At 69.6% G+C, this 110,674-nt stretch carries 113 protein-coding genes, 1 tRNA gene and 3 pseudogenes (2 of these 117 only partly in view); 59 read left to right on the top strand and 58 right to left on the bottom strand.

Features of this window, described 5'->3' with window-relative positions; translation table 11 throughout:
* On the bottom strand, nucleotides 1-1,802 hold the 5' portion of the coding sequence (locus ABZX79_RS11735; protein ID WP_355254753.1) for a sel1 repeat family protein. The gene continues 649 nt to the left of window position 1, outside the view; the window shows 1,802 of its 2,451 coding nt (coding positions 1-1,802); its start codon is at nucleotides 1,800-1,802; its stop codon lies off the left edge, out of view.
* Between the two features lie 149 nt (nucleotides 1,803-1,951).
* On the opposite strand from ABZX79_RS11735, the gene ABZX79_RS11730 reads away from it, so the two are divergent.
* Entirely contained in the window at nucleotides 1,952-2,143 is a 192-nt protein-coding gene (locus ABZX79_RS11730; protein ID WP_355254751.1) for a hypothetical protein, read from the top strand.
* Between the two features lie 64 nt (nucleotides 2,144-2,207).
* On the opposite strand, the gene ABZX79_RS11725 is transcribed toward ABZX79_RS11730, so the two are convergent.
* Nucleotides 2,208-3,542 carry a YncE family protein gene (locus ABZX79_RS11725; protein ID WP_355254749.1) on the bottom strand — a complete coding sequence of 445 codons (1,335 nt, stop codon included), beginning with the start codon at nucleotides 3,540-3,542 and terminating at the stop codon, nucleotides 2,208-2,210.
* A 309-nt stretch (nucleotides 3,543-3,851) separates the two neighbouring features.
* On the opposite strand from ABZX79_RS11725, the gene ABZX79_RS11720 reads away from it, so the two are divergent.
* Nucleotides 3,852-4,496 carry a TetR/AcrR family transcriptional regulator gene (locus ABZX79_RS11720; protein ID WP_355254747.1) on the top strand — a complete coding sequence of 215 codons (645 nt, stop codon included), beginning with the start codon at nucleotides 3,852-3,854 and terminating at the stop codon, nucleotides 4,494-4,496.
* Between the two features lie 365 nt (nucleotides 4,497-4,861).
* Nucleotides 4,862-5,320 (top strand): nuclear transport factor 2 family protein, encoded by a 459-nt coding sequence (locus tag ABZX79_RS11715; protein ID WP_355254745.1) that lies wholly within the window; start codon nucleotides 4,862-4,864, stop codon nucleotides 5,318-5,320.
* 130 nt (nucleotides 5,321-5,450) lie between these two features.
* On the opposite strand, the gene ABZX79_RS11710 is transcribed toward ABZX79_RS11715, so the two are convergent.
* A complete protein-coding gene (locus ABZX79_RS11710) occupies nucleotides 5,451-6,077 on the bottom strand; it encodes a TetR/AcrR family transcriptional regulator (RefSeq protein WP_355254744.1) in 627 nt (208 codons plus the stop codon).
* A 93-nt stretch (nucleotides 6,078-6,170) separates the two neighbouring features.
* Between ABZX79_RS11710 and ABZX79_RS11705 the strand changes: the two genes are divergently transcribed.
* Nucleotides 6,171-6,584: a nuclear transport factor 2 family protein gene (locus ABZX79_RS11705; protein WP_355254742.1), complete on the top strand. Its 414-nt coding sequence runs from the start codon at nucleotides 6,171-6,173 to the stop codon at nucleotides 6,582-6,584.
* Nucleotides 6,585-6,589: 5 nt separating this feature from the next.
* Nucleotides 6,590-7,066 (top strand): DUF1772 domain-containing protein, encoded by a 477-nt coding sequence (locus ABZX79_RS11700; protein ID WP_355254740.1) that lies wholly within the window; start codon nucleotides 6,590-6,592, stop codon nucleotides 7,064-7,066.
* On the opposite strand, the gene ABZX79_RS11695 is transcribed toward ABZX79_RS11700, so the two are convergent.
* A complete protein-coding gene (locus ABZX79_RS11695) occupies nucleotides 6,972-7,922 on the bottom strand; it encodes an EamA family transporter (protein ID WP_355254738.1) in 951 nt (316 codons plus the stop codon). The genes ABZX79_RS11700 and ABZX79_RS11695 overlap by 95 nt on opposite strands.
* Nucleotides 7,923-8,035: 113 nt before the next feature.
* Here ABZX79_RS11695 and ABZX79_RS11690 point away from each other — a divergent pair, with 113 nt between their 5' ends.
* Complete coding sequence (locus tag ABZX79_RS11690) at nucleotides 8,036-8,563, top strand: MarR family transcriptional regulator (protein ID WP_355254736.1); 528 nt, start codon at nucleotides 8,036-8,038, stop codon at nucleotides 8,561-8,563.
* A 149-nt stretch (nucleotides 8,564-8,712) separates the two neighbouring features.
* Here ABZX79_RS11690 and ABZX79_RS11685 read toward each other — a convergent pair whose 3' ends face one another.
* Nucleotides 8,713-10,224 (bottom strand): hypothetical protein, encoded by a 1,512-nt coding sequence (locus ABZX79_RS11685; protein WP_355254734.1) that lies wholly within the window; start codon nucleotides 10,222-10,224, stop codon nucleotides 8,713-8,715.
* A gap of 248 nt (nucleotides 10,225-10,472) precedes the next feature.
* On the opposite strand from ABZX79_RS11685, the gene ABZX79_RS11680 reads away from it, so the two are divergent.
* The 3 genes and pseudogenes from ABZX79_RS11680 to ABZX79_RS11670 form a co-directional block, all read left to right on the top strand.
* Complete coding sequence (locus ABZX79_RS11680; RefSeq protein ID WP_355254732.1) at nucleotides 10,473-10,880, top strand: hypothetical protein; 408 nt, start codon at nucleotides 10,473-10,475, stop codon at nucleotides 10,878-10,880.
* Nucleotides 10,838-11,026: pseudogene (locus ABZX79_RS11675) on the top strand (crosslink repair DNA glycosylase YcaQ family protein); the annotation flags it as partial. The gene ABZX79_RS11680 and the pseudogene ABZX79_RS11675, both read left to right, overlap by 43 nt.
* A 5-nt stretch (nucleotides 11,027-11,031) precedes the next feature.
* Nucleotides 11,032-11,196: pseudogene (locus ABZX79_RS11670) on the top strand (IS256 family transposase); the annotation flags it as partial.
* A 6-nt stretch (nucleotides 11,197-11,202) separates the two neighbouring features.
* Here ABZX79_RS11670 and ABZX79_RS11665 read toward each other — a convergent pair.
* From ABZX79_RS11665 to ABZX79_RS11650, 4 genes are all read right to left on the bottom strand, one after another.
* Nucleotides 11,203-11,988, bottom strand: a complete 786-nt coding sequence (locus ABZX79_RS11665) for an MBL fold metallo-hydrolase (protein ID WP_355254730.1) — start codon at nucleotides 11,986-11,988, stop codon at nucleotides 11,203-11,205.
* A gap of 164 nt (nucleotides 11,989-12,152) precedes the next feature.
* Nucleotides 12,153-13,418: a VWA-like domain-containing protein gene (locus tag ABZX79_RS11660; protein ID WP_355254728.1), complete on the bottom strand. Its 1,266-nt coding sequence runs from the start codon at nucleotides 13,416-13,418 to the stop codon at nucleotides 12,153-12,155.
* Nucleotides 13,415-14,677, bottom strand: coding sequence for an AAA family ATPase (locus ABZX79_RS11655; protein ID WP_355254726.1), 1,263 nt, complete (start codon nucleotides 14,675-14,677; stop codon nucleotides 13,415-13,417). Before ABZX79_RS11655 ends, ABZX79_RS11660 begins: the two co-directional genes overlap by 4 nt.
* A gap of 63 nt (nucleotides 14,678-14,740) precedes the next feature.
* Entirely contained in the window at nucleotides 14,741-16,168 is a 1,428-nt protein-coding gene (locus tag ABZX79_RS11650) for a hypothetical protein (protein ID WP_355254724.1), read from the bottom strand.
* Nucleotides 16,169-16,626: 458 nt separating this feature from the next.
* Between ABZX79_RS11650 and ABZX79_RS11645 the strand changes: the two genes are divergently transcribed.
* Nucleotides 16,627-16,700 (top strand) — tRNA-Met (locus tag ABZX79_RS11645).
* Nucleotides 16,701-16,802: 102 nt separating this feature from the next.
* On the opposite strand, the gene ABZX79_RS11640 is transcribed toward ABZX79_RS11645, so the two are convergent.
* From ABZX79_RS11640 to ABZX79_RS11630, 3 genes are all read right to left on the bottom strand, one after another.
* Nucleotides 16,803-17,075 carry a hypothetical protein gene (locus ABZX79_RS11640; RefSeq protein WP_355254722.1) on the bottom strand — a complete coding sequence of 91 codons (273 nt, stop codon included), beginning with the start codon at nucleotides 17,073-17,075 and terminating at the stop codon, nucleotides 16,803-16,805.
* Nucleotides 17,072-17,380: a hypothetical protein gene (locus ABZX79_RS11635; RefSeq protein ID WP_355254720.1), complete on the bottom strand. Its 309-nt coding sequence runs from the start codon at nucleotides 17,378-17,380 to the stop codon at nucleotides 17,072-17,074. The genes ABZX79_RS11640 and ABZX79_RS11635 overlap by 4 nt, the downstream gene beginning before the upstream one ends.
* Before the next feature lie 258 nt (nucleotides 17,381-17,638).
* Nucleotides 17,639-18,433, bottom strand: a complete 795-nt coding sequence (locus tag ABZX79_RS11630; RefSeq protein ID WP_355254718.1) for a class I SAM-dependent methyltransferase — start codon at nucleotides 18,431-18,433, stop codon at nucleotides 17,639-17,641.
* Between the two features lie 136 nt (nucleotides 18,434-18,569).
* On the opposite strand from ABZX79_RS11630, the gene ABZX79_RS11625 reads away from it, so the two are divergent.
* Nucleotides 18,570-19,169 carry a TetR family transcriptional regulator gene (locus ABZX79_RS11625; RefSeq protein ID WP_355254716.1) on the top strand — a complete coding sequence of 200 codons (600 nt, stop codon included), beginning with the start codon at nucleotides 18,570-18,572 and terminating at the stop codon, nucleotides 19,167-19,169.
* Between the two features lie 78 nt (nucleotides 19,170-19,247).
* Here ABZX79_RS11625 and ABZX79_RS11620 read toward each other — a convergent pair whose 3' ends face one another.
* From ABZX79_RS11620 to ABZX79_RS11610, 3 genes are all read right to left on the bottom strand, one after another.
* Nucleotides 19,248-20,492, bottom strand: coding sequence for a GDSL-type esterase/lipase family protein (locus tag ABZX79_RS11620; RefSeq protein WP_355254714.1), 1,245 nt, complete (start codon nucleotides 20,490-20,492; stop codon nucleotides 19,248-19,250).
* Nucleotides 20,493-20,759: 267 nt separating this feature from the next.
* Nucleotides 20,760-21,542, bottom strand: coding sequence for an ABC transporter permease subunit (locus ABZX79_RS11615; protein ID WP_355254712.1), 783 nt, complete (start codon nucleotides 21,540-21,542; stop codon nucleotides 20,760-20,762).
* 95 nt (nucleotides 21,543-21,637) lie between these two features.
* Nucleotides 21,638-22,549, bottom strand: coding sequence for an ATP-binding cassette domain-containing protein (locus ABZX79_RS11610; protein ID WP_355254710.1), 912 nt, complete (start codon nucleotides 22,547-22,549; stop codon nucleotides 21,638-21,640).
* A 133-nt stretch (nucleotides 22,550-22,682) separates the two neighbouring features.
* Here ABZX79_RS11610 and ABZX79_RS11605 point away from each other — a divergent pair, with 133 nt between their 5' ends.
* From ABZX79_RS11605 to ABZX79_RS11595, 3 genes are all read left to right on the top strand, one after another.
* Complete coding sequence (locus tag ABZX79_RS11605) at nucleotides 22,683-23,957, top strand: histidine kinase (RefSeq protein WP_355254708.1); 1,275 nt, start codon at nucleotides 22,683-22,685, stop codon at nucleotides 23,955-23,957.
* Nucleotides 23,954-24,610, top strand: coding sequence for a response regulator transcription factor (locus tag ABZX79_RS11600; RefSeq protein WP_355254706.1), 657 nt, complete (start codon nucleotides 23,954-23,956; stop codon nucleotides 24,608-24,610). Before ABZX79_RS11605 ends, ABZX79_RS11600 begins: the two co-directional genes overlap by 4 nt.
* Nucleotides 24,611-24,824: 214 nt before the next feature.
* Nucleotides 24,825-25,298, top strand: a complete 474-nt coding sequence (locus ABZX79_RS11595; protein ID WP_355254916.1) for a hypothetical protein — start codon at nucleotides 24,825-24,827, stop codon at nucleotides 25,296-25,298.
* Nucleotides 25,299-25,607: 309 nt separating this feature from the next.
* On the opposite strand, the gene ABZX79_RS11590 is transcribed toward ABZX79_RS11595, so the two are convergent.
* A complete protein-coding gene (locus ABZX79_RS11590) occupies nucleotides 25,608-26,255 on the bottom strand; it encodes a methyltransferase domain-containing protein (protein WP_355254704.1) in 648 nt (215 codons plus the stop codon).
* Nucleotides 26,256-26,659: 404 nt separating this feature from the next.
* On the opposite strand from ABZX79_RS11590, the gene ABZX79_RS11585 reads away from it, so the two are divergent.
* Both ABZX79_RS11585 and ABZX79_RS11580 read left to right on the top strand, forming a co-directional pair.
* Nucleotides 26,660-27,760 (top strand): M20 family metallopeptidase, encoded by a 1,101-nt coding sequence (locus tag ABZX79_RS11585; RefSeq protein ID WP_355254702.1) that lies wholly within the window; start codon nucleotides 26,660-26,662, stop codon nucleotides 27,758-27,760.
* Nucleotides 27,761-27,934: 174 nt separating this feature from the next.
* Nucleotides 27,935-28,372 carry a hypothetical protein gene (locus ABZX79_RS11580; protein ID WP_355254700.1) on the top strand — a complete coding sequence of 146 codons (438 nt, stop codon included), beginning with the start codon at nucleotides 27,935-27,937 and terminating at the stop codon, nucleotides 28,370-28,372.
* 97 nt (nucleotides 28,373-28,469) lie between these two features.
* Here the strand turns inward: ABZX79_RS11580 and ABZX79_RS11575 are convergent, their stop codons facing one another.
* The 5 genes from ABZX79_RS11575 to ABZX79_RS11555 are packed head-to-tail and all read right to left on the bottom strand — an operon-like array spanning nucleotide 28,470 to nucleotide 35,753.
* A complete protein-coding gene (locus ABZX79_RS11575) occupies nucleotides 28,470-31,280 on the bottom strand; it encodes a hypothetical protein (RefSeq protein ID WP_355254698.1) in 2,811 nt (936 codons plus the stop codon).
* An 11-nt stretch (nucleotides 31,281-31,291) separates the two neighbouring features.
* Entirely contained in the window at nucleotides 31,292-32,404 is a 1,113-nt protein-coding gene (locus tag ABZX79_RS11570; RefSeq protein ID WP_214978651.1) for an AAA family ATPase, read from the bottom strand.
* A gap of 36 nt (nucleotides 32,405-32,440) precedes the next feature.
* Entirely contained in the window at nucleotides 32,441-33,898 is a 1,458-nt protein-coding gene (locus ABZX79_RS11565; protein WP_355254695.1) for a VWA domain-containing protein, read from the bottom strand.
* Entirely contained in the window at nucleotides 33,895-35,313 is a 1,419-nt protein-coding gene (locus ABZX79_RS11560) for a hypothetical protein (RefSeq protein WP_355254693.1), read from the bottom strand. Before ABZX79_RS11560 ends, ABZX79_RS11565 begins: the two co-directional genes overlap by 4 nt.
* A complete protein-coding gene (locus tag ABZX79_RS11555) occupies nucleotides 35,283-35,753 on the bottom strand; it encodes a hypothetical protein (protein ID WP_355254914.1) in 471 nt (156 codons plus the stop codon). Before ABZX79_RS11555 ends, ABZX79_RS11560 begins: the two co-directional genes overlap by 31 nt.
* 190 nt (nucleotides 35,754-35,943) lie before the next feature.
* Between ABZX79_RS11555 and ABZX79_RS11550 the strand changes: the two genes are divergently transcribed.
* The 5 genes from ABZX79_RS11550 (at nucleotide 35,944) to ABZX79_RS11530 (ending at nucleotide 42,600) form a co-directional block, all read left to right on the top strand.
* Nucleotides 35,944-36,156: a hypothetical protein gene (locus ABZX79_RS11550; protein ID WP_355254691.1), complete on the top strand. Its 213-nt coding sequence runs from the start codon at nucleotides 35,944-35,946 to the stop codon at nucleotides 36,154-36,156.
* A gap of 105 nt (nucleotides 36,157-36,261) precedes the next feature.
* Nucleotides 36,262-37,203, top strand: a complete 942-nt coding sequence (locus ABZX79_RS11545; RefSeq protein WP_355254689.1) for a serine/threonine protein kinase — start codon at nucleotides 36,262-36,264, stop codon at nucleotides 37,201-37,203.
* 4 nt (nucleotides 37,204-37,207) lie between these two features.
* Nucleotides 37,208-39,403, top strand: a complete 2,196-nt coding sequence (locus ABZX79_RS11540) for a PQQ-binding-like beta-propeller repeat protein (protein WP_355254687.1) — start codon at nucleotides 37,208-37,210, stop codon at nucleotides 39,401-39,403.
* Nucleotides 39,404-39,501: 98 nt separating this feature from the next.
* Nucleotides 39,502-41,583 carry a serine/threonine-protein kinase gene (locus ABZX79_RS11535; protein ID WP_355254685.1) on the top strand — a complete coding sequence of 694 codons (2,082 nt, stop codon included), beginning with the start codon at nucleotides 39,502-39,504 and terminating at the stop codon, nucleotides 41,581-41,583.
* Between the two features lie 204 nt (nucleotides 41,584-41,787).
* A complete protein-coding gene (locus ABZX79_RS11530; protein WP_355254683.1) occupies nucleotides 41,788-42,600 on the top strand; it encodes a hypothetical protein in 813 nt (270 codons plus the stop codon).
* A gap of 25 nt (nucleotides 42,601-42,625) precedes the next feature.
* Here ABZX79_RS11530 and ABZX79_RS11525 read toward each other — a convergent pair whose 3' ends face one another.
* Entirely contained in the window at nucleotides 42,626-43,120 is a 495-nt protein-coding gene (locus ABZX79_RS11525) for a cupin domain-containing protein (RefSeq protein WP_355254681.1), read from the bottom strand.
* A gap of 284 nt (nucleotides 43,121-43,404) precedes the next feature.
* Complete coding sequence (locus tag ABZX79_RS11520; protein WP_355254679.1) at nucleotides 43,405-43,836, bottom strand: VOC family protein; 432 nt, start codon at nucleotides 43,834-43,836, stop codon at nucleotides 43,405-43,407.
* Nucleotides 43,837-44,071: 235 nt separating this feature from the next.
* On the opposite strand from ABZX79_RS11520, the gene ABZX79_RS11515 reads away from it, so the two are divergent.
* Nucleotides 44,072-46,168 (top strand): SpoIIE family protein phosphatase, encoded by a 2,097-nt coding sequence (locus ABZX79_RS11515; RefSeq protein ID WP_355254677.1) that lies wholly within the window; start codon nucleotides 44,072-44,074, stop codon nucleotides 46,166-46,168.
* Nucleotides 46,169-46,230: 62 nt separating this feature from the next.
* Here the strand turns inward: ABZX79_RS11515 and ABZX79_RS11510 are convergent, their stop codons facing one another.
* Genes ABZX79_RS11510 through ABZX79_RS11495 form a run of 4 tightly spaced genes read right to left on the bottom strand, consistent with a single transcriptional unit; the run spans nucleotide 46,231 to nucleotide 48,206 of the window.
* On the bottom strand, nucleotides 46,231-47,235 hold the full coding sequence (locus tag ABZX79_RS11510) for an amidohydrolase family protein (RefSeq protein WP_355254675.1): 1,005 nt from the start codon (nucleotides 47,233-47,235) through the stop codon (nucleotides 46,231-46,233).
* The gene (locus ABZX79_RS11505) at nucleotides 47,232-47,435 is read right to left on the bottom strand and encodes a DUF1427 family protein (RefSeq protein WP_355254673.1); all 204 of its coding nucleotides are present in this window, start codon (nucleotides 47,433-47,435) and stop codon (nucleotides 47,232-47,234) included. Before ABZX79_RS11505 ends, ABZX79_RS11510 begins: the two co-directional genes overlap by 4 nt.
* Nucleotides 47,436-47,491: 56 nt before the next feature.
* Nucleotides 47,492-47,638, bottom strand: coding sequence for a DUF1427 family protein (locus ABZX79_RS11500; RefSeq protein ID WP_355254671.1), 147 nt, complete (start codon nucleotides 47,636-47,638; stop codon nucleotides 47,492-47,494).
* Nucleotides 47,639-47,645: 7 nt separating this feature from the next.
* Nucleotides 47,646-48,206, bottom strand: coding sequence for a quercetin 2,3-dioxygenase (locus ABZX79_RS11495; protein WP_355254669.1), 561 nt, complete (start codon nucleotides 48,204-48,206; stop codon nucleotides 47,646-47,648).
* A gap of 124 nt (nucleotides 48,207-48,330) precedes the next feature.
* Between ABZX79_RS11495 and ABZX79_RS11490 the strand changes: the two genes are divergently transcribed.
* Nucleotides 48,331-49,242 carry an alpha/beta hydrolase gene (locus ABZX79_RS11490; protein ID WP_355254667.1) on the top strand — a complete coding sequence of 304 codons (912 nt, stop codon included), beginning with the start codon at nucleotides 48,331-48,333 and terminating at the stop codon, nucleotides 49,240-49,242.
* 40 nt (nucleotides 49,243-49,282) lie between these two features.
* Complete coding sequence (locus tag ABZX79_RS11485; RefSeq protein ID WP_355254665.1) at nucleotides 49,283-50,020, top strand: MerR family transcriptional regulator; 738 nt, start codon at nucleotides 49,283-49,285, stop codon at nucleotides 50,018-50,020.
* A 67-nt stretch (nucleotides 50,021-50,087) separates the two neighbouring features.
* On the opposite strand, the gene ABZX79_RS11480 is transcribed toward ABZX79_RS11485, so the two are convergent.
* Entirely contained in the window at nucleotides 50,088-50,234 is a 147-nt protein-coding gene (locus ABZX79_RS11480; RefSeq protein WP_355254663.1) for a hypothetical protein, read from the bottom strand.
* Between ABZX79_RS11480 and ABZX79_RS11475 the strand changes: the two genes are divergently transcribed.
* From ABZX79_RS11475 to ABZX79_RS11405, 15 genes are all read left to right on the top strand, one after another.
* Nucleotides 50,227-50,862: a TetR family transcriptional regulator C-terminal domain-containing protein gene (locus ABZX79_RS11475; protein WP_355254661.1), complete on the top strand. Its 636-nt coding sequence runs from the start codon at nucleotides 50,227-50,229 to the stop codon at nucleotides 50,860-50,862. The genes ABZX79_RS11480 and ABZX79_RS11475 overlap by 8 nt on opposite strands.
* A gap of 31 nt (nucleotides 50,863-50,893) precedes the next feature.
* The gene (locus ABZX79_RS11470; protein WP_355254659.1) at nucleotides 50,894-52,507 is read left to right on the top strand and encodes an amidohydrolase; all 1,614 of its coding nucleotides are present in this window, start codon (nucleotides 50,894-50,896) and stop codon (nucleotides 52,505-52,507) included.
* A 100-nt stretch (nucleotides 52,508-52,607) separates the two neighbouring features.
* Nucleotides 52,608-53,777 (top strand): lytic transglycosylase domain-containing protein, encoded by a 1,170-nt coding sequence (locus ABZX79_RS11465; RefSeq protein ID WP_355254657.1) that lies wholly within the window; start codon nucleotides 52,608-52,610, stop codon nucleotides 53,775-53,777.
* An 86-nt stretch (nucleotides 53,778-53,863) separates the two neighbouring features.
* Nucleotides 53,864-55,018, top strand: coding sequence for a sigma-70 family RNA polymerase sigma factor (locus tag ABZX79_RS11460; RefSeq protein ID WP_355254655.1), 1,155 nt, complete (start codon nucleotides 53,864-53,866; stop codon nucleotides 55,016-55,018).
* Nucleotides 55,019-55,118: 100 nt separating this feature from the next.
* Entirely contained in the window at nucleotides 55,119-56,093 is a 975-nt protein-coding gene (locus ABZX79_RS11455) for an ABC transporter ATP-binding protein (protein ID WP_355254653.1), read from the top strand.
* Nucleotides 56,094-56,140: 47 nt separating this feature from the next.
* Nucleotides 56,141-56,860, top strand: a complete 720-nt coding sequence (locus ABZX79_RS11450) for an ABC transporter permease (protein WP_251060027.1) — start codon at nucleotides 56,141-56,143, stop codon at nucleotides 56,858-56,860.
* 53 nt (nucleotides 56,861-56,913) lie between these two features.
* Nucleotides 56,914-57,678, top strand: a complete 765-nt coding sequence (locus ABZX79_RS11445; RefSeq protein WP_069930222.1) for an ABC transporter permease — start codon at nucleotides 56,914-56,916, stop codon at nucleotides 57,676-57,678.
* Between the two features lie 29 nt (nucleotides 57,679-57,707).
* Entirely contained in the window at nucleotides 57,708-58,964 is a 1,257-nt protein-coding gene (locus ABZX79_RS11440; RefSeq protein ID WP_355254911.1) for an MCE family protein, read from the top strand.
* On the top strand, nucleotides 58,961-59,998 hold the full coding sequence (locus ABZX79_RS11435) for an MlaD family protein (RefSeq protein WP_355254651.1): 1,038 nt from the start codon (nucleotides 58,961-58,963) through the stop codon (nucleotides 59,996-59,998). Before ABZX79_RS11440 ends, ABZX79_RS11435 begins: the two co-directional genes overlap by 4 nt.
* Nucleotides 59,995-60,978, top strand: a complete 984-nt coding sequence (locus tag ABZX79_RS11430; RefSeq protein WP_355254649.1) for an MCE family protein — start codon at nucleotides 59,995-59,997, stop codon at nucleotides 60,976-60,978. Before ABZX79_RS11435 ends, ABZX79_RS11430 begins: the two co-directional genes overlap by 4 nt.
* Nucleotides 60,975-62,138: an MCE family protein gene (locus ABZX79_RS11425; protein WP_355254647.1), complete on the top strand. Its 1,164-nt coding sequence runs from the start codon at nucleotides 60,975-60,977 to the stop codon at nucleotides 62,136-62,138. The genes ABZX79_RS11430 and ABZX79_RS11425 overlap by 4 nt, the downstream gene beginning before the upstream one ends.
* The gene (locus ABZX79_RS11420) at nucleotides 62,135-63,475 is read left to right on the top strand and encodes an MCE family protein (RefSeq protein WP_355254645.1); all 1,341 of its coding nucleotides are present in this window, start codon (nucleotides 62,135-62,137) and stop codon (nucleotides 63,473-63,475) included. The genes ABZX79_RS11425 and ABZX79_RS11420 overlap by 4 nt, the downstream gene beginning before the upstream one ends.
* A complete protein-coding gene (locus tag ABZX79_RS11415) occupies nucleotides 63,472-64,737 on the top strand; it encodes an MlaD family protein (protein WP_355254643.1) in 1,266 nt (421 codons plus the stop codon). Before ABZX79_RS11420 ends, ABZX79_RS11415 begins: the two co-directional genes overlap by 4 nt.
* Nucleotides 64,734-65,249 (top strand): hypothetical protein, encoded by a 516-nt coding sequence (locus tag ABZX79_RS11410; protein ID WP_355254641.1) that lies wholly within the window; start codon nucleotides 64,734-64,736, stop codon nucleotides 65,247-65,249. The genes ABZX79_RS11415 and ABZX79_RS11410 overlap by 4 nt, the downstream gene beginning before the upstream one ends.
* 51 nt (nucleotides 65,250-65,300) lie before the next feature.
* A complete protein-coding gene (locus ABZX79_RS11405) occupies nucleotides 65,301-65,984 on the top strand; it encodes a hypothetical protein (RefSeq protein WP_355254639.1) in 684 nt (227 codons plus the stop codon).
* A gap of 29 nt (nucleotides 65,985-66,013) precedes the next feature.
* Here the strand turns inward: ABZX79_RS11405 and ABZX79_RS11400 are convergent, their stop codons facing one another.
* A complete protein-coding gene (locus ABZX79_RS11400) occupies nucleotides 66,014-66,637 on the bottom strand; it encodes a PASTA domain-containing protein (protein WP_355254637.1) in 624 nt (207 codons plus the stop codon).
* 148 nt (nucleotides 66,638-66,785) lie between these two features.
* Between ABZX79_RS11400 and ABZX79_RS11395 the strand changes: the two genes are divergently transcribed.
* Entirely contained in the window at nucleotides 66,786-67,250 is a 465-nt protein-coding gene (locus ABZX79_RS11395; RefSeq protein ID WP_355254635.1) for an ATP-binding protein, read from the top strand.
* A gap of 5 nt (nucleotides 67,251-67,255) precedes the next feature.
* On the opposite strand, the gene ABZX79_RS11390 is transcribed toward ABZX79_RS11395, so the two are convergent.
* From ABZX79_RS11390 to ABZX79_RS11335, 12 genes are all read right to left on the bottom strand, one after another.
* Complete coding sequence (locus ABZX79_RS11390) at nucleotides 67,256-67,678, bottom strand: gas vesicle protein K (RefSeq protein WP_355254633.1); 423 nt, start codon at nucleotides 67,676-67,678, stop codon at nucleotides 67,256-67,258.
* Complete coding sequence (locus ABZX79_RS11385; RefSeq protein WP_355254631.1) at nucleotides 67,675-67,944, bottom strand: gas vesicle protein; 270 nt, start codon at nucleotides 67,942-67,944, stop codon at nucleotides 67,675-67,677. Before ABZX79_RS11385 ends, ABZX79_RS11390 begins: the two co-directional genes overlap by 4 nt.
* A 17-nt stretch (nucleotides 67,945-67,961) precedes the next feature.
* Nucleotides 67,962-68,777 carry a GvpL/GvpF family gas vesicle protein gene (locus tag ABZX79_RS11380; RefSeq protein ID WP_355254629.1) on the bottom strand — a complete coding sequence of 272 codons (816 nt, stop codon included), beginning with the start codon at nucleotides 68,775-68,777 and terminating at the stop codon, nucleotides 67,962-67,964.
* Entirely contained in the window at nucleotides 68,774-69,220 is a 447-nt protein-coding gene (locus ABZX79_RS11375; RefSeq protein WP_355254627.1) for a gas vesicle protein, read from the bottom strand. Before ABZX79_RS11375 ends, ABZX79_RS11380 begins: the two co-directional genes overlap by 4 nt.
* 27 nt (nucleotides 69,221-69,247) lie before the next feature.
* Entirely contained in the window at nucleotides 69,248-70,366 is a 1,119-nt protein-coding gene (locus ABZX79_RS11370) for an SRPBCC family protein (RefSeq protein ID WP_355254625.1), read from the bottom strand.
* Nucleotides 70,363-70,866, bottom strand: coding sequence for a hypothetical protein (locus ABZX79_RS11365; protein WP_355254623.1), 504 nt, complete (start codon nucleotides 70,864-70,866; stop codon nucleotides 70,363-70,365). The genes ABZX79_RS11370 and ABZX79_RS11365 overlap by 4 nt, the downstream gene beginning before the upstream one ends.
* Nucleotides 70,863-71,114, bottom strand: coding sequence for a gas vesicle protein GvpG (locus tag ABZX79_RS11360; protein WP_355254621.1), 252 nt, complete (start codon nucleotides 71,112-71,114; stop codon nucleotides 70,863-70,865). The genes ABZX79_RS11365 and ABZX79_RS11360 overlap by 4 nt, the downstream gene beginning before the upstream one ends.
* A gap of 26 nt (nucleotides 71,115-71,140) precedes the next feature.
* Nucleotides 71,141-71,854 (bottom strand): GvpL/GvpF family gas vesicle protein, encoded by a 714-nt coding sequence (locus ABZX79_RS11355; RefSeq protein ID WP_355254619.1) that lies wholly within the window; start codon nucleotides 71,852-71,854, stop codon nucleotides 71,141-71,143.
* A 3-nt stretch (nucleotides 71,855-71,857) separates the two neighbouring features.
* Nucleotides 71,858-72,298 carry a gas vesicle structural protein GvpA gene (locus tag ABZX79_RS11350; RefSeq protein ID WP_355254617.1) on the bottom strand — a complete coding sequence of 147 codons (441 nt, stop codon included), beginning with the start codon at nucleotides 72,296-72,298 and terminating at the stop codon, nucleotides 71,858-71,860.
* A gap of 94 nt (nucleotides 72,299-72,392) precedes the next feature.
* A complete protein-coding gene (locus ABZX79_RS11345) occupies nucleotides 72,393-72,701 on the bottom strand; it encodes a gas vesicle protein (protein WP_355254615.1) in 309 nt (102 codons plus the stop codon).
* Nucleotides 72,702-72,818: 117 nt separating this feature from the next.
* Nucleotides 72,819-73,652 (bottom strand): class II glutamine amidotransferase, encoded by an 834-nt coding sequence (locus tag ABZX79_RS11340; RefSeq protein ID WP_355254613.1) that lies wholly within the window; start codon nucleotides 73,650-73,652, stop codon nucleotides 72,819-72,821.
* Nucleotides 73,653-73,773: 121 nt separating this feature from the next.
* Nucleotides 73,774-74,469, bottom strand: coding sequence for a L,D-transpeptidase (locus tag ABZX79_RS11335; protein WP_355254611.1), 696 nt, complete (start codon nucleotides 74,467-74,469; stop codon nucleotides 73,774-73,776).
* A gap of 194 nt (nucleotides 74,470-74,663) precedes the next feature.
* On the opposite strand from ABZX79_RS11335, the gene guaD reads away from it, so the two are divergent.
* Nucleotides 74,664-76,151, top strand: coding sequence for a guanine deaminase (guaD, locus tag ABZX79_RS11330; RefSeq protein WP_355254609.1), 1,488 nt, complete (start codon nucleotides 74,664-74,666; stop codon nucleotides 76,149-76,151).
* 37 nt (nucleotides 76,152-76,188) lie between these two features.
* The gene (locus tag ABZX79_RS11325) at nucleotides 76,189-76,833 is read left to right on the top strand and encodes a lipoprotein (protein WP_355254607.1); all 645 of its coding nucleotides are present in this window, start codon (nucleotides 76,189-76,191) and stop codon (nucleotides 76,831-76,833) included.
* A gap of 419 nt (nucleotides 76,834-77,252) precedes the next feature.
* Here the strand turns inward: ABZX79_RS11325 and ABZX79_RS11320 are convergent, their stop codons facing one another.
* Nucleotides 77,253-78,146, bottom strand: a complete 894-nt coding sequence (locus ABZX79_RS11320) for a glycoside hydrolase family 19 protein (protein WP_355254605.1) — start codon at nucleotides 78,144-78,146, stop codon at nucleotides 77,253-77,255.
* A 133-nt stretch (nucleotides 78,147-78,279) separates the two neighbouring features.
* Here ABZX79_RS11320 and ABZX79_RS11315 point away from each other — a divergent pair, with 133 nt between their 5' ends.
* Both ABZX79_RS11315 and ABZX79_RS11310 read left to right on the top strand, forming a co-directional pair.
* Nucleotides 78,280-78,480 carry a hypothetical protein gene (locus tag ABZX79_RS11315; RefSeq protein WP_355254603.1) on the top strand — a complete coding sequence of 67 codons (201 nt, stop codon included), beginning with the start codon at nucleotides 78,280-78,282 and terminating at the stop codon, nucleotides 78,478-78,480.
* Nucleotides 78,481-78,770: 290 nt separating this feature from the next.
* Nucleotides 78,771-79,391 (top strand): L-threonylcarbamoyladenylate synthase, encoded by a 621-nt coding sequence (locus ABZX79_RS11310; RefSeq protein ID WP_355254601.1) that lies wholly within the window; start codon nucleotides 78,771-78,773, stop codon nucleotides 79,389-79,391.
* Between the two features lie 54 nt (nucleotides 79,392-79,445).
* Here the strand turns inward: ABZX79_RS11310 and ABZX79_RS11305 are convergent, their stop codons facing one another.
* Both ABZX79_RS11305 and ABZX79_RS11300 read right to left on the bottom strand, forming a co-directional pair.
* Nucleotides 79,446-81,068 carry a sigma-70 family RNA polymerase sigma factor gene (locus ABZX79_RS11305; RefSeq protein WP_355254599.1) on the bottom strand — a complete coding sequence of 541 codons (1,623 nt, stop codon included), beginning with the start codon at nucleotides 81,066-81,068 and terminating at the stop codon, nucleotides 79,446-79,448.
* 153 nt (nucleotides 81,069-81,221) lie between these two features.
* Nucleotides 81,222-82,532, bottom strand: coding sequence for a phytase (locus ABZX79_RS11300; protein WP_355254597.1), 1,311 nt, complete (start codon nucleotides 82,530-82,532; stop codon nucleotides 81,222-81,224).
* Nucleotides 82,533-82,753: 221 nt separating this feature from the next.
* Here ABZX79_RS11300 and ABZX79_RS11295 point away from each other — a divergent pair, with 221 nt between their 5' ends.
* The gene (locus ABZX79_RS11295; RefSeq protein WP_355254595.1) at nucleotides 82,754-83,269 is read left to right on the top strand and encodes a hypothetical protein; all 516 of its coding nucleotides are present in this window, start codon (nucleotides 82,754-82,756) and stop codon (nucleotides 83,267-83,269) included.
* A gap of 133 nt (nucleotides 83,270-83,402) precedes the next feature.
* A complete protein-coding gene (locus tag ABZX79_RS11290; protein ID WP_355254593.1) occupies nucleotides 83,403-83,951 on the top strand; it encodes a CchlQ in 549 nt (182 codons plus the stop codon).
* A gap of 28 nt (nucleotides 83,952-83,979) precedes the next feature.
* Here ABZX79_RS11290 and ABZX79_RS11285 read toward each other — a convergent pair whose 3' ends face one another.
* Nucleotides 83,980-85,125, bottom strand: a complete 1,146-nt coding sequence (locus tag ABZX79_RS11285) for an agmatine deiminase family protein (RefSeq protein ID WP_355254591.1) — start codon at nucleotides 85,123-85,125, stop codon at nucleotides 83,980-83,982.
* A 94-nt stretch (nucleotides 85,126-85,219) separates the two neighbouring features.
* On the opposite strand from ABZX79_RS11285, the gene ABZX79_RS11280 reads away from it, so the two are divergent.
* Nucleotides 85,220-85,801: a helix-turn-helix domain-containing protein gene (locus ABZX79_RS11280; RefSeq protein ID WP_355254589.1), complete on the top strand. Its 582-nt coding sequence runs from the start codon at nucleotides 85,220-85,222 to the stop codon at nucleotides 85,799-85,801.
* An 84-nt stretch (nucleotides 85,802-85,885) separates the two neighbouring features.
* Nucleotides 85,886-86,698: an SDR family NAD(P)-dependent oxidoreductase gene (locus tag ABZX79_RS11275; protein WP_355254587.1), complete on the top strand. Its 813-nt coding sequence runs from the start codon at nucleotides 85,886-85,888 to the stop codon at nucleotides 86,696-86,698.
* Between the two features lie 33 nt (nucleotides 86,699-86,731).
* Here ABZX79_RS11275 and ABZX79_RS11270 read toward each other — a convergent pair.
* A pseudogene (locus ABZX79_RS11270) lies at nucleotides 86,732-87,520 on the bottom strand (MFS transporter); the annotation flags it as partial.
* 144 nt (nucleotides 87,521-87,664) lie between these two features.
* On the opposite strand from ABZX79_RS11270, the gene ABZX79_RS11265 reads away from it, so the two are divergent.
* The 7 genes from ABZX79_RS11265 (at nucleotide 87,665) to ABZX79_RS11235 (ending at nucleotide 92,645) form a co-directional block, all read left to right on the top strand.
* Nucleotides 87,665-87,925 (top strand): hypothetical protein, encoded by a 261-nt coding sequence (locus ABZX79_RS11265; protein ID WP_355254585.1) that lies wholly within the window; start codon nucleotides 87,665-87,667, stop codon nucleotides 87,923-87,925.
* 58 nt (nucleotides 87,926-87,983) lie between these two features.
* The gene (locus ABZX79_RS11260; RefSeq protein WP_355254583.1) at nucleotides 87,984-88,316 is read left to right on the top strand and encodes a metalloregulator ArsR/SmtB family transcription factor; all 333 of its coding nucleotides are present in this window, start codon (nucleotides 87,984-87,986) and stop codon (nucleotides 88,314-88,316) included.
* Complete coding sequence (locus ABZX79_RS11255; RefSeq protein WP_355254581.1) at nucleotides 88,313-89,038, top strand: DUF2071 domain-containing protein; 726 nt, start codon at nucleotides 88,313-88,315, stop codon at nucleotides 89,036-89,038. Before ABZX79_RS11260 ends, ABZX79_RS11255 begins: the two co-directional genes overlap by 4 nt.
* A 199-nt stretch (nucleotides 89,039-89,237) precedes the next feature.
* Nucleotides 89,238-89,486 carry a hypothetical protein gene (locus tag ABZX79_RS11250; RefSeq protein WP_355254579.1) on the top strand — a complete coding sequence of 83 codons (249 nt, stop codon included), beginning with the start codon at nucleotides 89,238-89,240 and terminating at the stop codon, nucleotides 89,484-89,486.
* Nucleotides 89,487-89,617: 131 nt separating this feature from the next.
* Entirely contained in the window at nucleotides 89,618-90,865 is a 1,248-nt protein-coding gene (locus ABZX79_RS11245; RefSeq protein ID WP_355254577.1) for an RNA ligase, read from the top strand.
* 3 nt (nucleotides 90,866-90,868) lie between these two features.
* On the top strand, nucleotides 90,869-91,783 hold the full coding sequence (locus tag ABZX79_RS11240; RefSeq protein WP_355254575.1) for an AAA family ATPase: 915 nt from the start codon (nucleotides 90,869-90,871) through the stop codon (nucleotides 91,781-91,783).
* A gap of 73 nt (nucleotides 91,784-91,856) precedes the next feature.
* Nucleotides 91,857-92,645, top strand: coding sequence for a carbonic anhydrase (locus tag ABZX79_RS11235; protein ID WP_355254573.1), 789 nt, complete (start codon nucleotides 91,857-91,859; stop codon nucleotides 92,643-92,645).
* 17 nt (nucleotides 92,646-92,662) lie between these two features.
* Here the strand turns inward: ABZX79_RS11235 and ABZX79_RS11230 are convergent, their stop codons facing one another.
* The 9 genes from ABZX79_RS11230 to ABZX79_RS11190 all read right to left on the bottom strand — a co-directional run bounded on the left by ABZX79_RS11230 (nucleotide 92,663) and on the right by ABZX79_RS11190 (nucleotide 102,679).
* A complete protein-coding gene (locus ABZX79_RS11230; protein WP_355254571.1) occupies nucleotides 92,663-93,322 on the bottom strand; it encodes a DUF2278 family protein in 660 nt (219 codons plus the stop codon).
* 84 nt (nucleotides 93,323-93,406) lie between these two features.
* Nucleotides 93,407-94,177, bottom strand: coding sequence for an endo alpha-1,4 polygalactosaminidase (locus ABZX79_RS11225; RefSeq protein ID WP_355254569.1), 771 nt, complete (start codon nucleotides 94,175-94,177; stop codon nucleotides 93,407-93,409).
* Nucleotides 94,174-94,848, bottom strand: coding sequence for a spherulation-specific family 4 protein (locus tag ABZX79_RS11220; protein ID WP_355254567.1), 675 nt, complete (start codon nucleotides 94,846-94,848; stop codon nucleotides 94,174-94,176). Before ABZX79_RS11220 ends, ABZX79_RS11225 begins: the two co-directional genes overlap by 4 nt.
* A gap of 49 nt (nucleotides 94,849-94,897) precedes the next feature.
* Nucleotides 94,898-95,788, bottom strand: coding sequence for an NAD(P)-dependent oxidoreductase (locus tag ABZX79_RS11215; RefSeq protein WP_355254565.1), 891 nt, complete (start codon nucleotides 95,786-95,788; stop codon nucleotides 94,898-94,900).
* A 7-nt stretch (nucleotides 95,789-95,795) separates the two neighbouring features.
* Nucleotides 95,796-96,509 carry a nucleotidyltransferase family protein gene (locus ABZX79_RS11210; protein ID WP_355254563.1) on the bottom strand — a complete coding sequence of 238 codons (714 nt, stop codon included), beginning with the start codon at nucleotides 96,507-96,509 and terminating at the stop codon, nucleotides 95,796-95,798.
* A gap of 38 nt (nucleotides 96,510-96,547) precedes the next feature.
* Nucleotides 96,548-97,549, bottom strand: coding sequence for an SDR family NAD(P)-dependent oxidoreductase (locus tag ABZX79_RS11205; RefSeq protein ID WP_355254561.1), 1,002 nt, complete (start codon nucleotides 97,547-97,549; stop codon nucleotides 96,548-96,550).
* A gap of 51 nt (nucleotides 97,550-97,600) precedes the next feature.
* A complete protein-coding gene (locus tag ABZX79_RS11200; protein WP_355254559.1) occupies nucleotides 97,601-98,965 on the bottom strand; it encodes a hypothetical protein in 1,365 nt (454 codons plus the stop codon).
* Entirely contained in the window at nucleotides 98,962-100,464 is a 1,503-nt protein-coding gene (gene pelF, locus ABZX79_RS11195; protein ID WP_355254557.1) for a GT4 family glycosyltransferase PelF, read from the bottom strand. The genes ABZX79_RS11200 and pelF overlap by 4 nt, the downstream gene beginning before the upstream one ends.
* Before the next feature lie 73 nt (nucleotides 100,465-100,537).
* Nucleotides 100,538-102,679: a hypothetical protein gene (locus tag ABZX79_RS11190; protein ID WP_355254555.1), complete on the bottom strand. Its 2,142-nt coding sequence runs from the start codon at nucleotides 102,677-102,679 to the stop codon at nucleotides 100,538-100,540.
* 473 nt (nucleotides 102,680-103,152) lie between these two features.
* Between ABZX79_RS11190 and ABZX79_RS11185 the strand changes: the two genes are divergently transcribed.
* Nucleotides 103,153-103,965, top strand: a complete 813-nt coding sequence (locus tag ABZX79_RS11185) for a hypothetical protein (protein WP_355254553.1) — start codon at nucleotides 103,153-103,155, stop codon at nucleotides 103,963-103,965.
* 21 nt (nucleotides 103,966-103,986) lie between these two features.
* On the opposite strand, the gene ABZX79_RS11180 is transcribed toward ABZX79_RS11185, so the two are convergent.
* The gene (locus ABZX79_RS11180) at nucleotides 103,987-104,457 is read right to left on the bottom strand and encodes a GNAT family N-acetyltransferase (protein WP_355254551.1); all 471 of its coding nucleotides are present in this window, start codon (nucleotides 104,455-104,457) and stop codon (nucleotides 103,987-103,989) included.
* A gap of 261 nt (nucleotides 104,458-104,718) precedes the next feature.
* On the opposite strand from ABZX79_RS11180, the gene ABZX79_RS11175 reads away from it, so the two are divergent.
* On the top strand, nucleotides 104,719-106,410 hold the full coding sequence (locus ABZX79_RS11175; protein ID WP_355254549.1) for a lysyl oxidase family protein: 1,692 nt from the start codon (nucleotides 104,719-104,721) through the stop codon (nucleotides 106,408-106,410).
* 126 nt (nucleotides 106,411-106,536) lie between these two features.
* On the opposite strand, the gene ABZX79_RS11170 is transcribed toward ABZX79_RS11175, so the two are convergent.
* Both ABZX79_RS11170 and ABZX79_RS11165 read right to left on the bottom strand, forming a co-directional pair.
* The gene (locus ABZX79_RS11170; RefSeq protein WP_355254547.1) at nucleotides 106,537-108,699 is read right to left on the bottom strand and encodes a SpoIIE family protein phosphatase; all 2,163 of its coding nucleotides are present in this window, start codon (nucleotides 108,697-108,699) and stop codon (nucleotides 106,537-106,539) included.
* Nucleotides 108,700-108,820: 121 nt separating this feature from the next.
* Nucleotides 108,821-109,444, bottom strand: coding sequence for a LysE/ArgO family amino acid transporter (locus ABZX79_RS11165; RefSeq protein ID WP_355254545.1), 624 nt, complete (start codon nucleotides 109,442-109,444; stop codon nucleotides 108,821-108,823).
* Between the two features lie 69 nt (nucleotides 109,445-109,513).
* On the opposite strand from ABZX79_RS11165, the gene ABZX79_RS11160 reads away from it, so the two are divergent.
* Both ABZX79_RS11160 and ABZX79_RS11155 read left to right on the top strand, forming a co-directional pair.
* Complete coding sequence (locus ABZX79_RS11160; protein ID WP_355254543.1) at nucleotides 109,514-110,416, top strand: LysR family transcriptional regulator ArgP; 903 nt, start codon at nucleotides 109,514-109,516, stop codon at nucleotides 110,414-110,416.
* A 196-nt stretch (nucleotides 110,417-110,612) separates the two neighbouring features.
* Nucleotides 110,613-110,674: the 5' end (the start) of an isocitrate lyase/PEP mutase family protein gene (locus ABZX79_RS11155; protein WP_355254541.1), read on the top strand. The gene runs 799 nt beyond the window's last position; only the first 62 of its 861 coding nucleotides appear in the window; it begins with the start codon at nucleotides 110,613-110,615; the stop codon falls past the right edge of the window.

Raw genomic sequence — 110,674 nt, 5'->3', positions numbered from 1 at the left:
GCGGCCAGTCGGGCGAGGCGCTCGGCTCCCTGTTGATCACCGGCGCGCTCCCGCATCCACGCCAACGCGGCGCAGCAGCGCGGGTCTCCGCCGTCGGCTGCCAGTCGGGCCAGGCGCTCGGCCCCCTGCCGGTCTCCGGCGCGCTCTCGCAGCTCCGCCAGCATTGCGTAGGCTCCGGAGTCGCCGGCGTCAGTGGCCAGACCGGCCAGGCGCTCGGCGTCGTGGCACTGGCCCCTTGCCTCGGCTTCCCGACTCAGCCGGGCAAGATGGCCCGCATTCTTCGCATGGTCGGCCGCGGCGGTCCAGAACGACTGCGGAGGGGCGGCGTCTTCCCTGCTGGCGCGGCCGTGGGCATCGAGGTAGTCGGCCAGGCGCGAGACACCTGGCTGCGCACCCATCCCCCCGGGCAGGGGCACGGGCTCCAAGGCCGCGGCAACGCGCTGCACCCGGGCTCGGGCGTCCGTGAGGGCCGACGCGAACCAATGGGGGCCCGCCCCGGTGCGCTGCTCGTCCGTGAGGTAGCCGGGAGCGGCATCGCGCAGGAAGGCGTCGGGCAGAGGCGCGTCCCAACCCAGCCGGTAGGCGTCCATAGCGGCAGTGACCAGGGCACGCGTGTAGCAGGCGGGGGGCTCCTGGGCGGATTCGTAACGGTCCACGAGCTGGAGGCCCGCTGCGAGGGTCTGGGTGATCTTCCCCTCCCGGGAGGCGCATCTGGCCTCCGTCAGCGCGGGGTCGACCTCGAGGCCGTCGAGCACCCGCAGGTCTTCCGCACCGAAGGCGGACGGGACACGCACGACGGTTGTGGCACCGGTCAGAAGTGCACGGGCATGGCGGTGCGGGTCAGCGCTGCCGAAGGCACGTTCACGCGGAGGCGCGGTCAGGTCGGTGAAGGCGGCGTCCCACAACGTCGCCACGACGATCACAGGGCCCGGCTGGGTCAGACGGGAGAGCAGGCCGGCTGCAAGGTCTTCCCCCTCGCTCCCGGAGAGAAGCTGGTGAGCGTCGTCGAGCCACAAGATGGTGCGCGGGACGAGCGCTCGGACGGCCATGACTTCCAGCGCACTTGACGCGGTACGGGGGAATACGAGGTCCCAGTCGTCCAGTCCCCTGACGTGCCGGACGGCTTCGTAAGCGGCACGGGTCTTGCCCGTGCACGAGCTCCCGCGCACCACCACCAGCACCGCCTCGACCCCCTCGGCCGCCGTACGCAGCGCCTCCCGCAGCGTCTGGTCGTGGGGACGCTCGACGTACGAGGGCAGAACGAACCCCGGGGCGTGCGAACCCATGCCCGAGATTGACGGATGAACCCGTAACCCGGCCGCCGTCCAGCGGTCCAGGCGCTGCGGCGGGTCGGCCAGAGCACCGCAGCGGGCCTGCGCCTCGGCGCCGACCAGGTCGGCGGCTGCCTGCCGGCCGCGCCGCGCTCTTTCGGCCTCCCGTACCCTCGCCCGGTTGATCGCGCCGTGCCGCTCCCGCCACCGTCGGGGATCGAGCAAGACCGCGTCTTCACGCGGGACACCGGCGCGGGTGGCCGCCTGCCCGATCACGGCTATCACACCGGCCAAGACCTCTACGTCCGCCGGGAACGCTTTGCCACTCAGCCAGTTGTCGATGGTGTTGTGCGAGCGCTGCGCGTGGGTGGCAAGGTCGCGCAGGGAGGGGCGTACCCCCGCCGGTAACTGTCGGCGCAGGTGTTCCACGCGCTTGAGGTCGTCGAAGAATTCTTCCTCCAGCGCGGCTGCGCTGCCGTCCTCGGTCGTGGCGCTATGGCCCGTCCCTCTCCAGCCGTCCAACACGTCCACCACCAGTGCGTCAGGGGGCTGCCAGCCTAGGCCCGCCATCTGGAGTCGGGAACACCGCCCGTCCAGTCTGCGGTGGAAGGTCGATGGACATGCCGCTGGACGGGCGCACTGGGGAAGTCCGTCCAACCGCACTTCCATCGGAGTAAGCGATGAGCACTTCCCGACTCCTGCTCGACCTGCTGACCACGCACGCGGTCACCGTGCTGTTCAGCTGCACAGTGACCGCGACGACGGTGCTCGTGACCATCCGTCGGGCCCTGGAGGGAACCCAGCCGCAGCACCGGGCCGCCATTCTCCGCTCGGTCGCCGAGATCGCCCGCGCGCTGCGTCGGCGGCCGTAGTAAGCGGTGCCCCGTCCGAGGAGTCAGGAGCACGGTGTGTGCTCTTGCTGCTCTTGTCGCTTTGTCATCCAAGCGTGGCCGGGCTGGTCCAGTCGGTCGGCACGTGGGCGATACGGACGCGTTGCGGGTGGTCTCCGACGGGGACCGACACGATCTTCTTTCCGGTGGTGAAGTCAATGGCCGTAACCTGGTCGCTTCCGCTTTCCGAGATGACGCAGGACTTGCCGTCGCCGCTGACTGTTGCCCAGTAGGGCTTGGAAGCGGTGACCAGAGGTCCTTCGCGCAGGGTCGCGCGATCGACGATGGTGGCGTAGTCGTCCATGGTTCCGGCGACGCAGAGTTTGTCGCCCCGCGGGCTCATCGACATGCCGTGATGGCGGGAGTCGTTGACCCAGGTGGTGCGGTCCTCGCTGGTGTTGGGATTCTTCGGAAGGGTCTTGACGCGGGTGATCTTGTCGCTGGCAACGTCGTACTCGAGGAAACCGTTGAAGAAGGAGACCTGGAAGTAGAGCTTGGTTTCGTCGGGGGTGAAGGCCACTGGGCGCACGGCGTCGTTAAGGTCCTTGCGGCCGAAGGCGTCGAGCCTGTCGCGCATGTCGATGACCTTCACTTCCTTGAAGGTGTCCGCGTCGACGACGGTGATCTTGCGGTCGCCCTTCGTCCAGTCCAGGAACGGGGCGTCGGTGTCAGTGTTGACGTCGCCGATGGCCATGTTCCAGATGTACTCGCCGCCCTCGGTGAAGACGTTCTCGTGGGGCTTGTCGCCGGTCGCGAACGAACCGACTTCCTTCCCCGTGGTGATGTCGAGGACATGGACGGTGTTGGAGGTGGAGGCGGAAACGGCTACGCGCTTGCCGTCGGGGGACACGGCCATGTGGTCGGAGCGGTAACCGGAGACGGGGAAGCGCCACTTGATGTTCCCGGTCGCCACGTCGATGGAGACTACGTCGGCGAAGCTGGGGCGTGAGACGACCATGGCCGTCCCGTCGGGGGTGGAGTACATGTCGTCGACGAACTGGTCGTGTCCCTCACCCGGGCCGTTGCGGATGCCCAGGAAGTAGATCAGCTTCACGGGGTTGGTGTAGATCTCCGCCAGGCGCTTCCGCTTGTCGGGGATCACGTTGATCCGTCCCAGTTTCGCGAAGGTGCCGCTGGACTTGATCACGTCGGCGGTGCCGTCCCAGTTGTTGCCGACGAACATCACTTCCTGGAGGGCTGCGGCGTCCTGGGCCGGGGTGGGCTCGACAGCTGATGCGCCGGTCGTGGTGAGTGCGGCAAGGATTGCTACGGCAACGGCCAGGTGGAGCCTGCGTCGCTTGCGGCGCAGAGCGTGCGCTGTGTCCGTTGTCCGGGGTGCGGACGCTCCGGTGTCCGCGTGTGGGTTCTTGGACTCGAGCATGGCTTTCCTCCGCGTAGCGACTCTGCTTCGGGTGGGATGACTAACAACAATTTGTGCTGCTCATGACAGCGGCGTAGTAGCGCTTGCCGGGGTGGGCTGGTTCGGACGGTGCCGGGCGGCGACTTCCCGGGGGTTGGGGAAGCGGGTGCGCTTGGTGCTGCGATCGGGCGTCTTCCGTGCAGGGCGTCCCGGCCGCACAATCTGAAAACGCTGCGCTTCACTTTTGGCTACTTGAAGGTAACGACGGGGGCGCGGTTCCTCAACCCCCCGGACGGGAGAAGATGACCGGGAGCACGGCGAGGGGGATGGGTGAGGGAACGGCACAGGCAGTCAACCGGTCGGTACGCAGGCAAGACGGCCATCGAGCGGCACGCCGAGCGGCGTCAGAGGCTCCTTGACGCGGCACTGCAGCTCTTCGGGGCCGGCCCCGGCTACCGGTCGACGACCGTCGCCGCCCTCTGTGAGGCGGCCGGGCTGTCGACCCGGCAGTTCTACGAAGAGTTCCGCACCCTTGAAGACGTGCTTGCCGCCTTGCACCTGCAGGTCAACGACTGGGCCGAGAGCGCTGTCCTAGAAGCCCTCGCTCAGACCGAGGGCCGACCCCTCGCCGAACGCTACGGATCCGTTTTCCGCGCGTACGCGGCAAGCATCGCCGTGGATCCGCGGCGCATCCGCATGACCTTCACCGAGATCGTCGGCGTAAGCCCTCGCATGGACGAGCAACGGCTGGCCCGCCGGGCACGATGGATTGACCTGATGTGCACAGAGGCAGCGGCCGCCGCGCTGAGAGGTGAGGCCGCTGATCGTGACTACCGCATCGCCGCGGCCGCCTTCATCGGCAGTGTGAACGGTCTTCTGCACGACTGGTCCGCCGGGTGGGTGGACGGCACTCTCGACGAGGTCGTCGAGGAACTCGTCCGCCTGCTGCTGGCCTTGCTGCGCCCCACGGACTGACGCCGAGGCGCGCGACGAGCCGGCCGCACGGGTCGACGGAGTCCATGCGGACTCCGATGCCGTCATGCCGTTTCGTCTGGATCAAGCAGCGGGCGAGTGATGCCAGTTGCCTGCGGACGACACTCTGGGACAATGCGTCCCTGGACCCGGTCGACCGAGAACGGACTGAGGCTTTAAGCTCCGCCCAGCGCCGCCGGCGTGATGATCGCGACACACGCTATGGGCACCGCGGGAACAGCCGCCCCGACCAACCGTGGCCATTCATTACCCCCGAGGTAATCGACCACTCCCCCCTCCCCCGGCAGGATCAAGCACGTCGACGGGAACCCCCGCCAAGATCCATCCGCCGCCACGAGGAGAGCACCATGTCCGTCAAGCCCACTGCCACCACGGCGAGTTCAGCCACCACCGCGAGTTCCGTCGCCGAGGCCACCCGGGCTGTCGTGCAGGAGTTCCTTGCCGCCCGCATGGCTGGGGACACACGGAGGCTCGTCGGCCTCTTCGCCGAGGAGGTCGACTGGCTGCTCGCCGAGAACCCCGCCGTCCCGTGGATCCGCCCGCGGTCCACGGCCGCCGAATGCGCCGCCCAGTTCACGGAGTTGATGGAGCACACCGTGCCCGAGGACGCGCGCGCCTCCGTCGAGAGCTTCCTCGTCGACGGCACCGACGCCGTCCTGATGGGGCACCTGTCGGGGACCGTACGCGCGACGGGGAAGTCCTTCGAGGGCCCGTTCGCGCTGCACCTCACCGTCGAGGACGGCCGGATCACCCGGCACCACCTCTACGAGAACAGCCTGTCGATCGCCGAGGCCTGCACCCCGTGAGGGTACGGGCGGCCGAGCCCGGAAGGCCCGACTGCCGGGCCGGCCGCGGTCACTGCGGACCCGGGCGTTCGGGTCCGTGAAAGCCGTAACGCGCACGAGCAACGCAACACCGTCGAACGCCGCGAACCGCCTATGGCGGCGCCGAGTTCCGGAGCCTGACCCCTAGGAGGGCGAGTGTGGCGGTCCGTAGCCATATTGCCGCCTCTTCCACCGACATGCGGTCCGCCCCGACTTCGTCGCCCGCCGCGTGGCCGAGCGCGATGACGGCGGCCACCAGCCAGGTGGCCGGCGGTGCGGGGTCGAACTCGCCTGACGCCTGGCCCTTTTCGATCAGCCGGGTGAGCCGGGCAGCGACGGGCTCATGCCGAGCCCGGTCGGCATCGGCGCCGGCGCGGGTGCTTCCGAGCTGAAGGAGCACCGGGTTACGTTCGAAGAGCCGCCAGCCGATGTCCTGCAGCCGCATCAGCGCGTCCAGGGCGGAACCCCCGTCCTCTTCCGCCTCGTCCATCGCGGCCATGGCCTCGTCCGTGATCCGGTCGGCGACGGCCTCCAGGAGACCGTCCCGGGTGCCGAAGTGCGCGTAGACGGTCTGGCGGGTGACATCGGCCGCGGCAGCGATGGCGGCCATGCCGGCATCGGGGCGCTCGGCCAGCAGCCGGACCGCGGCGTCCAGCACCGCGACCCTGCTGCGCTCGGCGTCGGCGCGACGGCGAGGCCGCGCCCGCGACGAGTCGCCCGAGGGCTCGAATACAGTCAACTCTTACACCCTTGTCAGAAATAGACGCCTCGCTATATCTTACAGGTGCGTAAGAGATCGTTGTGTGGCCAAGTCCGCCGACAAGGCAGGAGCATGGTGAAACCTCTCAACAGGAAGCCTCCCGAGCAGTTCGTCGCCGACTTCTTCACGTCCTTCACCCAGGCCGTCGTACATGGCTCGGAAGACGCCTCGGACCTGATGGCCAGGTACTACACCCGTGACGTCGTTCAGGTCGCCGACGGCGTACGTCTCGACTGGGACCGCCTCGTCGCTCACCTGCGCCCGGTGCGCAGAAACCTGCGGGAGTTCCGGTTCGAGGTACACGAGGCGTTCGCGGACGGCGGCCGGATCGCGACCCGTTTCACGATTCACGCCCGGATGCGCAAGGGCGGACCGGTGGCCACACGAGTCCACATGTTCGCGGAGTTCACCCCGGACGGCCTGCTGCGACGAGCCGAACAGCTCACGCGGACCGTGACCCCCGCCGAACCGGAGACCCGGGAGTGATCCGCATGCGCATCCGACTCGTACAGGGCGTCGCCCTGCTGTCCACCGGCGCCCTCGCCGGCGCATTTGGCTACGGAGCGGCCAACCTCGTCCCCACCTTCAACGCCGTACCCCTCGACATGAGGCTGTCTTTCCACGCCCAGTTGATGCAGATGAACGGCATCACCATGCAAGGCGCCATGGGCATGTCCGCACTGAGCGCCCTCACGCTTGCCGCCATGACGCGTGGCGCCTCACGGTGGCTGGCCGCAGGGGCGGGGCTCCTTGCCGTGGCGTCCTTCCTGATCACCCGTCTCGGCAACGTCCCCATCAACGGCCGTATCAAGCAGTGGGCGGCCACCTCGGCACCCGCCGATCACGCCGAGATCCTGGCTCGCTGGGAGGCATTCAACTACGCCCGCACAGGCGCCGCGTTCGCTGCTTTCGCGCTGCTGATTCTTCTCTCCCTGCGCCGAAGCCACCCTGCCCCTCTCGCGGCTTGACCGGTCGGGGTTGTGCGAGCAGCACGGCACTGATAATCACCAGGATTCCGACCAGCTGCAGAATCGACAACGTCTGACGCAGAAACAGGTATCCGAGAAGCGTTGCGACGATCGGACTGCCCAAGGCAAGGAAGGAGACCGCCAGTGCCGGCAATCTCTCAATCCCGCGGAACCATATTGCATAACTGATGACAGCCCCCAGGGAGATGAGGTAGCCAAACCCGATGACGTGAGTTCCACTGATGGTGGCCGGCAGCCCTTCGACGGACAGCGTGAAGGGCAACGACACGAGCCCGCCTGCGATGAGCTGCCAGCCAGTGAAGGGGAGCAGCCCCACTCCGTCTGGGCGACCCCAGAGTTTGGTCAGTGTGATGCCGACAGCCATGCTGACTGCTGCACCCACCGCCGCCGCAACACCGACGTAATCCAGTGCCGCTGTCCCCTTGAACACAAGCAACACGACACCGCCTGCGCCGAGGGCGCAGGCCGCCACGTGCGTGTACTGGATTCTGTCCCCGATGAGCAGCGCCGCCAAGACCAGCACAAGCATCGGCTGTACCGCCATGATCATCGCCGCTATACCACCCGGCAGGCGGTAGGCCGCGACGAACAACAAGAAGTTGAACGCGCCGATGTTGAGCGTTCCGAGCACCAGGGCGCGCCACAGCCATATCCCGGTCGGCAACGTGCGGGCGAAGGTCAGCAGAATCAGGCCCGCGGGGAGCGCCCGCACGGTGCCGGCCAAGAGCGGGCGGTCCGGCGGCAACCACTCTGTCGTCACCAGATAGGTACTTCCCCAGATCGCCGGCGCCAGCGCCGTCACACCTGAGGTAAGGAATTGCTGACCACTCTTCATGCCGCGCCGCCCGCCGCGCCGAGGCACCGGTCGCCAAAGTTCGCCAACGCCAGACACCATGCAATACTTTCCATGGAAGATAGATTACTTTCCACGGAAGATATGGTCAAGCCATGCCTCAGGACGTCGACTCCTTCGCCTCGCCCACCGACGCCGACGCGGTCGATCTCATCGTCGGCCAGTGGCGCCGGGAGCGGCCCGACCTCGATCCCAGCCCGATGCACGTGGTCGGGCGCATCACCCGTTTGCACTGGGCGCTGGACGAGCGGCTGTGCCGGGTCTTCGAGCGCTACGACCTGGGCAGGGGCGAGTTCGACATGCTCGCCACGCTGCGCCGCTCCGGCCCTCCCTTCGAGCTGACCGCCGGTGAGCTGCGCGGGTCGACGATGGTCACCTCGGGGGCGGTGACCAAGCGGGTCGACCGGCTGGAACGTGCCGGGTTGGTCAGTCGCCGAGCGGCCGAGGACGACGCGCGGGGCCGGCTGATCCGGCTCACCGACCGGGGTCGAGAGCTCATCGACGAAGCAGTCGAACAGCACGTCCGCAACGAGACGCGACTCCTCGCCGGACTGACCTCCGACGAGCGGAGCGCCCTGACCGATCTACTGCGCAAACTGGGCCAGACGTTGCCAAGCGAATAGCGGCTGATGGTGTTGAGGACGTCGCAGGTGTGCCGGCGCGAGGATGCCTGACGGACGGCCGTCAGGACCTTCGCCGTTCCGAGCCACGCCTGTGCGCCATGCCGGAGCCGGGGCGATCTGCTCCGCCCCGGGCCGGGGCCGATCACCGCTCAGCGCAGGTGCAGACCGAGTTCTTTCTCCAGCACAGCCGCCTGTTCTGGCGTGGCGAAAACGAAGTAGGTCTCGTAGCTGGCGTCCCTGAGACGCACGAAATCGACCATGTAAAACCGGCGCGTGTCGTCGCCCGGGTCGGGATCGACGTGGTCGATGAACTCCACGATCGCCAGGTGGTCGAGGTAGTCGTCCGACGTGTGCTCGGTCTGTTGGGTCACCAAGACGCCGTTGCGGGCGAACTCCAGGACCTCGCCGCACTCCTCGTCCCCACGCAGCCGGACATCGGTGATGGTGACCGCGCCGTCGGTCAGTGCCGCGGCCTCCTCCAGGATGCCCGCATAGCTCTCCTCCAGATCGTCGACATCGTCCGCGTGGGCCGAGATCGCTACACCGAACGCTTCGAGCGCGTCAGGCACTTCGTGGGGTGGCAACTCATCGTGTGCGAAGTCGGCGTACTCCGCGAGGACGCTGTCGACCTTCTCCCGAGACACCATGGCCAACCTCTGGAGGAGCGCCCCCACGTGTGCGTACGAGGACGACCTGAACCAGAACAGCACGTCGCACAGCCCGTACTTCCTCTTCCCGTCCTCCTCCTCGAGGAGGAGCTCACGCAGACACTCCAGCGGAATCGCCGCGCCCCCGACCCGCTTGTCCGGCTGATCCAGGAACGGCACCTCGGTCCACACGCTCTCCCGCGAGCCCGGGGCGCCGGGCTCGGCGTCGGGATCGAACGCGACGTACTGCCACACCGCCCCCTTGTTCCGCCGGATCACCTCGCCCATGTACCAGCTGGCGCCCTGCACGAACGGCTCGTCCCGCGCAGCGTCGAATTCCTCCACCGTGGCGAACCGCAGCCTCACGACAGCTTCCAGCCAGTCCAACGTGTCGGGGTGGAAGTTCCACCTCCACGCTGCGCCGAACGCGTTCTCGGCCCAGGCGGGGAGCGCCTCCGTCCGCTCGGCCAGCCACGCCGACAGCGCCGGATCCTCCGGCAGCGCCGCCGTGGGGTCCACGCGCGGCGTGTGCTCCTTGACCGGCTCCCACCCCGGAACCGCGTGCTGCCGCGCCGTCACAGCCTTCCGCAGCCGCTCGACCTCCTTGGCGAACGCGGCCCCGGTGCGGACTCGGAGGGCGTACGAGATCAGTAACATCGGTGCGACGGGCGAGAGTTCCAGTTCCGCGTCCGGCCAGACGACGGGCTGCCCGGGGAAATCGTCAACCGGCCGCGTGTTCCAGCCCCAACCACCGCCGGCGATGCCGAGCAGTACTTCGCCGAGATAGGCCATCGCGCTCTCGACGAACTCCGTTCGCTCCTTGGTGCCTTGGACGGACTCGTAGTGCTCCAGCAGACGAGCCTCCAGAGTGTCCAGTGACTTGGGGGTGTAGTCGAAGGGGAAATCCTCGCGAAGGAGCACCTTCTCCAGCAGCAGCAGTTGATACGGCAGGTCGCCGATCCACTGCTGAAGCAGATGTTGTGGCGAGTTCTCCAGCTGTGTCTCAGGACCCATGCGGACACTGTAGGGGTGCACACTGACAGCGGCTGTTTCGGCAGGTGTGGTGCCGACGGGAGCACTGAACTCCCCGGCCACAGCGGAAGGTTGTGTCGTCTCAGTGGGTCGCGACTGTGATCGATTGTTGGGTGTGACCCGCGATGCTGCAGAGGCTGTGCGAGACCTGACCTCTGGGTCGGTGGCCGCCCCCCCCTGGACGCCTGATCGGCGTTGCGCGCCGGCTGCGGCGCGGGCAGCATGGGGTGATGCATTCGGATGAGCCGCTGCCTCGTGAGGTGAAGATCATCGATACGACTTCGCTGATCAGGCTGGAGGAGCGGGCATGCGAGCTCGGCCTCAGCCAGCGGTTGGACCCGGCGTGGGTGGTAGAGAATACGGCGCCCGATGGATCCCACTACCTGTGGCCGCTCATATGGCACGGCTTGTCCCATCGCCCGGCCATCCCACGTCAGCTGCGGTGCGAGCTGCTGATCACGCTTCGTGCGGGAGTTCAGGTGATCAGTCTTCTGGACGTGCTTCCTGCCGACTTCATTCCGCTGCCGAGGGTGACCTCTCGCGTAGAAGGCATGCAGGTGAGGCAGCTCCTGGACGACGTTCCGTCGGTCAGGGAATGGCTACTGAGGCAAGGCGACGGCTCCTCGGGCCAGGTGTAACAGATCCCTGGGCTCGCGTGCGGCGCGTGGTCGCGCTCCAGGCGCAGCACCCGGCCTCGCCGTATCTCGCCCTGTGGAACCGGCTGGCCGGTTCCACTCCGGCCGGTTTGGACGCCGCCTTCACCGGGCGTTCGGTGGTCAAGGCACCCTGCTGCGGACGAAGGTCTCCAAGGGTGCGGGCAGCGGAGCGGCCGCCCTGGCGATGGTGTTCAAGCTGGTCGAGTCGGCTCAGGCTCGCCGGTGAGCGGCGAACGCACCCCACCTTGTCGCCCTTGTCCGCGCCGAGGCCCGTTTCGAACGCGGCCAGCTCGTTGAACACCCCTCAATCCGCCGCTGCTTGACCAACAGAGAAACTGGCACCGGGCGCGGCGTAATCGATGGGGCCGCGGAACCGTGCCGAGGCACGGGCTACCGCCTGCTGCGGGGTGAGGAAACGGCCGACATGCGTGATGACCAACCGTCCTGCCCGGGCCGCGCTGGCCGTGTCGCCGGTGTCTTCGGGCGTGTGGTGAACCTGTTCGCCCTCGGTTGGTACCTGTGCGCTCTCGGCTTCGCACAGCAATACGTCGCACCCTTCCGCCAGGCTCGTGAGGCCGGGGCAGGGTGCCGTATCCCCGGAGTAGACCAACGACCGGCCTGCCGTCTCGACGCGCAGGGCGAAGGCGGGGATGCCGTGCGCCACCGCCCGGCTGGTCAGCGTGAGTGCGCCGATACGTGCCTGGTGCCCGTCGTGAAGTTCATGAATGGCGAACGCGGCTTCGACCGGGCTACGGGTGGAGGTGTTGGTGAGGAAGTGCGCCAGCCGGTCAGCGATACCCGGCGGTCCATAGAGAGGGATCGGCGCATCGAGTTGGATGTCCGCGTAGAGCGCCGCGTAGTACGCCGTGAGCAGGTCCGCACTGTGATCGGCGTGCAGGTGGGAGATCCAGATCGCGTCCAACTCATCAAACTGGACGTGGCGTTGCAGCTCAGCCAGCGTCCCGCTACCCGCATCCACCCACACACGGGTGTCACCGCCGGACACCAGGTAGCCGGAGCATGGGTTGTCCACGCTCGGGTAAGGGGTTGCACAGCCCAGAACAGTGAGACGCAAAAGATCGCCGGTCATCCGGGGAGTCTAGAACGCTTGATCCACGGATACTGACACTTTCTCCGGCCCATACTCGCCACCCGCGCCGGCGCCGACCCTTAATCCGGGCGGCGGCGCGCACCCCTCCCTGAGAAGAAGCCCCACCACAAGGCGCAGGGCTTGTCCGCGCCGTCCTGAGAGACTCACCGAGTCGCAGGAGACGACCCGATGTCAACCACTCGGGCCCACGCGGGCGGCGAGTCCGGTGCGTACTCGGGATCGTCCTCGTCCCACGACCGGGCTGCATGCTGCCGAGGGAACAGACCCACCACCGTCCGGCACGGTGGTCGCGTGGCCGGCCAGGGCGTCTGGCCGTCGGTCAGCACCACGATGACATCGGGGCGGGGCTGCGCTCGGAGGGCCCTGGCGAAGCCCGTGCGCAGATCCGTACCCCCACCGCCCACCAGCGGAATTCCCTCGGCACGGCACAACGGGTGCACGATCCGGGCCGCCGCGTCGCACGGCAGCACGGTGACCAGGTCGCGACGGCCGCCCACGGCACGGGAGATCGCGGCAACCTCGAGGAGCGCGCTGCCCAGTTCGGTGTCACTGACCGAGCCGGATGTGTCTATGACCACGGAGACCCGAGGCGGCCTGCGCCGCAGGCTCGGCAGAACAACGCCGGGCACCCCGGCCGAGCGCCGCGACGGCCGGCCGTACGTGTAGTCCTCGCCCGCGCCGGAGCCGGAAGCCGCCGAGCGGACCGCCGCTCCCAGCAACTCCCGCCACGGCTGCGGCGGATGGAACGCCTCCTCCGCCCACCGCTTCCACCCCTGCGCGGCGTTCCCCGGACGGGCGGTGATGCCCTGCGCCACCCGGAACCGGACCGCGTCCTGTTCCTGCTCGCTGAGGCCGTACGCACCGTCCGGACCCAGCTCCCACTCCCGTTCCAGTCCGTCGGCGCCGCTGCCGCAGTCCAGCCAGGTGATGTCCTGCGTACGCGGCCCGAGCCGGAATTGGCGCAGGTAGTCCTCCATGAGCTCCCCCTCGGGCAGCCCCAAGGAGGCCGGCACGACAGCGCCTTCGGGCCGTACCAACCCGTCACCGAACACGTCGTCGTTGATCTCGCAGTCCGCGGCGATGTTCATCCGCAGCCGCTCCCCCGGGCCCATCAGCCCACGCTCCCGCGCGACCCGGTCACTGCGCCCGTGGTGGTCGCGCAACAGGTGCGACACCTCGTGCACCCATACCCCGGCCAGTTCCTCCACCGGCGTACGATCCACGAACGCCGGCGAGACGTAGCACCGCCAGTGCCGGTCGACGGCCATCGTCGGTACCCGCCGCGACTCGACGGTGTGCAGGGCGAACAGTGCCGTCGCCAGGTAGGGCCGTACCCGCGCGGCATGCAGTCGGGCGGCGAAAAGCTTGTCGAGGTCCAGAGTCCCGGTCCCCCATGCGTCCGGGGTCACCGGCCCGCCTTCGCGGCGACCGCGACCCGCGCGGCAGCGTGGTCCGCTCGCCGGGACAGGGACACCGCTCCGGCGAGCCGCTCGATCGACGCCGGAACGTCCCAGTCCTCCTGGCGCAGCGTGGCCAGGGTGGTCGCGGGGACGACCACCAGGTCCGGCGCTCCGCTCTCCACCGCCCGGACCAGGAGCGCCCACGCCGCGTCCCAACGGGACTTCTCAGGGCGCCGACGGACCGCCGCCACCACACTGTCGAGCACGGCTTGGCGTCGATCCCCCCGCTCGGGCAGGACGGCACCCGCGGGGTCGGCGAGAAGCACCTCGGGGTCCGGGAGGTCCATCCGGTCCAGGGTGGCCAGCATCTCCAGCCCCGGACCGTCTCCCACGGTGCCCCTGACCAGCAGGGAGAGCACTTCTCGGGAGGAACCGGCCGCGGTCGCGAAGGCGATCAGGCACAGTGTCATCTCCCAGCTCCGGGGGGACGGCCAGGGGCCGCCGCGGCGCGTTTCACTGCTGGGCAGCCGGTGCACGAGCGCGGGGCGGGCGGTGAGGAGCCCGCACACCGCGCGGCGGGCGAGGTTCACGGCCTCTGACAACTTCTCCGGGGCGAGCCGTGGCAGTGTTGCCCGGGGCCAGGTCCCACCGAGGCCGCGCACCACGACCTCGTGGTCGTGGGTCCACTGAAGATGAACGAACCGGTTGGCCAGCGGCGGGCTCAGCTCCCAGCCGTCGGAGGCCGATGATCGCGGATTGGCGGCAGCCACGATCCGGACCCCGGGCGGCAGTTGCAGGGAGCCGATCCGCCGCTCGAGCACGAGGCGGAGCAGGGCGGACTGAACGGCCGGCGGTGCGGTGGACAGCTCGTCCAGGAACAGCAGCCCCCGGCCGGCCCGTACCAGGCGCACTGCCCAGTCCGGCGGGGCCATCGGAACACCCTGTTCCGCGGGATCGTCTCCGACGATGGGCAGGCCCGAGAAGTCGGACGGCTCGTGCACACTGGCGATCACTGTGGTCAGCGGAAGGTCCAGGGCCGCCGCAAGTTGTGTCAGGGCCGCGGTCTTGCCGATCCCCGGCTCACCCCACAGGAGCACGGGCAGGTCGGCGGCAACGGACAGAGTCAGTGCCTCCAGTTGTGTGTCGGGGCGCGGTTCGGTGGTTGTGTCGCGCAGCAGGGTCAGCAACTCGCCGGCGACGTCGAGCTGGGAGGCGTGGGCTACGTCGGAGCGAGTACCGGTGGCAGCGAACGGAGCGTATGTGGGCATGTTTGATCACCTATGGGTTCGTCGTGAGCCAAGTGGAGGGAAGAAGGGGACGGAAGTCCCCGGTCAGCGAGAGGTCGCCTGGCGCGTCTGTGAGCGGCGGTCACGGGACGGACGGCGACGATGCGGACGGGTGGGGCCAGGTCCGCGTCCGATCAGACCTGACCTGTACAACCCGTATGTGATCCGCCGCAGCGCGGCCCTCTCCAGTTCGTCCCGCAGAGCGCCGGTGCGCAGCAGTGCATCGGGGCCCAACAGGCCCTCGACGACGGCCAGCGCACCGGCTGTGTCGCCATGCTGAAGGCGTTCGCGGACGCCGGTGAGGCAGTCCGGATGACGGTGCGCCTCGTCGATTGCCCGCAGGCAGGGAAGCGGAGTGCCGGTCAGTGCGGCCAGCAGTTCCTCCCGGCGGATCTCGGCCGGGTCGTGGTCCAGCGGGGCCAGCACTCCGTTGACCAGCGCGATCCGGTGCCGAGCCCCCCGGCACTCCACGAGGCGCGGCTGCCCCGCCCGGTCCGGAGTCCGGGACGGACCGGCCGGCGAATGATCCGGTACGAGTGCCGAGGCGACCAGCGGGTGCAGCCGATCGGCCTCGATCGAACCGGTGCGGATCAGATCCAGGTCGGGCAGCACCCAGGTCGCCGCGTCGGGCAGGACGGGCGGGACGGACGGCCTGCAGGCGCCGCCATCTGTTGACGCCGCCGCGAACCTCAATACGGGCGGCCGTACGCCGTCCCTTTCCGCGACCAGGTCCAGGACCAGGTCCAGGACCAGCCGATGCCGGGCCCCGAACCGCACGGTGACGCTTCCGGTGGACCGCCCTTCGGCGTGGAGCAGAATCCCCGCCTCGGCCGCCCACCGGTCAACGGCGCAGCGGCGCCCCTGCGGCACCATACCCAGCAGCTTTGGGGCCGGCACAGGCCGGCCGTCGGCGGACAGCCGATCGGCCCCGGACCGGATCCGCAGCTCGTCGGCCCTGCGCGCGTCCCACAGGTGGCGGTGCAGGTCGAGGCGGAACCGCTGGTTGGGACGGGGGTGCGGATGACGGGAGGCACCGGCCTCCGAGTGGGATCCGTCCCACAACGCGAGGCTGATCCGCTGACCCGCATCCGCCCAAGCCGGCGGAGTCCGGACCACGAGGTGCAATGCGCTCGCGCCGTCGCACCCAGTGGCGTCGTACCGAGCCAGAGCGATGGTCAGACCCGGGCGCAGCAGCCCGTCAGGAGCGATCCTCGGCATGTGCCAGCGCAACAGGTCAGGCGCCAGATGACGGAGATCGGCCCGGATGTGGGCTGCGAGCTCCGGGCCATGGGTACGCGCCACGGAACGAAGATTGAGGTCGACATCGATGCCTGCGGCGGCGCACGCCCCCGCCCAGTCCCCGGCACAACGGCGGGCGGTCGCAGTCTCGATCATGGATGGCGGCACGGCGAACTCACGCACGCGCAGCCAGAAGGAAAGGCGGGAATCCCGGTTCGCGGTCTCAGTGAGCATCAGCACTCACCTTGCGCGGACGGGGCCCCCAATCTGTGAACAGAATGAGTCATCATCGCGGCGATCATAGCGCTCCCCACCTCGAACTGCCAGGCACCCCGGTCGGAGCCCCACTACTCGCCGTCCGGCCAACTAGCGTGCGTACGCCGGTGGGACGCGCCGACTGAGCGAGTTACTGACGGGCTGCCAGGGGCAGAGGTGAGTGCTCGTCCCTCGGAAGAGCCGAGCTGCGGAGGACCAAGGCGTCGTACCGTGGCGCGGTGGGAAACGCATTTGGTGGTGGGCAGCGGAGTCTGTCTCTCCAACCAGCGGCACGGAGGTGTTTTGAGCGCGCTCCCGCACTGGGAGGGGTGCTTTCTCTGTACCCAGCCGAGACATGGCGTTCGCAGGTCCCTACGCAGTCCGGGAAAAAGGAGTCCGTTGCCGGCCCAACAGTGCCGTAGGGTGGGGTTTACCGACGCGGGGTGGAGCAGCTCGGTAGCTCGCTGGGCTCATAACCCAGAGGTCGCAGGTTCAAATCCTGTCCCCGCTACTGCCCAGAAGGGCCCGGATCCTGGTGGATCCAGGCCCTTCTGCCATGCATGCGGTCCCACCGGCGTGGCTCAGGGAGGCGGCTCTCGAGCCCGAGGCCGGCTTAGAAGTCGTCGGCGCCGTTGCGCAGCTCGTGCGTCCAGTAACCCGTCTTGGCGACTGCGTCGTTGACTGCGATGCCGCCCTTGGGCGCGGTGACGGTCTTGCTGCCCTCGGCGGGGCCGTCGGCGGCGAAGAGGTTCACGTACATGCGTACGGCCGCGTAGGCGGGGGCACCGGCGCTCAGCACGATGCGGACGCCAGGCTTGCTCTTGGCGACGGGCAGGGTGATGTGCGTGGTGGGTACGCCGTCCTGCTTGGCCGCGGTGATTTTCACGTCGTCGACGGTGCAGGCCGGGGTCTTTGCGCTGGCTTCTTGTTGGAACCGGCCTGCGTCGCGGGGCCGGCGGAGCCGGCTGTACCCGAACTGGAGGTGCCCGTGCCCGAGGTGCCTGTGCCTGTCTTGCTGCCGGTGGTGGTGTCCACCTTGTCAGCGCCGTCGCCGACGGCCTTCGAGACCGAGGCGGCCTCGGCGGCCCCCTCGCCCTTGGCGCTGCCGTCGCCGCAGGCGGTGAGCGTCAGGCTGAGGGCGGCTGCGGCGGTCGTGGCGAGTACGGCAGTGCGGCGGATGAAGGTACGCATGTGGGGCTCCCCGTGTGACGCGGTCGGTGCGGTCGATGCGGTCGATGCCATGTGCTGACAACTGGTCTGCTCACAGCTTCGGTCCCTGCCCTGCCGTTCCACTGGCGTACCGCTGACGTGCCGCTGACGTCGCCCGCTCGTGACAGCAGCGTCGGGTGCGCTCGGTGCGTTCCTCGGCGGCTACGTGGCCAGTCGGCCAGCCGCGCCATCCGCGGTGCTGATCCCAGCGGCCAAGTCGTGGCGACCACGTTGCGCGGACTACGTGACAGCCGGAGCGCCCGTTCGTGCCGTGGTGACCACCACCGTCGCGTAATGCATCGTGAAACTACCGCCCATCGCGTCGAGTGCGGCCCCGACCCCCTTGACCACCTCTGCCAACTTGTCCGACGTAAGCTGTGTGAAGGCGCCGTGGGTAGGCATCTGGTCCACCCACGCGTCCCGCGTGTAGGACCACTCCCAGTCGAATCGCCACTGCTCCGGGTCGCTGAACCCGCCCGCCTCCCGGATCCCGTCGGCAGCCTTGGTGAACAGCACCTGGTAGCCGTCCAGGGCTTGCTTCGTCATCGCCTGGAGGCTGAACGGCGGGACCGGCATCACCTGGCGGTAGACCGCGGCGAAGGCTTCCGCCACGTCGGGCGGAAGCTGGAACACGTTCCAGAACGCTGCCAGCCGGCCGCCGGCCCGCAGCACCCGCGCGGCCTTGGCCGCTCCCGCGACCGGGTCTATCCAGTGCCAAGCCTGGCCGGCGACGACCGCGTCGAATTCCCGGCGGGCCGGGTCCCAGGCTTCAAACGTCGCTACGTCGGTCTCGACCCCGAGGTTCCGCGCCAGGTCGGCCATCCGCGCGTCGGGCTCGACCCCGAGGACCCTGCAACCGGCTGCCTGGAACTGCCGGGCGGCAATTCCGGTCCCACAACCGACGTCGAGGACGTGGGGGATGTTGGGGATGCCGGGGCCGGGGATGGCGGCGACGATCCGGTCGACCATGGCTTGGGGGTAGCGGGGGCGAGCCGTGTCGTAGCGTTCGGCATCCGAGCCGAACGACTCCGCCACCTGGCGGTGTTGATGCGGCTCATGTTCCGAGAGAGATGCTGATTCCGGACGTAAGGTGGGCATGCGCCCACTCTGAATGGGCAGACGCCCACTCGTCAATCGGAATGGGCTGAGCGAGAGAAAGAGGAGATTCACGGTGCCGACGGGAGTAGCCATCCGCGACGCGCGCGAGCAGCTGTTCGACGCCGCCGAGCGCGTCCTGATCCGCAACGGGCCGAGCGCGCTGACCAGCCGCGCGGTCACCACTGAGGCAGGCTGCGCCAAGGGCGTCCTGCACCGGCACTTCGCCGACTTCGACGCCTTCCTCGCCGAGCTCGTGCTGGACCGCATCGCCCGTATCGACAGCCAAGCCGCCACCCTGCGCAAGTCCGCCGGGACCGGCACCGTCGCAGACAACCTCACCGGCGCTCTGACAGACCTGTTCGGGTCGGTCGCGGTGGCGGTCGTCGGGCTCGTCACCTCCCGGGACGACCTGCGCGCCCGGCTCCGCAAGACCACACCGACCGGCATCCCGGTACTGACGGAAGCCACGGCCATGATCGCCTCCTACCTCACCACCGAACGCGAACTGGGCCGCATCGCGGGGGATGCCGACGTCGACACCCTCGCCCCCACGCTGATCGGAACCGGACACATGCTCTTCGCCGACCGGAAAGGTGCCCCTCCGGAGGCTGGAGCCGTCCACAAGGTCGTGACCGCGGTCATCGCCGGCGTCGTGCAAGAACCACGGCCATGAACGGCCAGCAGCGAACCGGCGCCAAGAGAGTTGCCTACTGCCGCCGACTCGGCCCCGGCTGGACGCACTTCAGTTTCCTCACGCCTCCTGACGTGGGCCGACACTCAGCCCTGCGGCGAACGGACCGCCGAAGCCGAAGGCCAGGGCGGCGAAGCGTTCGCCGATGCGGCGGTGTGTGGCAGCGTCCGGGTGGAGCTGGTCGGGCAGCGGCAGTTCGGCGAAGTCGGCCTCGCCGTAGAGGTCGCGGCCGTCGAGGTAGTGCAGGTGCGGGTCGTCGGCTGCCCGCTGCTTCACGAGGCGGGTCAGTTCGTCCCGGATGACGTTGAGGGTCAGCTTTCCGCCGGCCCGTTCCGCGGGGTCGCCCGCAGCCCGGAACTGGAGTCTTCCCGCGGTGAGGTTGCTGAAGTCCGGGGCGCTGGGGCCTGGGGTGTCCTCGTGGATGGGGCACAGGATCGGCGAGATGACCAGGAGTGGAGTGGTGGGGTGGCCGTCGCGAATGGTGTCGAGGAAGCCGTGCACCGCGGGGCCAAAAGCGCGCAGGCGCATCAGGTCGGTGTTGACGAGGTTGATGCCGATCTTGACGCTGATCAGGTCCGCGGGGGTGTCGCGCAGAGCGCGGGCGGTGAACGGGTCGAGCAGGGAGCTGCCGCCCAGGCCCAGGTTGGTCAGTTCTACGCCGCCGAGGGCACCGGCCAGCGCGGGCCAGGTTGTGCTGGGGCTTGCGGCGTCGGAGCCGTGGCTGATCGAACTGCCGTGATGCAGCCACCTCCTGCGGCCACCGTCCGGTAGGGGCTCGACGGGGGCGTCAGTGCGCAGGGCGACCAGCTGGGTGATCTCGTTGTACGGCAGCCAGATCTCGACGTCCTTGACGCGGTCCGAGAGGCCGGAGAACCGGACCGTGCCGACCGGGCCGGGCCGGGTTTCCGCGGACCCGGTGGTCATGTCCACCATCAGGACGTTGCCGCCGGTCACACTGGCCTGCCCGGCCAGCCGGCCGTCGACGAGCAGGTCGTACACGCCATCGGGGCGGGGCGGGGCGCCCTGGTAGGCGTTCTTGGTGCGGAGCGCATCCAGCTCGACGACGGTTGCCCGCGTGCGGAACACCAGCCGTACGCCGGAGGGCTGGGCCTCCGCCATGGCCAGCTGCCCGTCGGCGCACTGTGCACGGGCCCGGGCGGGCAGCCGGTGCGGTAGCAACCCGTGTTCGGTGCGCTCCAGTTCCAGGGCGCCGCGCAGGAGGTCCGTGGTGATGGGCGTGGTGGTCCAGTCCGTCGCACCGGCCGCCGTGGGGGCGCCGGGGACGTCGTCGAGCCGGTCATTCATGGGTGCCATTCTGCCGGTCGGATGCATGACCCACCCAATGAATTTCCGCCCACCCCCTCGCGGCTGGCTGCAACCACCCGTCGGCTATCGGCGTCGTACCGGCCATGGATGCCGAGTGTTCAATGGCTCAGCTACGGGAGGAGGGCCACACCGTCGCCGCCGAGGACCTCGCGCACATCTCTCCGTACCTGACGGAGTACGCATCCGCCGGTCAGGCGAAGTACTGAGCAGCCAGTCCCCCGCCGCCATGGCGAGTTGGACGTACGTTCACACATCACGGCGCCGCACGGCGAGCACGGTGAGCACTACCGCGGCGAGCGGCCAGAGCGCGAAGGCCGCCCACGATTCGGCCACCGTGGGCAGGGCGGACCCGGTGCGGGGCTGAAGTTGGGACAAGCAGGTGCGCCAGGCGTAGTAGGGGAACACGCCGTACAGGTCATTCGCCCACTGGTGAACGCTCGGTTTGAAGAAGCCCGGCAGGACGACGAGGACGGCACAGGCCGTGACGACGGTGGTGGCCGTATGCCGCAGGACCGCTCCGATGCCCATGCCGACCAGCGCCGCCACCGGCGCCAGCAGCGCGTTCGCCACAAGCACGCGGGGGACTCCAGGATCTCCCATCGAGAGGCCGATGCCGCGGCCGGACAGGATGGCCTGGCTCACGCTGAACGTACCCACCGAGACGACCACGCCGACGGCGAGCATGACGCCCGCGACGACCACCGCCTTGGCCACCACCACCCGGTGGCGGGCCGGTACCGCGGTCAACGAGGTGCGGATCAGGCCTGAGGCGTACTCGCCGACGATCGTCAGGGCCCCGACACTGCCCGCACCGATCATGAGGAGAGCCACGCCGACACCGCTGAGCGCCTCGGTCATCGGGTCGTAGTGGGACTTCTCCTGCGGCCCGAAGTCCGGCCAGTTGCCGTACGTGTCGACACTGCTCTGCACCGCGAGCCCGATCAGGACCAGGACGCCCAGCCCGAGCACCCAGTAGGTCGAGCGGAGTGACCACAGCTTGATCCACTCGGCGGCGACGATGTCGCTCATACGGACACGCGGTTCGACCGGTGGCACGGACCGGGCGGTCGTGGCCGGCCGGGACGTTGGCAGCGGAGTCACCCCGGTCACGGGCGCCACCCCAGTCATCGGCGGTCACCCGCGTGGTAGTCGGCGCGGTCGGCGGTCAGTTCCATGAACGCTTCCTCCAGCGAGGCGCTGCGTGAGGCGAGTTCGCGCAGCAGGATCCGGTGTTCGAAGGCGAGCTCGCCGATGCGGGCCGCTGTCAGGCCCGTCACCGTGAGCGACTCGGCACCGTCCGTGCGTACGCCCGCACCCTCGGGGGTCAGTACGGCCGCGAGCCGGGCGGCGTCGGGCGTGCGCACGGTGACACGGGTACGGGTGCCGCGCGCGGCGAACGCGGTGACGGTCTCTTCCGCGATCAGCTCGCCACGGCCGATGACGACGAGACGGTCGGCGGTGTTCTCCATCTCACTCATCAGATGGCTGGAGACGAGCACCGTGCGCCCCTCTGCGGCCAGCCGCTTGAAGAGGTCGCGCACCCACCGCACGCCCTCCGGGTCGAGGCCGTTGACCGGCTCGTCGAACAGCAGCACGGGCGGATCGCCGAGGAGGGCGGTCGCGATGCCGAGCCGCTGCCTCATCCCCAGGGAGAACCCGCCGACGCGGCGGCCCGCCGCCCCGGCCAGACCCACCTCTTCCAGAACTTCCCGCACCCGGCGGCGGGGCAGACCGTTGCTGCGAGCCAGCGCCGACAGATGGGCGGCGGCGCTCCGGCCGGGGTGGACATCACCGGCGTCGAGGAGCGCACCGACGTGGTGCAGTCCGGCCTGCCGGTGGGCGAACGGGCTCCCGTCGATGGTGGCGGTTCCGGCGGTGGGCCGGTTCAGCCCGAGGATCATGCGCAGGGTGGTGCTCTTTCCGGCGCCGTTCGGCCCGAGGAACCCGGTGACGTTCCCGGGCCGTACCGTGAAAGTCAGCTCGTTGACGGCGAGGACGTCGCCGAAGCGTTTGCTCAGTCCATTGACTTCGATCATGCGGTCCACGGTGCCGCCGGCGAGGCCCGTGCCACATCGGTCCACGGGCAGGAATCGAAGATGCCGCATCTGCCTGAAGGCATACGTCTGCAGGCTGATGCCGGGGCATGGGCGGCAACCTACGATCGCAGGCGTGCCCGACATCACGCCCCACCGGCCTCCCGCTCCACTGCTTCAGCGGCTGCTGATCTGTTTCGGCGTGGCCGCGCTGGGTCTGGCGCTGTACGCGACGATGGCGGGCGGCCCCGTACCGTTCGTCGGGCAGGAGAGCCAGGGCGCCGCCCTCGCCGGGCCGGCGTTCGCGATGGCGGCGCCGCTGGCGTGGGTACGGCGACAGCCGTGGCCCATCCTCGCGGTACTCCTGGCCCAAACAGCCGGCGCGGCGGCTCTGGGACTGCGGGCCGAGCAGATCTGGCCCCTCTTTCCGGCCGGGCACCTCGTGGTCGGCCTGGTCGCGGCCACGCGAGCGCCCCGCGCCGGTCTCGCCGCAGCAGTCGTCACGCTCGCCGTCCAGGAGACGGTCCTGCAACTGGACCTCTTCAGGGACGGCGGGTGGGCCCGCGTACTGGCTCCGGGTTATCTCGGCCTGACGACGTGTCTGGCCCTCGCGGTCCTCTTCGCATGGTTGGCAGGCACATCTGTCCGCCAACGGCGCGAGTACGGCGAGGCGTTGCGCGACCAGGCCTCCGCCCAGGCCGTTACGGCCGAGCGGCTGCGCATCGCGCGCGAACTGCACGACATGGTCGCCCACAGCATCGGCGTCATCGCGATCCAGGCCGGTGCCGGCAGCCGGGTCATCGGCAGCGCGCCCGAGCAGGCACGGAGCTCGCTGCAGGCCATCGAGGCCACCGGCCGGGAGACCCTGCGGGGACTGCGGCACATGCTCGATCTACTCCGCCAGACGGAGCCGGAGCGGGAACCGTCCCTGGAACCGGCGCCGTTCGCGGGGCTCACGGACCTCGACCGGCTGGTCTCGACGACGGCGGACGCCGGAGTCGAGGTGGAGGTACGGCGCCGGGGGGTCCAGCGCCCGCTGCCCACCGCCGTCGACCAGTGCGCCTTCCGCATCATCCAGGAGTCGGTGACCAACGTGGTACGGCACGCGGCCACCCAGCACTGCCGGGCGACAGTCGACTGCCGGCCCCGCGAACTTCTGGTCGAGGTCGTCGACGACGGTCCCGGCCGCACAGCCACCCCCACCCCCAACTCCGACTACGGCTCCGACTACGGCTACGGCTACGGCATCCGCGGCATGCGCGAGCGGGTCGCGCTCCTCGGCGGCAGCTTCACCGCTGGGCCACGGCCCGAAGGCGGCTTCCGGGTCGCGGCACGCCTGCCGCTGCCACCCACCGCGGCGGCCCCGGCAGCCTGGACACCTTTGACGGCTTCGACGGCCGAGGCCCCATGACGATCCGCGTCGTACTCGCCGACGACCAGGCGCTGGTGCGCGCGGGGCTGCGCATGGTCATTGACCACAGCCCGGACATCGACGTCGTCGGCGAGGCCGAGACCGGCGCCCAAGCGGTCGGTCTGGCCAGGGAACTGCGCCCCGACGTAGTCGTCATGGACATCCGCATGCCCGGCATGGACGGCATCGAGGCCACACAGATGATCACCGCCGATTCCCCGGGGACCCGCGTCGTCATCCTCACCACCTTTGACAGCGACACCAACATCTACGCCTCGCTGCGCGCCGGTGCGAGCGGCTTCCTCGTCAAGGACATGGCCCTGGAGGACATCCTCACGGCCATCCACGTGGTCGCGGCGGGCGACGCCCTGATCGCGCCGAACGTCACGCGCCGTCTCATCGCGGAGTTCGCCGGCCGCCCCGAACCTGCCCCACCGTCGGCGGAGCTCGCCGGCGTCACCGCACGGGAACGCGAAGTACTGACCCTGGTTGGGCGCGGCATGTCCAATGGCGAGCTCGCGGCTCACCTTCACATCAGCCCGGGTACCGCCAAGACGCACGTGGCAAGCCTGCTCTCGAAGCTCGGCGTCCGCGACCGGGTCAAGCTCGTCATCATCGCCTACGAGGTAGGACTGGTGTCGCCGTCCCGATGACGAATGACGCCGACCCTTGCCGGCCATGTAAGAGCCGGCGGCCCCCGGCAGGCTGCTGCTCGCGGTCTTCGCCGAGCACGGGAAGGCCCTGGCGTACCCCAAGCCAACTTGGATGTACCTCGCCGGCCAGCACATCCAGTAACCGCCGGACAGGTCCGGTGATTCTTGACAGGGAAATAGAGTGACTCCCTCGATGACTCGGCGGGGGGACGTCATGGAGATCACCGTCCAGTGGATACGGACGTCTTGGACGAAGGAGTCCCGGGGAGGAGAGGCTGCCTCGCGCAGGAACGCGGCCCCGGTCGGCTTCGCTCTCCCGCATGATGCGGCCTCCTTCGCGCATGTGATTCGCATGCATGAGCGTGACGGCTTCGAGCCGCATGACAGCCGGGAAGTCCTGAGCAAGGTCGATGTCCAGCTCCGTGAGGCAGATGGTCGGCTGCGCGTGTTTCCCCGAGTGCAGCCCTTGTTTGCCCTGCCGCCTCGACAGCGGCGGCCCCCGGGTGTCCGGCTCATCCCTGGCCAGTGGGTGCGCTGGCAGCTCAACTACCGCTTCAGCAGTGCACTGGGGATCCGGGGCTGGTCGTACTGGCTGGACACGTTCAACATCGCCTACGGCCCTGTGAACGCCGATGTGTTCCTGTCCACGCCCACCGTTTTCCTCGACGAACAAGGACCGCTCCGATAACCTCGCCGGGTAATCGGTCCACTGTCGGATCGGTGACTCGGGTGCGAAGCGGACCTTCGGCTCGGCGCGGACTGTTGCGCCAGCGGACGTAGGCGGCGACGACGGCGTTCTGCTCGTCGTGGGTGCGGTGGCCGGTGCCGTTGAGCGAGAAGTAGCGCAGGTCATCGAAGGGTTTCTCGAAAATCCCCTCGTTCGACCACATCGGAGCTCGAGCGGACGGTGAGCCCAGATCATGAGTCGCCGCCTGGAGCGGACGGCTCCCCGTCCGGCAGGTTGGATGCGGTCGTGCGTTCGGTCAGACAGCCCTGCCTAGGCTTTGCGGGCGAGTAGTTGAACCTCCTGAAACTGCCGTCGGTCGGTGGGCTGAGGCTCGCGAACCATCCGGGCCACCTCGACCAACCCGGACTCCCGCAGCATCGCGGCAAGGTGATCAGGCGACCACCGATAGGCCGGCGCGACTGTGTGATCGAAGACCTGCGTCGGGTGAGACGGATCATCGCTTGCCGAAAAGCCGACCAGAAGGTAGCCGCCAGGTGCCAGTACGCGGTGGAACTCCGCCAAGATGACGGGGAGTTCTAGCGGCGGAGTGTGGATGATGGACCAACGTGAGAGTACGCCGCCCAGCACGCCGTCAGCGATGTTCAACGCGGCCATCGAGCCCACGTCGAACCGCAGGCCCGGATAGGCCTGTCGAGCCAACCTGATCATCGCGGGAGAGGCATCAACACCAAACGCCGCCAGCCCCAGCTCGTCCAGATAAGCAGTGATATGGCCAGGCCCACACCCCAGGTCCGCGACCTGACCGTCCCCACTCGCACTTACGACCTCGGCGAAGGCACCCAAGATCGCGCGGTCCAGGGGACTGTCACGCAACGTGTCGCGGAACAGCTGCGCATAGGCGGGTGCAGCAGCGTCGTAGGCCTCGCAGGTGGCACTGAGGGCATCGTGTTCGACCATGCTCGCGACAGTAGTTCCTGGCGCTGAGACGAGCCGAGAGAATCACGACCTTCCCTCCCGCCTGTTCGCCCAGGCTATCGCTCGGGCAGCCATCTCCGCAGGTTCTCGTGGTCGTAGTCGCTGCCCGGAGCCGCGCTGAAGCCGAGCTTTTCGTAGAAGTCGACGGACGCCTGCGCTGGTCTTCACAGGTGGTTGATACGCGCTGCGCTCGGCGAGTCCGCACGGCAGCAGCCGGCCAGCGCCACTCCACGAACCGGGGCACCGCGTGGACCGTGCCGGCCGCTTCGCCGCCGCAGGGCTTGGCAATGCACCCGTCCACGGTCAGGTCCTCGAGGTCGAACGCGAACGATGCCCCCCGGCAGCTGAACTCCATTCCGTCGCGGCGTACCAAGTACCCTTGCAGCGTGACGATGCACAAGACCGTCGATGTGAGTGTTGACGCGATGATTGACGACCTCAGGACACTCGTCGAAATCGAGTCTCCATCGCGCGATTTCGACGCCTTGACGGCCTCGGCCAAAGCTGTCGCCGCAGTCATCGAGAGCCGCCTCGGTGGGGAAGCCGTCCTCGTGGAGAGCGATGCCGGGCCGCACGTCCACTGGTCAGCTGGTGGCGATCCCAAAGTACTGATCCTCGGTCACCATGACACGGTGTTTCCGCTCGGCACCCTGGAACGCCGCCCGTTCATGGTCGAGGACGGGCATGCGACCGGTCCCGGGGTCTTCGACATGCTTGGCGGTCTCGTACAGACCGTTCATGGCCTGGCGACGCTCGATGACCTGTCAGGTGTCGAGATCCTGGTGAATGCCGACGAAGAGGTCGGCTCCCGATCCTCTCGAGCTCTCATCGAAGAGCGAGCCATTGCTTGCGGCGCCGTACTCGTGGTCGAGGGCGCCGCGGATGGCGGGGCCCTGAAGACGGGCCGTAAGGGCTGCGGCTCGTTCCAAGTCTCCATCGCGGGTCGGGCGTCGCACGCAGGCCTTGAGCCCGCGGCCGGGGTGAACGCCCTGATCGAAGCATCACACCAGGTACTGGATATCGCAGCGCTTGGCCGACCCGACATGGGAACGACTGTTACCCCGACCGTCGCGTCCGCAGGAACCCTGGACAACGTCGTTCCCGCAGAGGCGACCGTCATCGTTGACGTCCGGGTCGAGTCGGACTGCGAAAGAGAACGAATCGAATCTGCGTTCGCTGCACTGGCTCCGCATCTCGCAGAGGCGAAGATCGCGGTTCGGGGAGCTATCAGCCGACCCCCGATGCCAGAGTCGGCGTCGGCCGAGCTCTTTGCGGTGGCCAAGCAGCTGCTTCCCGGCCTCGAAGGCAAGGCAGTCGGCGGCGGAAGCGACGGCAACTTCACGGCCGCACTGGGCGTGCCAACACTCGATGGCCTTGGAGCAGTCGGGGGCGGTGCCCACGCCGACCACGAGTACCTGGTGATCGAAGCCATGGCCGAGCGGGCGAACCTTGTTGCCGGCCTGGTGAAAGCGATTCAGAACACATAGGAGAACGAGAGCCTGCGCGACCTGTGAATGGTGCCGACAGGTGTGGGGCATTGGCATCGAGGTGGCCGGGGCCGGCAACGTTCTCTACCACCGAAGATGGGGAGCGCCGTGTCGAGCCGGCGAAAGGTCATGACCAACCAGCCGCCGCCCGGATCGCCTCACTCGGGAGTCTCCGTGTCGTCCAGGAACTCAGACATCGACTTCACGTTCACGCGCGAGGTCACGGTCCGGGCCACCGTCGACGCCCTGGCCGCCACAGGGTGGTCGCTGGAGGAGCCTCTTGGCCTCTCGTACGTGGTGAACGACAACGACTTGTATGACTGGCAGTCCACCACAGGCGATCGCACCGAGGAGGTCCTGACTCTCCTGGATGCGCCCGAGAACGCGGCGTACCACGTCGCCGTCTGCGTCTACCACGCGCAAGCAGACACCGGCGGACAGCTCCTCTTCTTCCCCCGCTGCACAGCCTGCAGTTTCATCCCAACCATCAACCGGCGAAACCTGCCCGGCTCGCGTCTCTTCACCGACGTGGCCTGGTACCTCTCCGCGCTGGTGCCGGCCCTACTGGCCGTTGGGCTGGCTGGCTACGAAGCACGGGACACCGGCTTCTGAGGCGCGCAGTTCAGCCCGAGGTGGCACGTGGCGGTGTTCGCCGCCCGGCTGTAGCCGGGCCCCGACGGGGCCCGGCGTGGGCTTCACCCCGCCGAGGTCATGCGCCGGCCAGCAGCACCTCCAGCGCCACAGCCGTATCCGGATGGCGGCCGGCCAGTGCCGCGCCTGATGGGCCAGGATCCGCCGTCTCCCACGTCCCGTCGCAGCCCAGCAGGCTCGCCACCGCGTCGCACGCCGCGGGGTGGGCAGCCAGCAGCGTACAACCGCTGCCGGCGTCCGCGCGCTGCGCCGGACGCAAGGCTTGCGGCTCCGGCTGCGCCCGCCACGGCGGCACCCACTCGTCCAACGCCGCCAGCCGCCCGGGGAAGATCCGCCCGGCTTCACGGATCAGCAGCGGGGCCAGCTCGGCGCCGTCCGACCGCAGGGTGGTGATCAGGGTCGGCAGCCACGGCAGGAGCACCGGGTCCGGCAGCCGTCCGAACGCGTTCGACACCGCCTCCACGACGAAGTCGGTGAGGCCCGGGACGGGCTCCAGGGCGTGTACGAAGCCGCTGAGGTAGCGCGGATACGTAGGCACCACCAAGGGGTTGCCCAGCAGTTCGTCGCACTTGGCCCGAAGATCCGCTCGGGAGAGGTGCCCGAGCTGCACCTGAGCAGCCCACAGCAGCGCCGTCCTCGGCGGGTCAGAGGGATGCGACTGGGCGACCGCCAGCTCCAGTTGGGTGCGGTCGCAGCCCAGCGACAGCGCCAGACTCTCCATGCTGAAAAGGAAGCCCAGCATCGCCGCCACCTGCCTAACGGTGGCGTCCTCGTCGGTGAACGCCGTCGGCAGCAGGGTGCAGTAGTGCGCGTACCCGGTCTTGGCGAAGGATTCGATCCACGGCGGCAGCACCGGCTCGCTGGTCCGGTAGTACGCCAGCAGCCGCCGCACGCGGCGCAGCACCTCCGGTGCGCCGTCGACGCTGCGTTCGGCCGACAGCACCTCCAGGGCGCGTGTGCCCAGCTCGTCGGCGAGCCGGCGGCTGCGCAGGTACCGCGTCGCGTCCTCGACGGCTTCCAGGACGGTCGCCGCCGTGGCGTGCGGGCCGTACGCCGTGCGGCGCAGGCGCTGCTCCAGGACCTGCTCGATGCTGACGCCCTCATAGCCGAGCTCGATGAGCGCACGCTGGTGAGTGCCCAGCGCCAGATCCCATGACTCCTGGATCGGCCGCTCCCCCAGGCTCCGCTCACCCATGATCGGCCGCGCGGCGCCATGCGGCATCAGATAACCCAGCATCCACAGCACGTCGGAGCACTGCTCCAGTTCCGGCTGGGAGGCGATGTCCAGCAGCGCCCGTTGCACGCCGCGTTGCTGGAGCTTCAGGTTCAGGGGCGCGAGCCGGTCGTGCACGTCACGGGCCAGGGGTGGCAGCGCGTCGTACCCGACCTGGCCGACCCGGTCGCCTCCCATCATGATCTCCACGAGGCGGCGCACATCGCGCCGGCCGGGCACGGCGTCCTTCTCGATGCAGGTGACGGCCGCGTCCTGGAAGTCGTACGGCGTGGGCCTGGCCCGGTCGCGCATTCCGGCCAGCAGGATCGACGTCTCGAACACCGCGATGGCGTCGGCGGTGGAGGCGAGGTAGCCGCTGCGGCGCGCGGCGCGCACGATCTCCACCGACCAGCCGAGCAGTTCGGCCTGGTCCAGCCGGTCCAGGACGGGTGGTTGCTGCAGGAAGCCGGTCAGCTTGTCCGAGGACGGGACCGCCGGTACGGGAGCCGCCGCGGCTGCGGTCTTCTTGGCCCTCGACTTCTTCGCGCCCACCTGTCCCGCCAGGCCGTACGGCTCCACGCGCGTGCGCCTGACGTTCTTCGCCCAGACCGTCGTGGCGATCGACACGGAGCCTGCGGCAAGGCCGAATTGCGCCTCGATCGCCGCGTGGCTGGACGGAATCAGGCCGTGCAGCCACTTGGTGGCACTGCGCGGGCTGATCTCGAAGGTGTCGGTGCCGTGGACGCCGAACTCCGCGACCCGGCTGGCCGCGTGGAAGGCGCCGCAGACATAGAGGCAGTCCGCGGGGTCGGTGCCGGTAGCGACCAGGTGTTCGCGCATCCTGGTCCACATGTAGCGTTCGCGGTCCTCGTCCACGCGTACCCGGTGGGGGTCGCCGGGTGCGAGGCGCCGGAAGAGGCTGCCTATCAGGAGCATGACCTGGCGGTAGGTGTCGTGGTCGCTGTCGCCGAGCGGAAGTTCGACGTACTGGTGCCACCACTCCGACCAATGCCGCACCCTGCCGTGGCGCAGCAGGTATTCCTCCAGTTCCCCGAAGCGCGGCCGCAGGTCCCCGATCTCCACGCCTACCGCGTCGCCGTGCAGCGCGGCCTCTTCTTCCGCGGGCGGTGCGTCGAGGCCGGCCGGCTCGACTGAGTCGTCGCAGTGCCTTCCGCGCGCGTCCCACTGGAAGACGTGGTCCGAGGAACGGTCCACGAGGACCAGTTCGACGCCCGGTGTGTCCAGTGCGTACGCGATCGCCTGGTACTCGGCCGAGGCCTCGGTGATCGGTGCGACCACCGACAGCGGAGACCACTCGGCCGGGAAGCCGTCGATGTCGGTCGCGTACGCCTGGACCGCCACGGGGAGCTTGCAGTTGCGCAGTTCGGTCAGCAGCGGTGCCATGTCCTCGCACAGCTCCAGGTACACGACCTTCGGCTGCTTCTCCCGCAGGCGGCGTGCCATCGCGATCGCCGAGGCGGGCGAGTGGTGACAGACCGGGAAGATCTCCAGTGGCTCGCGCACCGCGCGGTCGACGTCGTCGACGATGCCGAGGAGGATGCCCTCCAGGGCGTCGGGCCCGTCGGCGAACGTCGCGGCGGCCTCCCGCAGCTGCCCGCGCAGCGCTTCGAAGGTCCCCTCGTGCGTGCCGCTCATGACAGGGCTGCTCATGACAGGGTGGCGATCGCGTCGCGGCCGCCCTCCAGGAACTCCGGCCAGGATCCGCCCTCTTCCTTGCTGCGCGGCTCGACGACGCCGTGCAGGTACTTGTTGAGGATGGCCAGGTCCTCCGGCTCGCGCCGGGCCAGTGACCCGACGAGCGAGGAAGCCAGCGTGTGGGCAGTCAGGGCGCGCTCGCCGAAGAAGTTGCTGTGCAGGATCGCGTCCTCGAGTACGCCGATCTGCTCGGCGGTGGACAGCGCGGACTCCAGCTTCTCGTCGTCGCTGCCTGCCGCGGCCGCCGAGGCGCGCAGGTCGGCGAAGCTCTGCAGCAGCACGTCGAGCAGCGTCGGCGGCACGTCCAGTTCGAGCTGGTGGCGGCGCAGCAGTTCCTCGGTGCGGAAACGGACGATCTCCACCTCGCTCTTCTTGTTCGTCACCATCGGGATGCGGACGAAGTTGAAACGGCGTTTGAGAGCCGAGGACAGGTCGTTGACGCCTCGGTCGCGGCTGTTGGCAGTGGCGATGATCGAGAAGCCGGGCTTGGCGAAGACTATGTTGTCGCTGTCCAGTTCGGGAACCGAGATGTACTTCTCGGACAGGATCGAGATCAGCGCGTCCTGGACGTCACTGGTGGAGCGGGTGAGTTCTTCGATACGGCCGATGCCGCCGGTCTCCATCGCCGTCATGATCGGCGAGGGGATCATCGACTCCCGCGACTGGCCCTTGGCGATGACCATGGATACGTTCCAGGAGTACTTGATGTGGTCCTCGGTGGTGCCGGCCGTGCCCTGCACGACCAGCGTGGAGTTGCGGCAGATCGCGGCGGACAGCAGCTCGGCCAGCCAGCTCTTGCCGGTGCCGGGGTCGCCGATGAGCAGCAGGCCGCGGTCGGAGGCCAGCGTGACGACGGAGCGCTCGACGAAACTGCGGTCGCCGTACCACTTCTGCGAGATCTCGCGGTCCAGGCCGTCGGAGCGCTCGGAGCCCAGAATGAACAGGCGGACCATCTTCGGGGACAGCCGCCAGGAGAAGGGCTTGGGGTTGTCGTCGATGGACTCCAGCCAGTCCAGTTCCTCGGCGTACTTGATCTCGGCGGGGGCGCGCAACATGTCAGACATAAGGGGGGCCTTTCTAAGGGAGGGAGGAAGGTCCTGCTAGGCGAGGAACGTCTTGAGTTCGTGGACGAGCTTGCGGATGTGGCCGGAGAGCACCGGCGTACCGAGGTCTTTGAAGCGCTCCCGGAACCACGGGTTGACACTGCCGCGGCCGGAGCTGGTCACCGAGCCGACCGGGATGAACTTGGCTCCCGAGCGGTGAATGGCGGCCATGCTTTCGAACAGCGGCTCGGTCCGCCATTCGTAGAAGTCGGAGATCCACACCACGACGGTGTTGCGGGGCTCGGCGATCTTCGGCTGTGCCAGGGCCATGGCGACCGTGCCGTCGGTGCCGCCACCGAGGTTCGTGCGCAGCAAGGTCTCGAAGGGGTCGTGCACCCAGGGCGTGAGGTCGAGCGCCTGCGTGTCGTACGCGATCAGGTGTACGTCCACCTTCGGCAGCCCGGCGAAGATCGACGCCAGGATGGTGCAGTTCACCATCGAGTCGACCATCGAGCCCGACTGATCCACGACGACGATCAGCCGCTGGGGCGTCGTCTTGCGGGCGGTGTGCCGGTAGTAGAGGCGGTCGACGTACAGCCGCTCCTCCTCCGGGCTCCAGTTGGTGAGGTTCTTCCAGATCGTGCGGTCGAGGTCGAGGTTGCGGAACACCCGCTTGGGCGGGACGGAGCGGTCCAGGGCGCCTACCGTGGCCTTCTCCACCTGGGTGCGGAGCACTTCGGCGACCTCGTCGACGAAACGGCGGATCAGGGCCTTGGCGTTGGCCAGGGCCACGCCCGAGAGATTGTTCTTGTCCCGCAGCAGCTGCTCGATCAGCGACATGCTCGGAGTCAACTGCGCGGCGAGTCCGGGGTCGGCCAGCACCTCGCGCAGGTGCATCCGCTTGACCAGGTCGGCCTCGATGGCGCCGAGTTCCGGCCCGATCGCCGGGATCAGCCGGCTGAGATCGGGCGTCGTCCCGCGGCCGCCGGTGCCGGTCGGGCTGACGCCCGGTCCTGCGGCGCTTCCCCTGGATCCTCCGCCGGCGCGGCCGCCGCGCAGCTCGCCGGGCTTGCAGCCGAGCGCGCGCTCCAGCCAGCCCGCGTCGGACTGCCAGCGCGCCAGCTGCCCGGCGGTGACCGTGCCGGAGCCGGCGGAGAAGACGTTGAGCAGCACCTTCGAGACGAGCGCCGCTCGCCGGACTTCGGCAGCGCGATCATGTCCGCCGTCGTCGTCGGGCTCGGGCGCCATCAGACCGTCGAACTCGGCAGCCAGCTCCGGGTGGCGCTGCACGATGGAGTCGACGGAGGCCTGCGGGTCGAGCAGCGCGGACGGCAGACCGATGTCCTCGACGACGGCGAGGCTCGCCGACTCGAGCGTGGCCTGCTCCTCGTGGTCGAAGAGGCGGGCGAGAAGCCGCCAGTAGAGGACCTGACGGCGGTTCTCGTGGGCGTCCACCTCGGGGTTTCGTGGGGTGGTCGCATGATCGGCCGATAGTTCGCTCGTGTGCTCCGTCATTTCCGCAGCAGCCTTCCCGCCCGTTCCCGCAGCACGGCCACGGCGTCGGTGGCGGCCTTCTCGGCCTTGATCCCGGCCTTGTCGGTCGTGCCCCCGGCCCACGCCCCGGCGTGGATCGCGGCAGGCTTCTTCCGTACGGTCTTCTCGACTGCCAGTGGCTGGACGCGGTACGTACCGGCGTCCCAGCGGAGCAGCCCAATGCACGCGCTGGACGCCGCGACGGCTTCGGGGGTGAGCGGTCCGGCGGTCGCGATGCGGTCGGTGTCGACAACGAGAGGGTGTCCGGCGACGGTGAACGTCAGTGCGTCGTCATCCATCTGGGCGGCGTAACCCTCCAGGAACACGGGTACGGCGATGCGCACCGGATGCCGGTCCAGGGGTGCTGTCGCCGCGTCGGTGGCGGTGGGCAGGGCGACGCGGGCAGTGGCGAAGGCGTCGGCGGGTTCCCCCGGGCGTGCGTGCTCGTCGCTCCAGATCAGGTCGCCCTCGGCGGTGATGGGCATGTCGGCGACATGCATCGAGTGGCCTTCGCTGACGGCTGCCAGGAGCGACATGTGCGGACGGAGCAGCTGCCAGAGGCCGGCTCCGACGACCGTGTCGGGCTTCGGCACCGACACACTGGCACGCACCAGGCGGGGCGCGGCGCCGTCCGCGGGCTCGAACACCGCGTGGACCTGGACCTGTGCGGCGGTCGCGTGTTCGTGTACGTCGACGCCGAGGGGCAGGAGGCGGCCGGTGACCGTACCGGTCAGCGGCACGTCGGCCGCACCGGGCAGCGTCAGCAGCATCGCGCGCGACCACACGTCGGCCCAGCGGCGTGCCGGAACGCGTTCCAGCGCCGCGCCCGGGCAGGATGCGGCGAGTTCGACGGCGAAGCCGTCGAGGAGCGTCGCCAGGCGACGCAGGGCCGGGTCCGGAAGCATCGCGGAGACGATTCGCGCCGACCCGGAGACCACGTCGTGGTCGATGCCCTGCCACCCGGTGCGCCCCAGGTCGGACAGCCAGGAGCGGGCAGCGGCAAGCAGGTTCACCGCGTGCTGCCCACCGGGCGCCGGGACCGTGTCCTCGCTTCGGGGGCGACCGGTCGCCTCCTGGACGCGGGTGATCAGTGCGTCGTGGACGGAGCCGAGCAGTGCGGTGCGGGCGGCGGCGAGGGCGACGAAGTGCTCTTCGCTCGCGGCCCCGGCCGCCGCCTTCTCCGCCGCCTCGGCGACCCTGGCGGCCAGCGGCGTCCCCGCGACGGCGTGGGTGAGTTGTGTCAGGCCGACGGCCTGGGCGGGCTGGGGGCGGAGCAGGCCGGCGACGAGAGCCCGGTCAAAGGCGTCGACGGCCGTCAGAGCTTCGTCGAGCCCCGTGATGGTTTCGGAGAGCAGGTCGGCGCGCATCATGCCACCGCCCTGGTCGGCGGGAACCACTGCATCTCCGGCAACGGTGTGGTGGTCGGGGCGAGTTCCAGGTAGGCCAGGTGGCGCAGGAACCGGCTGAAGACGGTCGCGGCGGCCTTGGCGTCCCCCTGCGGTGGACGTGTGCCGCTCATGCCGGCGGTGATGGTCTGCGCGCTCGGCTCCCCTTCCCCGATCTCAACCCTCAGGTAACGGGTGACGCGCTCAGCGCCGTACTGCAGGACCGCCTCGTTGATCAGAGCCCGGATGTGATTGCAGAACGCGCCCCGCGCGCCGCCACAGGGCCGGTTGTTGTTGGTGCTGCAAGCGAACGCGTAGGTGCCGACCGCGACCGACGAGACATAGACCCGCTCGATGTCCGAGCCGCTGGACACCACACCCTGCATGCGTCCGTCGGCCAGCTCGACGAACGGGACCTTGGCGAGCTTGCGCGGCCGTGCGGGTGCTACCACCCGTGCCGTGCTCGACCTCTCCAAATCAGACAACGCGCCATCTCCTATGCACCAGCAGGGATTTCCACGCCACATCGGCGGGACACGACTGAACATACTTGCGACCACTGACAACGCCGGTCGCGGCAGAACGACCGCGTCACACACTGCTCGCGGAGCCGGGTTCTGCTCGCCTCGTGACCCGTTGTCAGTGGCCAGTGCGAAGATCCAGGGACGGCGACGCCAGGAGATCACCACAAACCACGGCCGCGACGAAGTCCTGCCCGTCTTCGCCGAAGACCTCAAAACCCTGGCCGTCGACGCACTCGACCGGGTCCTCGCCAAGGAATCCGAACTCGCTGAACTTCGGGACGATTCCCAGCCCAAGCCCAAGCTTCAAGAAGGCCCGCTGTTCACGGTCTGACTTGCTGATTGGCGCAACACGGCCGTCTCAACCCGCCCGCCGGGCCCCGCCCGCCGCATGAGTAGGCTCTTGTTGCTCTGGTAACAGTTAAGGGGGGATTCACACATGGAACAGCCACGCCCGGACGCCTACGGCCCCGCCGTGCCTGCCCCCGCCCCCACCCCCACCCCCGCGCCCCCGTCGCGGCAGATCGGCCCGTACCACCTGATCACCCGGCTCGACCCGCCCCACAGCGCGCCGTACACGCCGTGGCGCCGCTTTGTCGCCCGTAGTGCCGACGGCGAGCGTACGGTCCTGCTCAACGCCCCGCTCCCGGGCGCCGATCCGGCCCGCTTCGCTGTCGAGGCGGACGCGGCCCGCAGGCTGCTCGGCCCATGGGTGGCGCCCGTGACGGAGCTGGCCGGCCCCGGTGAGGCGCCCTGGTACGCGACGCCGTACCTGCCCGCGCTTCCCTTGCCCGTCGCACTCGCCGTGCACGGCGGGCCGTTGCCCGAGCGCACGGTACGCGCTCTGGGCGTGGCCGTCGCCGAGACCCTGGAGGCCGCCCACGCTCAGGGCCTGACGCATGCGGGCCTGTCCCCCGCTGCCGTGCTGCTGACGGGCGACGGGCCGCGGCTGAGCTGTTTCGGCGCGGTACGGGCCGCGGCGCCCGACGGTGAACAGCGGACCGGCGTGGCGGGCATCGATCCGGGCAGCCTCGCCCCCGAGCAGGCCTCCGGCGGCCGGCCCCGGCCTCCGGGTGACGTCTACGCGCTGGGCTCGGTCCTCGCGTACGCCTCGACCGGCCACACCGTCCCCGACCGGGGCGAACTCCCGCCCTCGCTGGGCCCATTGATTTCGAGCTGCCTGTCCCGCGACCCGGCGGACCGCCCCACGGCGGCCGCTGTCCTCGCCGGGCTGGCCCCGCCGGCCCCGCACAACACCGTCCTGAACTCGGCGGGCTCCCTCCTCACCGCCGGCTGGCTCCCCGGCCGCGTCGTCGCGGCGATCGCCCACCAGTCGGCCTCGGTCCTGGCCGCCGAACCGCGTACTCCCACCTGGAACTGACACGATGCTGTCCCCTCTCACCCACGACGACCCGGCCGCGCTCGACGGGTACCGCCTGATCGCACGCCTGGGCAGCGGCGGCATGGGCACGGTCTATCTGGCCCGCGCCGCCACGGGCCGTACGGTCGCGCTCAAGACGATGCACGCGCGGATCGCCACCGACCCCACGTTCCGTAGCCGCTTCCGCCTGGAGACGGATGCCGCCCGCATCATCGGCGACCGCCATGGCGCGGCGGTCTTCGACGCGGATCCGCAGGCCGAAACGCCCTGGCTGGCAACGGAGTACGTGCTCGGACCGCCGCTGGACGACGCCGTGGAGCTGTGCGGCCCACTGCCCGAGCCGTCGGTACGGGCGCTGGGCGCCGCCCTCGCCGGCGCACTGGCCCAGCTCCACTCCTCGGACGTCGTCCACCGGGACCTGAAGCCGTCGAACGTGATGATCACGGCGTACGGCCCGAAGGTCATCGACTTCGGCATCGCCCGCGCGGCCGGCGACGACCGTCTGACACGTACGGGCGCGGCGGCCGGCACCCCCGCCTTCATGTCCCCCGAGCAGGCGACCGGCCGGGAACACACCCCGGCCGGTGACGTCTTCGCCCTCGCGGGCGTCCTGCTCTTCGCGGCGACCGGCCACGGCCCGTTCGGCGGCGGCCAGGCGGCGGACCTCCTCTACCGCGTCCGCTACGCCGAGCCGGACCTTCTCGACGTACCGCCGTCCCTGCTCCCGCTCCTCACCGCCTGCCTGTCGAAGGACCCGTCCCAGCGCCCCACGACCCACCGGATCGCTGCCGAACTCCACGACGGTCACGGTGACTTCGCCGACCACCTCCCGGACCTGCTGCTGGCGGAGATCGCGCGCCGCGCGACAGAGGTCTGGCACCACCAGCCCTACCGCCTGCCTGCCCCGGCCGAGTCATCTCTGGCCCCGACAACACCGGACGGCCCCCGCTCCCTGTCCCGCCGCAGGCTTCTGACGGTCGGCGGCGGCTCGGTACTGGGGGTAGGGGCGGCGGGAGTGGGGGCCTGGGCATGGCTGGCCCCCGGTGCTGAGAAGACGCCACAAGGCGGCGGTACGGCCTCACCGGCGTCCCCGTCGGCCAAGAGCGCTCAAGGCCGTGACCGGCAACCGCTCTGGAAGACGGAGGCATTCGACCGGGAGGAGTCGCTCACACCGCTCCTCGCCGGTGACGTGGTGGGCTTCATGGAGACCGCCGAGTTCAGGGTCCTCGACCCGAAGGACGGCAAGGAACTCTGGACCAGCGGTCTGCACACGGATCCCCAGGAGATCGCTTCGGACGGGACGCACTTCTACGGATCGCGGTCGAACACCGCCCAGAACGCGTTGGCGATCCACACGTTCGCCCCGCGAAACGGCACCGCACCGGGCCGCGTCATCGAACTCAAGGGGTTCGAGGGATCCGGGTTCGGCACCCAGCTCCTGACTGCGGCCGGCGGCCTGCTCTTCGCCGCGTCGAGAATCGGCAAGAGCGACGATTCGTTCGAGAAGAAGGAGACCGGCTGGCACCTGGTGGCCGTGAACCTGCGTACCGGCAAAGAGGCCTGGCGCCGCCCCATCCCGAGGCACCTGCCCGAGAACGAGTCGCGTCTCTACCTCGCGAAGGTCGTCGGCGGCCGGCTGATCCTCGGCAAACTCAACGGCGAACGCACCGACTTCGAGATGGAGGCCCGGGACACGCGTACCGGGATCAGACTCTGGCAGCGGAGCATCCCGGTGTCCCCCGACGACTACTTCCTCATCCCCGGCCAGCTCGCCACGGACAGCCGGCACGTCTACGTCGGCGGCCGCCGGCTCCGCGCGCTGCGCCTGACCGACGGCAGCAGCGCCTGGGAGGTCGGCCAGGGCAAAGCCCTCTACGGCGTACCGACGGTGGCGGGCGGCCTCGTGTACGTCACCGAAGGCGATCGCGGGCTCATCGCCGTGAGCGCGAACAAAGGGGAACGGAAGTGGGAGGAGGCGCCTGCCGCACGGGACTTGACGCCCGTCCTGAACACCGTTCCGGTCGTGGGGAAGAAGTATGTCTACGCCCCGGTCATGGGTGGCTTGAGCGCGGTCGACCTCGCGACGCGCACGTCGCAATGGGTCTTCCCGACCGACGCCACTCGGTACGTCGTGGACAAGGGGAGGACGCGCATCATCGGCGCGGGGGAGACGTCGGCGGTCGCGTTCCCACTGGCGTGACCGCTGCTTCACTTCCCGGAAGCACCAAATCGCCGGACCGCAGGACCGCGGGACCGCCGGACCGTTGAATCAAGTCGAATCAGAAGGCAGCGCAGAGCATGAAGCCCCTCGCCACAGGCGACCCAGTCCGCCTCGGCCCCTACCGCCTGGCCGGGGTACTGGGTGAAGGCGGCATGGGCAAGGTGTACTTCGGCCAGGACAGTGGCGGCCGTACCGCAGCCGTCAAGGTGCTGCGCCCCGAACTGGCCCACGACCAGCACCTCGCCCAGCGCTTCGTCCGCGAGGCCCAGATGGCGGCGGCCGTCACCGGCAAGGGCGTGGCGCGGGTCCTGGGCGCGCAGACGGAGGGCGGCCGGCCGTGGATCGCCACGGAGTTCCTCGCGGGCCCTACGCTCGAGGAGGCGATCGGCGCGTACGGGCCGATGGATGATCCGGCAGTCAGGGCACTGGCCGCCGCCCTCGCTCGTACCCTTCACGACATCCACAGCGCCGGTCTCGTACACCGCGACCTCAAGCCGGCCAATATCGTGCTGACGTCGTCCGGTCCGCGGGTCATCGACTTCGGCATCGCCCGCCCCGAGCACGGCCTGACCCTCACCACGACGGGCCAGATTCCTGTCACACCGGGGTACGGGGCTCCCGAGCAGGTTCTCGGGCAGCGGGTCGGCCCACCATCGGACCTCTTCTCGCTCGGAGCCGTCCTCGTGTACGCGGCCACCGGACAGCGCGCGTTCGACGGCGGGCATGTCGCGGCCGTCCAGTACGAAGTCGTGCACGGCTCACCGGACGTGAGCCGGGTGCCGCCGGCCCTCCTGCAGTTGATCGGCCCGTGCCTGTCGAAGGACCCGGCGCTGCGGCCCGTAAGCACTCAGATCGCCGCGGCGTTCGCTCCGCCGAAGGGCGCGGACCGGGCCTGGCGCCGCGGCCCGCTGGCGGACGACATCGCCCAGCGGGAGGCGGCCGCGAAGAGGCTGGTCGCGACCGACGACACAGGCGTGCCGGGGGCCTCCACCCGGCGGCGCTTCCTCGTCGCGGCCGGCGCCGCGGGTGCGGGCCTCCTCGCGGCGGGCGGCGCAGGCGCCTGGTGGGTGACCCGGAGCCCCGAGGTCGCCGTCCCGGCAGCCGTGGCGACGCCCGTGGCTGCCTTCGCCTCCTTGATCGACTCCAAGCCGGGCGAGGCACCTGCCCCGCTGTGGGGCCCGATCGACGTAACGACAACCAACACGCCTCGCGCGCCGCTTCCCGTGCGCGACGTGCTGCTCCTCGACGCCAAGGGTGGCGGCCTGGTCGCGCACCGGGTGACGGACGGCCGCGAACGGTGGCGCGCCGCCGACGTCTACGCGCCGGCGGGTTACGTCTCCGTCGCGGACCGCCTCGTCGCCGCGGCCGATATAGACGGCGTACTGCACGCCTTCATCGCCTCCACGGGCCAACTCGCCTGGAAGGACGACATATCCGCCGAGTACGTGCTGGCCGCCGACGACTCCACCGTGTATGTGATGACACAGGACAACCGCCTGCTCGCCCTCGATGCCTGGACCCGGAAGACCTCCTGGTCCGTCCCCCTGCCTTGGGACCCCGACGACAACCCGGCGACAGCAGCTGTGGGCAGCGGCCGCCTGGTCCTCTTTCCCAGCGACGGCCATGTGAGGACCGTCGACACCAAGACGGGCGTGGAAGTCTGGGACCTCCCCAACCAGGGAACGCAGGGCACCACCCCCGCCATCGCCGGCGGCATCGTGTACCTGGGCGGCCGGACTCTGACGGCCCGCTCACTGAAGACCGGCACCGAACTCTGGACCGAGAAGGCGAAGTCGTCCCTCGCCCTCGGCGGCTGGAGCAACCCGTTCGCCGAAAAAGACATCGTGTTCGCGATGGAAGGCTGGGTGGCCCGCCGGTATCACACCATCCCTGACGTCGACGTCGCGGCGTCGGACTGGGGCTATTACGAACTGGAGCCCACGGGCTCCTCGACGACGGCACCCGCGGTGCAAGGGGCGACCGTCTGGATCCCCGAGATCAAGGGCGGAGCCCTGGCTGTCGTGCACAAGACGATGGGCCGGATTCTCTTCTCCTACAAGGCCCGAGGCACTGGCACCTACCGGCTCGCGGCGGACGGAAACCGGGTCTTCATCTCACGCGGGGGAAGCGTCACGGCGATGCCGGTCTACTCGGAATGACGAACGCCCACACGTCGCGTCCAGCCGACGGTATCCGGGCACCGCAACCGGCTTCTCCAGCCACCCGGCGCATTGGCGCTCTCCAACCTTGCCCCGCCCGACATGAAAGGGGACGAGAACACCCGTGCGGTCACCGATCGATCTGAACGACGCCGACCGGGCCGAAGCCGGCCACGCCTATGGCGACGGCGCGGACACCGTCAAGTGGCTCCGCGACGCCTGCGGACCGGATCCCGAACGCGCGGAACACGCCGTCGGCGTCCTTCACAGCTCCTGCTCGACCCCGCGGCGCCGGGGAGGGCGAGCCTCGCCGACCTGCTGCTCGGCATCGTCACCGGGGCTGCGGAGACCGAATCCGTACACCACGAGGTCCGCGTGGCGCATTCGCGGGCGACGCCACGCCTGCTCCCGCTCCTGTCCGACCCGGTCCGCGAGGTGCGGCACCGCGTCGCCTATTTGACCGGGATACGGACCGGGCACGACGACCTCGTCGTGCCCGCGCTATGCGAGCGCGCCCTCACCGAGACGGACCCGCTCGTCGCGGCGGTCATGACCGGCGCCGTCGCCCGGCGGGCCCCCGAAGGCTGCGCCGTCTGGCTGTCCGGCGCCCTGTCACCCGTCCACTCCCCGGCCGTACGCGCCGCCGCAGCCTGGGGGATCGCCCAGGCCGGGCTGCCGTGGAGCGCCCAGGCGACGGCAGCCGTCACCGAGGCGTGGGTGCACGGCGTGCTCAACGGCGACGTCATCAGGGGTGAGGAATGGCGCTGGTCGCAAAACCCGCTGGCCGAGACCCTCATCGCCATGGCGCAACCGACCCACGCGGCCGAGATCTGCATGCGACTGGTGCGGTCGACTGACGAGGACACCGCGGAATGCGGTGCCTTCGCCGCCGTGGGACTGCTGGAAGAACACCCCCACGCGCACCCGGCGTTCACCCACGTGATCGCTGCCACCCGTGCCCACCCGGACTCCAACGTCCGCTCGTACGCCGACGACCTCGACTGCCTCAGCTACTGATCGACGCCGCGTGTCGTGGAGCCGATCACGCCGATGCCTCCAGGGCGGCACGCCACACCGGGCTGTCGACATAGTGGTTGTCGAAGTGCTCGGAGGACTCCTTGATCTCCTGCGGGCTTGCCTCGCCCCGCATCACCCGGCCCAGCAGCCGCAGGTAGTCGAAACGGGGCATGCCCGGCGTGAAGACGAACAGCACGTCGGCTTCGGCTCCAGGAGCCGCCGCGAAGGCGTGCGGGGTGTGCGGGGGTACGAGCAGCAAGTCACCCTCATCGAGGATCTTGACCTCGTCGTCGATGAGCACCTGGAGCGAGCCGCCGATGACGAAGAAGAGCTCGGATGCCCGGGTGTGGAAGTGGGCCGGGGCGCCCACCGCTCCCTTGGCGAACTGCGAGCGGTAGCTGGTGAGCGAGCTGCCGTCGGTGCCGCAGTCGGCCAGCAGGGTCATGACACTGCTGGGGTCGCTGGTGGTCTCGGCGGAGGCGGCGCGGGCGAGAACCGGCGTCAGTGCGGCGGCGTTCATAGTCGTACTCCCTGTGCTGAGCTTCGGCCGCCGACGTCTCCGGCGGCCCTTGTGACTACGACTCTAGGCAGCCAAGCGACCTGGCAGAGGGTGCATTCTGATGCCTTAATCATGGGTCAATTCTGTGTCTGCCTTCCCGTCGAGGCCGCCTGGTCAAGGCCCAGTTGGGCTCCTGGAGCCATTCCGTTGAGGCAAGTCCACCGGAACGGACCGAGGCGACGGGCGGGGCCGCCGAAGCCAGGCGGCCGGCTTCCGACCCCGCCCGTTACCCCCTCAGCGCCTGGTCAGCGTTCCGACAGCTCCGAGGGGGCCTCCTGGACCACCCAGCCGTTGCCGTCCGGGTCCTCGAAGGTCATGAACGAGTTCCAGGTGTCACCCTTGCCGTCCTCCCAGCCCGTCGCGCCGACGTGGCGGATCGGAGAAACCTCCACGCCTCGGCCCAGCAACTCCTCACGGGCCGCCTCGATGTCCGTAACGCAGATCTGTAGGCCTTGCAGCGTGCCCGGGGCCATCTCCTTCATATCTGGCGCCTCCGGCATCCCCTGGAGCATCGCGATCGAACACCGCGAGCCGGGCGGGGTCATCTGGATGATGCGCATACCGGGGGCGACCTCGTTGTCGAGGTCGACCTTGAAGCCGATCTTGTCGGCGTAGAAGTCCTTCGCCCGGTCCATATCGGTGACAGGGACCGGGACGACTTCGAGTGTCCAGTTCATGAGTGCCTCCTCAAAACGCCGGCGGGTCCGGCCGAACGGAACCACCGTCGCCCACGAATAAGCCGCCGCGCACGGCAAAACGCCAGTCCGGCCGACACAGCTCGGTCGGCCAGGGGGCGGTCCGGGACCGGCGGGACCAGGATGGGTATGTGAGGGAAGGGCCCCGCTTCCTGTCCGTGCGCAGCGGCATGTCGCGGCGGCTGCCTGTGGCTGCCCGAGAGGGGGCAGGTTGCGGATGGATGAGCAGATACCGGTCAATGAGCTGATCAGCGGCGCCGCCCAGGACGCCGGAGGGTGGCTGGGTGCCCTGCAGGTGGCGCAGGTGGCCACCAGTGCCGACGGGACGATCGTGCGGTGGAACCACACCGCCCAGGAACTGCTCGGCTACACCCCGCCGCAGGTGGTGGGGCGGCACATCGCCGATCTTCTGCACCCGGGGGCCGACAGCAGCCTGGGCCGGTCGCTCTGGGAGACCGCCGCCACCGGGCGCGGGGTGATGGGCACGGTGACCGCATGGCACCGCGACGGACACCCCCTGGAGCTCGAGATCTGGGCCTGCCCGGTCCACAGTGGGCGGCACGGGGCCTCGGCGGTGCTGGTCTTCGCCGCCGACGCCCACGCGGCGCGCCGTATCCGAGGGTCGTCGGCGGTGTGGGACGGGCTGTTCTCCCGTTCACCCGTCGGCATCGCCGTCCTCGACACGCATCTGCGGTTTCTGCAGGTCAACCCGGCGCTCGAAGCGATGAACGGCCTCGCGGAGTCCGCACACGTCGGCCGTCGCCTGGCCGAGTTGCTGCCCGAGGTGAACGCGGGCGAGATGGAGGAGGCGATGCGGCAGGTGCTGGACACCGGGGAGCCTGTCCTTGACCGGCGACGTACCGGGCGAACGCCGGCGGATCCGGAGCACGACCGGGTGTGGTCGTGCTCGTATGTACGGGTGGAAGATCCCGCCGGCCGGCCGATCGGCGTGATCGCCTCCCTGCTCGACATCACCGAGCAGCAGCGGGCCCACACCGAGGCGGAGGCGGGCCGCCGCAGGCTCGCCCTGCTCAGCGAGGCCAGCGTCCGCATGGGCGCCAGCCTGGAGCTGGAGCGTACGGCGCAGGAGCTGGCCGACCTCGCCGTCCCGGACCTGGCCGATGCCGTCACCGTCGACATCCTGGACACCCTTGCCCGCGGCGACGAGCCGGACGTGGGGCTGATCGGCGGCGTCGCGCTGCGGCGCCTGGGCAAGGCACCCCTGACCGGCTCCAGCATCACCGACATCCTCGCTCCGCTCGGCAGAACCCTCGGCTTCCCCGCAGCGGCCCCGTACACCCAGGCTCTCGCCGCCCGCCAGCCCTTCCTGATCTCCCGCCTCGACGAGCGGGCCATCGCCCCCGCGGCCCGCCACTCCACCGCACCGGCCCAGCTGCTCAAGGCGGGCGTGCACTCGTTCATGATGGTTCCGCTCGTCGCCCGGGACCTGGTCCTCGGCATCGCCACCTTCTACCGCACCCGGCCCGTCGGCCCCTTCGGAGCCGACGACGTCACCCTCGCCGGCGAACTCGCCGCCCGGGCCGCCGTCAGCGTCGACAACGCGCGCCTCTACCACCGTGAGCACGAGACCGCGGTCGTCCTCCAGCGCAGCATGCTGCCGCAGCACATCACCCCGCCGCCCGGCATCGAAGTCGCCCACCGCTACCTGCCCGCCAGCGACGTCAACGAAGTCGGCGGCGACTGGTACGACGTCCTGCATCTCCCCGACGACAAAGCAGCCCTCCTCATCGGCGACGTCATGGGTCACGGCATCGCCGCGGCCGCGGTCATGGGACGGCTCTCCGCCACCGTCCGGGCTCTGGCCCGCCTCGACATGCCCGCGACCGATCTGCTGCACCATCTGGAAGCGACTCTCGCCGACCTGGCCGAGCCGATGCTCGCCACCTTCCTGTACGCCGTCTGCGACCCCGCCACGGGACACTGCACCATCACCCGGGCCGGCCACCCCCCGCCCGCCGCGGCGGAGCCCGACGGCACCGTCCACCTGATCAAGACCCCACCCGGCGCCCCGCTCGGTGTCGGCGGTATCGACTTCACGACCACCGACATCACCCTGCCCCCCGGCAGCATCCTTGTGCTCTACACCGACGGCCTGATCGAAGCCCGCGGCCGTGACATCGACGAACGCCTCTCCGACCTCACCCGCCTGCTCACCGAACCCCAGCGGCCGCTCGACCAACTCTGCGACTTGCTGATCACCCGTCTGGTCCCGGCATCCGCCGACGACGACATCGCTCTGCTCACGGCCCGCATCGGCAACGCGCCCCGGCCTCAGCCGACAGACATCGGCTGAGGCCGGCTGACGCTCTTCGGAGCAGCAGATCCGCTTCTGGCGCGCGTCCGGGGAGGGCGGGGTCAGCAGGTGAGGCGCGGCAGCAGTCGCAGGGCGTTGCCGGTGGTCAGGGACTGCCAGGTGGCGCCGTCGACGGGGACCGGGGCCGCGTTGACCGAGGCGATGTGGCTGTCGACGGCGGCGGGCGGCGTCCAGCAGTAGTCGCTGCCGTAGAGCAGCTGGGAGGGGTCTGCCAGCCGGAGCAGTGCGGGGAGCTGACGCGGGACGGTGGGGCCGGCGATGTCGTAGTGCAGGCGCCTCAGTTGGGCGACCGCGTCCGGGGCCCGGCCGTCCTGAGACGGCATGAACAGCTTCATGAAGCCGTCGATCCGGTCGGCCAGCACCGGCAGGGCTCCACCGCAGTGCGGCACGATCACTTCCAGGCCGGGATGGCGCTCCAGCGTGCCGGCGAAGAGCAGGTCGATGACCGCGCGGGCGGTGTCGAAGATGAACTCCACCATGGGACGCGGGCGGCCCAGGGCCGACTCCTGCCAGCAGACGGGTGAGGTCGGGTGGATGAAGACCGTGGCCCGGCGGCGTGCCAGTTCGGCGAAGACCGGCTCGAGCCGCTTGTCGCCGAGGTAGACGCCGTGGCTGTTGGTCTCCAGTACGACACCGTCGGCGTCGAGTTCGTCGAAGGCGTAGGCGATCTCGTCGAGGGCCCCGTCGGTGTCCGGCAGCGGGAGGGAGGCGAAGAGGCCGAAGCGGCTTGGGTGGCTCCGCACTGTCCGGGCGCCGGCTTCGTTGACCTCGCGGGCGAGCCGGCGGGCGGCCGCGTCGTCGCCGAAGTGCACTCCGGGTGAGGAGATGGACAGGACGGCGGTGTCGATGCCGTTACGGTCCATCAGTTCCAGGTGCTCGGCCACTGACCAGGAGGGCCAGTTGGGGATGCCGTCCGGCAGCTCGTGTCCGGCGGCGCGGGCGCCGTCGATGTAGGAGTCGGTGACGAAGTGGGCGTGGACGTCGACGAAGCCAGGAACCTCCGCCGCTGAGGGTGCGGAGGGCACGGAGGGCGCGGTCATGGTCATGGAGTGCTGCCTTCTTGGGTGTGGCGGTGGTCAGCCGTGGCTCCGTGGCGCCCGGTCAGCTTCCGGCGCGCGGCCTGCGTGACTGCCTCGCCGATGACGATGCCCAGCAGTCCGGTCAGGCCGAGGAAGGAGGGCGCGGGGGAATCGATGCCGAGGCACCAGTAGACAGCGCCCATGAGCATTCCGGCAGCCAGGGCCACGAGGGCGCGGTGGGCGGTTGCCTGTATGGGCGGTCGCCTCCTGGGCGGTACGGGGTTCACAGGACTGTGAGGGCGGCCTGCCCGAGGAACATGCCGAGCAGGCCGAGCAGAGCGATCACCGGTGGGGCGGGCGCCTTCACGCGGATGAGTGCGTACAGGACGCCGACCAGGACTCCGGCGAGCAGCGCCTTGAGATAGGCCATCGCGCGCTCAGCTCCCGGTGCGCCACTGGTGTTCGGGCAGGAAGCGCACGTCGTACCGCTGGGGAACAGTGGCGAACTTGTGCGGCTCGGGTACGACCGGCTGCTGCGGCAGGCCCATCGCGTCGGTCGGCATGCCGAGGTTCTCGAAGAAGCGCTCGAAGGTGCCACCCGGGCCGGCCGCGACGCCGACGATCTGGCTGTGGTGCCGCTCGATGCGGTACGCGTGGGGGCAGTTCTTCGGTACGAACCCGAAGTCGCCGGTGCCCAGGAGCTTCTCGTACTGCTGCCCCTGCACATCCTCGACGAACACCCGGACCGCTCCGGCGGTGACGTAGAAGACCTCGTAGGTGTCGGGGTGCAGATGGGCCGGGATGAGGTCGCCCTTGGGCCCTTCGCAGGTGAAGAAGTTGAAGGCGTTCTCCGTCTGCTCGCCCCCGGCGTAGATGGTGATCAGGTCGCCGAACAGGTGCGCGCGGTCGCCCATGCCCTTCTCGATGAAGTAGGGCGTGCCCGGCTCCGCGGGAATCTGCGAGGCCCGGCGGTACTGGGTCGCGTACTCGAAAGTCATCGTTCCTCCTGATACGGCCGGCTGGAAAGCCCCTCCTCCGTCAGGTTACCTGACATTAAGTGCGGGGCAAGCACGACTTCGCGGAATTGACCCTGCCCCTGCGTCAGGGTTGGAGCCTTGTCACATGACGAACAACAGCACTTCCTCGGCTCGGCTCGCCCCGCCGATCGGAGGGTTCCAGGAGATCGACGGCCGCCGCGTTTTCGTGCATCGGTCGGGCGGCGGCGGACCGGCCGTCGTGTTTCTGCCGGGCGCCAGCGCGGTCGGCCTGGACTATTTCGGTGTCCAGCAAGGGGTTTCACAGTTCACCACCGCCGTCGTGTACGACCGTGGCGGCACGGGCTACAGCGATCCCCTCACACTGCCGCGCACCGCCGCCGCGGTCGCCACGGAACTGCGCGAGCTGCTGCGCGCCCAGAACATCCCCGCCCCGTACGTTCTGGTGCCGCACTCCCTCGGCGGCTTCTACGCGCATCGGTTCGCGCAGCTGTACCCGCAGGACGTGGCCGGGCTGGTCTGGTTGGACGCCTTCCACCGCGACTGGGACGACTTCATGCCTCCCGCGGCGGGTCTGGCCGCGATCGAGCAGATGGCACCTGATCGTGAGCAGCTGGAACAAATGCGCCCGGCCCTGCGCGAGATGAGGGCCGAGTTGCTCGCGGACTACCCGGAGCACATGCGGCAGGCGCTGATCGATGCCAAAGCGAGTGACGAATGGACCCGCTCCGGTATCGCCGAGCGCACCAAGTTGGCCGAAGTCGCCACCGAACTGCGGTCCGGGCCGAGCATTCCCGACGTCCCGGTGGTCGCTCTCTCCGTGGTGGGCACCGACCCCGCCGTGCAGGCGCTGACGTCGGAACGGACGTTGCGAGAGATGAATGACGGCAAGAGGAGAATGGACGCGGCCCTGGTGAGCGCGGTCTCGCACGGGGAACAACGCGTCATCTCCGACACCAGCCACCACCGGCTCTGCTTCGACCGGCCCGATGCCGTGGTCCAGGCGATCCGCGACGTCGTCGACCGAGCTCGCCCCTAGACTCGGCACGACCACGTTGCGCGAAGACCCGAGGAGGACGGTGCTCACGATCAGCCAGCTCGCGGCAACCGCCGGCGTGACCGTGCGCACCGTTCGCCACTACCACCACGTCGGCCTGTTGCCCGAGCCCGAGCGCGATGCCTCCGGCTACCGCCGCTACGGCGCGCAAGCGGCGGTGGATCTCATCCGGATCAGGACCCTCGCCGATGCGGGGGTGCCACTGGCCCGTATCGACGCGCTGCTGCATGCACAGCCGACCGAATTCGCCGCGGCGATCACCGACATCGACGCCGAGTTGCGGCGCAAGATCGACCAGCTCACCGAATACCGCCGCAGGATCGCCGAACTGGCCGGCGGCGAAAGGCTTTTCCTGCCCCCCGAGGTGATCGCCATCCTGAACCGGATGCGCAGTCTCGGAGTCAGCGAACGGAGGGTACGACTCGAGCGCGACGCGTGGATCCTGATGCAGGCACTGGAACCGCACGTCATGCCGCAGCGGATACGGGACAAGAACGCCAGCTTCGACGACCCCGAGACGACGCGCCTGTATCTCGCCTGTGATCAATCAGTCGACTGGGAGCCGCACGATCCACGCCTGGACCGGCTCATCGACGACCTGGACGCGTGGAAGATCAAACACGAACGACTCAGCGACCGGGGCGGGTACGTGAAGCTGGTCTCTTCCCGGATCTCCGAAACATCACCGGCATGGCAACGCATCCTCGACGCGCTCGCCCACCGCGCCGAACAGCACCGACCTGCCGGGCACGACAGCTGACGGGCACAGCAGAACCGTCCGCCCGCCAGTGGTGCAGATCGCCGTCACCCGGCGCGGCCCGGTCGGCTCATGCGCGCGCCGCCGTGCCGAGGCTGTCGCGGGAGCCGCGCATCAGGATCGCGTAGACGGCGGACGCGGTGACGATGCCGACGGGCAGGGCGAGGTCCACACCGCCCAGCGCGTGGGCGAGCGGACCCGTGTACAGCGTGTTCACGCAGAGGGCGGCCGCAGCCGTCGCGCTGACCGAGGGGCTGGAGTGCGTCACTCTGCGGCGGATCGGCGAAGATCTCGGCGTACGGCCGGGCCTCATCAGCCACTACTTCCCCGCCGCGGAGGACCTCGTGGCGGAGGCGTTCGGCACGGCCGCGAGCGCCGAGCTCGACATCCTCCTGCCGGCCGACAGACCCGACGGGACCCCCACGGAGCACCTGGCGCGGTTCTTCACACACGCGACGGGACCGGCGTACGACGACATCAGCCGCCTGTGGATCAACGCGCGCCACCTCAGCCGCTACCGGCCCGTGCTGCGCGACCGGGTCGCAGAGCAGGAGGCCGCCTGGCGCGGGCGGTTGACGGACCTCATCCGCCACGGCGTCGAGCAGGCGGAATTCCGTACGGACGATCCCCAGGTGACGACCATCCAGATCCTCGTCGTACTCGACGGCCTCGGCGCCCACGCGAACACCGACGCCAGCAATCGCCCCGAGGCGGTGACGCGCATGGCCGTCACCACGGCGGAGCGGGAACTCGGCCTGACGAGCGGCACTCTCACCCGCCCCGTCGACACCTCCGCCGAGTCCGGCGAGAACCCGGCCGCCGCCTCGTCCAACACCCCCAACTGACCGTCCTTCACCGGCTTTTCGAGGAGTCTCCGTGCGCACGCGTCTCGTCCTGCTCTCCGCCCGCCTGCTCGACCCGGTCACGGGCGAGTTCCTTCCGGAGACCGCACTGGCCGTCTCCGCAGGGCGGATCTCCGCGCTGGGCGCCGACCGCCCGATACGCGCGCTCGCGGACTCCTCGACGACGGTGATCGACCTCAAGGGGGCCGTGGTGACCCCAGGCCTGGTCGACGGGCACGTCCACCCCGTCTCGGGCGCCGAACTCACCCAAGGACTGGACCTGTCGGGCTGCGCCGACCTGCACGCGGTGCGCGAGACGCTGGCCCGCGCGGTTCGTACCCTCGTGCCCGGCGCGTGGCTGCACGGCTGGGGCCTGGACCCGAACGCCTTCGGCGACCGGCCCGTCGAGGCCGCCGCCCTCGCCCCGGTGCTCGACGGCGTACCGGCTCTCCTCCAGTTCTTCGACGCCCACTCCATGCTGGCCAGCCCGCGCGCGCTCGAACTCGCCGGCGTCGACGGGCCGCGGACGTTCACCCAGGCGGCCGAGGTCGTCTGCGACGACGCGGGCCGGCCCACCGGGCTGCTCCTGGAGGACGCCGCCTGCGAACTCGTCGAGCGCGCCGCCCCGCAGCCCACGCACACGGAGCGCCGCGACCGGCTCGCCGCCGCCCTGCGCGGCATGGCCGCCGCCGGGCTCACCGGGGGTCACGCCATGGACGCCAACGGCGACAGCCTCGCGCTCTACGCCGAGCTCGACGCGGCCGGAGAGCTGCCAGTGCGGCTGCGGGTCGCGCCCTGGTGCCAGCCCGGCGCCGACGCCGACACGCTGCGCGCGCTCATCGAGCAGCAGGGCAGCGGCGGCACGCTGTGGCGAACGGAGGGCGTCAAGCTGTTCATGGACGGCACCATCGACAACGGCACCGCCTGGCTGGAGCACCCGGACTGTCACGGCGAGTCCACGCACGCCTTCTGGCCCGACCCCGAGGCGTACACCCACATCATCGGCGAACTCCACCGGGCCCAAGTGCCCACCGCCACCCACGCCATCGGTGACGCGGCCGTACGGCATGTCCTCGACACCGTCGAAAAGGCCCTGGCGACCGGGGACGGCGGGGTACGGCACCGGGTCGAGCACATCGAGACCGTGCCGGACGACACCCTGCGCCGCTTCGCCGAGCTCGGCGTCGTCGCGTCCATGCAGCCCACCCACTGCTGCGATTTCACGCGTGCCGATCACTCCGACAACTGGTCGCGCCGCATCGGCGAGGAGCGCGCCTGGCGCTGCCGCGACCTGTGGGACTCCGGCGCCACCGTCGTCCTCGGCTCCGACTGGCCCATCGCTCCCTATCCCCCGCTGGCCGTCATGGCCGGCGCACGTCATCGTCGCCCCAGCCGTGATGTGACACAGCCTCCGCACGGCCCCGAACAGGCGCTGACGCCACTGGAGGCGCTCCAGGGCATGACCGTCAACTCCGCGTACGCCGCGGGCGAGGAGCGGCACGCCGGGCTCCTCGCCGTGGGCCACCGCGCCGATCTGACCGTCTTCGCCGACAACCCTCTGACCACGCCGTCCACCGACCTGCCGCAGCTCCCGGTGCTGCTCACGGTCCTCGACGGCCGCCCCACCCACCGCGCCGCGGGTCTGTGACGCGACTTGGCGCGACGGACCGGACGCCTCCCCCCGTAGAGACAGGTGACAGTGTCCGCGCCCCTTCGGCGCGGCAGCGGGATGGGGAGGGGTCTGACGTATGGCTGGACAGTTGGCTGGACAGTGGGCCGGGCAGTTGGCAGGACGGGTGTCGGGGCGGATACGCAGAGGTGTTACGGGGACGGCGGTCGCGGCGGCGGCCATGGCGGCGCTGACGGGCTCGCAGGCACCGGGGCTCGCGGCGGGGGCCTCCGCGCCCGAGGGGGCCAACACATCACCGGACCAGGAGATTTCAGGCGATACGCACTACTATCGGGAACTTCCCCCCTTGGGGGTGCGCTACATGGCGGGCCCGTCCGCACAGCCGTCCTCGGGCGGCCCCGTCGTCGCGGTCGGCCGCGCGGCGCTGCCGGGCACGGTCCTCGCCGCGTACCGGAAGGCGGAGGCGGCGCTCGCGCGAAGTGCCCCGGGGTGCGATCTGCGCTGGCAGCTGCTCGCCGCGATCGGTCAGGTGGAGTCCGGTCAGGCGCGGGGCGGGCGGGTGGACGCGGACGGTACGACGTACGCGCCCATCATCGGTCCGCAGCTGAACGGCCAGGGGTTCGCCCAGATCCGGGACACCGACGGCGGCGCGTACGACCGTGACACGTCCTACGACCATGCCGTCGGGCCCATGCAGTTCATCCCGTCGACCTGGGCCAGGTGGGGCGCCGACGGCAACGGCGACGGCAGCGCGGACCCCCACAACGTCTACGACGCGGCACTCGCGGCGGGCCGCTACCTGTGCGCGGGCGGGCGCGACCTCTCCCGGGCCCAGGACCTCGACCGGGCGATCCTGTCCTACAACCGTTCGCGGGAATACCTTCGTGTCGTCTTGTCCTGGTACGGCTACTTCAGGGACGGGCACCAGGTGGTGCCGGACGGCAGCGATGCGGGTTCCGGTTCCGCCGCCGGTTCGGGTTCCGGTTCCGGTTCTGGTACGAAGCCGGGCTCGCCCGGCACCGCGCGGAGCAAGCCGGGCGGTCCCGGCCCGCGTACCGGCGCCACACCCTCGCGGCCGGCGTCCGAGCCGCCCTCGTCCTCGCCCGAGCCCTCCGCGAAGCCCACGCCGAAGCCCGCTCCGAAGCCCTCGCCGTCGGAGCGGGCGACGGACGAGGTGAAGCCCAGGGCACCGCTGCCCACCCCTCCCGGCACCGGCATCGGGCTGCCGGGAGACGGTGAAGGCGTCCTTCCGGACGCGGACGGCGGGACGCTGACCGGCAACGGTTAGGACTCACTCCCGCCTCACCCCTCCACAACTCCGAATACCGGGCGGTAACCTCCGGGCGATCAGGAGTACGCGCGAGGAGGGGCTTCATGGCGACGGATATGGATCCTTCATACCTGGCGTCGCGACCGGGCGAGGAAGCGGCCCACCTGCGGTGGCAGCACATGTGGGCCCATCGCGAGCAACTGCTCAAGGTGGCGCGCCGCAGGTCCATGAGCGCGGAGGACGCCGAGGACGCCGTACAGGAGGCGATGCTGCGCGGCGCGCAGCACACGCATCTCGACGACGCACGGATGGGCGCATGGCTGACCACGGTGACCATGCGCCTGTGCGTCGACCGGTACCGGCAGGTCCACCGCGAGGCCCAGGTGTCCGGCACCCGCACGCTCACCGCCCCCGGCCCTGTCCCGGTCGAGGAGGCGGTGTGCGACCGGGCGGAGGCCAGGTGGGTGGCGTACCAGAGCAAGGAACTGCCCGCCCGCCAGGCGGAGGCACTCCGGCTGAAGTCGGAGGACCGGGACATCGGGCAGATCGCCCGCGAGATGGATCTCAGTTACGAGGCGGTCGAGTCACTGCTGGCCAGGGCCCGGCGCACGCTCCGCAACTCCCTGGCCGGCACGCTGGCACTCGGCCTGTGGCTGATCGGGCGCGGCCGGGATCAGGCGGGTCAGGCGAGTCAGGCGGGCGGGCATGCCCAGGCTCTGGCCGCAGCGTCGGCCGCGGCGACGTTGGCCGTAGTGGGACTGATCGTGCCCTTCGCGTACGAGCCGACTCCGCCGGGGCCTGTGCGGTCCGGCACATCGGAGGCGACGGAGGACGTGGACACGGCGGGTTACTCCGAAAACCCGGCTGCCCGGTCCGTCTCACCGGCCTCCCCCGCCTCTCCGGCCTCGTCCGTTCGCCCCGACGCCGCAGGCGCCGCGGCGCGGAGCGGTGAGGTCTCCCCCACGGGGCTCCCGACGCCGTTGCCGGAGGTTCCGATGCCTGAGGTTCCGGTGCCGGAGGTGGCTCTGCCGGACGTCTCGCCACCGCTGCCGGCCACCCCGGAGACACCACGCATCCCGGCCGCACCGCCACTGCCCTCAGCACCACCGCTCCCCGACGCCACCGCCGTACCGGACGCCGTCGGGGCCGTTCCCGCCGAGGCACCCACCGACACACCCACCGACACACCCGCCGACGTACCTGCGGACGTACCGACCGACGTGCTGGACGAGGCCCCGCACACCGGCGTACGCCCCTGATTTCCGCCTCGTAAAAATTTCTCGACTTCTTCGCGACGGATCCGCCGCCCTTCCCCGTAGAGCAGATGTCAGAGCTGCTCCCCGCTGAAGGGTGAACCGGATGGGTGTCGAGATCTGTGTGGAAGGGTTGACCAAATCCTTCGGCAACCAGGTCATCTGGCAGGACGTCTCACTGACGCTGCCCGCCGGTGAGGTGTCCGTCATGCTCGGCCCCTCGGGTACGGGAAAGTCGGTGTTCCTCAAGACGCTCGTGGGCCTGCTCAAGCCGGAGCGCGGCTCGATCACGATCGCCGGGCAGGACATCACCAAGCTCCGCGAGCGCGACCTCTACGAGGTGCGCAAGCTCTTCGGTGTGCTGTTCCAGGACGGCGCCCTGTTCGGGTCGATGAGCCTGTACGACAACATCGCCTTCCCGCTGCGCGAGCACACCCGCAAGCCGGAGAGCGAGGTCAGACGGATCGTCCTCGAAAAGATGGACATGGTCGGTCTGATCGGCGCCGAGGACAAGCTGCCCGGCGAGATATCCGGCGGGATGCGCAAACGGGCGGGACTGGCGCGGGCGCTGGTGCTCGACCCGGAGATCATCCTGTTCGACGAGCCGGACTCGGGGCTCGACCCGGTGCGGGTGGCCTATCTCAACCAGCTGATCGTCGATTTGAACGCACAGATCGACGCGACCTTCCTGATCGTCACCCACGACATCGCCTCGGCCCGCCTGGTCCCGGACAACATAGGGCTGCTCTTCCGGCGCGAACTGGTGATGTTCGGGCCTCGCGAGGAGCTGCTGACCAGCGACGAACCGGTCGTACGGCAGTTCCTCAACGGCCGTATGCAGGGGCCGATCGGCATGGCGGAGGAGAAGGACGCCGCCCAGGTCGAGCAGGAGCTGGCCGAGCTCGGCAACGGCGCAGGGCAGAGCGCGGAGGATACGTCCGCAACGGTCATGACCCCGCGCCTGCTGCCCAGCCCCGGAGTCACCCGCCCGCCCCGCTGGGAGGCGATCGCCGAACGCGAGACGGCGCTCCACCAACCGAAGAAGGAGACGAAGGAGAAGAAGGAGGTGACGGACGCGTGAGTCTGTCCCCCACGGGAGCGCTGAAACACTCCGGCAGCCTCTTCGCCATGGCCCTGGACGTCCTCAGGACCCTCCCCCGGCGCCCCTTCCAGCTCAGAGAATTCATTCAGCAGGCCTGGTTCATCGCCAGCGTCACCATCCTCCCCACCGCCCTCGTCTCCATCCCCTTCGGCGCCGTCATCGCCCTCCAGATCGGCAGCCTGACCCGGCAGCTCGGCGCCCAGTCGTTCTCCGGCGCCGCCTCCGTGCTCGCCGTACTGCGCGAGGCGTCCCCCATCGTTACGGCGCTGCTCATCGCCGGGGCCGGCGGCACCGCGATCTGCGCGGACCTCGGGGCACGCAAGATCCGGGAGGAGATCGACGCCATGCAGGTGCTCGGCATCGACCCGATCCACCGCCTGGTCGTGCCGCGCGTACTGGCCACGATGCTCGTGGCGGTCCTCCTCAACGGCCTGGTCTCCGTCGTCGGGGTCGCCGGTGGCTACTTCTTCAACGTGATCATGCAGAACGGCACCCCCGGCGCCTATCTGGCCTCCTTCACCACCCTCGCCCAGCTGTCCGACCTGTGGGCGGGCGAACTCAAGGCGCTGGTCTTCGGCGCCATCGCCGCGATCGTCGCCTCGTACAAGGGCCTGAACGCCAAGGGCGGACCCAAGGGCGTCGGCGACGCCGTGAACCAGTCCGTGGTCATCACCTTCATGTTGCTGTTCGTGACGAACTTCGTGATGACCGCCGTGTACTTCCAAATCGTCCCGCAGAGAGGTTAGTTGTGCGACTTCTCGACCGCCCGCTGCGCTCCCTGGAGGAGCTGGGCACGCAGATGGTCTTCTACGGGCGATCCCTCGCCTGGACCGGCCGCACCCTGCGCCGCTACAAGAAGGAAGTGCTGCGCCTGCTGGCCGAGGTGAGTTTCGGTCGCGGCGCGCTGGCGGTCGTCGGCGGCACGGTCGGCGTCATCGCGTTCCTGTCCTTCTTCACCGGCACCGAGGTCGGCCTTCAGGGGTACGCCGCGCTCAACCAGCTCGGTACGTCCAACTTCGTGGCGTTCCTCTCCGCGTACTTCAACACCCGCGAAATCGCCCCGCTCGTCGCAGGGCTCGCTCTGTCGGCGACGGTCGGCGCGGGCTTCACCGCCCAGCTCGGCGCCATGCGCATCAGCGAGGAGACCGACGCGCTGGAGGTGATGGGCGTACCGTCGCTGCCGTTCCTGGTGACCACCCGGATGATCGCGGGCTTCGTGGCGGTGATCCCGCTGTACGTCGTCGGGCTGCTGTCCTCCTACTTCGCCGCCCGCACCATCACCACCGGCTATTACGGGCAATCCACCGGAACGTACGACCACTACTTCCAGCAGTACCTGCCACCGGTCGACGTGCTCTGGTCCTTCGGCAAAGTGATCGTCTTCGCCGTCGTGATCATCCTGGTGCACTGCTACTACGGCTATTACGCGAGCGGCGGCCCGGCCGGCGTCGGGGTGGCGGTCGGGCGCGGCGTACGGACGTCGATCGTGGCCATCAACATCCTCGACTTCTTCCTCAGCCTGGCCATCTGGGGCGCCAACACGACCGTACGGATAGCGGGGTAGGCGGGCCGATGCGCATACGAATACCGAAGATGCCGGTGACTCTCGCCCGGCCCACCCAACTCCGCCTGTACGGCATCGTGTTCATCGCGGTCATCGCCCTGCTGCTGTCGCTGACGGTCGCCGTCTACCAGCAGGTCTTCACCTCGGTCGTGCGGATCACTCTGGAGGCGGACACCCTCGGCAACCAACTGGAGCCGCGCGCCGACGTCAAGCTGCGCGGCCTGCTGGTCGGTGAGGTCCGCGAGGTGCGGGCCGACGGCGAGAAGGCGACCCTCGGCATCGCGCTGAAGCCGGAACACGTCCGCCTCATCCCGGCCGACGTACACGCCCGGCTGCTGCCGAAGACACTGTTCGGTGAGAAGTACGTCGACCTGGTGGCCTCACCCCACACCTCCACGCGGCACATCCGGGCCGGTGACGTCATCACCCAGGACCGCACCAAGGTCGGCATCGAGCTCCAGCAGCTGATGAACGACCTGCTGCCGCTGCTGCGCACCGTGCAGCCCGAAAAGCTGAACGCCACCCTGTCCGCCTTCTCCACGGCCCTCGAAGGGCGCGGCGACAAGATCGGCGACAACCTCGTACGTCTGGAGAAGTACCTGCGCCGGCTCAACCCGCACATGCCGTCCCTCCAGAAGGACATCTCCCGGTTCGCCGATGTGGCCGAGGTGTACGGCGAAGCCGCCCCCGACCTGCTGCGGGTCCTGCGCAACACCCTCACCACCAGCCGGACCCTGGTCGAGAAGGAGGACCAGCTGGCGTCGGTCCTCACCTCGACCGCCACCGCCGCGGACACCACCGAAGGCGTACTCGACGAGAACGCGGAGCGGCTCATCACCCTGGGCCGCGTCTCCCGTCCCACGCTGGCACTGTTCGCCCGCTACTCACCGGAGTACCCGTGCCTGCTGGCCGGGCTGGTGCGGCAGGAAGCGGCGTCCGAAGAGGCGTTCAAGGGCGGGAAGATGCGCATCACCCTCGAATTTGTTCCCCAACGTCCCTCCTACCGACCCGGCGAGGAACCGCGCTATGCCGACCGCTCCGGCCCCAATTGCAGAGGTCTTCCCCACCCTCACGTTCCCGCACCTCCGACCAAGCTCAACGACGGTACGTCGGCGTCGCACAGCCCGCGCGGTGCTGTGCCCTCCGTCTCCGGGACGCCGGCCGAACAGAACGCCGTCGCCTCGCTCGTGGCCCCGGCCATGGGCGTGCCCGCCGACGAGGTGCCGGCGGTCACGACGCTGCTCTTCGGTCCGATGGCACGGGGAACGGCGGTGAGTGTCGCATGAGCCGTACGAACGCCAGGACGACAGCTCCCCAGCTGATCAAGCTCGGTATCTTCGCGGTGGTGACGGTGGCGGCGACCGCCGTGCTCGCGGCGACCATCGTCAACCTCTCCTTCACCCCCAAGGAGACGTACTCCGCCGTATTCAGCGATGTCACGAGCCTGGAGGAGGGCGACGACATCCGGGTCGCGGGGGTGCGCGTCGGCGAGGTCGAAAGTATCGACATCAAGGACCGGACGCTGGCCGAGGTCACCTTCACCGTCTCCCGCGACCGGCCGCTGCTCACGAGCACGCGCGCCGCCATCCGCTACCGGAGTCTGATCGGACAGCGGTACGTCGCGCTGATGGAAGGCACGGGCGATGCGACGCCGCTGCGGCCCGGTGGGCGGATCCCGCTGGCCCGCACCGAGCCGGCGCTTGATCTCAACGCACTGCTGAACGGGTTCAAGCCGCTGTTCGCCGCGCTGAGCCCCAAGGATGTCAACCAGCTCGCCACCGAGATCGTCAAGACCCTTCAGGGCGAGGGCGGTACGGTCCGCAGTCTGCTCGCGCACACCGCCTCGCTCACGACGACGCTCGCCGAGCGGGACAAGCTGATCGGGTCGGTGATCGACAACCTCAACACCGTGCTGAAGACGGTGGACAAGCGCAGCACCCGCTTCTCCGACCTGATCTCCCAACTGCAGCGGCTCATTTCAGGGCTGTCGGCCGACCGGAAGCCCATCGGGGAATCGCTGGCCGGCATCAACGGCCTCGCGGAGGCGACTTCGGGGCTGCTCAAGGACGCCCGCCCGCCGCTGAAGAGCGACATCGCTGAGCTCGGCGAGCTCACCGGGACGCTGAACGACCACGAGAAGACCGTGGAGGGCGTCCTGAAGAGGCTGCCGAACAAGCTCAACAAGCTGACCGGCACAGCTTCGTACGGATCCTGGTTCAACTTCTATCTCTGCGACTTCGACGGCCGGATCGTGCTGCCGAAGACCGCCGAAGTCATCACTCCGGAACTCCATGTCGCGCGAGCGAGGTGCGGCCGTTGATTCCCTTCCGTGAACGCAATCCCGTGGTGATCGGCACCGTCGGCCTCACCACGATCGCGCTGCTGATCGCCGCCGCGTTCAACGTCCAGGATCTGCCGCTGATCGGCAGCGGTGAGAAGTACAGCGCCGCGTTCTCCGAGGCCGGCGGGCTCAAGCCCGGCGACGAGGTACGGATCGCCGGCGTCAAGGTCGGCAAGGTCGATGACGTCGGGCTGGACGACGGGCACGTCAAGGTGACCTTCCGGGTGAAGGGAGACCCGGAGTTCGGGACGCGGACCGGTGCGTCCATCCGCGTCAAGACGATCCTCGGCGCGAAGTACCTCGCGCTGGAGCCGAAAGGCTCCGGACTGCTGGAGCCGGGCAGCGAGATCCCGCTGAGCCGGACCGTTCCGGCGTACGACGTGGTGGAGGCCTTCAGCGACCTCACCACCACCACGGAGAAAATCGACAAAGAGCGGCTGGCTACAGCCCTCGACACCCTCTCCGCCACCTTCGAGGACGCTCCCGAGGAAGTCAAAGCCTCCATCGCGGGGCTGTCGAAGATCTCGCGGACCGTGTCCTCCCGTGACGAGTCGCTGCGCGAACTCCTCCGCCATGCCAACGGCGTCACCGGTGTGCTCGCCAAGCGCAAGGGTGAGTTCAGCAAGCTGGTCAAGGACGGCGACAAGCTCTTTGAGGAGATCAACGCGCGGCGGCAGGTCATCCACGCGCTGCTGAAGAGCTCCGTCGCGCTGAGCATTCAGCTGTCCGGCCTGGTCAAGGACAACCGAGAGGCGATCGGGCCCGCGCTCAGCCGCCTGAACACCGTGGTGAAGATGCTGGAACGCAACCAAGCCAGCCTCGACCGCAGCGTCAAGCTGCTGGCGCCCTTCACCCGGGTCTTCACCAACACCCTCGGCAACGGCCGCTGGTTCGACAGCTACATCCAGAACCTGGTCGCCCCGACACCGGTGGAACCACGGACGGGAGGGTCACGATGACGACCGACCGCATCAAAGCCGTACGCCGCATCGCGCTCGCCACAGTCCTCGTGGTCTGCGCCGTCCTCACCTTCGTCCACCTGTCCAAGTCGCCGGTGGTCCGGGTGACGGCGTACTTCCCGCGTACGGTCGGCATCTACCCGGGGTCCGACGTGCGGGTGCTCGGCATCCGGATCGGCGAGGTCAAGAAGATCACGCCGCAGGGTGACCGGGTGCGCGTCGAGCTGGAGTACGCCGATGAGTACAAGGTCCCGGCGGACGCCAAGGCCGCGATCATCAACTCGTCGGTGGTCAGTGACCGTTACCTCCAGCTGCTCCCCGTCTACCGCTCCGGCCCGGCCATGAAGAACGCCGGCGTGATCCCCGAGCACCGCACGGCCGTGCCGGTCGAGCTCGACCGCGTCTTCGACAGCCTGCGTACGACAGGGGAGGCGCTCGGTCCCCGGGGCGCCAACAAGGACGGTTCGCTGTCCCGGCTCCTGGCCGTCAGTGCGGACAACCTCCAGGGGCAGGGCGGGAAGCTGCACCGGACGGTCGAGGACCTCTCGCAGGCCGTCACCACGCTGTCCGACGGCCGGCAGGACCTCTTCGGGACGGTGGAGAACCTTCAGGAGTTCACCGCCGTGCTGGCGACCGACGATGCGAGCGTCCGGTCGTTCAACAACAGCCTGGCCAAGGTCGCCGATCAGCTGGCCGGTGAGCGCAAGGACCTCGCCGCCGCCATCAAGCACCTGGCGGCCGCGCTCGCCGATGTGTCGGACTTCGTGAAGAAGAACGAGAAGGCGCTGACCGCGAATGTGAAGGGTCTGAGCAAGGTGACCAGCGTGCTGGTCACGCAGCGCGCGGCCCTGGAGGAGGTCCTGGAGGTGGCGCCCGCCGGTCTGTCCAACCTCCAGAACGCCTACAACCCCGAATCCGGCACGCTCGACACGCGTAACAACGCCGAACAGCTCCACCAGGACCCGGCCTCGCTTCTCTGCTCCTTGCTGAAGACGACCGGGGAGACGGCCGGCAAGACGGCCGACTGCCGGGACCTGAAGAAGCTGTTCGACTCCCTGCCCGAGCTGCCGGAGGCCGACGCGGTCACCGGAGCGGTGCCGACGGGCTCGACGGGCTCGACGGACAAGACGCTCGGCGGAATCCTGGAGGCCCGTTCATGACAGCTCCACGGAAGGCAGCCCTGTGGGCGGCCGCCGGTTCCCTACTGCTCACCGGCTGCGAATTCGACGGGCTGTACGACGTCCCGCTGCCCGGCGGCGCCGCCGCGGACGGCAACAGCTACCAGGTCACGGTGGAATTCCAGGACGTCCTCGATCTCGTCCCGCAGTCCACGGTGAAGGTCAACAACGTCACCGTCGGCGCCGTCGAGAAAGTGGAACTGCACGGCTGGCACGCCCTGGTGCGGCTGCGCATCTCCGATTCGGTCAAGCTGCCCGGCAACGCGATCGCCGGGCTGCGGCAGACCAGCATGCTCGGTGAGAAGTACGTGGCCCTCTCGGCGCCGACGGACACCGAGCCGGTGGGCAGGCTGACCGACGGCGCGAAGATCCCGCTCTCCCGCAGCGGACGCAATCCCGAGATCGAGGAGGTGCTGTCGGCCCTGTCGGCTCTGCTCAACGGCGGCGGGGTCGCTCAGCTCAAAACGATCACGGTGGAGCTGAACAAAGCCCTGGACGGCCGCGAGGACCGCGTCAAGTCCCTGCTCACGGAGCTGGACACCTTTATCGGCGGCCTCGACAAGCAGAAGAAGGAGATCGTCCGCGCGCTGGAGGGCATCGACAAGCTGTCGAAGACCCTGGCCAAGGAGAAGAAGACGATCGACAGGGCCCTCACCACCATGCCGCCCGCGCTGAAGGTGCTGGCCGACCAGCGGACGAAACTGACCAGGATGCTCACTTCGCTGTCGAAGCTCGGCAAGACGGGCACCCGGGTGATCAAGGCGTCACGGGCCGACGTCATCGCCAATCTCCGCCATCTCCAGCCGATTCTCAACCAGCTGAACAAGGCGGGCGCCGATCTGCCCAACGCGCTGGAGCTGATGACGACGTATCCGTTCCCCCGCAATGTGGTGGACGCGATCAAGGGTGACTACGTCAACCTCAAGGTGACCGCCGATCTCGACCTGGCGAGCATCTACGGCAATCTCGCCGACGACCCGAAGAAGCCGGGCAAGCCCGAGCTTCCCGGCGCGCCCACGCCGGACATCCCCGGGGTCCCCGCCCTTCCCGATACCCCTCAACTCCCCGAAACCCCCGGGCTGCCGGACACACCGGGCCTGCCTGACTCGCCTTCGGCGCCGCCGGTACCTCCCGTCCCCTCGGATCCTTCGCCTCCTTCGGATCCGCCGGGGGCGGGGGACGGCGACCTGGGGTGCCTGCCGCTGTGCACCGGCACCCACGCCGCGTACTCGACGCCCTCCGCGGGCGCCGGGAGCGGCTATCCGCGCGGTGTCGACGTGTCCCTCGCGGAACTGCTGATGAAGGGGATGATGCCGTGATCACCCGCATGGTCAGGCTCCAGCTGCTCGCCTTCGCGATCGTCACCGCCCTCGGGGTGTCGTACGTCGGCGTCGAGTACACGGGACTGGTCGACCGCGTCCTGGGCCGCGGCTACACCGTACGGGCCGAGTTCGCCGATTCCGGAGGCATCTACTCCGGCGCCGAGGTCACCTACCGCGGGGTCCCCGTGGGCCGCGTCGGCGATCTCCGCCTGACCGGTGCGGGCGGCGTATCGGTGGCGCTGGATCTGGAGGACTCCCCGAGCATCCCGGCGGACAGCCTCGCCGTGGTGGCGAACCGTTCGGCCGTCGGCGAGCAGTACGTCGACCTGCAACCGCGCTCCGGTGACGGCCCCGGGCTGCGGGACGGCAGCACCATCCCGCGCCGGAACACGCGGGTGCCCGTACCCACCACTGAGTTGATCCTCAGCCTGGACCGGCTGGTCAACTCGGTGGACAAGAAAGACCTGCGCGTCACGGTCGACGAGCTGGGCAAAGCCTTCGCCGGCACCGGCCCGCACCTGAGCCGGCTGGTGGACTCGGGCAACGCCCTGGTCGAGACGGCATCGGACTCGCTCCCCCAGACGATCGCGCTGATCGAGGACTCCCGGAAGGTCCTGAAGACACAGGCCGACCAGGGCTCCGCCATCAAGTCCTTCTCCCGCGATCTGGCGGCGCTGAGCGCCCAGTTGAAGACGAGCGACGGTGACATCCGCGCCCTGATGGACAACGGCACCTCGGCCTCCCGCCAAGTGGACGCGCTCCTGAAGGACAACCGGACGCACCTTCCGGTTCTGCTGGGCAACCTGATCAGCGGCGGCCAGGTCACCGTCGCCCGCCTGCCGGGTGTGGAACAGGCGCTGGTCACCTTCCCCGTGGTGGTCTCGGGCAGCTACACGGTGCTCCCCGGAGACGGCACCACCCACTTCGGCATGGTCACCAACGCCGACGACCCGCCGCCCTGCCGCCAGGGCTACGACACCCAGCGCCGCGACCCCGCCGACACCACGGAACGCGCGGCCAACACCGGTGCCCGTTGCACGGCCCCGCGCGGCGGCGACACCTCGGTCCGGGGAGCCCAGAACGCCCCGGGCGCGGGCGGGACTTCGGGCCGGGCATCGCACGTAACCGCTTACGACCCCGAGACGGGCGCCGCGAGCGGCCCGGACGGAAAGCCCGTACAGATCGGCTCGACGGGCGGAGCACAGAGCCTCTTCGGAAAGGACTCCTGGCAATGGCTGCTGGTGGGACCCATGGCATGATCCGCGTACTCCTGACCCGTGCGGTACGGCCGTTGCGCCACCGGCGCGCGGTGGCGGTACTGGCCGTCGTGGCCGCCGTGTTCGCGGCCGCTTCCGGCTGGCTGGGCATCCAGGTGTACGAGCGCCACACGACGGAGCGGCGGCACCAGGACATCCTGGTCGCCGCCCGGCAGTCGGCGCTCAACTTCACCTCGCTCGACTACCGGCACTACGACCGGGACAGCAAGAACGTACTGAAGGGCGCGACCGGGGACTTCGAGAAACAGTTCTCGGCGCAGACCGAGAAGCTGACGAAAATCGTCGCCGGCAACAAGTCGGTGTCCGAGGGACAGATCCTCGACGCGGGCATCGCCGACGCGGACGAACACTCCGCCCGGGTCCTGGTGGTGGCCGACAGCAAGGTCACCAACGTGGCGGCTCCCCAGGGCACGTCCCGCAACTACCGCCTTCAGCTCGACCTCGTCCTCGAGGACGGACGGTGGCTGACGTCCAACGTCGAATTCGTCGGCTGACGCACCCCCCCTCCCCTGGCACTTCGCACCACCCCCGTGAGGAGAAACACCGTGGCGAACCCGACCCTCCGAGGCCGCGGCGGCACCGGCGCCCCCCGGCAGCGCTCCGTGGCCGCCGCCGCCCGGGCCGCGGCCAAACGCTCCGAGAGGACGCGGCGCCCCACCGAGCCCGCCCCGGCCCCGGACCCGGCGGACACACCGCCCGCCGAGCCGACCCCCAGCCGCAACCGCAGCCGCCCCGGCCTTCTCAGCGCGGTGCTCGCCGTCCTCACCCTCGTGGGTCTGGTCGCCACCGCCACGCTCGGCCTGCGGTACCGAGAGGCCGAACGCACGGCCGAGGCGCGCGTGGGCGCGCTCGCGGCGGCGCGCGAAGCGGCCCCGGTGATCCTGTCGTACGACTACCGCCACCTGGACCGCGACTTCGCCGCGGCCCGCGGCCACCTCACCGCCCCGTTCCTCGACCAGTACGGCAAGACCACCCAGGCCGTGGTCGCGCCCACTGCCAAGAAGTACCGGGGCGTGGTCAAGGCCACGGTCGCGAAGCCCCCGGGCGGCGACACCCCGGCGGCCTCGGTGGTGTCGGCCTCCCCGGACAAGGCCGTGGTCCTGATCTTCATGAACCAGCTCACCACCAGCACCCAGGTCTCGGGCCCCCGCCTCGACCTCAACCGGGTGCGGATGACGCTCGTACGCACCCCGCAGGCCTGGAAGGTCTCAGCGGTGGACGCGCTGTAGCCGGCAGAGGGAGACGCCGAGCCCTGGCATCAACAGCTCTCTTCGAACTTCACCGCGGTAAGGGTGACCGGCTGCCCGTCGAGCTTGACGCCCGCCTTCGGATCCTGCCCGCAGACCTTCCAGTTCGACTCCACAAGGACCATCCGCTCCGCACCGGAGAGGTCGGTCACGGTGAGGCTGGTCGCACTGTCGAGGGCCTGCCGCGCGGCCTTGACCGACTTACCCGCGAAGTCTGGCATCGCAGCGCCGGCTTCCTTCGGCTCTCCCTGGTCTGCGGCGGGGCAGTCCTCCGTGAGCTTCACGGTTCCGAAGTCGACTTCGGTGTCGGCCGGGTGCTCGCCGGCCCTGGGGGTCTGGGTGCAGACCTTCCACTGCCGGTCGAGGACCTGGTTTCGTGCGCGCCCGAGGGAGTCGTGGGAGGTGAGGGCATAGAACCCTGCTGCCTGCGCCTGGTCCTGGGCGGACTGGAGGCCCTTGCCGACCATGTCGGGCAGTGTGGCGGGCTTCGTGTCGTCGTCGTTCCCCGGCTTGGCGGGGGCAGGAGCTCCGCTCCTGGTGGGGCTGTCCGGCGACGCCGGGGTGGTGTCCTGGCAGGCGGTCAGTGTGAGCAGCGCTGCGGCGGCGAGGGCGAGGGCGGCGGTGCGGGTGTGCATGATCCCCCCTGGGATTCCTGCTGATGAGGGGAGCATCGTGCCTTCGGTGTCGGGTGCGTGGTGCCGGTATGGCTGTTCCGTGACACAAAGAAGTACGTTTCTTACGAGGAGGTGTGTCTCGCGGATGCAGGCGGAAAGAGGGCTTGACGTGGCCGTGCTCGTCGGGCTGCAGGCGGCCGGGAAATCCACCTTCTACGGGCAGTACCTCTCTGGGAGTCACACGCTGGTCAGCAAGGACCTGTTCCCCCGCGGCGCCCGCAACAAGCAGCAGCGGCAGATGCGCCTGGTGGAAGAGTCACTGACCGCCGGAAGATCAGTGGCGCTCGACAACACCAACCCGTCGCCGGACGAGTGGGGACCGTTGGTAGCTGTGGCTCACGCCCACGAGGCGACCGTGACGGCGTACTGGTTTCCCCCGGACGTCGAGGGCTCCCTGCGACGCAATGCCGCGCGGGAGGGACGGGACCGTGTCCCGGACGTCGGAATCTTCGCCACGCTCAAGAGGCTGCGCAAGCCCGCGCTCTGTGACGGGTTCGACGCCGTGATGGAGGTGCGGTTCGACGGGCACGGCGGATTCGAAGCGCGGGAACTCCTGGGCGACCGGCAGCCCTGAGCATCTCAGTCGGTGGGCTCTGAAGGTGGGAGCAGCGTGCCGAGGGGCCCGAGGTCGAGGTTGAGGTCCTGCATGGTCAGGCCGTAGCGGGCGCAGAGATCGTTCATGCGGTCGTGCAGGACCATGAGGGTCGCGCCCAGGCGCTCCTCCTGCTCCTCGGTGAGGTCGCCGACGTCCACCCGATGCAGGGCCTGGCGTTCCATGAGCTGGCGGAGGAGTTCGACGAGGGTGAGCACCAGCTTGATCAGGTCTCGTTCCACAGTGTCGGGATCGGCGTTGATTCTGGCGCCGGGGCGAGTTGGCCGGTCGCGACCCGGCGGCGAGAGGTCCTGCGGGGCGGCGGGGAACAGGCGGAAGGCGCGGACGGCCGCGTCGGCCACTTCGTCGTAGCGGCTGCGGGGGTCCGGGTCCGGTGCGTCGGGCGTCATGGGGAGGGGAGGCTGCCGCGCGGGCCGGGCGGCGGGAGGGGGACGGGTCCGCCACGGTCCCAGGGGGACGGGGTCTCGGCGTTGATGGAGGCGATGAGGGCCCGCAAGGAAATGCGGACCAGGTCGATGTCGGCGATGGACAAGGTGACGTCACCTGTGATGACAACGCCCTCGGAGAGCAGGCGGTCCAGCAGATCGATGAGCGCGACCTGGCGGTCGGGCAGAGCCCGGCGGTCCGGCGAGCCGGACTCCGCATGACTGGACATCGAGGAACCGGCCGTCACTAGGTGATCACCTCCTGGCTCTTTTCACCGTGTTCATCCTGGCGGGGCGCGGCGAAGGAGTACGGCGCCCACGGTCCGGTGATCTCGACGCGGACCGTGTCGCTTTCCTCGGCGGCGCGCTGGACGGCGTGCCGGAAGTCGTCGGCACGGTCCTCGGGCACAAGGTAGGCGTCATTGACGATGTTTTCGCCCGCGCCGTGGGTGAGGGGGCCTTGTTGCAGGCGGTGGCGTGTGTGGGCGACGGCATGAGTACGGGCAGCGGCCTCGACGCCTTGCGCGGCCTGCTCGGCCGCCCGGTAGGCGTCCTGGCGGGTGTGCCGCTCCTGATGGCGGGCTCGTAGGTAGGCGCGGCCGGGACTCAGTTCGGCAGCGGGGGCGGCCGTGGAGACCGAAGGGACCGAGGGCGGATCGAAGTAGATCTTGACGCCCCACTCCACCCGGCCGGCCAGCTGGGCCAGGCGATGTTCGAACGCCAGACGGTCGGCTCCCATCATGGACAGGACACGGTCGTCGTCGCGGTAAATGGTCGCCAGCCGCAGCGGCAGAACGGTCGTACGGGCCGCCACCGCGTCGACCACCCGGTGGTGCGCCCGGGCGACCGCCTCCAGCCAGTCAATGTCCTCGAGGTGGGCCGCCAGCGGCGCCTCCTCGAAGTCGCTTGCGGGGACGCTGCTGACAACCGCTGCCAGGTCGTCGTCTTCGTCCGCCACCAGCCGCACCGGAGCGTCGGCGACACCCCGCAGGGCCGCTACCGCGTCGGACAGCCCGGTGCGCGCGGCTGCCACGCCGTACAGGTAGCTGACCGTCGCAGTCATCGGTCGGTCCTCGGAACGGGCCGGTTACCGGTCCGGGGGGGCTTGGCCGTGCTCGCCGTGCGCCGCGGACGCTCCTGCGCCTGCGCCTGCGCACGGTCCTCGGCCGGCGGCAGGGCCTGGGCGTCACGCATGGCGGCTATCTCCTCCCTCAGCAGCCGGTTTTCCTCGGCCAGCTCATTGGTGCCTCGGGCGCGGGAGGACAGCGCCGGGTCGTGCTCCCACCAGTCGATGCCCATTTCCTTGGCCTTGTCGACCGAGACCACCAGGAGGCGCAGCTTGATGGTGAGCAGTTCGATGTCGAGGAGGTTGATCTGGATGTCACCCGCGATGACGATGCCCTTGTTCAGCACCCGTTCCAGGATGTCGGCCAGGTTGGCCGAGGAGCCCTGCCCCTGGGCGGGGGAAGCTCGCGACGGGAATGGGCCGAGGCTGTTTTCGGTCACGGCCGTTCGACCTCGATTCAGGGTCGGTCAGCGTCGACTCGCGGCGCGGCGGCGCGGGCGTTCCTCTTCGTACGGCTCTCCCTCCGGTTCCGCGTCCTGTTCGTAGGGCTCTTCGTCCTCCTCTTCCTCCTCCTCGATTTCGTCCTCTTCGTCGGCTGCCTCCTCGGGCGCCCTCCGTGCCCTCGCAGGCTCGCCCTCGGGCTCCTCGTCCTCCTCCCAGCGCTCGCTCTCGTCCCAGCTTCCGTCCTGGTCTTCCTCTTCCCCGTCGCCGGCTTCGTCCTGCTCGTCGGCTTCTGCTTCTGCTTCTCCTTCTCCGCGACCCTCCTCGTCCTCGTCCTCGCGCTCGCGTACCACCTCGCCGTCGCGGATCTCACCGCGCCAGCCCTCAGCGGTCTTTTCCTGCATGGTGACGAACTTGCGGAACAGCTTCAGATCGAGCCGAACGCGGCGGCCCTGGGCGCGGACGAGGTTGCCCGTCTTCTCGACCAGCCCCTTGGGGAAGTACTCCACCACCAGGAGAACCTTGGTCAGGTTGTCACCGAGCCGGTGGAAGGTGACCACTCCCTTTGTTGTGCCTTTGGCGCCCTCGGAAGTCCACGCGATGCGCTCGTCCGGTACCTGTTCAGTGACCTTCGCCTTCCAGCTGCGGCCGGCCTTGGCCACCTTCACCTGCCAGTTGTAAGTGGTCTGGTCGGACTGATCGACGTTGACCACGCCCTTGGCGAAACGACTGAATTTCTGGAGCTCGGTCCACTGGTTGTAGGCCTGCTCCACTGGCACACCTATGTCGATGTCCTCGATGATGACGACGCTTTTCGCCCTGGTTTCACCCTTGCCGCCCTTGCCGCCCTTGCCGAACAGACCGGAGACCTTCTCCTTGAGGCCGCTGGTCAACGTGGACAGGCCCATGGCCCCGGCCGCCCGGGCCGGTGACTTGCCCTGGCCAAGTGCTTTGCCGCCCTTGGCCAGAGTGCCCAGGGTGTCGCTCACCGAGCTGTCGGGTTCGGCGAGTTGCTTGGTGGCCTCGCCCAGGCGCCGGCCCATGGTTGTCACGGTCCGCTCCGCGCGGGCTTGCAGGTACTGCTGGAGCTCTTCCATCAGCCGAGTCCCCGCGTCGCCGGCCAGCGGATTTTTGCTGTCGGTCATCCCTCCTGCCTCCTCTTCTTGGCAGTGCCGGCCCGGTCACCGCGCGGCGCGGCGGACTTGTCCGCTGCCTTCTTCTTGCGTGCCGGCTTCGCGGCTTTAGGGGGGCGCTCCTCCTCCTGAGCCTCTGCCTCCTCCTCCCGGCTGTCCTCTTCCTCTTCCTCTTCCTCGTCCTGCCGCGGCTTCCCCGGCTTCCCCGGCAGTTCGGAGGCTGTCTGCTCCTGGAGGCTGACAGTGCGCTCATGAAGCGAATCGGCCAGTTTGTCCGCGCGGGCGGTGACGACCGCGGTCGCGACTTCCTTTCCGGCACTGAGCAGCTCCTTGCGGACCTGCTCGCTGACGGCTTCCAGAGCCGGGGAGCCGGTGATCGCGGAAGTGATCTTCTTCGTATCCACGTTCTTCTTGATCACCCAGGCGGCGACAGCCATGGCCAACTTGGCATTCTTCGTTCGTCCCAGCGCGTAACTGCCCAAAAGCGCCGCACCTGCGGTTGCTTTGTTCATGCTCCCTGGGCCTCCCTGTAGCGGCGGATCTCATCGAGCCGCTCCAGCAGCTCGTCCTCACGCCGGTCGAACGTCTCCTCGTCGATCTCGCCGGCCTCCAGTGCGTGTTCCAGCTCGGCGAGCTCCTGCATCACGGGACCGGGATCGTAGAACTGCTCCTCCGCGGCCCGCACGACCTGCTGCACCACCCACCCGACCCCCCGCACGGGGGCCAGCGGGAGGGTCAGAATTTGGCTGACCAGACCCATGGCGACATCTCCAGTGCTTCAGGTATCTAGACGAAGCTGTAGGGCGGCAGCGGCCCGTGGAGGCGGAAGTCGAAGTCCTCACCGCGCCGTTCGGCAAGGTCTCTTTCCGCAGCGGCGAAGTCGCTCTGCCGGGCCTGCTCCACCAGGAACGAGACGCTGACGAAGTCCTCGCCTGTCGGATCCGACATGCGGATGTCACGCGCCAGCGGGCGTAGCGCTTCCACGGTTTCCGCCGCGAAGGCCTCGTGGCGCAGCTGGACCTGCCCGGCGACCAGCTCTCCGAGCGCGATCTGCAGATCCTGGCCACCGCGGCCGCTGCGGATCTCCTCGTTCAGCCGGCGCGCCTCTTCGGACTGGAGCAGAATCTCCCGCAGCAGGGGTTCCTCGGCACACGACGCCTTCAGGTGGAACTCCACACAGCCGTCCAGCGCCGACAGCCGCTCCCGGTAGGCCTCGGCTCTCTCCTCCAGGACTTGCTGCACTGCTTCCTCATCGGGCGCCACCGCACCGAAACGCAGCGGCAGCACGCTGCCGTCGGCCATCAGGCGCTCCAGTACCGACTGGTGCGCCAGTACGTCGCGCCGCTTGGCCTTCAGCCCGTCCGGCGCATCGCTGACCACGGCGGCCAGCGACCCGCCATTGACGGTGCGCAGCTTCTCCGGCGGTTCGCCCACACCATTGACGCCTTCCAGGCGCAGGGGATGGGCCGCAGCTGTGATCGCGTAGACATAGACCGCCATGGCTCACTCTTCCCGGTGCCGGGAAGGACGGCGCGAGGGCCGTGACCTCTCCCGCTCCTCTGCCGGCTCAGGCTCTTCCTCACGGCCTTGCTGGAGGGAGTCTGTGAATGCCTCCACCGCACCCGTGAGAGCGCCCTTGCTCTTGCCCTTTGCTCCGCCTTCTGTGACCTGGCCGACGACGTCGGTCAGCTGGCTCGGCGCCTTGCGCCCGGTCTCGAGATCGAGCCGGTTGCAGGCCTCGGCGAAGCGCAGATAGGTGTCGACGCTGGCCACCACGACACGGGCGTCGATCTTCAGGATTTCGATGCCTACCAGCGAAACCCGGACGAAGACGTCGATGACGAGCCCGCGATCCAAGATCAATTCCAGGACGTCGTACAGCGATCCGGAGCCACTACCGCCCTGGGCTACGCCGCCTCCGCCACTTTGCGGCACCACGGTCATGGTGCCTCCCTTCGTGGGCAACACCCCTGGTGCGCCCCATTCCGGCTGTGTTCACCTGTATGGGCACAGATTCCGGCGGCACTGGGCCAATCACTCAGCCACGCCGGTCGATCTGGCCGCGTGTGTACCTGCGGATCCGCTCGTACGCCATCAGCTCACCGTCCTTGTCGAGCGTCACCCGGTAGCTCGCCATGACACTGGTCGTCTCGGGGATGCGCTCGAGTTCCAGCACTTCCACCTCGGCCTCCCACCCGTCATCGGTGGGCCGCACCGCGGAGACGGACTCTGGCGCCCTCCCCAGCAGGCCCTCCAGCTGCTGCGCAGCCGACCGCATGGCCCGCGGTGCGGAAAGGCGCTGCGGGCGGCGGGGGCGCTCTTCGTCGCCGTCTCGATCTGGAGGCATGCTCCACCCAAAAGCCCTGAAAGGCGATTTACATACAGATTTGCATTTTATCGAACATCTTGGCGTCCAGCGCGACAGCGGCACCGGGCCGTCCGCCGGGCCGCCCGCCGCACCGGCCTACACCGGCTGCGGCGCGAAGGACAGCAGCTCGTCCAAGCCTGGCTGGACGACGGCGCAGCTGTTCTCGGGAACCTCGTTCCAGACGCCCGGAAGATCACCCAATGGCTCCGACACGATGAGGCGCGTCTCCGCGGAGACACCTCGCAGGAATTCGAGGTCGGGGTGGAGCGCCCGCACGGCGTCGGCCCGGCTGCTGTAGAAGAGCGACCGCGATGTCCCCTGGCTCGAGTACCGGAAAGCCCAGAGCCGCTCACTGTCGGTCACCGCGATGGTCATCTGGAGCGGAAACTCCACCCCGTGCTCCCGGCACAGCCTTTCGACCAGCCCGGCCATCCGGGCCACCGCACCCGGTGCGTCCTGGTCGAGGCCCAGGGTGATCGCCAGGTAGAACATCACTTCCGAATCCGTCGACCCCTCGAGCAGGGAGAACAGCGTGGGGTCGATGGCCAGGCAGAGATCGCGCCGCATCCGGTGGAAATCGGTGATCGCACCGTTGTGCATCCACATCCACCGGCCGTGGCGAAAGGGGTGGCAGTTCGTCTGCTGCACGGCCGCACCGGTCGACGCGCGGACATGAGCGAAGAACAGCGGCGAGCGAACGTGGTCCGCGATCTCCTGCAGGTTGCGGTTGTTCCAGGCGGGACCTGTGTCCCGGACGATGGCCGGCGTACCCGCGTCGGATCCGTACCAGCCGATGCCGAATCCGTCGCCGTTGGTCGTCTCGACCCCCATCCGCGAATGGAGACTCTGGTCGATCAAGGAGTGGGCGGGCTTGTACAGAATGTCACCGAGCAGAACAGGGGTTCCGGAGTAGGCAAGCCATCGGCACATGGAGAGCACTCTCCTTTCCGTCGACGCCGCCCGCGTCGCGCGACGGCCACGGCGCGCCACGGGCGCCGGGCCGCTCGCCCTCTGGCGGATGCCCCGGATCGCCGGCGGGAAACAGCCGGGCTCAGGTGCCGGACTTCCGGCCGTAGACGAAGACGTCGTCGCCGTTGCGGAGCATGTTCCAGTACTTCGCGGCGTCGTTCTTCGTCATGTTTACGCACCCGTGCGAGCCGGGCGGCGCCCAGACGCTGATTCCGACCGAGTGGAAAGCCTGTCCGCCGTCGAAGAACTGGCTGTACGGCATCGGCACGTTGTACAGGCTGGACACGTGGTCGATGTTCCGCCAGTAGACCTTCTTCAGGCCGGTGCGGGTCTCGTAGCCGTTACGGCCGGTACGCACCGGGACCGGTCCGTACGCCAGCTCGTTGCCGTCCTGGATCCAGCTGAGCTGGAGCGTCAGGTCGACGCAGGCGATACGGCCCTTGTTCGTCGGGCACTTGCCGGCCCTGTTCGGGTTCTTACCGACGGCCTTCTGCTTGTTCATGAGGTCCATGACGCCCCAAGTGATGGGGCCGGCGAACCCGGCATTGGGGCTGATCGAGTGTTTCGTCTGGAATGCCTGGATCGCCTTGCAGTCGGCGGCTGACTGCCTTCCGTCCACCGGGCGGCCGAGGAACTTCTCGACCTGCTTCTGGTAGGTCCCGGTCCGCGTCGTGCACGACGCGGCCTGAGCCGTCGTGCTTCCCATGACCACAGTGAGCGGGGCCACCAGTGCGGTGATCCCGAGCATGACAATTCCTCTTCGGCGTATGTCACTCACGGCTGTCCCCTCCTTGTGAGCGCGCAATTCACGTTCTGCCTGGTAGACGGCGAAATGGCCGCAGGAGTTGCACGCAAGAAGGAGACGGTTCCGTAACTACGTGCCGCGGCCGGGGGCGGCGCATACGGGTGAGACACCGCTGGCGCGTGGGAGTCCTGCGACGGTGGAGCGCCGGATCCGAGGAAGCTCGGGCTGTGAGTGACGAGAAAGCAACACACACCTCCGGGCCCGGTCGTCGAAGCCTGCTGGCCGGCATGGGCGCGGCCGCCGTTCCGGTCATGGCTCTTTCCGCCCCGCCTGCGGCTCATGCCATCGGCCGGACGGTTCGCGCGCAGTCCCCTACCGGGCAGCATCAGGCAGGCCCGAGCGTGGTGTTCGGCCACGTGCTGCACTTCCTCAAGGATCCGGGTGACCCGCCCGACCCCACGGCGTGGGAACTGTTCGAGGACGGAGCACTCGCGATCGGCGGGGACGGCAAGGTCGCCTACGCCGGGCCGGCCAGTGACCTGCCTGAGCGGCTGCGCCGTGGTGCGCGGACGATCGACCACCGCGGGCACCTGATCGTGCCGGGATTTGTCGACACCCACATTCACGCCGCACAAGTGGACGTGATCGCCTCCTACGGCAAGCAGCTGCTGGAGTGGCTCGAGACGTACGTTTTCCCGGCGGAGGCGAAGTTCGACCGGGCGGCGCACGCCCGGGCGCTGGCCGGATACTTCCTCGACCGGCTGCTGGCGGCCGGAACCACGACCGCGAGCGTGTTCCCCACCATCCATCCCGCCTCGGTGGACGCGTTCTTCGAGCAGTCCCTGCAGCGGGGGCTGCGCATGCTGTGCGGCAAGGTGCTGATGGACCGGGAGCCGTACGCACCGGCCTATCTCTGTGACCGCAGCGTCGCCGAGGCCGAGCAGCAGACCCGTGAGCTGATCGGCCGCTGGCACGGCAAGGACCGCCTCGGCTACAGCATCACGCCCCGCTTCGCCCCGACTTCGACGGAGCCGATGCTGGCCATGACCGGCCGGCTGCTGGAAGAACACCCCGACCTGTGGCTGCAGACCCACGCGGCGGAGAACAAGGACGAAGTCGCGCTGGTGAAGAAGCTGTTCGGCGGCCGCTCCTACATCGACGTCTACGAGCGCTACGGCCTGCTGACCAAACGCTCCCTGTTCGCCCACTGCGTCCACATCGACGCCACCGACCGTGCCCGCCTCGCTGCGGCCGGCTCGTCGGTGGCCTTCTGCCCCACATCCAACCTCTTCCTCGGCAGCGGCCTGTTCGACCTCCACGCCGCCCGCAGGAGCAAGGTGAGTGTCGGACTGGGCACCGACGTCGGCGCCGGCACGAGTTACTCCCTGCTGACCACCCTCAACGAGGCGTACAAGGTCACCGCCCTGCGGGGAAGGACCCTCTCCCCCTACCGCGGCTTCTACCTGGCCACACTCGGCGGCGCTCAGGCACTCGACCTCGACGACACCATCGGCAACTTCCGACCGGGCAACGAAGCCGACTTCACCGTCCTGGACTTCACCGCCACCGAAACCCTCGCCCGCCGCACCGACGTCGCCAAGGACTTCACCGAACGGCTCTTCGCGCTGATGATCCTCGGCGACGAACGCGCCGTCGCGGCCACCTACGCCCAAGGGCGCCTGGTGCACGACCGTGAGATCGCGTGCTTGGGGTAGCCTGCGGTGATCATTCACGCTCAGGGGTGGGGACTTCATGGGGCAGGACCTGGCGCGGGGCATCGTCCCGGCGGCGGCGCTGGCCGTACTGACGCTGGCCGGCTGTTCGGCGGCGCCGGACAGCGGTACGGCCGTACGGGACAAGTCGGCCAAGCAGCCGAGCCAGAGCGCGGAGGCCGAGGCGACGGCCAAGGGTGCGAGCATCGGCCGCACCGGTACGCCGTGCGTCCTGCCCGTCTCGTTCACCACCGCTGCCGACTGGACGGCGGAGAAGGTGAAGGCCGGCGACGACCCCGTGTTCGGCTCGATCGCCAGACAGGGCACCGTGAAGCTCGTCTGTGAGATCGACGCCAAGCCCACCGGATACATCGGCTACCTGCGCGTCTGGACCGGTGATGACGCCGGCACCCCGCGCAAGGTTCTCGAAGGATTCATGGCGGAGGAGTCCAAGGCCACGACGGTCCGCTACCGCGAGACGAAGGCCGGGGACCTCCCCGCCACCGAGGTCACCTACCTCCGCACCACCGAGCTCGCGGACGAGCCGAAGAAGGAACGGGCGCTCGCCGTCAGCACCCCGCGCGGCGCGGTGGTGCTGCACCTGGGCGGGTTGGACACGTGGGAGCACGAGCAGATGCTGCCGGCGTACGAACTGGCGAAGGAAACCATGGTAGCCACGGGCTGACGACCGGCCAAGGAGAGCAGCCAAGGAGATCAGTGGCGGGCTCCTGCGGCGGGACTACGGGCTCGTGGAGGTGACATTCTCGCCGGCGCCTCAAGGGCCGATGTCCTGCGTCGCCTTCGGCGTGAAGAGCCACCGGTTGCTCCACGGCCGCTCCGAGAGCATCGTGCCGTCGCCGCTCTCAGATGAATACGGGAGCTTCGCGCCCCGGGTCCGACACGACGAGCTGCGGACCGTCATCCGGTCGCTGGGCTGCGCAGTTGAACTTGAGGACGAGTCAAGCGACGTACACGCTATCAGGTACCGGAATCCTGACTGGTGGGGTCCGCGGCAGCAAGCGGCGGTAAGGCGTATGGTGCGGCTGCGGACCGGAGGACGGTGTCTCCCCGGTCCGCAGCCGGTTGAGGGGGTTGACCGGTCTCTCAGCAGTAGAGGTTCGAGCCGGTGGGGACACCCAGGATCTGGGTGAACTGCTGGTACTTGCTGACACGGCTCTGGACCTGCGCCGGGTTCTTGCCGTCGCATTCGAGCGAGCCGTTGATCGAGCGGATGGTGTGGCCGAAGCCGGCCTGGTTGACCATGGCGTTGTGCCCGGTCATCGTGCCGGGGCCGCTCTGGGTGTTCCAGTACCAGAGGCCCGTCTTCCAGGCCACCGCGGCCTCGTTCTGGACACGCCACGGGTTGTTGAGCAGGTCGATGCCGAGCGCGTCACCCGCGGCCTTGTAGTTGAAGTTCCAGCTGAGCTGGATGGGCCCTCGCCCGTAGTACGCCGCCTGACCGGCCGGGCAGCCGTAGGGCCGGCTCCAGTCGCAGTAGTGCGGGTAGTTGGCCTGGTTCTGCTCGACGACGTGGACCAGTCCGCCGGTCTCGTGGCTGACGTTCGCCAGGAAGGCCGCGGCCTCCTGCTTCTTCACCGTGTCACTTCCGGTGTTCGCGAAGCCGGGGTACGCGCTCAGGGCCGCGGTGAGGCCGCTGTAGGAGTAGAAGGAATTCCGGTTCGGGAACATCTGGTTGAACTGCGATTCGCTGACCACGAAGCCGGACGGGGACGGGTTGCCGCCGCCACAGGTGTGCGGGTTCCAGTACCAGGTGCTGACGGTCGGGTCGTAGCCCGGGTTGTAGTGCTCGGCAATGTAGTACGCGCCGTTGTATCTGACAACGTTGCCAGTCGTGTACCAGGCGCCCTGTTGCCAGTTCGGCGCGGTGTCGCAGACGGTCACCGCGGACGTCGCGGACGCCGAGGGCGTCAGCGCCACGACGAGGCCTGTGGCGACGAGGAACGCAGCCAGCATGGCCATTAGGCGTGTTCTCAGCACTCGATCACTCCTTTGAGCGCAACGGCCCGACCAGAGAACGCAGTTGGTCTCCCGGTCACGGCCGTGGTGGGGGGCTGTGTCCCACACTCAAGCGTGATGCCATGACCGAGTCAAGGTATAGACCAATGGGCCCATGCATGGTTACGCCAGGACCACGGTGAGCATCGCCGAAACGACCGTGCACACAGCAACGGACAGCATCACCATCCGCACCGGCCCGCTCAGTCGGCCGCCCGCAGACCGCAGCCACACGCCGGGGGCGGAGTCCTTCGCGGCCCGCTCCGACTCAACAGCCGTAGTGGCATGTGGAGCTGAGGTGCTGCTGCTGCCCTGACGCATCTGCGCACACCACACACAGTCACTGCCGCCATCTCCATGCAGCGGCGAGTCCAGCCAGTACGCACCCAGCAATGAAGCGCCGAACTCCGGGACAGGGTCATTACCGAATGCCTCCATGTCCGAACCAACGGCCGGCCCGGAGCATCGGAACCGTCCGGCATCCCTTCTGCAACGCCACCGTCATCGAGCCGTTAGCTGCGGGTTCGTACGATCTGATCAAACCTCTGCTGTCAGCGCGGGGGCTCTCGGCCCGGCGGCGCCGTCCTGATCACCTAGACTCGGCGGATGGCGAAGTATTTCGACGTGCACCCCGAGAATCCTCAGCGGCGCACCATCAGCAATGTGGCTGACAGCATCCGGTCCGGCGCGCTCGTCGCGTATCCGACGGACTCCTGTTACGCACTGGGATGCCAGCTGGGCAATCGTGAGGGTCTCGGCCGGATCCGCTCCATCCGGAACCTCGACGATCGTCACCACTTCACCCTCGTGTGCCAGGACTTCGCGCAGCTGGGTCAGTTCGTGCACGTCGACAACGACGTGTTCCGCGCGATCAAGGCGGCGACGCCCGGCAGCTACACCTTCATCCTGCCGGCGACGAAGGAGGTGCCCCGCCAGCTGCTCCACCCGAAGAAGAAGACTGTCGGAGTACGCATTCCCGACCATGTCGTCACTCAGGCCCTGCTCGCCGACCTCGGCGAGCCGTTGCTCTCCAGCACCCTGCTCCTGCCCGACGAGGACGAGCCGCTGACGCAAGGGTGGGAGATCAAGGAACGACTCGACCACGTGGTGGACGCCGTGGTCGACTCGGGCGACTGCGGCACCGAGCCGACCACGGTCATCGACTTCTCCAGCGGCGAGGCGGAGATCGTACGCCGAGGCGCAGGCGACACCGCACGGTTCGAGTAACCGCGGTACGCGCGGCACTCTTCCGCCGCGCAAGGGCTACAGACAACGGCCGCGTCAGCGCGATGCGCCGAAGACCTGCGTCCACCAAGGGCCACCGGAGGCGTCGTGGATTCCGATGCCTATTTCTTTGAATGAGCAGTTGAGTATGTTGGCCCGGTGGCCGGAACTGTTCATCCAGGACTCCATCACCTGGGCTGGGGTCCGCTGGCCCATGGCTATGTTCTCGCCGTACGTGCTCCAGGCGTAACCGGCGGCTGTGATGCGTTCGCCGGGGCCCGCGCCGTCCGGGTTGGTGTGGTCGAAGAAGTCACGGGCGGCCATGTCCGCGGAGTGGCGCTGGGCTGCCGTGTTCAGGCGGCTGTTCTGGCGGACCGGGCCGCAACCGCTGTCGGCCCGCTCCGCGTTGACCAGATCAGTGACCTGCTGGTTGAAGGACGAGGGGCTTGCGCCCGACTGGGTCGTGGGGCGGGGCTTCGGGGCCGCTGGGCGCGGGGCGGTTTGGGAGGAGATCTTGGGGGAGGGCTTGCTCGGAGTCGGCCGAGGAGTCGCTTTCGCGGGCTTCCTGGTTGGCGAGGCCTTGGCCGAGGTGCGTGGGGCGGCGGAAGGCGATGAGGGCGCCGACGTCGTCGGGGAGGCAGTCGGCGACGAGGCGACGACGGGCGGGAGGGCCGCATCGGCGGCTGCCCGTGACCGGGTCGTCTCCGAGGCCTCGCCCGGCTTCAGCGTCGTCCAGCCGGCGTACCCACCGCCACCCACCAGCAGCACCGCAGCCGAGGCCGCGACCGCCCGCCGGCGCCGCGACCGTCGGCCGCGCCGCTCCTGGAGGCGTCCGGCGGGCACGAGCTGGACGGGGGCGTCACCGTGCGCGGCAAGGCCAAAAGCCTCGGGTTCGCCCGACATGACCGCACCGGCCAGCGTGGCGCTCACCGGGATCAGCCCCAGGCCGACCAGGAGTCTTTCGGCCGGCACCAGTTCCGCGCCGTACCCGGAGCAGACCGTGCAGTCACGAGCGTGGCGCGCCAGCCGCTTGCGCCACAGCGCGGACGGTACGCCGTTCCACACGGACAGGCCATCGTCCAGCAGTACACACCGTGGCACCGCCGACAAGGCGCGTACGACGACGCGCGCCGTCTCCAGCTGCGCCTTCATGCGCTGCACCCGCACCGCGGTGTGCTGCGGTGACAGTTCCATCGCGGCAGCCACCTCGGCCCGCGTGAGCTCGCCCGCCGCCTCGAGCCACCACAGCGACAACAGCGCCCGGTCGTCGGCGTCCAGCCAGCGGGTCGCTTCCGCGACTTCCCGGCGCTGCCCCGACAGGCCCAGGCGCACGATGGTCAGGTCCACGAAGTCCGCGCCGGGATCAGCCAGCTCGAGGGCCTCCGCCAGCTCGCTGCCGGCCTGGTCCACTCGACGGGCCTGCCAGCGGTCGCGTATCTGATTCATCGTGATGGCCACCAGCCAAGACCGGAAGGTGGCCGGATCGCGCAGCGAGCCGAGGCCACCCAGCGCGCGGATCAGCGTCTCCTGCACTACGTCATCGACATCGGCATGCCCGCTCAGCGCCCGGCCCACGATGTTGTAGACGAGTGGCAGATACGCGGTGACGAGCTCGTCCTGCGCCCGCTGGTCGCCGCCCTGCGCCGCCTTGACCACTGCGGCTTCACGTTCGCTGCCCACACTCGGCTCTCTTCCTCGGGCTGCGCCCGTTTCCTCGCTGTTGTGTCCGACACCAGGGAGACCGGCTGCGGGGAGGGGGATAACAGAAAAGCACACGCGTTCTATGGCGAGTGGCCGGGGGCGGCGGCGGGAGCGCCGCGAGAGATCCACTCGTCAGTCGTCGATGCGGTCCATGACGCGGCCGAGGTCGACGAACTTGAAGCCGGTCGCTTCTCTCCCTTCGGGGACCGATGGCGTGTCGTGGCCGTCCTGGACGACGAGCAGGCCACGCGGGTACTTCGTGCCGAGCGGGGCGTTGAGGACGGCGGCGCCGTCGCATTCCTCGGAGCCGTCGAGGGTCCGGCCGGTGGCTACGACGCGGAATCCGCCCTCGTACTCGTTGTCGTCCCGCACCTCGCGGTCGTACAGGGCGAAGGTGTCGTCCCCTTGACTCGAGGCGAGGATGTACCCGTCGCCGTCGGTCTCGGTGAGCAGCGTCAGCCCCTCGACGTCCGCCGCGAGGCGCTCGCCGCCGAAGCCGGGGTCGGAGCCGGGGGCACATTCCTCGGTCTCCTCGTCGTACGCGCCCGGAATGCCGTATTCGCGGACCTTGTCGATGAGCTTCGGCGCCCCTGTGAGGTCGGCGCGCACGCGCCAGACACCGACGTCCTCCTGTCCGGCGTAGAGCGTGCCGTTGGCCGGGTCCACCACCATGCCCTCCACCTGAGGCAGTTCTCCGGGTTCCACGCACGGCGTCCACGAGGTGCCGTTCGGCAGGCTGAAAGTGGACGGGAGGTCGAGATCCCGGATCTTGCGATAGGTGACCGCGCCGTCGGGGGTGGAGAGGAGTTCCAGCAGGGCGACGGCGGTACGGTTTCGGCGGCTGACCAGGGCATAGGAGCGGCCGCTCGCCGAGTCCGTCCAGATCGCGAGACCGTAAGCAGTCTGCTGGTCGTTGACCTCGTCCTGGTTGGCCGAGAAGACGTGTGGGGCGGACGGGTCGGTGACGTCCGTGAGCGGGCCACCGCGGTGGCGCCGGTCTATGCGGTAGATCCGCAGCCGGTCGTGGCCGCGGTCGCTGACCACCGCCAGGTCGGCGCGCCCGGTCGGCAGCCGCAGGCCGTGGACCAGGTCGACGTTGTTGAACCGGCCGGGAGCGTCGTCGGGGCCGGGTGCGGAAGGCGCCGGTATCGACTGCACCTCCCGGGCGTCGAGGTCGTAGACCCGCAGGCCGCCCTCTTTGGCCGTGGTGATGACCAGGCTGGCGTCGGGGTCGGCGGAGTTGCGCCAGATCGCGGGGTCGTCGGCGTTGGCGCTGCCGCCCGCCTCGTCGTCGTACAACGTGGGCGTTTCGGCTCTCGGGGTGACGGCGGGCAGCGCCTCGGAGGCGTGGGTGCGCGCCTGGGCGGGTGCGAGGGCGGCGATTACGGATAACGCAGTGCCCAGGATCAGGGCCGCCGAGCGGACAGGACGGTTCGCACTCATGAAGGTCTCCTTACTGTCGGCACCATGCCGATCGCCGGGCGTGAGCATCCAACCGCAGGGTGGCCGCGAGCCATCCGGTAAGAGGTACGTACGTGTGCGGGCAGTGAACTCACACCTGGCCCGGATTCCGCCGAGCATTTTTGTCCGCAAATTTCAATGGAAGTCACTGTCATGCTGGTACATCTCTCGAAGTCGAATGACCTTTCTTGGGAGATGACGTCTTGTCAGGCACCTCCAGCAGTCCTCCCCGTCCGGCCCGGCGTGCGGAGCCCTTGCAGCGGCTGCTCTTCGGCGGCGTGTACGGGACGGTTTTCGCCAGCGCTCTGGCCGCCGCTCTGGAGAACGACAACGGGCCGCCCAATCCCGGGTACGACGCCCTGTGGGTCCTGGTAGCCGCCGTGGCCGCCGCGGCATCGCACGGTTACGCCCACGCCCTCGCCCACCGAGTGGCACACGACCCAGCGGTTGTCAGCACGTTCCGGTCCGTGCTGGCGGAGTGGCCCCTGATGGCCGCAGTAACCCCTACCGTCGCGGCGCTACTCAGCGCCCAGGCGGGATGGTGGAGTGAAAGCTCCGCTCTCGCGGCAGCCCTGGCGGTCAACACAGTGGCGCTGTTCGGGTGGGGACTGTGGGCCACCCGAGTGGCCGGCCGCAGCTGGGCGGCGGCATGCCGGGCAGGCGGCGTGGACATGTTGTTCGGGCTGTTCATCATCGCCGCGAACGCACTGAGCAAGTGAGCAGGGGGCGGGCACCGGGGAATCCGGTCTCCGTCCCAGCCCTTCTGTCGTTTTCCTGGTAACCACCGACCTTCGAGAGGAGACATCCGTACATTCGGACTTCGACCGTTAAGATCACTACGGGGGAGCAGAAATGGACTGGGGAGTGCTCGTCGCGACGGTCAGTGGTGGCTCGATCGCCATCACCGGCACCGTTCTGGCCGACTACCTGCGCCATCGCCACGAGGACGACAGCGGTATCGGGGCCCGCAGGCGCGAGGTGTACATCGAGTTCATCAGCGCTGCCGGGGTCTGCCATGCGCGGTTGCGGCATATCGCCCAGGACCCGGTAGCCGAGACCGACTTGGACTCCGCCACTCGTGCGGCACTGAGCGATGCAGGTATCTATGAAGCCCGCGAAAGGCTGTTCATCGATGCGACGGCCGCCGTCGCCGGCGCCGGACAGGCGATGTTCGAGCGGCTCCGTGGCCTCCAGCGGGCCATCGCCGCAGGGGCTTCGATCTCGTCCGCGGATTTCCATGACGCCTACCACCCCTATATAGGCTCGGTGTGGGTCTACCGGGTGGCGGTGCGCGAAGAGCTTGAGGGGCGGTCCCTTTCACCCGAGGCCTTCGGGTGGGACGGGTGGGACGGCACGGACCGGTGCGCGATATGCCGAGAAGTACCCGCCTTGGGAACGTGAGCCCCGCCCCACCCGGACGCCGCGGCGGTCAGACGGCCGGTTGCTGCTGGGTGGCACAGTGGATGCCGCCCCCGCCTTCGGCGAGCGTGTCGATGTCCAGTCGCAGGACGGTCCGCCCGGGGTGAAGCTCCCGGACGATCGACGCGGCACGGTCGTCCGCCTTGCGGTCGCCGAAGCGCGGGAGGAGTACCGCGCCGTTGATCACGTAGTAGTTGACGTACGAGCCCAGGAAGTCCGGCCCTCGCTGGCCGAGCGCGGCCGGGTCCGGCTCCGGCATCTCGACGATCTCCAGTCGCCTGCCGCGTGCGTCTTTCGCCGACTTCAGAACCTCACGTGCCTGGTCGTAGGCCCGCGTCCACACATCCGGCTTGGTTCCGGCCGGTGGCCGGCTCAGCACGACGACGCCGGGTTCGGCGAAGCGGGCCAGCGCGTCGACGTGGTAGTCGGTGATGTCCTTGCCCCGTACGCCCTCGAACCAGATCACCGTGGTGACGCCCAGCAGATCCTTCAGCGCCTCCTCGATGTCCGCGCGGGAGCGGCCCGGGTTGCGGTTGGGGTTGACCAGGGAACTCTCGGTGACCAGCAGTGTGCCGGCACCGTCAACTTCCAGGGAGCCGCCCTCCGCCGTGATCGGCGCGCTGATCCGCTCCACACGGTCCCGGCCGAGGACCTGCTCCGCGACGTGAGCGTCGCGCCGGTGCTCCTGCTTGCCGCCCCAGCCGTTGAAATGGAAGTCGATGCCGGCGGTTTCGCCGCCCGGCCCGGTCACGAAGGTGGGGCCGCTGTCGCGCATCCACAAGTCGTCCACGGCGATCGGTACGACCTCGACCGAGGCTCCGCATGCTCGCCGGGCCCCGGCTGCCTCCCGCGGGGCAGCCAGCATCGTGACCGGCTCGTACTCGGCGATGGCCCGGGCGATGCGGGCCACATCACGCTGGACGTCGGGGGCGGCGTCCTCCCAGACCGAATCCGACGGCGGCCATGCCATGAACGTACGCTCATGCCGCTGCGACTCGGCAGGCATCCGGCGCCCCGTCGAAGCGTCGGGCGACGTCCGTCCCCCGGCCGGTTCACGGCTGGAGGCGGGTCCGCAGGCTGAGGCGAGGAAGCCGGCTCCGCCGAGCGCGGCAGCGGTGCCGGACCTGAGCAGTGCCCGCCGGGAGCGTTCCTTCACAACTGTCTCCAACCAGCAGAATGAATGTCGTCCTGACTGAAATTTCAGTCAGGAATGCCAGGCTAACACTGCTCTGCCGGTACGGTGAGGGACTGTGTCAGACCGCCGAACCTTGATCCTTCAGGCCGCCACTCGCCTCATCGCCCGGCGCGGTGTGCGTGGCCTGCGCGTGGAAGAGCTTGCAGCGGAAGCCCAGGTGTCCACCGCGCTCATCTACTACCACTTCGGCGACCGTGCCGGCCTGATGCGCCGGACCCTGGAGTTCATCAGCGACCGGGCCGAGCGCTATACCGAACCCGACGCCAGTCCGGAGTCCGATCCGCGGGCACACCTGGAGCAGATGCTGCTGCTCGAGCTCCAGGACGTACCCGCGGTGGTGGAGAACAGCAGTGCCTGGGGCGAGCTGCGTGCGACCGCCGTCTTCGAATCCGATCTGCGCGAGCAGCTCCGGAACTCCACGTACGAGTGGGTCGAGTACGCCACCGAACTCATCCGCAAGGCGCAGGAAGCCGGCACCGTGGGTGCGGAGGTGATCGCAGCGGATTCGGCGGAGCGCCTGACGACGCTCGTCGAAGGTCTCAGCGAGCGCTGGCTCAGCGGCTCGACCTCGCTCAGCCGCGCCCGCGAACTCCTGCGGGGCGCCCTCGTCTCGGAACTCCGCCTCCCGGGAGAATGAAGCGGCCGGGCGTCGGCTGGTGGTGGTGACACCAGGTTCAGCACACCCTGCCGTACGGCCGCGCCGTACACCAGGATGACCGGCATGAACCCACGCACCACCTTGATCACCGGCGCGACCCAGGGCCTGGGCCGCGGCATCGCACTCGACCTCGCCGCGCGCGGCGACACTCTCCTGTTGCACGGCCGCGACCGCGGCCGTCTGGAGTCCGTCGCAGCGGAGGTACGGGCCGTCGCTCCTGACGCCACCGTCCGCACCTACCTCGCCGATCTGGCCGACCTGGACCAGGTGCACGCGATGGCCGCCCAGATCTGTGCGGCCGAACCCCGACTGGACGCACTCGTCAACAACGCCGTCGCGGGCGGCGGCGCGCAGCCACTTCGGCGGGAGCTGAGCCGGCAGGGGCACGAGCTGCGGTTCGCCGTGAACCACCTTGCCCCCTACGCGCTCACCCGGGGCCTGCTCCCGCTGCTCACCGCCTCGGCGCCCGCTCGCGTGGTGAATGTCGCCTCGATCGGCCAGGAGGCCCTCGACTTCGACAACGTCATGCTGGAGCGGGACTACGAAGGACTGCGCGCATACTGCCGCAGCAAACTCGCGATGATCATGGCGACCTTCGAGCTGGCTGCCGAACTCGACGGTAGTGGCGTTACGGTGAACACCCTCCATCCGGCCCACCTCATGGACACCGACGGGGTCCGCGAGTACGGCCTGACTCCGGTCACGAGCATCGACGAGGGGGTACGGCCGACCGTACGCCTGATCACCGACCCGGACCTCAAGTCCGTAAGCGGCCGTTACTTCGACCAGTTCGTCGACACCCGGGCGCACGACCAGGCGTACGACGCCGATGCCCGGGAACAGCTGATGAAGTTGACCCACGCCCTCATCGGTTAAGGCCTGGCTGTCGGCCACTACCAGGGCGCGAGATCAGAGCCCCCACGCGGGAGGCATGTCGGGCTCTCGCAGCGTACGTAGTGACAGCCAGCCGAGAGCGGGCAGTGCGATCAGTGGCGTGAGTGCGGCCTGCAGGGAAGTCGCGGCGGGGCAGGTAGTCCTGGCCGAGGGTGACATGCAGGGAGAAGGGGACGTACAGACTCGCCGACGTCAGGGCGATGAACAAGTAGAGGAGCGGGCCGGGCACGAAAACGACACCGGCGACCGCCAGGACCGTGAGGGCGTAGGACCGGCCACGGTGCCCGCAGCGCCGCCCAGGTAGAGCACGAACAGTGCGACGGTGCCGGCGACTTCGCCGCCCGCGGTGCGCTGGCGCGCGTACAACGAGATGAAGACGCTCAGGCCGACGAAGACGATCGAGCGGCACACGATGGCCCCGGACAGCTTGGAGAACGACGCCCAGTCGTCGGTACCCGCCGGGTGGTTCGGGCGGGAGGCAGTGGGTGTGGCTGTGGCTGTGGTGGGCCGTTTGGTCGCTCGCAGCGCGGCCACGCACAAGGCGCTGCCTGCCAGGGCCGGAACAACCAGCAGGGGGGACGCGTGCAGGCCGCCGGTGGCGGTGACGGCGGTCACCATGAGGGGCGCGGCGGCGAAGCCGATGTTGCCGCCGAGCGAGAACCAGCCCATGGCGGCGTGGCTGCCACCGCCGGTGACGCGTGCGATGCGGGCGGCTTCGGGGTGGTAGGCGGCGACGCCGATTCCGGACAGGGCGACGGCGGCCAGCGTCAACGGGTAGGAGCCGCTGACCCCGCTGAGGGCGACGCAGTGCCTTCAGCGACGTCTTCCGCCGGGCCTTCGGCCACACTCCCGGCGCCCATGGCCGCTCCCGTACGGCGGTGGGTTCGTAACGCTCACCCGGCGCGTTCGTTGGTCGTCGCGAACGTCCCTGCAACAGAGGTGGTCTCCATGAAACTTCGATCAGCGGCCACGGCCGCGGCTCTCAATCTCCTTGTACTCGGCAGTGCGGCTTCGGCGCAGGCCGCGGGCCCGGAACAGTTCGCCCTCAGCGCTTCGGACACCCTTACCAAAACCTCCATGGACCTCGCCCACTTGATGGAGCGGCAGACGGAGCCCGTGCTCGGCCCGGGTCCGGTCGTCGACACGGACACCTTCGCGCACACCACGTCGACCTTGGGGCTGGACCGGCAGAACATGAAGCAGCGGTAACCGATTCCGGCGCTACCACCCCTTGTTAGCCATTTAGCTAATGTGCTAAATATTGGGCGTGACAGCAGACCAAGACGAGGCAGGAGCCTTCCGCGCCCTCGCCGACCCGACGAGGCGCCAGATCCTGGAGAACCTCAGAGGCGGCGAGCTCGCGGCCGGGGAGATCGCGGACGGGTTCGCGATCAGCGCGCCGTCCATCTCGCGACACCTCGGCGTACTCAAGGGGGCCGGGTTGGTCACCGAGCGCCGGGACGGCAACCGGATCCTTTACACGCTGGCCGAGGACCGGCTCGCCCTCTGCCTCGGCCGGTTCCTCAGCGCGGTCTGTCCCGAGCAGATCGTGCTGCGCCACACCAAGTGGCAAGCCACGGGTGAGAGCAAGGACTCATGAAGCAACCGCGCCTGTCCAGCGTCGTCGAACGACGGCTCCTGGTGAACTACCGGATCGACCCGGACATCGCCGCACCCCTGCTTCCGGCCCCGCTGCGCCCGCAGTTGGTCCACGGCTACGCGGTCGCCGGCATCTGCCTCCTGCGACTGGGAAACGTCCGGCCCGCCTGGGCGCCCCAGGCGGTCGGGCTGCGCAGCGAGAACGCGGCGCACCGGATCGCCGTCGAATGGGACGGCCCGGACGGCATCGAGACCGGTGTGTACATCCCGCGTCGTGACACCGCCTCGCGCATCAACACCTGGGCGGGAGGCCGCGTCTTTCCCGGCGAGCACGGCCGTGCCGATTTCGACGTGCGTGAGACGCCGGACGAACTGCGCGTCTCCTTCGCGACCCGTGACGGGGACACCCGGGTGGACGTCACTGTCGACGTAGCCGACGAGCTGCGGGGCAGTGAGCTCTTCGCCGACCTGGAGGAGGCTTCCGCCTTCTTCCGCCGCGGCGCCAAGGGGTTCTCCGCGACCAGCTCCGGCCGCCACCTCGACGGCATGGAACTGTTCACCGACGCCTGGCGAGTGGAAGCCGGCCGGATTCGCTCCGCGACATCCTCCTTCTTCTCCGACCCGGACCGCTTCCCGCCGGGGAGCGCGACCCTGGACTGCGCCCTGGTCATGCGGGACGTCCCCGCCGACTGGCTGCCCCTTCCGGCCATGGCCGCCGGCTGACCCACTCCGGCCCCGTACGCCGAGCCGGCGCGGTGCGATGGGCCAGATCGTCCACCAGAGCGACATCGTCCCCGGTCAGCGGCATCTCGCCGCCGCCGCGGGCAAGTGTCGGGGCGCCGTTTTACCTGCCGTCGCGCCCTCAGTCGGTCCGGGGAGAGGACTACCCTGGTCACAGGGATCCTTCCCCTGGGAGCGGTCGATGCGCGACTACAATCCCGATCAGGGCGAGCACAGGCTGCGCCGCATTCTGGCGGCGGTCCATATGCCGCTGTACCTGGCCCTTGCCGTGCTGTTCGGCGTATGGGCGTGGCGGTCGCAAGCGGGCACCGCTCCGAACGCCTGGGCCCTGGGAGCTGTCGCACTGCTCTTCGCCGTTCTGGCCTTGCTGGCGCTTGCTGACAGCGCCATCGTGCGGAACCACCACCATCGCCGGAACACCCGCCGCTGAGCACGCGGTGCGGGGCTCCCTCGCCGTGACCCCGCTATGACCTGCGCCTCTCGACGGCGGTCCGCACATATTCGCTACCGGCCGCGGCCTCCCGCACGAAAGAATGGAGCATCAGAAACCGGGAGGGACCCATGAGCCAGGCGCACGCGCAGACGCAGACGCAAAAGCAGACGCATCTGACGCTTCAAGAGCTGTTGCCGCCCGCGGAGTTGGCGGCAGCCCTCGACGCCGGGCACGTCACCCGCAAGCCGCACCCCGAACTGCCGCTGTCCATCTACACGTACACGCGGACGTGCCAGTACGAGCGGATCTGGAACCGGGTGACCACGCGCTGCCGCGGACTCGTCGCCGACGACATCACGGGCGAGGTCATCGCGCTTCCCCTGCCGAAATTCTTCAACGTCGGTGAGCACGAGGCCGGTCAGCCCTACGCGCCTGCCCTGCCGGACGAGCCGTTCGAGGTGTACGACAAGGTCGACGGCAGCCTCGCGGTGGTCTTCCACTACGCGGGCCGGTGGCAGGTCGCGTCCAAGGGGTCCTTCATCAGCGCGCAGGCGCGGTGGGCGCAGCGCCGGCTCGACGGCAGGGACACATCGGCCCTGTCGCCGGGGGTGACGTACCTGGCGGAGATCCTGTACCCGCAGAACCGTATCGTCGTGGACTACGGCGACCGCCGGGACCTGGTGCTCCTCGCGGCGTTCGGCAAGGACGGCGCGGAGATACCCATGGCCGAGGCCGGGGCCGCGTGGCAGGGCGTCGGGTCCGTCGTCACGAGGTGGCCTGCCATGCCGATCGCCGAACTGATCGCGCTGACCACGTCGAACACGATGCCCGGCGGCCGGTCCGCCTCGGGGACCGACGCCGAGGGCTTCGTACTGCGCTTCGCTTCCGGTGTACGGGCGAAGGCGAAGCTCTCGGAGTACGTACGACTGCACAAGGTGCTGACGGGCGTCACGGAGCGGGACATCTGGCGCAGCCACGGCATCCAGCGGTTCGCCGGCATGTCCGCGAAGCGGCTGGCTCAGGGCCTGGGTTGCTCGCGCGCCGAACTCGGGGGCATCACGGCGGCGGGCGGGCGGCCGCTGGACGCCCTGCTGGAGCAGGTGCCGGACGAGTTCGACGCCTGGGTGCGCGGGGTGATCGCGCGCCTGGAGGCCGAGGCGGCGGCGCGCGAGCGCGCCATCGACGAGGCGTTCGGGACGGTGGCCCATCTGGCCGCCGACCGGGGGGCGTTCGCCCGCGCGGTCCGGCAACTGCCCGACTCGCAGATCCGGGCCGCCATGTTCCTGCGGCTCGACGGACGCCCGACGGACCTGGTCGTGTGGCGGGCCGTGCGGCCGGAGGCGTCCGACCCGTTCAAGACCGATGAGGAGAACTGACCAGTGCCCGTAGTACATGTCATGACGGGCTTGCCCGCGTCGGGGAAGACGACTGCCGCGCGGCAACTGCAGGCGGACGCCGAAGGCCGGATGCGCCGCGTCAGCCTCGACGACCTGCGGGCCATGCTCGACCTGCCGGCGGCCGAGCGGGGCAGGTCGCGTGCGCATGAGCAGACGGTGCTGGCGATCCAGGACGCCGCGGTGCGCGCGGCCGTCGACGACGGCTTCGACGTGGTCGTCGACAACACGCATCTGACGCCCCACATCCCCAAGCGTCTGAAGGCCGCGGCCGCCGGTCTGGCGACGTTTGTCGTGCACGATTTCACCGGCGTACCGGTCGAGGAGTGCGTACGCCGGGACGGCGAGCGGGACAGGCCCGTCACCGAGGACATCATCCGGATCCTGGCCGACAAGCACGCACGGGCCACCAGGGGCGGATGGCGGCTCACCGAAGCGTGGCTGAACGACCAGCCCCCCGTCGAGCCGTACGTACCCGACCCGGCGCTGCCGGCGGCGGTGATGTGCGACATCGACGGAACGCTGGCCCTGACGGGCGACCGTGGGCCGTACGACTTCACGCGATGCGACGTCGACCTGCTGAACGTGCCGGTGCGGCAGGCTCTGTGTTCCTTCCGGCGCGCCGACAGCGACATCATCGTGCTCCTGTCCGGACGCGGTGAGGAGTACCGCCCGCAGACAGAGGCGTGGCTTCGGCGGCACGAGGTGCCCTACGACGAGCTGTGGATGCGCGAGGCGGGCGACGGGCGCCGCGACGATGTCGTGAAGGCCGAGTTGTTCGACCGTCACGTGCGTCACCGGTACGCGGTTCGGGTGTCGCTGGACGACCGTGACCGGGTGGTCGCGCTGTGGCGCCGCATGGGGCTGCCCACCTGGCAGGTCAACTACGGGAACTTCTAAAGGGTTGTGAGGGTCAGCAGCCTCTAGGCAACTGCCCATGTTTTGTTCAAGGACACGCCAACAGATCACAATCATGAATCTCAGGCCAGAACGTGACCGCTACGTTCCCCTCGTGACCTTGAATCGACACACCTCATCCAGGCCGGCGAGCACGGGGCGTCGGGCGTTGCTGCGGGCCGCTGTAGCGGGAACTGCCGCAACCGCCGCCGCCGGAACAGCGATGACACTCGGCGCCGCGTCCGCCACGGCCGCGCCCCCGGCCACGGCGACGGGCACGCCCCGCAGCCCCGACGAGGCGCTGCGCGAGCTGGCGGCCGGCAATCGGCGGTGGCGGACATTCCACCAGCGGCATCCTCACGAGACGCCGTACGCGCGCGAGTCGCTCGTCTCGGGGCAGAACCCGTTCGCCGTCGTCCTGGGATGCATCGATTCGCGGGTGCCGCCGGAGCTGGTCTTCGATCAGGGGCTCGGAGACCTCATGACGGTACGGTCGGCCGGCGAGGTCCTGGATGAAGCCGTCCTGGGCAGCATCGCCTACGGCGTCCTGGAACTGGGCGTACCGCTGATCCTGGTTCTCGGGCACCAGTCGTGCGGCGCGGTCTCCGCCGCCGTTCGCGCGGATGAGACGGGAGAGCAACTTCCCAGACATATACAGTACGTGGCTGATCAGATACGCCCGGCCATAGACCAAAGCCGGCACGGCGACGCCCGCATCGACTCCACCATCACCCGCAACGTCGGCATGATCCGTACGCGCCTCGCAGCCGATCCCGACCTGGCCGACAGGGTGGGTACGGGGAAGCTCGCGATCGTCGGCGCCCGTTACGAGCTCCACTCACAACGCGTCCACGCCGTCACCTGACCCACCCGTCGTCGCTCCTATGCCGGGTGACCGTCGTCGTCGGTTCGGTCGGCCTGGGTGGTGAACTTGGACAGGAACACGTCCAACCGGCCGTCGCCTCTCCGGGTCAGGGTCGCCCCGTCCTGCCAGATACCGTTCTCCTGCCACCACTGGCTTCCGTAGGGGTCGCCCTGGTTCTGGTGGATGTTGTGCATGCCAAGACCCTGGTTGAACGGCTCACCGAAAACCATGATCGCCCGGCCGGGCACAAGAATGGGCTCGAGAGCCTGTGCGGCGTCCAGGTTGGAACCCGAGATCCATGGGCGTGGTGGATTCAGCCTGTCGAGGATCGCCCTGAGCCAGGCCGGCGGCCGCCTCACGAAGACGCACCCGGAGCGGTTCAGCAGGGCTGGGTGCCGTACGAAGTCGAGCGCGCCCGACTCGGGCGTGCGGGCGAGGTCGTGGTATCCCGGTGCCAGTGCGGCCACCGGACCGAGCGCCGAGGCGTCCAGCGTGAAGGCCTTCCACTGGACGCCGGTGCTGGACTGCTTGCTGTCCACGTCGACGGCGCACCGGTACCGCCCGGCGGGCGCGTCGACCTCCAGGTTGACGTGGAACCAGCGGCCCTGTGTGTCGGGCTGGTCGCGGAAGTGGCGGTGCAGGGTTCCTGACAGCACGCCGTAGTCGTCGAGCGGCATGCCGCCCAGTCAATCACCGGCCCCCGCCAGAGGTACGAGACGCGCGGAGAGTTCCGTCCCCTCCTGAAACTCGCGACCCCACGCTCAGCAAGGCCTGCGCCACGCTCCCAGGTCGAGCCGCTTGCGCATGGAGCTCAGCCCGAGCTCGCGGGACTGCGCGCAGAATTCGCCCAACGGGGTGGCGTATTCGACATGGAACACCGCCTTTCCCGCCCGTACGAACGGGGTGAGTTCCGCGCATTCGTTCAGTTCCGCGCACTCCTCGTTCACCGCGAAGTCGAAGTCGTCCACCAGCTCGGGGATCTGGGGCAGATCGTTCTTCAGCCCCACTGACAGGCCGCGCTCATGGGCGAGTGAGGCGAGCATGCGGTTGTACGCCAGCTGATGGCCGGCCGTCAGCGGAAACCCGGTGTCTTCGAGGTACGCGTCCAGCAGATCGGGCTCGACCGCGTCGTAGCCCCGCTCGCGGCACATGTCGAAGCGCTTGGCCATCAGCGGCCGCAGTACGTCCAGGCGCCGGATGTCGAGCCACCGCTCCCCCGGCCACCCGTTGGCGCGGCCGCGGACGGCGGCCGGGAAGTCCTGGTGGTCCGGACGGAACGACTCCCAGGCGCCCGCGTTGAGATAGCAGATGACCTTGCGCCCGTCCCGGTGCAGCCGGCGTACCGTGCTGGAGTCGTTCTCGAACCCGTCGATGTCGTAGACCGGAACATCGACGCTCGGGTCGACCTTGCCGTCGAGCTGCCACTGCCACGCGGTGCCCGGCTTCGGCTGCCACCGGCGCTCCGGAGCCGAGCAGGCCGCCGCCAGGAGGAGGAGAAGAAGCAGGAGGAGTACGCCCCGCCGACGACTCACGCCTCCTCCCCCGCGGCCGCCGGCACGAGGCCGGGCGGCACAGCCGACCACGGGTTGGGGCCGTGGCCGGGCACCGCGCAGTGCACGCCGGCCCGCCGCAGCCCCGCTGTGCGGCCGGCGAGCCCGCACAGTCCCGGAGGGACCCCGTACACCAGATGACAAAAACGCTCCGGCGGATGGGCGGCCGTCCATGCCGGTGGCGCGGGAGCGGCGCAGTACGCGGCCCAGTCGCCCTCGAAGGTGATCAGCAGGTCGGCGAACGACGCGTAGCCGGCTGCCGGATGGACTCCCGGGTTGAGGACGACCGTACGCCCGCCGAGGGCCCGCGCCGCACGCACCAGCCGCTTGCAGTGGCGCATCCCCGCCGCGTCGGCCGGTGTCTGGTCGAACAGGAAACCGTCGGCGGCGTACCACTCGCGGTGGCGCCGCAAGTCGGCACGTACGGCGCGGAAGGGGCGGCGCCCGTAGTCGGTGTCTGCGTAGCCCAGGACCCGGACGCCCGCCGCCCGCAGCGTGCGGGCGGCGGCCGTGAAGGCCGGGTCCGGACGCGACCCCGGGCCGTCGGCCACGTTGAGCACCACGCCGTACAGCTGGGGGGCGGACAGGGCCAGAGCGGCCCAGGCGTCGGGGTCCACGGCCGGGTGCGCGTACATCGGTACGAGCAGGGTCATCGGCGCTGCCCGTGCAGCTGACCACTCAGCTGACCACTCAGCTGACCGCTCATCGGACCGCCACCGCCGACGACTCCCACAGGTCCCGCAGCGAGTCGGCGAGCGAGTGGTCCGGGCGCCAGCCGAGCGCCGAACGGGCGGCCGAGATGTCCGCGCACTGCCAGGACACCGCGGCCGAGCGCTCCGAGCCGGCCCCCGACTCCTCCAGCCGGCCGCGCAGACCGGACGCCCGCAGCAGGCCGTGCGCCATGTCGCGTACGGCGGTGGCTGTGCCGCTGCCGATGTTGAGCACCGGCGGCAGCGCGCCGGTCGCGGTCGCGGCCTGCACGACGGCCCCCGCCACGTCCCGTGCGTCGACGAAGTCGCGGTAGGCCGACAGGTTCCCCACCTTGACGGCGCATCCGTCGCCGCCCGCCCGCAGCTCGGCGGCGAGCCGTCCGGGTAGCCCGGCGGCCGGCGCGCCGGGGCCCACCGGGTTGAAGACCCGCAGCACCACCGCGTCGAGTCCGCATCCGGTGACGGCCAGGGTACCCGCCAGCTTCGTCGCTCCGTAGAGGCCGAGCGGGCTGGTCGCGGCTTCCTCGGTGACCGGTCGGCCCGGCGCTCCCGGCCCGTACTCGGCGGCCGATCCGAGGTGAACGAGGCGGGCGTCGGGCGCGGCCTCCCGCAGCGCCTCGCAGAGCGCGGCCGGCCCGCGCGCGTTGGCGTCGACGAGCCGGACCGGGCTGCCCGTCACCAGGCCCGCGCAATTGATGACGACGGAGGGCGCGGTCGCGTGCAGCGCGTCGGCGAGTGCGCCCGGCCCGTCGGCCAGGTCGAACGGCACGTCGGCCGACGGCGAGCGGCCGCCGGTGAACAGCCGCACGTCCGCGAGGGCGCGCAGCCGCTCGGCGGTGTGCCGGCCCAGGTATCCGGTGGAGCCCAGGAGGAGAACGCGCACGGGACGCTCACGCTCCCTTGAGCAGTTCGCCGCGGCGCGTGGTGAATTCGGCGTTGGCCCGGTCGTAGTCGTCGGGGCGCCCGATGTCCAGCCAGTAGCCGTCGAAGTCGTACGCGTGGGGCGGGGTCTTGGCGGCCAGCAGGTCCAGGACCAGCTCGTCGAACCCGAGCGGGAGACCGGGCGTGTAGGCGGCGAGGGTGTCCCTGGAGAGGCCGTACACGCCCATGGAGACCCGGTAGTCCATGCTCGGCTTCTCGGCGAAGCCGACGACGCGCCCGGATTCGGTGGTGAGGACGCCGAAGTCGATGGCGACCTTGCGGGCGTACGTCGCGACAGTGAGCGGGGCGTCCGACTTCTGGTGGTGTCTGACCACGTCACCGAAGTCCAGGTCGGTGAGGATGTCGCCGTTCATGACGAGGAAGTGCTCGGGGAGGCGGTCCATCATGGTCAGTACGGGGCCCATGGTGCCCAGGGGGCTGTCTTCGGTGGAGTAGCCGACGCGTAGGCCCCACTGGGATCCGTTGCCGACGTAGGCGCGGATGATGTGGCCGAGATGGCCGATGGCGATGGTGCAACTGGTGAAGCCGGCGGCGGCCAGCTGACGCAGCACGATCTCCAGGATGGCGTGCTGGTCGCCGATGGGTACGAGCGGCTTCGGTAAGGCGGTGGTGTACGGCAGAAGGCGTACGCCCTTGCCACCGGCCAGGATCACTGCGTGCATCGTCTTCTCCTCTTGGTGAGCCAACTGGGGACGAGCGGTCAGACGTTGTAGATGCCGGTCTTGTAGCGGGCGAGGTTCGCGGGGTCGCGGAAGAAGTCGATCGTGTGCCGCAGGCCGCCCTCCAGGTCGTTCTCGGGACGCCAGTCGGTCGCCGTGCGCAGCCGGGTGGCGTCCGCGACCAGCCGCATCACCTCTGATGCCGCGGGGCGGATGCGCTGCGCGTCCTCGCGTACCTCCAGATCGGTCTCCATCAACTTGCCGATCAGCTGCGTCAGTTCGCCGACGGAGATCTCCCCGCCGGTGCCCGCGTTGAAGGTGCGGCCGACCACGGCGTCGGCGGGCGCGGTGCCGACCGCGAGGAAGGCGCGGGCGGTGTCCTTCACGTACAGGAAGTCCCGCGTGGGCCGCAGGTCCCCGAGGGTGATGACGCGCTCGCCCGCCGCGACCTGGCCGATGACGGAGGGGATGACGGCCCGCATCGACTGGCGCGGGCCGAAGGTGTTGAACGGCCGCAGGGTGACGACCGGCGTGCCGAAGCTGGCGTGGTAGCTGTCGGCCAGCCGGTCCCCGCCCGCCTTCGAGGCGGCGTACGGCGACTGGGTGCTGATGGGGTGGTCCTCGGTGATCGGCACGGTCTGGGCGGTTCCGTACGTCTCGCTCGTCGACGTATGCACCAGTCGGGGGACGGAGAGGCGGCGTACGGCTTCCAGGACGTTGAGGGTGCCGGTCACGTTGGTGTCCACATAGCTGTGCGGAGCCTGGTACGAGTACGGAATCGCGATGAGCGCCGCCAGGTGGTAGACGGCATCGGCGCCTTCGACGAGCTGGTGGACCGAGCCGGGGTCGCGGACGTCGCCGAGGACGATCTCGACGTGGTCGAGCACCTCGGGCGAGAGCGTCTCCAGCCAGCCGTAGGAGGAGAAGGAGTTGTACTGCGCCATCGCGCGGACGCTGAAGCCGGCCGTGACGAGTGCCTCGGTGAGATGCGAGCCGATGAAGCCCTCGGCTCCGGTGACGGCGACGCGTAAGGGGGTGGACATGGGTGGTTGCTCCTTCGGTTGGGTGGTGAGGTGACGGTGGGGCAGGAGAGTTCAGCGGTGTGCGGAGGGCCGGCCGAGGTGCCGCCAGGCCCAGATGAACAGCACGGCTGCGGCCGCCGGGCAGACGAGCAGGTCGATGCCGTACGGGCGGCCTGCGGCCGATGCCGCCGCGGCGGCGAGACAGCCGAGCGCCGGCGGCCAGGCCAGCGTGAAGGCTTGCAGCAGCAGCCCGGTCCACAGGAGAGCCCCGAGCGCCGGCAGGGCGACGGCGTCCGCGCCCACGGCCAGGGCCCCGGCCAGCAGCAGCACGGCGTACGCCGCCAGGCACAGAGCCATCGCGCGCCCGGCGCGCAGGGTGAAGCCGGCGACGGTGGCGCTGGCCCGCAGCGCGGCGACGGCCATGCCCCGGTAGCGGTACAGCAGCCACTCGGCGAAACCCATGCTCAGGGTGAGGACCACGATGCCGCGAGCCCCTGCCGTGCCGCCGCTGCCGCCGCTGCCGCCCAACATCGTCAGCGCTCCGGCCGCGAGCCCGAAGAGCCCGTACGGAAGGGAGTCCCGAAGGGCCGGTAGCTTGGCGTCCCCGCTGGGCGCCGCCCGCAGCGTGCCACGGATCGCGTGCCCGGCCGCGAGGGCCGCCAGCGCCACCGTCACCAGCAGCAGTCCCGAGGACACGACGACCGGCGTGCGCCACCACAGGAGGCACACCGCACCGGCCGCCACCGGCAACAGGGTGAGCGCGAGGGTGCGTTCGCGGCCGAGGACCAGTAGCACGGTCGCCGCTGCCACGTAGCAGGACTGCCCGGCGGCGAACGCGGACGCCGTGCCCGGACCGGAGACCAGCAGGCCCACGACCGTCGCCGCCACCGCGCCCGCCGGGGCGCCGGCCCGCAGCGCCCGCCCGGCGCCCGCCGGGCCCTCGGCCGCGAGCCTCAGGTAGGCCCGGTGGCTGAGCGCCTGGTTCCACGCCCACGCCACCAGCGCGGCGGCGATCAGTCCGGTGACGTCGGGCGTACCCCGCCACAGGTCCGCGCCCAGCACGTAGCCGAGTCCGGGCAGCGCGAACACCAGGCCGCGCAGGGCGCACCGCCAGTGGTCCGGCTTCCAGGGATCGGGGGAAGGGGGTGGCTCGGGGTAGTGGCGCGGCACCCGGTGGTAGAGGTCCTCGGCCAGGGCGAACAGGCCCGCGCGGCCGTAGTGTTCCCGTATCCGGTCGCCCGTCATCCCGTCCGACTCCAGCAGGGCGGCCACCTCGTACGGGTGGACGGCCCCCGAGACCTGTTCCACGAGCCGCTCGGCGAGCTCGTCGATCGGATCCGTCGCCCAGCCCGGGCGGGCGCGGGTACGGGGGTGGGACCTGGGTATGGCGGGGAGACTGTCCCCTTCGCCCGGCAGCAGGCGCAGCGGGCCGCTCATCCCACGGCCTCCCCGGCGGATTCCTGTTCGCTGTCCGCGACTTCGTCCTGCGCCAGTTCGCCTTCCGCGAGTCGCAGATAGATGTCGCGGAAGGTGTCGACTGTCTGCCGCAGCGTGAACTGCTCGATCACGCGCTGTCGCGCGGCCTCCCCCATCGCCGCCCGGCGCGCCGGGTCGCGCAGCAGTTCCAGCACGGCCCGGGCCATTGCCTCCGGTTCGCGCGGCGGGACGACGAGACCGCTGTCGCCGACCGCCTCGCGCACGCCGCCCACGTCCGTGGAGACGGTGGCCCGCCCGCACGACATGGCCTCGATGAGGGTGAACGGAAACCCCTCGCTGATGCTGGACAGCATGACCACGCTGCCTGCCGCGTAGGCGTCCCGTATGTCGTCCACCCGGCCCTCGAAGGTGACGTACTCGCCCTGCCCGAGCTCCGCCGCCAGCGCCTCGCAGCGCTCGCGGTAGGCCTCGCCGCCACGCGGCGTGCCGCCGAAGAGCCGCAGCCTCGCCGCCGGGAGTTCGTGCCGTACCTGCGCGAAGGCGCGGATCAGCGTCTCCAGGTCCTTGATGGGGTCGACCCGGCCGGCCCAGCTGAGGACGGGTGCGTTCGGTTCGGGGCCGGCGGGCGGGAAGGCCGCGGGGTCGACGCCGTTGTAGACGGTCCGTATCGACTGTGGGTCGGCGCCGCCCTGTTCCTCCCACAGCCGGTTGTACTGGTTTCCCGGGGTGATCAGCGCGGCCGTCCGGTACGTCTCCTCGGCGAGGAGCCGGAAGAAGCCGAGCAGCAGCGCCTTGACGGGCCACCGGTAGGGACCGGTGCGGTAGCCGAGGTAGCGCTCGCGCAGATAGACGCCGTGCTCGGTGAGGAGCAGCGGCACCCCGTGCAGTCGGCTGCCGACGAGCCCGGGCAGGACTCCCAGCCCACCGCTCACGGCATGGGCGACACCGTCCGTGGGCGGTCGTGCGGCGAGCGGCCGCAGCGCGTGTTCCAGCAGGTCCGTGGCGGTAAGCGCGTCGTGGATGGTGGGGCGGGAGGCATGTACGGCCAGGCCGGGGCGGTTCCACACCCCTGCCAGGACGCGCACGGCCGGATCGGCGCGGAGGGCGGGTGCCAGCTCTCCCCGGCGGGCGTGTTCGGCCAGCTCGTACAGCGCCGGTGCGAAGTCCGCCTCGGCGGGGGGGTCGAGCAGTGCGCCGAGGAACCGTTCGTACGCCGCTGTCAGCATGCGCAGCCGTCGGCCGCGCGGGGCGGCGCCGGCCGGCGCCGTGCCCCACATCGGAACGCCGACCGGAGGTGACACATGGGCGGGCAGGTCCCAGGCGAGGGGTTCCCTCCCTGTGCCCGTCACCGCGGTGATGTCGAAGCGGAAGTCCGGGAGCCCGCGGACGAGTTGGTCGCACCACACACTCACGCCGCCGTGGCTGTGCGGATACGTGCCTTCGGTGAGGAGGGTGACACGAGTCGTGCCGGACGCTGCCGGAGGTAGCGCTTGGAGCATGCGGGAGTGCTCTCCTGGGATGCGGGTCGTGGAAGGGGACGATGCGGGGGCGTAGCGGGAGCCAGGGCCCGGGTCAGCCGGTGACGCCGTAGGGCACGCGGGTACGTACACCCGGCGGCAGCGGCATCAGAGGTGCCGTTCGCCGTACGAGCTCGCTCTTGTCGGCCCGCGCCGTGGCGGACGCCGGACCGGCGGGCAGGGTGAGGCTGACCCGGTCCTGGAGCAGGCCGGCCGCGACCCAGCCCGAGACCGTGCCCGCGTACGGCGTGCCGAAGGCTTCCGTACCCAGCAGCAGGTCCTGTCGGGTTCCGGCGGGCATGGTGGCGGGGACCCGGACACCGCTCGGAGCCTGCACCGTCACGGTGTCACCGATGCGGTACGCGGTCACCCGGCCAGCCTTGACGGCGGTGTTCCAGGTGACCCGGTCGCGGAGCTCCGTGCCGATGTCGCGCTGGCGCAGGTTCACCAGCGGGGCGCTGTCCGCGTAGAGCGCGGCGTACTCGCTCAGAACGCGGTCGAGCACCGGGTAGGCGATGCGGTCCTCGGCGAGGTTGGACTGGTGGATGAAGTGCGGCCGGGGGTCGTTGGAAAGCACATGCCCCAGGGCGATGCGGGATTCCAGCGGAACGACGTAATCCGCGTAGCCGGTGACCGGATCGAGCGGCTCCGGCAGGCAGGTGGAGTTGGCGGCGCTCTCGCAGATGCCGCTGCCGCCGTCGGCGGACCGGCTGTAGATCCAGTTGTACTCGTCGATCTGGTCGGCGGTCCGGCCGGCGTTGTAGAAGATGTTCATCGGATGGCGCGGCACGGTGAGCGCCGGGCCGACCTTGCGCTGCTCCCGGTCGCGCGAGTTGTCGGAGGCGAGCGAGGTGACGCCGTTGTCGGCGAGTGCCGGTCCGAGGTTCGGGTTGTCGTCCGGCTGCTGGGGCAGCACCTTCAGGCCGGAGTGTTCACCGGTCACCAGCTCGGCGTCGACCAGGGGCAGCCCGGTGCGCTCGGCCCACAGCCGGTTGTCGCGGATCTGCCCGGCGATCTCGGTGCGGCTGACGTAGCGCGTACTGCCGTCGGGGTTCTTCGCGCAGCTCCACGGGACCGCGCTGACGTCCTGGACGCAGCCGAGGAAGGGGTGGTTGTACGTGTGGTTGACCCACCGGTACGCGCTCTTGTCGGCGGCGAGCTGCTGTGCGAGCGGGTCGCTGCCGGCGTTCTCCTCCTTGTAGAGCTCGCTGCCGCCGCCGTTGAACACCATGTCGAGCGTGAAGTCCTTGGAGCGGGACCACTGGGTGGCGTACTGGGCGTCGGCGGCCGTCATCCGGATGGAGTCGGCCTCACCCTGTCCGGGCGGGCAGTCCACGTCGCCGGGCGTGCAGTTCAGCTGGCTGTCCCAGCGGTCGTCGGCGGCGAAGACGTCGTCGACGTGTACGGCGAAGTAGTTACGGGAGGCACCGATCCGCACGTCCTGAGTCAGCCATCCGACGATGCCGCGGGCCAGCAAGCGGAACTGCTGCTGGTGCTGGTTGTAGACGAATGTGACGACGAGCTCGCGGCGCCCGTCGTGCCGGTATTCACCAACGAGGGAGCCGCGTTCGGCCGAGCCGGGCAGTGGCACGTCCACGTACGGGGTGAAGTCGGCGCCCGGTGCGGGCTTGGCGGCATGGGCGTAACTCTCCGAGACCGTCGGCGCGTTGTCCTCGAAGGGCACGGCCCCTTCCAGGTAGCCGAAGGGGCCGGCCTTGCCCGCCGCGGTCACCTCGGCGCGGGCGCCGTCCAGGGATCCGCTGTAGCCGCCGTTGGCCGGGGGATCGAGGCCGACTTCTGGACGGGCGTACGTGTACGCGTCGACCTGCGGGATCGCGAAGGTCTTCTCGTACGCGACGAGGGCGGCCATCTCCGCGGAACCGGTGCCAAAGGGGTTGTCGTTGGGCAGCACCACGGCCTGGTACTTGGCACGCGGCCGCCCTCCGACCGTGTCGGAGAGGAAGGCCGCGTCGATCACCGGGCGGCCGTCCCTGGACAGATCGATGGAGGTGTACGGCGTCCCGGCGCCGACCAGTTCGGCGGCGATCGCGGCGGTGGCGGGCCCCCCGTCGTCCACCACCAGGACCCGCAGGTCGACCCGTGGCACAGGTGTGGCGGCTCCGGCTGTGGGCGTTGCGAGCGCGAACAGCGTTGCGGCCGCGGCCAAAACGGCAGCAGTGTGCCCGGTGCGTCTCATGGTGTGCGTCCTCCCCAGAAGAGCAGCCCGCAGTCAGCCGGCCTGCCCCGCCCCCCTTGCGGCGGTCGGCTCCGTGAGGTGCCGACGCTGTCCCGCCCTGTCGGATCACATAGTGAGGTGCGCGGAGGAGAAGTTGTGAGGGCAATGTGAAACCTGGCGCGAAAGGCACGCGCGTCGGGGAGGCGGACCGGCGAACGAACGGACGGATTCGCGCCTGCGGAACCCGCCGCCATTGTCGAGCCCAAGCGCAGGTGACGGTTGGCGCAAGCGGTTATCCCGTACGCCCTGGAGGGTGTGGTGTAGACCAAAGAAAAGAAAGCGGAATCGCACGGGGAAATCCAGCCAACCACCTACGGGGCTCACTCCGGGCGCGCACCGGCGCACACTGGCGCAAGACAAGGAGCACATCGGGGCGCACAGCGGTCACGCACCCCCGTGAAGTGCATCTGCCTGAAGGGTGATCTGATGCCCCCATGGCAGGAATGAGGATCACGGTGTGTCTACCGGCAGGGGCAGCGGACCGGCTGGAAGAGGCGGTCGCGGAGGCGCTGGCACCTTTCGAGATCGACTACTCGCGCGGCGAAGAGCTGGACATCTGGGACGCCTGGTACATCACCGGTGGCGAGACGCACGGCGGCGGATTCAATGTCCTGCCCGGCAAGGAGCGGGACCCCAGGCTGATCCACGAGTACGTGCCGCCCCAGTGGAACTCGGGAGAACCGGTCCTCAACGACTTCGGCTGGTGTGCGGGCGGGCCGCGCGAGCTCCTTGACTTCTCCGCCTCGCGCGAGGAGGCGCGGGAGCTGGCCGAGGCGGCGTGGCAGCGGTGGCAGGAGCTGGCGGGCCAACTGCCGTCGGCCCAGCCCTGGGAGGTCTACTACGACCGCGCGGTGGCCGAGTTCCGGACGTACTCCGTGGACCAGGCCTCGGACGACTACCGCGCCCAGCCCCTCGTACGCGCCTTCGACGACTACGTGGCAACGCTGCCCACCGAGCGCTACGCCTACTGGTTCCTCGTCTTCACCGATCCCGCCGTCGAGGTCGGGCGTGCCGGGCGGCAGGAGTTCGTCGAGCGCCAGATGGAGTTGGCCCTGCGGAAACGCAACGTCCTCACGCTGGGCGGCTGGTGGTACGAGGACGGCGGGCCGGGAATCCACGGCGCCTGCCACAGCCCCGCCCAATGTTCGCACGAGCCTGAACTCCCCGCCCACCAGGAGCGCATCGACGCGTATCTCGCGGACCTGCCCGGCGACACCCTCCTGATCCATGTGCGGTGCCACGTGTAAAACGGAGCGGCGGAGCAGTCCCTAATCCAGCTCCAGTTCCCCCACCTTCTGATCCCCGCTCATCTCCCCCGTCGGCCTGATCCCGAGCCCCAGATAGAAGCCCTCAGGGCCGTCGTCGCCCGGGTGCCACGTCGTGGTGAGACGGGTGCCGCCCCGGCGGCGGATTTCGGCGGCCACGGACTCGACCGCGAAGCGGCCGTAGCCGCGACCCTGTTCGCCGGCCGCGATGTTGAGACGCCACAGGCCCGAGCGGATATCGGTGCCCTTGCCCTCGCCGGTGAAGTCGATGTCGAAAAAGGCCATGAGGAAGCCGACGAGCCGGTCGCCGTCGACGATGAGCCGGGGCCACGCCGTGCCGGGGTTCACGTAGGCCTCGGCGAGGGACTTCACGACTGGAGCGACCAAGTGCTCCTGGTCGGGGCGGACACGCAGGCCGATCGCGTCATCGAAGTTGTCGGCAGTGATCTTCTCCAGGCGGAGCGCAGTCGTCATGCGGAAAACAATAATTCCGGTGATCAAGTGGTTTTCCGCGCCCGCCGGACCCGCCCCTTACCACAACTGAGAAAGGCCCAGGGCGAAACGGCTCCAAGACGGCTTGATCCGACCTCCACGACCTGTTTTCGGACAACGATCAGCGACCCACGAAGCCACAGACAACCCATACTGCCCTCCTCCAACTCTCACGGGCCGGAGACGGTTTCGCGATCGTCCACCTCCCAGCAGGTACTCGGAACACGCGGAAAATGAGGAACGATGAGCAGATTCCATCAGGCCCGTCCATGGCGTTCACTGATCGCCGCCGGTGCGGCCATCACCGTGACCGCCGGTGTGGTCGCCGCCGCGCCCGATGCCGAAGACTCACAGCCCGCGCCGAAGCTGAGCCTGATCGCCGCATCGACGTCGGTGACTCTCGACTCGTGGAAGGAAGAACCTGGCGTCTACCTGGACCTCGGTACGTACGTAACCGCCGAGAACGGGCCCCTCGAACTCAAGGTGACGCGCAAGTCCTACAAGGACCCGGTCGTCGCCACGCAGATCATCCACGAGGGCACGAAGACCCGGACCAAAACCCTTCCCCAGGGCCTGGTGAAGGGCTTCGGGGGGCTGCCGGGCTTCGCTCAGATCCAGATCACTGACGCGGCCGGCAGGACCGTGGTGAACAAGTCCGAGGCCTTCTGTCCGAACAACGCCTCCGGCCGGATCCGCCCCGATGCCCCGGCCAAGTCGAAGTACCCCGAGAGCTGTCCCGAGAACCCGTTCACGCTCGGCTCGGTGTGGGGTGTCGAGAACGGCTGGGCGTCCAACACGTACGCGGGCTACTACTCCAACCCGGTCGCACTGCCGGCCGGAAAGTACACCGCCAAGGTGTCCGTACGGAAGCAATACCGCCTCTTGTTCGGCATGGAGAACAAGCCTCAGACGATCAAGCTGACCGTACGAGAGCGCAGCTATGAGGAGGGCGCGGGCGCACCCGCCGCCATGAAGCACGGGTCGCACTCGGCCGGGCACTCCGGTCACGGCGCGATGCGCTCGCCGGCGCCCGCCGCCGCGACGAGCGGGGCCGGGCCGTCGTACAACGTCGGCCACGGGCCCCACACTCCCGCACCGCCCGCCCTCCCGTGGGCACTCAAGAAGGCCGCGCTCAGGGCCGGTCCGGTGGGCGACGGGACCGGGCAGACCGACGGTTCCCGGAAGGCTCCCGCGGTGAAGCCCGCCGCGCAGCGCCCGACCGGCACGCCGGAAGTGCCGGACGTCCCCAAGCCCGATCTCCGTTCGCTGCCGGCCTACGGCATCGCCATCAGCAAGGGGCAGGGCAGCACTCGGGGCAAGGACTACCTGGCGTTCAGCGCCAACGTGTGGAACGCCGGTCCCGCACAGCTGGTGGTCGACGGCTTCCGCAGCCCCGGCAAGAAGCTGATGGACGCCTATCAGTACTTCTACGACGCCGACGGGAAGCAGGTCGGCTACACGCCGACCGGCACCATGGAGTGGGACCCGCGCAAGGGGCACGAACACTGGCACTTCACCGACTTCGCCAGCTACCGGCTGCTCAAGGCCGACCAGAGGGAGTCGGTGCGCAGCGGCAAGGAGGCCTTCTGCCTGGCCAACACCGACGCCGTCGACTACACGGTGGAGAACGCCAACTGGCACCCGAACAACACCGACCTGTCCACCGCGTGCGGCCAGGAGAACTCCATCTCGGTCCGGGAGGTGCTCGACGTCGGCTCCGGCGACACGTACACCCAGGACCTTCCCGGCCAGTCCTTCGACATCTCCAACCTGCCGAACGGCACCTACTACATCCAGGTGCTGGCCAACCCCGAGAAGCGGCTCAAGGAAACCAGCCTCACCAACAACAGCGCTCTGCGCAAGGTCGTCCTGGGCGGCACGCCGGGTGCCCGCACGGTGACCGTGCCGGCGCATGACCTGGTCAACGCCAACTGACTCTCGCCAGTCGCAACGGCACTTCGGCTCCCGAGCTCAGCGCTCGGGAGCCGAAGTCGGCGCGTGGCCAGGGAGCCGGCGCGGTAGCGAGGGAGTCGGCGGTCGGCCCGTGGCGCCGGGTAGAAGTTACGACGGCGTCAGGCGCAGCAGAAACAGGGCGGTGTCATCCATGCGGTCCGGCGATGGACGTGAGCGCCGCATGAGCGCGTCGGCGAGGGCGTCGAGGTCGCGCGCCCCCTCGCTGAGGGCGTCAGCGAGGTCTGCGGTCCCTTGCTCAATGTCGCTGCCCGCCCTTTCCACCAGGCCGTCGGTGAACAGCGTCAGGACGGCGCCGGGCGGCAGGTCGAATTCGATCGCCTCGTACTGGGCGGAGGGGTCGATGCCGAGCAGGAGGCCGGGGGGCACGGCGACGCTTTCCGTACGTCCGCCGGGGTCTCGCAGAAGAGGCGGGAGGTGGCCGGCGGTCGCCAGGCACACCCGGTGGCGGACGAGGTCGATCTGGGCGTACAGGCAACTGGTGAACAGCCCGGGATTCAGGTCGGTCAGCAGGCGGTTGGTGCGCGCGAGGACATCGTCGGGGGTCGCTCCGGCGATGGCGTTGGCCCGGACGGCGGTACGGACCTGGCCCATCAGGGCGGCAGCGGTGACGCTGTGCCCCTGAACGTCTCCGATGACGGCGGCGGCCGTGGTTTCGTCGAGGCGTACCAGGTCGTAGAAGTCGCCTCCGATGTCCATGCCGCGGGTGGCAGGCATATAGCGGGCCGTCGCCTGCAGGCCGGGCAGCGCCGGGAGTGCCTGCGGCAGCAGGCTGGCCTGCAGGGTGCGGGCGAGACCGCTCTTGGTGTCGTACAGATGCGCGCGGTCCAGCGCCTGTGCGGCAAGGCCGCCGAACGCGGTCAGAATGGCTCGCTCGTCGTGCCCGAACACATGGGGCCGGTCGTACGCCAGTACGCAGCAGCCGATGGGCCGGCCGGCGGCGACGAGGGGCAGGAACGCCCAGGCGTGATTGCCGTCGTCGTCCACGGCGTGCGGGAAGGCGTCGTGGAGTTCGCGGCGGGAGGCGAAGAAGGCCGTTTCGGCCGTGGTCACCGCGCGGCCGCTGGGGTGGTCGGGCGACAGGGGCACGTCACCGAGCCGTTCCATCTCCTCGGCCCCGTAGCCATGGTGGCCCCGAAGGCGCAGTTTGCCGGCCTGTACGGCGAACAGGGCGACCGCGTGTGCGCCGAAGCTGGGCGCGATCTGGTCGACCACCAGCTTGATCACGTCCGGCACGCTGAGAGCTTCGGTGAGCGCGGCTGCCAGATGCGCCAGTTGGTAGAGCACCCCCACCCGGGTCGGCGCGGCTCCCGCGCCCGGTGGCACGGCGGTGTCCGGCAGCGGGGGCAGGGACGCGGCTCCTCCGGCTCCCGCTCCACCGGCTGCGGCTCCCGCCACGTGGGAGCGGGCGATACGCACGCTGATCCCCCGTGCGTCGGGATAGAGCTCGAAGGACAGCCACAGGTCATCGGGGCGCCGAACCGTGAAAGACGTAGGGTGGCGGCTCATCACGGCCGACCGGTATCGGTCTTCGAATACGGGGTCGTCCAGCCAGGGCATGGCTTCCCACGGCCGTGCCCCCAGCAGCGCGGGAACTGTGCTGCCGACCAGCTCCGCCCCGTTGGGGGTGATGAAGGTGATGCGGCCGTCGAGGTCGAGCGCGCAGCAGCCCTCCGGAAGCCGCTCGGTGAAGTCCACCGCGGCCTGGGCCTCCATCTGCGTGACCATGCGGCGCCGTGGCACCGCAACGATTCGCGGTTCGGGCCTGGGCAGGATCGGATGGCCGCTTTCCTCCGCGCGGCGCAGAGCCGCACCGACGTATCCGGATGCCTTTTCGATCGCCCTCTGCCGCTCGGGTTCGATCACCAGCGGGTGGGAGCCCGGCCACAACAACACCAGCCCGCCCCAGGTCCGCTGCGCGCTGACCGCCGGCGCGGCCGCGAGGGCGAAGGAGTACGGCAGCGCCAGGCCGATGCGCGGGTAGCGGCGGGCGAGCTCCCCTTCGGCTCCGACCCAGACCAGGCGGCCCTCCCGTACCGCCTCCGCCAGCGGACCCGAGGCGGACATTCCCACTCTGGCCCAGGGCATCGCGAGGCTGGACGGCACTCCGGCGAGCACCACGGCCGACAGCACTTGGCCGCTCGACGTGAGTACGTAGATCCCGCCGCCGTACGCCTCGGACTCGCGCAGCACCCGGGAAAGCAGCCGGTCCAGTACCTCCGGCCGTCCGGTCTCTTCCTCCGGCGATGCCATGGATTACCGTCCTGCTGGTGCGCGCGGCCCCACAAGAGACATATCTCTGGACGCTACGCCCAGACCGCTGACGGCGCACCCGCAAGGTGTACGGCGCCGGCCTGCCGGGAGGAACGGCGCGTCAGGCGCCGGCCACCAGCATCCCTCCCATCGTGACCATGGTCGCGGCGACCAGGCCGTCCAGGACGCGCCAGGCGGCGGGGCGCGCCAACAGGCCACTGAGCAGGCGGGCCCCGTAGCCGAGGGTGGTGAACCAGGTCAGGCTGGCCAGCACCGCGCCGACCCCGAAGGCCCAGCGCAGGGAACCGTGGTCGGCGGCGACGGAGCCGATCAGCAGCACGGTGTCCAGGTAGACGTGCGGGTTGAGCCAGGTCATCGCGAGGCAGGTCAGCACGGCCTTGCGGGCCGACCCGGCCGTGGAGCCCTGCGTGCTGAGGCCGGCGCCGGGTGCGGGCCTGAGCACACGCCGGGCGGCGAGGACGCCGTAACAGATCAGGAACCCGCCACCGGCCAGGCCGACCACGGTCAGGGCGGCGGGCCACTCGGTCACCACGGCTCCCACTCCCGTGACGCCGAGCGCGATGAGGACCGCGTCGGACACGGCGCAGATGGCGACCACGGCGAGCACGGCGTGCCTGCGCACTCCCTGGCGCAGCACAAAGGCGTTCTGCGCGCCGATGGCCACGATGAGGGAGAGTCCGGTGCCGAAGCCGATGAGTGCCGCTGTGAGGGTTCCGTGGTTCATGACCCCGACGGTATGGATCAACCGGGCATCAGTACAGCTAAAGATTCTAACGTACCCTTAGTGTTTGTGATGGACGAGCTTCCTCTGGACCTGGTGCGTACGCTGCTCGCGGCCGTGGACGAGGGCACCTTCGACGCGGCCGCGGCGGCCCTGCACGTGACGCCGTCGGCCGTCAGCCAGCGCGTCAAGGCGCTGGAGCAGCGCACCGGCCGGGTGCTGCTGATGCGGACGAAGCCGGTGCGCCCGACGGAATCCGGGCAGGTCGTGGTGCGGTTCGCGCGGCAGCTGGCCCGGCTGGAACTGGACGCCCGGGCGGAGCTGGGAATCGCCGACGGTCAGGGCCCGGCGCGGCTTCCCATCGCGGTCAACGCGGACTCCCTCGCCACCTGGTTCCTGCCGGCGCTGACCCGCGTACCTCAGGACCCGCCGGTCTGCTTCGAGCTGCACCGCGAGGACGAGGCCCACACCACGGCGCTGCTGCGGGAGGGGCAGGTGATGGCGGCGGTCACGTCGTCGCCGGACCCGGTGGCGGGCTGCACGGTACGCCGCCTGGGCCTGGCCCGGTACCTCCCGGTGGCGAGCCCCGGTTTCGCCGCGCGTCACCTGTCCGGGTCTCTGGAACGCGACCTGCGCGACGCCCCGGTGATCGTCTTCGACCGCCGTGACGACCTCCAGGACGCCTTCGTACGCTCGCTCACGAACGACGGGACGGGCGCGGGCCGGGTACGCCACCACGTGCCTACGTCGGAGGGGTTCTGCGACGCGGTGGCCGCCGGGCTGGGCTGGGGCCTGGTGCCGGAACCGCAGGCGGCGCCGTTGCTCCGCGCGGGCGCGCTCACGCTGCTCGCGCCCGGGCGCCCCATGGACATTCCGCTGTTCTGGCAGCAGTGGAAGCTGGACTCCCCGGCACTGGCCGCCGTGGCGGACGCGGTCGCCCGCACCGCCGCCGAGGCACTGCTGGCCCCGGCCTGAGCGGACAAGCCGCGGGGCGTGCGTCGCCGGCGGTGCGTTCCACCTGCCCCCGGCGCACTGTCGGCCAATGGCTCGTGGGTGAAACCTTTGGGGTGATCTGTCGCAACCGGTGCGGGCACCCCGCGTTGATCAGCCCGCGTGATCAACGTACGCCCGCCCGCGGGCCTCCCCGCCACTGTCAGGAGCCAGCCAGCCCATGCTGTACGGACAAGCCTTGCGCGACGAGATCGCCTCCGCCGGGACAACACCGCTCATCGG

The sequence above is a fragment of the Streptomyces sp. NPDC002994 genome, from assembly GCF_040611155.1.
Taxonomy (GTDB): domain Bacteria; phylum Actinomycetota; class Actinomycetes; order Streptomycetales; family Streptomycetaceae; genus Streptomyces.
Note: the sequence above shows the minus strand (reverse complement) of the source record. Positions and strands in the feature narration are given on the sequence as shown.

Excerpts from the sequence above, each read along its gene's own strand:
- ABZX79_RS11205 (WP_355254561.1), bottom strand. The coding sequence starts at position 97,549 with ATGTCCACCCCCTTACGCGTCGCCGTCACCGGAGCCGAGGGCTTCATC.
- ABZX79_RS11210 (WP_355254563.1), bottom strand. The coding sequence starts at position 96,509 with ATGCACGCAGTGATCCTGGCCGGTGGCAAGGGCGTACGCCTTCTGCCG.
- ABZX79_RS11515 (WP_355254677.1), top strand. The coding sequence starts at position 44,072 with ATGGATGAGCAGATACCGGTCAATGAGCTGATCAGCGGCGCCGCCCAG.
- ABZX79_RS11370 (WP_355254625.1), bottom strand. The coding sequence starts at position 70,366 with ATGACCGACAGCAAAAATCCGCTGGCCGGCGACGCGGGGACTCGGCTG.
- ABZX79_RS11665 (WP_355254730.1), bottom strand. The coding sequence starts at position 11,988 with ATGACCGGCGATCTTTTGCGTCTCACTGTTCTGGGCTGTGCAACCCCT.
- ABZX79_RS11245 (WP_355254577.1), top strand. The coding sequence starts at position 89,618 with ATGAGCCAGGCGCACGCGCAGACGCAGACGCAAAAGCAGACGCATCTG.
- ABZX79_RS11360 (WP_355254621.1), bottom strand. The coding sequence starts at position 71,114 with ATGGGTCTGGTCAGCCAAATTCTGACCCTCCCGCTGGCCCCCGTGCGG.
- ABZX79_RS11165 (WP_355254545.1), bottom strand. The coding sequence starts at position 109,444 with ATGAACCACGGAACCCTCACAGCGGCACTCATCGGCTTCGGCACCGGA.
- ABZX79_RS11500 (WP_355254671.1), bottom strand. The coding sequence starts at position 47,638 with ATGGCCTATCTCAAGGCGCTGCTCGCCGGAGTCCTGGTCGGCGTCCTG.
- ABZX79_RS11315 (WP_355254603.1), top strand. The coding sequence starts at position 78,280 with ATGCATGGTTACGCCAGGACCACGGTGAGCATCGCCGAAACGACCGTG.
- ABZX79_RS11690 (WP_355254736.1), top strand. The coding sequence starts at position 8,036 with ATGCCTCAGGACGTCGACTCCTTCGCCTCGCCCACCGACGCCGACGCG.
- ABZX79_RS11345 (WP_355254615.1), bottom strand. The coding sequence starts at position 72,701 with ATGCCTCCAGATCGAGACGGCGACGAAGAGCGCCCCCGCCGCCCGCAG.
- ABZX79_RS11520 (WP_355254679.1), bottom strand. The coding sequence starts at position 43,836 with ATGAACTGGACACTCGAAGTCGTCCCGGTCCCTGTCACCGATATGGAC.
- ABZX79_RS11355 (WP_355254619.1), bottom strand. The coding sequence starts at position 71,854 with ATGGCGGTCTATGTCTACGCGATCACAGCTGCGGCCCATCCCCTGCGC.
- ABZX79_RS11620 (WP_355254714.1), bottom strand. The coding sequence starts at position 20,492 with ATGAATGACCGGCTCGACGACGTCCCCGGCGCCCCCACGGCGGCCGGT.
- ABZX79_RS11590 (WP_355254704.1), bottom strand. The coding sequence starts at position 26,255 with ATGGTCGAACACGATGCCCTCAGTGCCACCTGCGAGGCCTACGACGCT.
- ABZX79_RS11565 (WP_355254695.1), bottom strand. The coding sequence starts at position 33,898 with ATGACGGAGCACACGAGCGAACTATCGGCCGATCATGCGACCACCCCA.
- ABZX79_RS11615 (WP_355254712.1), bottom strand. The coding sequence starts at position 21,542 with ATGAGCGACATCGTCGCCGCCGAGTGGATCAAGCTGTGGTCACTCCGC.
- ABZX79_RS11350 (WP_355254617.1), bottom strand. The coding sequence starts at position 72,298 with ATGACCGTGGTGCCGCAAAGTGGCGGAGGCGGCGTAGCCCAGGGCGGT.
- ABZX79_RS11175 (WP_355254549.1), top strand. The coding sequence starts at position 104,719 with ATGAGCAGATTCCATCAGGCCCGTCCATGGCGTTCACTGATCGCCGCC.
- ABZX79_RS11300 (WP_355254597.1), bottom strand. The coding sequence starts at position 82,532 with ATGAGTGCGAACCGTCCTGTCCGCTCGGCGGCCCTGATCCTGGGCACT.
- ABZX79_RS11635 (WP_355254720.1), bottom strand. The coding sequence starts at position 17,380 with ATGCGTACCTTCATCCGCCGCACTGCCGTACTCGCCACGACCGCCGCA.
- ABZX79_RS11655 (WP_355254726.1), bottom strand. The coding sequence starts at position 14,677 with ATGCCCACATACGCTCCGTTCGCTGCCACCGGTACTCGCTCCGACGTA.
- ABZX79_RS11310 (WP_355254601.1), top strand. The coding sequence starts at position 78,771 with ATGGCGAAGTATTTCGACGTGCACCCCGAGAATCCTCAGCGGCGCACC.
- ABZX79_RS11545 (WP_355254689.1), top strand. The coding sequence starts at position 36,262 with ATGGAACAGCCACGCCCGGACGCCTACGGCCCCGCCGTGCCTGCCCCC.
- ABZX79_RS11180 (WP_355254551.1), bottom strand. The coding sequence starts at position 104,457 with ATGACGACTGCGCTCCGCCTGGAGAAGATCACTGCCGACAACTTCGAT.
- ABZX79_RS11290 (WP_355254593.1), top strand. The coding sequence starts at position 83,403 with ATGGACTGGGGAGTGCTCGTCGCGACGGTCAGTGGTGGCTCGATCGCC.
- ABZX79_RS11160 (WP_355254543.1), top strand. The coding sequence starts at position 109,514 with ATGGACGAGCTTCCTCTGGACCTGGTGCGTACGCTGCTCGCGGCCGTG.
- ABZX79_RS11595 (WP_355254916.1), top strand. The coding sequence starts at position 24,825 with ATGGAGATCACCGTCCAGTGGATACGGACGTCTTGGACGAAGGAGTCC.
- ABZX79_RS11650 (WP_355254724.1), bottom strand. The coding sequence starts at position 16,168 with ATGCTCACTGAGACCGCGAACCGGGATTCCCGCCTTTCCTTCTGGCTG.
- ABZX79_RS11230 (WP_355254571.1), bottom strand. The coding sequence starts at position 93,322 with ATGCCGCTCGACGACTACGGCGTGCTGTCAGGAACCCTGCACCGCCAC.
- ABZX79_RS11385 (WP_355254631.1), bottom strand. The coding sequence starts at position 67,944 with ATGTCCAGTCATGCGGAGTCCGGCTCGCCGGACCGCCGGGCTCTGCCC.
- ABZX79_RS11220 (WP_355254567.1), bottom strand. The coding sequence starts at position 94,848 with ATGACCCTGCTCGTACCGATGTACGCGCACCCGGCCGTGGACCCCGAC.
- ABZX79_RS11455 (WP_355254653.1), top strand. The coding sequence starts at position 55,119 with ATGGGTGTCGAGATCTGTGTGGAAGGGTTGACCAAATCCTTCGGCAAC.
- ABZX79_RS11575 (WP_355254698.1), bottom strand. The coding sequence starts at position 31,280 with ATGAGCGGCACGCACGAGGGGACCTTCGAAGCGCTGCGCGGGCAGCTG.
- ABZX79_RS11695 (WP_355254738.1), bottom strand. The coding sequence starts at position 7,922 with ATGAAGAGTGGTCAGCAATTCCTTACCTCAGGTGTGACGGCGCTGGCG.
- ABZX79_RS11190 (WP_355254555.1), bottom strand. The coding sequence starts at position 102,679 with ATGAGACGCACCGGGCACACTGCTGCCGTTTTGGCCGCGGCCGCAACG.
- ABZX79_RS11725 (WP_355254749.1), bottom strand. The coding sequence starts at position 3,542 with ATGCTCGAGTCCAAGAACCCACACGCGGACACCGGAGCGTCCGCACCC.
- ABZX79_RS11440 (WP_355254911.1), top strand. The coding sequence starts at position 57,708 with ATGCCGGTGACTCTCGCCCGGCCCACCCAACTCCGCCTGTACGGCATC.
- pelF (WP_355254557.1), bottom strand. The coding sequence starts at position 100,464 with ATGCTCCAAGCGCTACCTCCGGCAGCGTCCGGCACGACTCGTGTCACC.
- ABZX79_RS11235 (WP_355254573.1), top strand. The coding sequence starts at position 91,857 with ATGAATCTCAGGCCAGAACGTGACCGCTACGTTCCCCTCGTGACCTTG.
- ABZX79_RS11680 (WP_355254732.1), top strand. The coding sequence starts at position 10,473 with ATGCATTCGGATGAGCCGCTGCCTCGTGAGGTGAAGATCATCGATACG.
- ABZX79_RS11715 (WP_355254745.1), top strand. The coding sequence starts at position 4,862 with ATGTCCGTCAAGCCCACTGCCACCACGGCGAGTTCAGCCACCACCGCG.
- ABZX79_RS11420 (WP_355254645.1), top strand. The coding sequence starts at position 62,135 with ATGACAGCTCCACGGAAGGCAGCCCTGTGGGCGGCCGCCGGTTCCCTA.
- ABZX79_RS11265 (WP_355254585.1), top strand. The coding sequence starts at position 87,665 with ATGAAACTTCGATCAGCGGCCACGGCCGCGGCTCTCAATCTCCTTGTA.
- ABZX79_RS11380 (WP_355254629.1), bottom strand. The coding sequence starts at position 68,777 with ATGACTGCGACGGTCAGCTACCTGTACGGCGTGGCAGCCGCGCGCACC.
- ABZX79_RS11490 (WP_355254667.1), top strand. The coding sequence starts at position 48,331 with ATGACGAACAACAGCACTTCCTCGGCTCGGCTCGCCCCGCCGATCGGA.
- ABZX79_RS11700 (WP_355254740.1), top strand. The coding sequence starts at position 6,590 with ATGCGCATCCGACTCGTACAGGGCGTCGCCCTGCTGTCCACCGGCGCC.
- ABZX79_RS11435 (WP_355254651.1), top strand. The coding sequence starts at position 58,961 with ATGAGCCGTACGAACGCCAGGACGACAGCTCCCCAGCTGATCAAGCTC.
- ABZX79_RS11340 (WP_355254613.1), bottom strand. The coding sequence starts at position 73,652 with ATGTGCCGATGGCTTGCCTACTCCGGAACCCCTGTTCTGCTCGGTGAC.
- ABZX79_RS11185 (WP_355254553.1), top strand. The coding sequence starts at position 103,153 with ATGGCAGGAATGAGGATCACGGTGTGTCTACCGGCAGGGGCAGCGGAC.
- ABZX79_RS11525 (WP_355254681.1), bottom strand. The coding sequence starts at position 43,120 with ATGAACGCCGCCGCACTGACGCCGGTTCTCGCCCGCGCCGCCTCCGCC.
- ABZX79_RS11390 (WP_355254633.1), bottom strand. The coding sequence starts at position 67,678 with ATGACGCCCGACGCACCGGACCCGGACCCCCGCAGCCGCTACGACGAA.
- ABZX79_RS11170 (WP_355254547.1), bottom strand. The coding sequence starts at position 108,699 with ATGGCATCGCCGGAGGAAGAGACCGGACGGCCGGAGGTACTGGACCGG.
- ABZX79_RS11705 (WP_355254742.1), top strand. The coding sequence starts at position 6,171 with ATGGTGAAACCTCTCAACAGGAAGCCTCCCGAGCAGTTCGTCGCCGAC.
- ABZX79_RS11495 (WP_355254669.1), bottom strand. The coding sequence starts at position 48,206 with ATGACTTTCGAGTACGCGACCCAGTACCGCCGGGCCTCGCAGATTCCC.
- ABZX79_RS11325 (WP_355254607.1), top strand. The coding sequence starts at position 76,189 with ATGGGGCAGGACCTGGCGCGGGGCATCGTCCCGGCGGCGGCGCTGGCC.
- ABZX79_RS11200 (WP_355254559.1), bottom strand. The coding sequence starts at position 98,965 with ATGAGCGGCCCGCTGCGCCTGCTGCCGGGCGAAGGGGACAGTCTCCCC.
- ABZX79_RS11685 (WP_355254734.1), bottom strand. The coding sequence starts at position 10,224 with ATGGGTCCTGAGACACAGCTGGAGAACTCGCCACAACATCTGCTTCAG.
- ABZX79_RS11510 (WP_355254675.1), bottom strand. The coding sequence starts at position 47,235 with ATGACCATGACCGCGCCCTCCGTGCCCTCCGCACCCTCAGCGGCGGAG.
- ABZX79_RS11540 (WP_355254687.1), top strand. The coding sequence starts at position 37,208 with ATGCTGTCCCCTCTCACCCACGACGACCCGGCCGCGCTCGACGGGTAC.
- ABZX79_RS11425 (WP_355254647.1), top strand. The coding sequence starts at position 60,975 with ATGACGACCGACCGCATCAAAGCCGTACGCCGCATCGCGCTCGCCACA.
- ABZX79_RS11400 (WP_355254637.1), bottom strand. The coding sequence starts at position 66,637 with ATGCACACCCGCACCGCCGCCCTCGCCCTCGCCGCCGCAGCGCTGCTC.
- ABZX79_RS11465 (WP_355254657.1), top strand. The coding sequence starts at position 52,608 with ATGGCTGGACAGTTGGCTGGACAGTGGGCCGGGCAGTTGGCAGGACGG.
- ABZX79_RS11730 (WP_355254751.1), top strand. The coding sequence starts at position 1,952 with ATGAGCACTTCCCGACTCCTGCTCGACCTGCTGACCACGCACGCGGTC.
- ABZX79_RS11535 (WP_355254685.1), top strand. The coding sequence starts at position 39,502 with ATGAAGCCCCTCGCCACAGGCGACCCAGTCCGCCTCGGCCCCTACCGC.
- ABZX79_RS11450 (WP_251060027.1), top strand. The coding sequence starts at position 56,141 with ATGGCCCTGGACGTCCTCAGGACCCTCCCCCGGCGCCCCTTCCAGCTC.
- ABZX79_RS11365 (WP_355254623.1), bottom strand. The coding sequence starts at position 70,866 with ATGAACAAAGCAACCGCAGGTGCGGCGCTTTTGGGCAGTTACGCGCTG.
- ABZX79_RS11570 (WP_214978651.1), bottom strand. The coding sequence starts at position 32,404 with ATGTCTGACATGTTGCGCGCCCCCGCCGAGATCAAGTACGCCGAGGAA.
- ABZX79_RS11275 (WP_355254587.1), top strand. The coding sequence starts at position 85,886 with ATGAACCCACGCACCACCTTGATCACCGGCGCGACCCAGGGCCTGGGC.
- ABZX79_RS11600 (WP_355254706.1), top strand. The coding sequence starts at position 23,954 with ATGACGATCCGCGTCGTACTCGCCGACGACCAGGCGCTGGTGCGCGCG.
- ABZX79_RS11255 (WP_355254581.1), top strand. The coding sequence starts at position 88,313 with ATGAAGCAACCGCGCCTGTCCAGCGTCGTCGAACGACGGCTCCTGGTG.
- ABZX79_RS11250 (WP_355254579.1), top strand. The coding sequence starts at position 89,238 with ATGCGCGACTACAATCCCGATCAGGGCGAGCACAGGCTGCGCCGCATT.
- ABZX79_RS11410 (WP_355254641.1), top strand. The coding sequence starts at position 64,734 with ATGATCCGCGTACTCCTGACCCGTGCGGTACGGCCGTTGCGCCACCGG.
- ABZX79_RS11610 (WP_355254710.1), bottom strand. The coding sequence starts at position 22,549 with ATGATCGAAGTCAATGGACTGAGCAAACGCTTCGGCGACGTCCTCGCC.
- ABZX79_RS11445 (WP_069930222.1), top strand. The coding sequence starts at position 56,914 with ATGGTCTTCTACGGGCGATCCCTCGCCTGGACCGGCCGCACCCTGCGC.
- ABZX79_RS11460 (WP_355254655.1), top strand. The coding sequence starts at position 53,864 with ATGGCGACGGATATGGATCCTTCATACCTGGCGTCGCGACCGGGCGAG.